This is a genomic window from Paradesulfitobacterium ferrireducens (assembly GCF_017310645.1).
Lineage (GTDB): Bacteria > Bacillota > Desulfitobacteriia > Desulfitobacteriales > Desulfitobacteriaceae > Paradesulfitobacterium > Paradesulfitobacterium ferrireducens.
On record NZ_JAFLRH010000040.1, the window covers coordinates 57,672 to 173,014 of the forward strand.

The following is a 115,343-nucleotide window of genomic DNA, read 5'->3' on the forward strand; positions in this document are numbered from 1 at the left end:
TGTTGAACAGGGGTAATGCCAGATGGTACGGAAGTTAAGCGAAATCGTGCTGAAGCCGTGCGTGCTCAAACTGCAGCCGGAAATCCTGGAAACGGACATTCTCATCATCGGCGGGGGAACGGCCGGCTGCTTTAGCGCCCTTACCATTGCGGAAAATTCAAAGGCCAAGGTGCTGATTGCGGAAAAAGCCCATATCAAGCGGAGCGGGTGTTTGGCAGCGGGGGTCAATGCCTTAAATGCCTATATCAACCCAGGGGAAACTCCGGAAACTTATGTGGACTATGTCAAAAAAGAAGCTGCCGGGATTGTGCGGGAAGATTTGGTTTTGAGCCTGGCCCGGAAACTGAATCAAGTGACGCAAAAGCTGGAACAGATTGGACTCCCAATCCTCAAAGATGATCAAGGAAACTATGTTGCGCGCGGCAAACGAAGCATTAAAATCAACGGGGAAAGTATCAAGCCGCTGTTGGCGCAAGCGGTGCAAAACCAGAAGAGTGTTCAGGTTCTAAACCGGGTCAATATCATTGATTACATTGTCCGGGATCAGAAAGTTATCGGGGCTTACGGATTTTCCCTGGAAAAAAACATCTTCTATGTGATCTATGCCAAGGCCGTTATTTGTACCACCGGTGGGGCTGCCGGACTGTACAAGCCGAACAACCCCGGTTTTTCCAGGCATAAAATGTGGTACTCTCCCTTTAACACCGGAGCCGGTTATGCAATGGGCATCCGGGCCGGTGCTGAGATAACGAGTTTGGAAATGCGCTTTATCGCGCTCAGATGTAAAGATACAATTGCCCCCACCGGCACCATCGCCCAGGGGGTCAAAGCCCGGCAAATCAACAGCTACGGCCGGGAATATGTAGATGAGTATCAGGAATGTGACCAAGTGCAAGATAATATTGAAATTAGTACGGTATTACGACTGTATGCCACGGTGACTGAGAAGCGAGAGGGCAGGGGCCCGTGCTATCTGCGGACCCAGGGGATTACTGAAGATCAAGAACAGGAACTTTATAAAGCTTATTTGAACATGGCGCCGGCGCAAACTCTCAAATGGTTCGAACAGGGCCGCGGACCGCGAAGCCAAAACGTTGAAATTGAAGGAACAGAACCTTATATTGTAGGCGGCCATTCAGCCAGCGGCTATTGGGTTGACGGGCAGCGCATGACCACACTCCCGGGGCTGTTGGCGGCGGGTGATGTGGCAGGCGGATGTCCCAAGAAATATGTCACGGGCTGTTTGGCTGAAGGGGAAGTCGCCGCTCTGGCCGCCCTTCGATATATCGGGAGTGGGAGTACAAATAAAGATGTCAGGCTTGAACCCGGGGAAATCCAGGATAAATTGGATGCGGTCAATCAATTTTTCCGTAATGAACAGGGTCCATATGACCTTGACCAAGTTGAGGAAGCAATGCAAAAAGTCATGGATGAGTATGCGGGCGGGATATCCGCCGGTTATATAATGAATCGGACCAAACTGCAGCTTGCCGCTCAGTTGATTGAGGAACTCCTAAAGATAAGCCAAACTTTAAGCGCTGAAAATTTACACGAGCTTCTTAAGATTCATGAGATCATTGACCGGCTGTACGTGTGTAAAGTCCTGATTGCTCATTTAGAGGCCAGAAAGGAAACACGGTGGTTGTGCTATCAGCACGATGCGGACTTTCCTGCAAAGGATGACCTTCATTGGCGCAAGTATGTGAATTCCCGTTATGAAAACGGCGAAGTGAAGATTGTCCTGCGAGAACTTGTGAAGCGAGATGAAATCTATGAGCATTCGGATTGACCAAAAACTGTGCTTAAGCTGTGGCCGCTGCGCACTCGTGTGTCCCGGGGGCCTGATTGCTCAGGATGAGGAGAAGAAAGCTTTTGTCAAGTACCCTAAGGACTGCTGGGGCTGCGCCGCTTGTCTTAAAGAATGTCAAAGCGGAGCAATACGGTATTTTCTGGGAGCGGATCTTGGGGGCAAGGGTGCCTATATGTACACCAGGGATGAGCCGGATTTTCTGCACTGGTTTATCGTATGTAACGGCAAGAGCCATAAGCTAACCATAAATAAGCGGGAATCGAATAAATATTGACTCCTGAATTCTGAGTACTTTAAAAATTATCGGAGGAGAAAAGCATGGATCACTTAGACCGCTTGGAAGCCTACAGCATTTATATTCTGCGTGAAGCCTATAAAAAGCTCGGCAAGCTGGGGATGTTATGGTCGATTGGCAAAGATTCAACCGTCTTGTTGTGGTTGACCAAAAAGGCTTTTTTCGGGCATTGTCCATTCCCTTTAATCCATGTGGACACAACCTATAAAATTCCGGAAATGATCACTTACCGGGATGAGTTTGCCAGGAAATACGGTTTTGAGCTCATCGTGCATAAGAATGAGGAGGCGCTCCAGTCCGGAATGGGTCCTGAACACGGGCGTTTAGTGTGCTGTAAAGCTCTCAAAACCGAAGGCTTGAACCAGGTGGTGCGCAAACACGAGTTTGACGGCTTGATTCTGGGCATCCGCCGGGATGAAGAAGGTTCGCGCTCGAAAGAAAGGGTATTCAGCGAAAGAAATAAGGATTCAGCATGGGACTATGTCCACCAGCCCCCCGAACTTTGGGACCAGTTTAAGACGGATTTTGCCAAGGGCAACCATGTGCGCGTCCATCCCCTGCTCCACTGGAACGAAATTGACATCTGGACCTATATCGGGCGGGAAAACATCCCGATCATCGATTTGTATTTTGCCAAGGAGGGTAAAAGATACCGCAGCCTGGGCTGTGCACCCTGTACCGGGCAGATTAATTCCGAGGCAGCCACCGTTCAGGAAATCATTGCCGAACTGAAAGCCACGAACGTAAGCGAACGGGCGGGCAGAGCCCAGGATCAGGAAGATGCTTACGCCATGCAGAAACTGCGCAAGGAAGGATACATGTAATTCAACTCAGAAGACAGAAGTCAGAATGGTTTTTGGGGACATAGATCAAGGGCTTCATAACCCAAAGGGATGCATAGATTTCTACTGAATACTGACTTCTGAATTGTGGGCACCTGATTTTGAGTACCTGAATAATACTTTTGTTTTGGAGGAAAAAAGGATGGTCCAGGAACGGCAAATTTTAAGAATTGTGGTGGTGGGGCATGTCGATCATGGGAAATCGACCTTAATCGGCAGACTCTTATATGATACGAAATCCCTGCCGGAAGGGGCAATCGCGCGGGTTAAAAGGATTGCCAAGGAGAAGGGCAAGCTTTTCGAATATGCCTACCTTTTAGATGCATTGGAAGAAGAACAAAAACAAGGGATTACGATTGACACAACTCAGATTCAATTCTTCACCGCCAAAAGGGATTATATCATTATTGATGCCCCGGGGCATAAGGAGTTTCTCAAAAATATGATCTCCGGTGCCGCCAGTGCCGAGGCTGCTCTCTTAATTATTGATGCCAACGAAGGAATCCGGGAACAATCGAAGCGGCATGGCTATATCCTTTCCCTACTGGGTATTCAAAAGGTGTATGTGATTGTCAACAAAATGGACTTAATTCAATACTCGGAAACTGAGTTCAAAAAGATTCAAGCGGAGATGAATCAATTCTTAAGCAACCTGCATGTGTACCCCTTAAAATACATCCCGGTCTCGGCGTTTTACGGGGAAAATTTAACGCATCTTTCCGGGAAGATGCCCTGGTATCAAGGGGAAACGGTTCTGCAAGCGCTGGATCTCTTGGAGAAAGAGGAAGGTTTGGAGAATAAACCTTTAAGGTTCCCGATCCAAGATGTCTACAAATTCGATCAGAGAAGGATTATTGCCGGCAGGATTGAAACCGGAAGTTTGAAGGTGGGCGATGAAATCCATATTGCCCCTGGAAACAAAATCACCAAAGTCAAAAGCATCGAATCTTGGATGCCGGGTGATCGGAAAGAAGTTGTGACAGCAGGCATGTCCGTAGGGATAACGGTGGAGGATGAGTTTTTTAATAACAGGGGAGAGGTTATATCCCATGTCATTGCCCCCCCGGAAACCGGGGATTTACTTCAGGCCAACATTTTCTGGCTCGGGAAAGAGGCTCTCGAAACAAAGCGAACCTACAAATTGAAGCTTAACACGCAGGAAGTGGAATGCGAGATTCAGGAAATCCAGCGGGTAATTGACGCTTCAACCCTGGAGACCATTGAATATCCCCAAGAAGTAAAATTGAATGATGTGGCGGAAATTACAATTCATACTAAACGTTCTCTAACCTTTGACAGATTTAAAGATAATCAAAGTACCGGCAGATTTGTGCTCGTTGACGGTTTTGACGTCAGCGGGGGCGGGATCATCATAGATCTTGCAAGAAATATTGCGGCAGATAATACTCCGGCGGAAGATACTCCGGTGCCAGACTTCACAGTTGATAAAAAGTCAACTCGGACTACAGGGCTCGAAGCATCAGGAGTAACAGAAGCAAGCTTGGCAAAACTAGCATCCTTAAGAGAACAGCTTAAAGCCATGGGATCTGTGGTTGTAGCATATTCCGGGGGGGTTGACAGCGCCTTCTTGCTAAAGGCAGCAGCGGATGTTTTAGGTAATAATTGTATAGGAGTCACCGCTATGTCTGAAACTTATCCGGAGTCAGAGTTAAAAGCAGCCGTCGAAGTAGCTAAACAGATAGGAGCCAACCATTTGCTGATTCAAACTGCAGAATTAGCCAATGAGCAATTTGCCTGCAATCCGGTGGACCGTTGTTATTACTGCAAGTCTGAGCTGTTTGCGAAGCTGAACAGAATTGCTGAAGAAAAGGGTTTCAAATATGTTCTGGACGGTGCCAATGCGGACGATGTCCGGGATTACCGCCCTGGTATGCGGGCGGGTAAGGAAAAGGGTATACGTAGTCCCCTACAGGAGGTTGGCTTGCACAAGCAGGAAATCAGGGAGTTGTCCCGCTATCTTAATCTCAGCACTTGGGATAAGCCTTCTTGTGCGTGCCTCTCCTCTCGCTTCCCTTACGGTCATAGAATTACAGCCGCAAAGCTTAGCCAGATCGAGAAGGCGGAAAACTTTTTAAGGGAACTAGGGTTAAAAGATTTGAGAGTAAGGTATCATGACCAAATCGCCCGGATCGAAGTCCCAAGAACAGATTTCCCTTTAATTACCGGGCATATTTTAGACTTAATTGTTGAACGGTTAGAGGGATTAGGGTTCGTTTATGTAACACTCGATCTGAAGGGGCTTCGCAGCGGGAGTATGAATGAAGCGCTTAGCCAGTTGAACTAGATTTGAGTGAAGAAGGCCCAAGTTCTTCTTTGTCTTTGGCCTGTACAAGCTTTCTAAATTCATGTATTATTAAATCAATTAAATACTAGGGATGAGTGATTCTTTCCCGAGGGAAAAGAATTGAAAAGGGAAGTCAGTTAAAAGCTGATGCGGTGCCCGCCACTGTTAGAGGGAGTTAACTTACACTATGTCACTGGAATATTATCCGGGAAGACGTAAGTTAATAAGGATCTCAAGCCAGGAGACCTGCTCATACCGAACATGCGACGACCTACGGGAAGTTAGGGAGGTATGCCTGTGTCACTGCTCTTGATTGATACCGGTTAAGCTTTGAAAACCCTTCCGTTGGCGGAGGGTTTTTTATTTGAAGGGGTATTGTGTATGGTGTTAGAAACGGTAGATTTGTCATACGTACTTCTTAGTCATGGCAGTGTAAGGAGGAACAATTTTGAACGAAATACCCGGAAAAATAAGTAGCCGCCCTAAGTGGATTCGTTACGGAATAACAGTGGTAGGGATACACCTTTTAGGCATGATTTTGCTGTTTTTGAATGTCAAGCAATATCCTCCATTGTTGGGATTTGCTTTCTTAGCCTATACCTTAGGGTTACGCCATGCTTTTGATGCGGACCATATTGCTGCTATTGATAATACAGTGCGCAAGCTGATACAGCAAAAAGAGGATCCGACAGGAGTAGGATTTTTCTTTTCGCTTGGTCATTCTACGGTTGTCTGTATTATGGCAATCATTACGGCTTTTTCAATGCAATGGGCCCAACAGAACATCCCTCAATTAAAAGCTGTCGCAGGACTCATCGGTACTATGGTCGCCGGAAGTTTTCTTCTTCTCATCGGGCTTTTCAATCTTTACATTTGGTTCGATATTTACCGGTTCTTCGTAAAGATGCGTCAAGGGGAGTATGATGAGGAAAATCTTGATCAACAGCTTCTAAACCGTGGCTTTATATCACGTTTCTTCAAACCGGTGTATCGTTTTATTAACAAGAGTTGGCATGTATACCCGCTTGGCTTTTTGTTCGGGTTAAGTTTTGATACGGCATCTGAAGTTGCCCTGTTAGCTATTTCAGCGAATGTTGGGACTCAAGCGATGCCTTTTACCGTAGTACTGTCCCTTCCAATTATATTTGCTGCCGGTATGAGCTTGATGGACACTGCGGATGGAGTTTTTATGACAACTGCCTACCATTGGGCCTTTTCCACTCCGTTACGCAAGATTTATTATAATTTATCGGTTACCGGTCTTTCCGTAATCGCAGCACTGTTTATCGGTCTAATTGAATTGGCCCAGATCATTACCGCAAAGCTAGGACTACACAGTGGAATTTGGGGATGGATACAGCATCTGAACTTTGGGGGTATGGGCTATATATTAGTAGGACTTTTCATTGTGGCATGGGTCATTTCCTATTTGCTGTGGAAAATATTAAGGCTTGAAAATGCCTAATGGTTTTACGCCGGCAGGTAAAACGAAAAAGTTGTTCCCTTTCCTAGTGTGCTGTCGACCGTTATTGTTCCGCCGTGAGCTTCCACGAGGCGTTTGGCGATCGATAAGCCAAGACCTGTGCCGCAACGGGTGCGGTTACGAGACTTGTCCACCTTATGAAACCTGTCCCAGATCTTGGTCAATTCCTCTGCCGGAATACCGATGCCGGTATCAGCCACACTGACTTTAACTACATCTCCTTCTCTGGCGGTTGATAAACTCAGTTTACCACCCTCTGTGGAAAAGGCGATAGCATTGTCGAGCAAGTTGACAAGCACTTGTTGCATCCTGTCCCAGTCGGCATTGATGATCGGATCCGGAGAAGTGAGAGCTATTTGGACATCCAATTCTTTCCCGACAATTTGCGGTTCCATTTTCGCCACGACCCGGCGCACCAACTCATTAAGGTTCATCTCAGACAGATTAAGGCTGAAACTGGCGCTTTGCAGAGTAGCGCAGTCCAAGAGGTCATTTACCAATCTGGTTAAACGATTAGTTTCCTCAAAGGCGACATTCAGGTAATGTTCCCGGTTTGTTTTCGGGACAGCGTCATCCAGGACAGCCTGCAAAAATCCGCGAAGAGATGTAAGAGGGGAGCGCAATTCATGGGAGATGTTGGCGATAAATTCCTGGCGCGACTGTTCTACTTCCTGGAGATGATGCGCCATGTAATTAAAGGCTGCTCCAAGTTGACCCAGTTCGTCGTTGCTGAGAATAGCAACACGCCGGTCGAGGTTCCCCCCGGCGATTTCTAAGGCTGCTGAGTTTAACTGACGCAGGGGACGGGAGAGCTTCAAGGAGACCCAGTAAGTTAATCCTGTGGCCATGATCATGACAAGCAATGCTGTCAACCAGATAAGACGGTAGATCTGCGGCAAAGAATGCATCAGGTCATAGAGCGGGGCATGAATAGAGAGGACTCCTTCTAGGTTTCCGTTTACCGTCAGCGGCATGGCAACGGACATGACAGGATTGTGCACGTTGGCTCCAGTAATGGTTTTTGTCACGATCTCCCCGCGGTAGACGCGGGCCAGTTCGCTGGGTGTGAATTCGTTGCTGACCGGATGGCGAAACGGATCCAGCTTGTTTTGAGAAGAGTCGTCACCGTTAATAAAAATTTGGAGATTTTGCAGATGTTCCTTATCTTTAATGAGTTCCTGTAAAGTCGCTAAATCTGTTTGACCTGTGAGATAACTTACGAATTGCTTCGACGCTTGTTTCCCTTCATAGATAAGTGAAGCCTGTTTATCGTGCAAATAATACTGTCCTAACAGTTTAGTGAGAAGTAAGCTGGTTCCGACCAGGGCAATCAAAGTTATAATCAGACTTGACAAGAGGAGCTTCGTGGAAAGAGAAAACTGTTTCGAAGAGGCGGTGGTTAAGAATTGCGAAGAATTAGCACGAAATAATTTCGCAAAAAGCTTCATGGTCTACTTCACCTCGAATTTATAGCCCACACCCCAGATTGTTTTTAGTTCCCAGGCGTTGCTCTTATTTTGTAGTTTCTGTCTGAGCCTGTTAATGTGAACATCGACTGTCCGTGAATCCCCCAGAAACTCGTAACCCCATACCTGCTCAAGCAGCTGGTCGCGAGTAAACACTTTGTTCGCGTGAGAAACAAGAAAATACAATAATTCCATTTCTTTCGGTTTCAATTCTATTGACTGGTTTCTTACCACCACCTGGTGTTCGTTAAGATTGACATATAAGTCCGGGTAAGCTATCTGCCGAATGTTGGAGCTTTGTGGTTGAAAACGGCGCAAGACTGCTTTGACCCGGGCGATTAACTCTTTCGGATCAAAGGGCTTGACCATATAGTCGTCAGCGCCTAGCTCGAGGCCCAGTACTTTGTCAAAATTCTCCCCTTTAGCTGTTAACATAATGATGGGAATGTTGCTGATCTTGCGGATTTCGTGGCAAACCTGGTAACCGTCCTGATTCGGCAACATAATATCTAAAATGACTAAACTGGGAGGATTCTTCCTAAAGACTTCTAGAGCTTGGGCGCCATCATGGCAGATCCCTATCTCAAACATTTCTTTGCGTAAATAAAGTTCGATAAACTCGCAAATACGCTTGTCATCATCAATAACCAGGATGCGTGGGCAGTTTCTCATGCGGCCGACCCCCAATTGCAAGAATGTCTTGTCGAATATTATAACACCATCAAAACGGAAGGGAAATTTTGTGTTAATCTATCAGGGAATGAAAAAAATCCGGCGAAGAGGCCGGGTTTTTTAGGTTTGTTTCCATTAATAATTAGTCTATTCAAACAGAGACTTTGCAGCCTCCACAGCTTGTTGAAAAGCGTCGAGAAGAGCATCGGCCTTGGTCCAATCGGGCTTGTCATCTTTTAAAACGCCCTCAATGGCTTCCACGGATAAATCCTTCTTCAAGTCTCCGTTCTTGGCACTAATACTGGACTTGAGCGGGTCAATGGTTTTATCCAGGTCGCTAAGTTTGGCCTTAGCTGTAGTGAGATCCTTATTAGCCACGGCTACCTTAGTCTGCGTCAGCAAATCCGTGGCGGTGGCAAGCCCCTTGGCTACGGATTCTTTGCTTGTGAATATGACTTTAGCCTTGGCTAAAGCATCTTGCATTGCAGCAACCAGTGTGCCAGCCTTATCAAAGTTTGAATCTTGTACAGCGCCTTCAATTGCTTCCGCCGAAAGGCTGGGAATCAAACTAGCATCTTCGGCTTTTATAGCATCTTTGACTGGGTCGATTGCTTCGTCAAGCTCTTTCACTTGAGTGAGGGCGGTGTTAGCATCCTTCGTAGTTAGAGCATCTTTGAGTTGAGTGATGATGTTTAGTGCCTTGTCAATACCTTGCGGCACAGAACCGATAGATTGGGTGTCCGTTTTTTCCTGGGTGTCCATGTTTTTCTGGTTATCCATAGGTGTACTGTTATCAACAGGTGCGCTTTCGGCGGCTTCACCACTCATGCCGATGTGTTGTTCCGGCTTAGTCGCATAAGCGTTCACGGTAAGACCGGACAACACGAGAACAAGCGCAGCGGCGACGGCCGCTATGGACTTGCGTTCCCTTAAGAGGTTGGAGCGGGCCCGGTCAAGAAATGGCGCTAACAGCAGGAGGAGCATTACAAGCGCGGAGGAGTAGACAAGACCGGGGATGCCGGCCCAGTTCTCGATACTGAATATACCCATGAAGACCCAGGGTGGCCGGGCGGATTCGACGCCTGCGACCGGCAAGGGACCAAGGCTTGCAGGCAACAAGATTGCTAAGCCTATGAGTACGCCAAGCAGGATGAAGAAATAGCCGGTGAGTTTAACGAAATGCTGCGTAAAGGTATGCTTTCCGGCGGGGATTGTGCGGGGCTTCCAGGGCAGCGGCGAGATCTTAAGGACTTTGATCAGGAACAGGTGCAGGACGATCACCACCGCAAGCAAGAGGGGCAAAACACTGATGTGGAGGCTAAAGAACTTGGATAAGAGAGAAGCATCATTGGGGGCGAGATAAGCGGCAAAAGGCCCGCCAAACATTTTACCAATGGCAACAGTATGAGCAAGGGCTTCGTAACCTTCTTGGTCCCACTTAATGACCGTACCCGTAAAGAATAAACCGATCATCAGGGCAAAGAGCACAACGCCAAATATCCAATTCACTTCCCGGGGTTTCTTATAGGAGCCGTAAAATAAAACCCGGAGCAAGTGCAGAATCACCGAGACAACTGCAGTCTCAGCAGCCCAAACATGGATGCTGCGCATCAGGGAACCCAATTTAACATCTGTCATGATAATCCGGATGCTCTGATTGGCGGTTTCCGGGTTGGGAGTATAATACTGGGCAAGGATGATACCTGTAACCACGAGAATGACAACACTGAGTAAGGTAATGCCGCCAAGAGAAAAAAGAAAGGTATTGGCGTGGGCGGGAACCTCGTAAGCAAATGTTGCCAGTGGGAATCTTTCTTTGAACCAGGCTTTAAGGCCTCTGTTTTCAGACATTTTATCACCCTTTACTTAAATGTCTAAGCATCATGTTATGGACAAGTTAATGGCTCGCCTTAACTTTGCGTACCACAACCGCGCCCAGGATAACAAAAACTCCAGCTAAGCCCAAGAAAGCAGTATTGGCTGACGAAGCGCGATAATCAGGCCGCAAACTCAGTTCAGGAGCGTTTTTAGGATCCTTGTCCAGGGCTTGGACTAATAATACTTTAGTTTGTTCAATGTCCGGTTTTTGTAGAGCTGTCAAGGCTTGATTCAGCTTGCTTTGATCAAGAACATCGCTGCCTTCGGCTTTCATGGCCTTTTGAATGTCCATAGCGGCTGTATCTATGTCTTGAATGCCCTCGAGAAAAACGATCGCTTGCTTAATATAACCTGCTGCATCTACTGTACCCCCCTCCTCACCGCCGTGGGCTAAAACCGGTGCTGCGGAAGACAGGGAGAGCATCGCTATTAAGAATAATACGAGAACTCTGCGCATCGGTATCCACCTCCTCATTCACAAATATTCACCAGTCTTTTCTCAAACAGAAATACAAAAATGACATCGACTTCGACTAACAAAAAGTCTATAAGAAATTTGTGAACAAATTGTTTCCGAATTGTAAATAAATCTGCAATCGAACATTCATGAAATATTCACAAAAAGATCACGAAAGATTCATAACTCGATTGATTTAGGCCTTGACTAAAATAGGGTAGGGGACTATCCTAAATATAAAAATCTGGAGAGAGCCAAAATGGATGCAAAATGGATGATGATCTGAATGGTGGCATGGCATTCAGGGTTTGATGGTCGGAGCTTCTCTAGTTGGTCTCATTTATGCGAGGATACCGTCTTAATTTTTCGCGCATGGCAGACCTGTGAAATTGATTTTCGGGGGAGGGAATTAGGATGTGGGAGTTTATCAGTCAAAACTGGTGGATCCTTCTATTCATCGGGATGATGTTCTTTATGCACAGGCCGGGCGGGGCGGGTTGTTGTGGCGGAGGACATCAGCATGGACAGCGGCGAAACAGTCATGATCATGTTTATGATCTCGAGGGTGAAAATAACAAAGCCCGTTTACAAGACTAAATGGTGTTTTGATAGCAAATTTGGTTCTCGTCCGGAGCTTCCTTATTGGAGGAATTCCGGACGTTTAATTACCTGGGAAAAAATGCTAACTCGAAATGTTAAATTGACATAAAAGTAGGTGAGCATGTGCAATACGGATTCTGGTCAATTGTCCTAGTGAACTCATTAATCTTTATTATTTTTGCATTTAGTTTTATTAAGCCGAAAAATCCAATTGACTGGCGTGTTTTTGGTACTTTTTCGGCTTTTATTGTGGCACTTTTTACAGAAATGTATGGTTTTCCTTTAACTCTATATTTGCTCTCCGGTTGGTTAGGCCGCAAGTTCCCCCGCTTTGCCATGTTGACACATGATTCGGGGCATCTCTGGTTCAGTCTGTTAGGGCTTAAAGGGGATCCTCATCAATACCCCATCCATATAATCAGTGATTGGTTAATCACAGGGGGACTTGTGTTCCTTGCCGTTACCTGGGGTTTTTTATACCGGGCCCAACGTAAAAACAAGGTTGCCGCAACTGGACCGTATTATTTCATGCGTCATCCCCAATACGCAGCATTCATCACGATTATGTTTGGATTTCTCCTGCAGTGGCCAACGGTTTTAACCTTAATCATGTTTCCGGTCTTGGTAGTCATGTATGTTAAGTTGGCAAAACGGGAGGAGGTAGACTCTATCGAGAGATTCGGGGAGGCATACTTGCTATACGCCAAGAAAACAGGCAGGTTTTTCCCGAAGCTGAATAGATCAGCAACTGTTTTTCCGGACAATATCCTAAGTCAGGAAAATGACTCGCAAAACGTGTAGAAGCGATGTAAACAAAGATAAGACAGAGTATTGGGCTGGGTATTAGGTGCTCAACGGGGCTCGGGGGCACTCCTTTTGGCCCGTAACGCTGCGGAAATCAACCAGTGTGGACGAGTTTAACTGGTTGAAGTGGTAAGATAGTCTAATGGAGAAGGTAGGTGTTCAAGGAAATGCATGATCTCTTTCAATGGGCATGGTTAATGAATATTTTTGGATTGGTGAATTCCGGTATCACATCCTCGGGCCTGGCTAAGGTTCTTGAGACGATGGGACAGGCGAAGATTGGAGGGTTGTTCTAATGCAAAGTTTTGATTTTGTAGCTCTTACCCCCGAGATTGCGACAGCTGCATTGACCCTCATTCTTCTGGCCATAGGGATGCTCATTCCGGCAGGGGCGCGCCGAGGGATGCAGCCTTTGACTGTGTTTGGTTTGCTGGGAATCCTCGGCTACATTCTTTACGATTTGTTTTATGCCAAAATGGGACCAGCCTTCCAAGGCATGTATTTCCATGATCAGTTTGCGGATTTCTTCAAGATTTTGTTTTTGGCGGCGGCTCTGCTGGTCGTGCTTTTTTCCGGGGCTTACATCCAGAAGCTTCCGGCTTACCGGGGGGAATTTTACGCTTTGCTGGTGGCTGCCACTTTAGGCATGATGATTCTCGCCGGGGCCGGCGATCTGTTGACCTTGTATGTTGGTCTGGAGCTTATGACAATTTCCTTCTGTATTTTAGTATGTTATCTGCCCAACAACGGGGGTTCTTGCGAAGCAGGTCTCAAGTACCTGGTCTTGGGTGCGGCAGCGTCAGCAATTTTGCTCTATGGTATCAGCTTAATTTATGGCCTTACCGGATCAACCCAGCTAGCTCAGATTGCGTCAAGGCTGGGTGACAACCTGAGCCCTTCTCTGATCTTGGCTACGGTCTTCTTGCTGGCCGGGTTCGGGTTCAAAATCTCACTCGTACCGTTCCACATGTGGGCACCGGATATTTACGAAGGGGCACCCACACCGGTAACAGCCTATCTGGCGATGGCTTCCAAGGCAGCCGCTTTTGCGGCGTTAATCCGTGTCTACCTGGTAACGTTGGAGAGCCAGTCGTTTGCCCAGGCCGGTGTTGCCCTGCTGCTCATTCTTGCGGCACTGACCATGATTGTTGGTAATTTGATGGCTATTCCCCAGACCAACATTAAACGCATGATGGCTTTTTCCAGCGTGGCTCAGGCCGGTTATCTGCTCGTTGGGGTGATTGCCGAGTCGAATGCCGGCGTCAAAGGTGTTTTATTTTACGCTATGATTTACGTCTTCGCCAATGCCGGGGTCTTCGCCGTGATCGCTCACGTGGAACCAGCTCAAGATAGTGATGAGATAAAAGATTATGCCGGTTTGGCCCGGCGTTCTCCCTTGGCTGCGGCCGTGCTGACGGTCTCAGTGCTCTCAATGGCAGGTATTCCGCCCCTGGCCGGGTTTGTCGGTAAGTTCTATCTGTTCTCCGCTGTTATGTCCACCGGCTATTCGTGGATTGCTTTTGTCGGCTTTGTCATGAGCATGGTGTCGGTTTATTATTACCTGTCAATTGTGAGGGTTATGTATCTAGGAGAAGGAGAAGGACTGCCGGAAATTCCGGTTTACGGGGCGGCGAAGTTTACCATGCTTTTTGCCATGCTAATCACTGTATTTTTAGGAATTTATCCAACGCCTCTTGCTCAAATGGCTCTTACGGCTGCCAAAAGCCTGGTGCGATAATTCTTTTTGTTTAAGCAATAGAAAGGAGCTGGCAGAGATGCTCTTCAATCTTGGTTTAAGCCTGGGGCTATCAGCAATTACGATATTATCTTTTGCCTTCATCGGCTTTAAAGGGATCGAGCCTTCGAAAAAGCAGGGTTAATTAAGTTTGCCACAGAACTGAAGTTCGATGACAGGTCAATAAGATATTTAATATTGGATAGAATAAAAATAGGACAAATGAAAGGGGGTGAAATAACATGGATGCTCCAAGGATGCAAGTAAAATGCGGCGTTGAAAACTGTCATTACAACAAAAGCTATATGTGCCATGCAGATGCTTTAGAAGTAAATGCAATGGGTGACGGAAAGGCCGAAACAAGCGACGGAACGTGCTGCACCACATTTAAAAACAGTCGGTAGATAAATTTATCAGCTTTTACGGAGGTGAAAAAGAGATGTCTGGTTGCTGTGGAGATTCTGCTCATGAACACCAAAGCCATGGCGGCGCTCATCCGGGTGGAGGAATAGTGTTACAAATTGAAGGGATGACTTGCAGCCATTGCCAAATGCGCGTGGAAAAAGCCTTAAAAAGCGTGCCCGGTGTGGAAAGCGCCCATGTGGATCTGGCGAAAAAACAGGCTGTTGTAACCGGAATTGCTGACAGGAGTGCACTCGTCACGGCTGTTGAAGAGGCCGGATACTCGGTTGCCGCTTAGGTTAAAGCCTTTTAGTAAGAACTGTGCCGAACGAATAACAGACCCAGCTTGGGGCAGGGTCTGTTATTCGTTCGATTTAGGCTGCAGCAAAAGCCCGGCACTCTCTGGCACAATTCAAACAGATATAGCCGCAATTTTGCGATTCAGGATCGGGAAATTTCAAGCATTCATTGGCGCAAACTTCACAAACACTGGCACATAAATTGGCCGTTGCTTTGTCTTACCCTTAAATGCACATCCTGGCCTCTGCTAAGCATACTAGTCATGTGTTCACAGGTTACGTGACAATGGTGTAGAGTTTTTAATATTGGCATCATTTTAGGGTAAGATGAATGCTCTCTCAAATTCATTAGTAATTCATAACATTTTCATGAGTTAAGCGCATAGCAATGTTAAACTTTTTTGAGAGTGTGTCGTCAATTCGTTTGGTTACATCTTCCGGTCAATCTTTGGGAAAATAGTTTGGTAGATTGGTAGAAATGAAGAGAGGTGTTAAGTATGAACCGGGAAACAGAATTAACAAGGAAGCGTTACAACCGGACGTCATTATTCTATGACTGGATGGACCGCATGATAAAACCGGAGCTTAGAGCCAAAGCCTTAAGCCGGGCTTACGGACGGGTTTTAGAAGTCGGAGTTGGAACCGGCAAAAATTTGGCTTTTTACCACCTGGGTTGTACGGAATTTATCGGCATTGATTTAAGCCCGGGAATGTTGGCCAAGGCGAAAGAGCGCATTCCTGAAGCGAAAGTGTCGGTTAAGCTTTTGGAAATGGATGCTCAGAAGCTGGAATTTCCCGATGCTAGTTTTGATACGGTGGTAGCTACCTGTGTATTTTGTTCAGTGCCTGATCCGATCAAAGGACTTAAAGAGATCAAGCGGGTTTGCAAGCCCGAAGGCCGGATTATTCTTTTGGAACACGTCCGCAGTGACAGCCCGTTGCTGGGAAAGATTATGGATATTTTGGATCCGCTGACCGTAAGGCTGATTGGGCCGCATATAAACAGGAGGACTGTCGAAAACGTCAAGAACGCCGGCCTCAAGATTACTAGTGTCGAAAATCAGCATCTTAAGATTTTTAAACTCATAATGGCCGAACCTTAGTCTTCCTGGTGCCTAACTGCTTGGAATCAAGCCAATATGGTCTCCAGTGCCGGAACTGTGTCAAAACCTGCCCTGAAGAACGGAGCGGAATGCGCATCGGTCTGCGTATTCCGGGAGCGGAGCTCTTCAAACCTTACGCTCCGGAATTAGGCGAGGCGGTGTATATTTCCGCTTTGCTTCGTGCTCCGGACAAACGGCGGGAAGTGCTTGGCCTTCTGCCGGTAATATGTGCCCTGTTTCTCTTGCTTCTTTTCTGGTCCGTTCGCTTCTTATCAGGCCAGGTTATAGATATTGTCCTAAATATAAAAGGTATAGCCGGATCCAATATTAAAGAAGTATTTAGACCAGGCGAAGAAATCTTAGGAAAGGATTTTTCTGAAGATGGCTCGTAAAATCTACTCCCCCATATCTTTACACTATGCCTGGATTATTTTAGTGCTTGTTTATCTGGCAATTCTGATGGGTTCTGCAACCCGCTCTGCTGCTTCGCTCTTAATCACCCCACTCGAAAATGATTTTGGCTGGACTCGGGCGGCTATTTCGTCTGTTGTAAGTGTCAACCTGCTTTTATATGGTTTAGGCGCCCCGGTAGTGGGCCGCTTGATTGACAAGTTCGGCCCGCGTCTTGTCACCATATGGAGCCTTGTTATTTTGGCTGCCGGTGTGGCAGGGACACTCTATATGAATTCTTTTTGGCAACTGTTTATTCTTTGGGGCATTGTGATAAGTCTGGGTAGTGCCGGATTGGCTTCGGTGCTTCCGGGACCGGTCGTTAACCATTGGTTTAAGGCGCGTCAAGGCTTATTTTTGGGGATTCTGAACAGTGCTTCATCTACAGGCCAGGTAATTCTTCAACCGCTCTTGCTTTTATTGATTACCGGTTTTGGCTGGCGCCAAGGGTTGACTGTGTTGATTCCTGTTACTTTGATTTCATTAATCCTCTCTGTGTTCTGGCTGCGCAACAACCCCGAGGAGGTGGGGTTGAAACCCTATGGCGAAAAGGCGGAAGCTGGAAGCCTCGCGCTGGGTCCGACCGCTACGGAACAAAATCCTGCTCAAGTGAAAATCGCCGAAGTGTTGCATCACCGGACTTTTTGGCTTCTTGTTGCTGTTTACGCCCTTTGCGGGGGCACTGCGCTTGGATTAGTCGGGACCCACTTGATACCTTATTCTCAAGACCACAAAATTTCTGATGCTATGATTGCAATTATCGTCGGGGTAATGGGGGCAATGAATTTTCTGGGAACGATTATTTCCGGCTGGTTAAGCGACAAGATATCTCCCAGGAGAATCTTGCTCTATGTGTTTGCGTTTCGAGGGCTTGCTCTTGTTGGGCTTCCATTTGTTCTTCATTCATCGGCCGGGTTGTTCGCCTTTGCTGTGATTTACGGTTTGGATTGGGCAGCCACTGTAGCTCCGGTGGTAACTATTACGGGTGCCACTTTTGGCAAACAAGCGCTTGGAACTGTATATGGCCTCATTTTTATGGCCCATCAAATTGGTGCATCTTTGATGGCGGCAGCCGGCGGTCTGCTGCGGGTTTGGCTTGGAGACTATTGGTTGATATTTATTTTGTCCGGAGTTGCCGCTGCAGTTGCGTCCGCATTAGCGTGGGGATTACCGATAGAAGGAAAAAGGAGTCTTATGTCGAATATAAAGTAATAACTAAACAGAAACGTAGTAAGAAAACATGACCATGGAGGTCATAACCGATTTAGGGTTACCTCCATGGCTTTTTGTTTTTAACGAAAGAGGATGGTGGAATACATGAACCAAATATCCAGGCAAGATGTTACAACGCGATCGGAATGGCTTCGTTATGGTCTGTTAGTAAGCGGGATACATCTGTTGGGACTGATTTTGTTACTTCCCGGTGTATGGGAATATCCGCAATTGCTGGGATTTAGTTTTCTGGCTTATACACTGGGCTTACGCCACGCTTTTGATGCGGACCACATTGCAGCTATTGACAACACAGTGCGTAAACTGGTTCAGCAGAAAAGCGACCCGACAGGGATAGGATTTTTCTTCTCTTTAGGACATTCTTCAGTGGTTATTATCATGGCCATCATTACAGCCATTTCCATGCATTGGGCGGAGCAGAATATCCCCCAAATCCAAACGATTGGCAGCATGATTGGTATTGCCGTTTCAGGAAGTTTCCTGCTTCTTATAGGACTATTTAATCTTTATATTTGGTTCGATATTTACCGGTTCTTCTGCAAGCTGCGTCAAGGGGAATACGATGAGGAAAGCGTTGAGCAAGTCTTGTTAAACCGCGGCATCATCTCCCGTTTCTTCCGGCCGCTTTATCGGTTTATTAACAAGAGTTGGCATGTATACCCGCTTGGCTTTCTCTTTGGTTTAGGTTTTGATACCGCCTCTGAGGTAGCCTTATTGGCAATTTCCGCGAATGCGGCCACACAGTCACTTCCAGTCAACTCAATCATGGCGCTGCCGGTTCTTTTTGCGGCCGGGATGAGCTTAATGGACACCGCGGATGGGGTTTTTATGACGACTGCCTATCACTGGGCTTTTTCCACTCCCTTACGCAAGATCTATTATAACTTGTCGGTTACCGGCCTTTCAGTTATTGCAGCGCTGTTTATCGGCTTAATCGAACTGGCGCAAGTAATTAGCCCAAAGCTTGGATTAAACAGCGGTATTTGGGGATGGATACAAAACCTGAGCTTTGGAGGAATTGGATATTTGCTGGTGGGTCTTTTTGTCTTAACGTGGCTTATATCTTATTTGCTTTGGAAGGTTTTGCATCTCGAAAAAGCCTAATGGCAAGTTCACGAACATTCATTGTTTCTTTACCGGAAAATATTTGGGTTAACTCTCAAACCATTGTTCAACGATATTTTGCTTCGGGAATCGTATGTTTCTAAACTCATTCGAGCTTGGATCGTAAACATAATCATCCTGCCAGGTTGAAATATTCTTAATAGCCTCCCTGACCGCATCGACGATATAATGCACCTCTTCATCCGTCATCATAGGATGTATGGATAATCTAACCCAGCCGGGTTTCTTTGATAAGTCTCCTAGGTTGATTAAGTCCGTTAGCTTTCGGGATGTTATTTGGTCAATATTTAGCAGGTAATGACCATAAGTTCCGGCACAGGAACACCCTCCCCTTGACTGGATGCCATAGCGGTCGTTGAGTATTTTTACCAAAAGATTATAATGAATCTTCTGTACATAGAAAGACAAAATACCCAGACGATTCATCACATTAGCTGCCAGGATGTCCAGCCCGTCTATTCCGCCAAGTCCGTTGAAAAGTATCTTCATTAATTCTTTTTCCCTCTGCAGCATCTTCTCTACGCTCATCTTATCTTTAAGCTGGAGACAAAGGGCGGTTTTAATGGCTTGTAGAAATCCGGGAGTTCCCCCATCTTCCCGAGTTTCGAGGTCAGTAACATACTTGCGTCCACTCCAAGGATTTGTCCAATCTACGGTACCGCCGCCCGGGTGATCAGGCACATTATTTGAATATATCCTGGAGTCAAATACCAATACTCCTGATGTTCCGGGGCCACCTAGAAACTTATGCGGCGAGAAAAATACAGCATCTAATTTTTCCTCAGGGTCGGCGGGATGCATATTGATGTGGGTATAGGGGGCGGACGCAGCAAAATCCACCAAACAGATACCCCCGTTCTGGTGCATAAGCTTGGCCATTTTATGGTAGGGTGTCCGGATTCCCGTTACATTGGAGCAAGCCGTAAAAGAGCCTATTTTAATTTTACGGGCATTATACTCTCTTAATAATTTTTCCAGATGATTGAGATCGCTTAACCCGTTACTATCCGGTTCTATGATCTTAACATCTGCAATCGTTTCCAGCCAAGAGATCTGATTGGAGTGGTGTTCCATATGTGTAATAAAAACTACGGGTTTTAACTCTTCGGGGATTTTGACATAGGGGCGCAGTTTTTCATTTAGTCTCAGCCCCAGGATGCGCTGCAGTTTATTGACCACACCGGTTACTCCGGAACCCGCGGTAATGATGACATCATTTTTATCCGCATGAACATGATCCTTGATTATCTTCCGGGCATAATCGTAAGCCTGTGTCATTAATTGTCCTGTCTCACTTGACCCGGAATGGGTATTGCCAACAAAAGGGCCGAAATCTTTAATAATTTTAGTCTCAATCGGCCCATATAAGCGGCCGCTCGCAGTCCAATCAGCATACACCATCCGGACCTTGCCGTAAGCCGTTTTGTAGACTTGATTGTAACCGATTGTATTCTTCCGAAAATATTCGAAATAATCTTGAAGTTGCATTTATGGCCCACCTTATTTCTCTGCTTTCATAACAAAGCTTTATTGCAACAACCATGCCAATACAATAATAATACTTCTCATTGATTTGCACCATACCATAGCCTTTTCTTAGCTCCAAAACGTACTGAGATTACGCAATTTAAGAATCAAACACAAGTCGATATTGCATCCAAGCAATGCAATATCGACTTAAGCTTAAGCGCGGATTCGAGGTATTTTCTGGGATAAAGATAAACACTGCTGCAATATTGCAGCAGTGTTTATCTTAGACTAATTAGATGTGTTAAAATACCCGCTTAGCCCCGAGGTAAACTGATTTCCAGTAGGGACCTAACGTGTAAACGGTAACCCCCTTGGAACTGGAAGAGTTTATAAACTGGCCATTTCCTATATAGATGCCGTCATGATCAACAACCCCGTTTTTGGCAATGGAAAAGAAGACTAAGTCTCCCGGTTGGAGGTTATTGAAGTCCACAGGAGTTCCAACGGTGTACTGATCACGTGAAACTCGGGGAAGTGTTGTGCCGTTTTGGGCAAAAACATACTGCACAAAACCGGAACAGTCAAAGCCCGTGTTAGGTGATGTTCCGCCCCATAAATAGCGAACACCGATATACTTCTTGGCGGTTGCGATAATTGCATCAGCCTTCTCTTGACGGGTGATTATTAATGAAGAAGTTGTGAATTTTTTATGAAGCACGGAATTCATAAGATCTTCATAACTTTTTCATAAACAAAACTTAAGTCTATCTTAAAATAACATTATACATATCTTGGACCGGCTTCTTTTGGCATTAGTTATTACAGACGTTTTAACAGTTATCAAAGTAACAATATTCACGAGGAGGAATATATGAAAAAGAAGTTCGTCGCTGCTGTTATCCTTAGCTTTATTCTTTTGTCAAGTTCTGCCCTTCCCTCACGGGCTACGGAGTTTGAGGATGCACTGGCCCAGCAAAAAGATATTCAAGCTCAGAAAAACCAGGTTCAAAGCAAACTGAACCAACTAACCTTTACAGCCGACAAAATCAAAGCCCAAATGGTTGAACTGGATGCGCAGACACTCCTGGCTCAAAAAGACTTAAAAGAAAAACAAGAGGCCACCAAGAAGATCCAGGCGCAATTGCTGACTGCGCAAAAAGAACTCGCGGCCAAGCAAAAGGAAGCGGATGAGCGGCGGCAGGTATTGGCAGCGAGAATGCGTGCGATTTATGAAGCGGCTCCCGTCAGTTACTTGGAGATTCTATTTGAGGCGACTGATCTTGGTGACTTAATTACACGTTTTGAATACTTGTCAAGGCTGGTCGAAAACGATCAGACTTTGCTGGAGAAAACGCGTGCAGCCGTCCAGGAAGTGAACGAACGAACCAAAAAGTTGCAAGAAACTCAGGACCAGGCCCTTCAGTTAGAAGCCCAGGCACAAGCTGCCAAGACCACGCTTGACAATAAGCTCCAGCAACAAAAGACCTTACTGGCTCAGGTTAAGAAGGAACAAGAGGCAGAGTGGGAAGAGGTTGAAAAGCTTGCTGCCCAGGAAGAGGCGTGGCAAGCCAAAATCCGTCAGCTCCAGGCCGGGAGCAAATCAGGAGGGAAAAGCAGTACGATTACGACCTGGCCCTTGCCTGGCTACTATGAAATCAGCAGCCCGTTTGGTTGGCGGATAAATCCTGTAACCAAGAAGCGGGGACAGCATTTGGGCATAGACATACCGGCTCCTAGCGGGACGAAGATTTTGGCCGCAGCTTCCGGAGAAGTGATATTTGCCGGCTGGGATAATGTTTACGGTTATTTTACGATCATAGATATTGGGGGCGGAGTTACCAATACTTACGGGCACCAATCGAAACTGGGAGTGAGTGTGGGCCAGCGCGTTGAGGCTGGAGAGGTTGCGGGCTATGTCGGCAATACGGGCTGGAGCACCGGACCTCATCTTGATTTCGGGGTGAGGATTAACGGCAAGGCGGTCGACCCGCTCCGTTATTTCCGTTAATGCTGATGAACCGACATAGAATTATGGTCAAAGAAGTCAGGTCCAGTGGCTAAGAAATAGACCGCGGCGGCGACTAAGAAAAGGCCCACAGCCGGACGCAGATAACGGGTGAAACGATTGGGCCTGAACAACTTACGCACCCAAGGCGAGAAAGCGAATGCCAACGGCAGACTGTGACCCAGGCCAAAAAAACCTAAAGCCAAAGCCCCGAACAGCGGGTGCCCGCCGGCCATGACAAAAGCGCTTACGGCTAAGATTACCGGCATGGTACAAGGGGAGGGAGCCAGCCCAAAAAGCGCTCCCATTGCCCCGGGGTTCAGTCCTTCGCGGTTGATGATAAACCGGAACAACGAAGGCCGCTGGTGTTTGAAAACCTGAAAACCGAAGATTGTAATGGGAAGTCTAACCCTTAACAGGATGAGCCCGGCGATGAGATATAAGATCCCAAGAAATGAGGTCCAAAACCATCCTGGCAGTGTTAGCACTTGACCAAGGGTGGCAGCTGCCAAACCTAAGAGCATTAAGGTGACGGTAAACCCGCCCATGAACAGAATAGACCGTCCCAACCCGCCTTGCTTGTTTCCCCCCAGGACTAATGGCACCATAGCTCCCATACACGGATTCAGGGAAAGGGCAAGCCCTGCGCCAAACATAATCATTAAAGAAAGCAAGGAACCTTGAGCCAAGCTCATATTCAGATACTGGATGATTTCTTCCATCGTAAAATCCTCCCTGTGTCCATCGTTTGCAAAATACTATGACAAACCTTGGCTGCTTAGACTCTAGAATTAGAACTTGTTCACTTTACCCGAGCAAATTCATGAGAAATTCACTAGAAATTCATTAGATATTCACAACTAACGGCAATTGGGACTTGCGAAATGTAGTATAGGGGTGTACCCTATATTTGCAGGCAATAAATTTCAGGTGCCTGGTTAAAACGGTTTTGACGAAATTATTTGTTAGGGAGGAACAAGAAATGTTTGGATTTGGACGCAAAGCACGGAGTGAGCATGCAGGACACGGCGGGATGGAACATGGTCAACACGCCCAGGTTAATATGGGGGCTCAAGGAGAGAGTCATTCCGGAAATATAACAGTGCTGAAGGTGGAAGGAATGACCTGCATGCACTGTAAAATGTCTGTGGAAAGAGCCCTAAACAGTGTAGAGGGCGTGGAAAGCGCCAACGTGGATTTAATGCGGAAAGAGGCGGTCGTAATCGGTTCGGCAGCAAAGGATGTCCTCGCCCAAGCCGTGGAAGAAGCCGGATATTCCGTAGTTAACTGAAAAAGGATGCAACTCTTTCAGCTCATGACCATGTCAAATTTTTTTGCCCAGAAATATAGGGTGGGGTCCTATCCTACATTCAGGGAACGGCGGTGAGACAAAATGAATGAATCAGCTCTAAATGTCCCGCTTCTCTCATGTGATTGCCCAGATAACGAAGAAAATAGTGGGCGCAAGAGTCACCATGAAGAAAAGACGATTCGGGAACTCGTCGTCCGTATGAACCGGATCGAGGGCCAGGTCCGGGGAATCAGGGGCATGATCGAGCGTCAGGTATATTGTGATGATATCCTAAATCAGATTTCTTCAGCCCGGTCTGCCCTTGATGGAGTATCCAAGCTGCTTTTGGAAAAACACATGAAATCATGCGTAAAAGAGCGGTTGGAAAATGGGGACACCCAAGTGGTGGATGAAGTTTTGAATACCGTGGCTTCCGACGGCCATGGATGGCCTAGTGTCGCTGTAGCCATGGACGGCGAGAAGCGACCGCATGCGCCCTGAGGGTTAGCGCAAGCCAAGTTTTCTTTATGGAGGTGAATGTTGTGAGTGAAATGACAGGAAACGAGAAGTTAGCGCATGTTAGTTTACCGGTAGAGGGGATGACCTGTGCCGCTTGTGTGGCTAAGGTGGAAAAAGTCCTCAAGAACTTAAGCGGTGTGCAGGAGGTGCAGGTCAACTTGTTATCCGGCAAGGCGTCTGTGGCTTATGCGAGCGATCAGGCGGCTGTTCCGCAAATGGTCAAAGCCATCCAAGAGATTGGGTATGAGGTGCCGGAAGAGGAGATCTTGCTCACCGTGCGCGGCATGACTTGCGCGGCCTGTGTCGCTAAGGTTGAGAAGGCCGTCAAGGGGCTGCCGGGAGTAACTTCCGTTGTCGTCAATTTGCCGGCTGAGTCGGCTAAAGTGAGGTTTTACCCTGGGGCTGCGGATAAAACCAAGATTAAAAAAGAGATCAATGCCTTGGGTTATGAAGCTTCGGAAAAGCTGAGCGGCCAGGAAGCCCTGGATAAGGAGAAAGAGGCCCGGCACAGGGAGCTTAAGTACCAGGCCCGCAATATGTGGATCGCCTGGCCTCTGGCTCTCTTGGTTATGGCCGGGATGTTCCGCGATATGTGGATCTTACCCTATTTTGTGCCCAAGTTTTTAGGCAATGTGTATGTTCTGTGGGCCTTAACCACGCCTATTGCCTTTATCCCCGGCTGGCAGTTTTTCAAACACAGTTGGAACGGGCTCAAACGCGGGGCTACCGATATGAATCTCCTCTACGCAACAGGGATTGGTGCTGCCTACATCATCGCCACCATCAATACTTTTTGGCCTAACGCTGGGTTCGGTGGGCGGGGCGCTACCTTTTTCGAGTCAGCGGCCTTGCTCACGGCTTTCATCGTCCTGGGGCGCTATCTGGAAGCGCTTACCCGGGGCCGGACTTCGGAGGCCATCCGCAAATTGATGAGCTTGCAGGCGAAAACGGCTCGGGTCATCCGCAACGGGGAAGAAGTGGAGATTGCCGCCGATGAAGTCGAGATCGGGGATATTGTGGTTGTGCGGCCCGGAGAAAGCATTCCGGTGGACGGTGAAGTGACCGAAGGGTATTCCGCAGTCGATGAAGCCATGATCACCGGGGAAAGCATGCCGGTGGAAAAACGTCCCGGTTCCCAGGTCACCGGTGCCACCATCAACAAGACGGGTTCGTTTAAGTTTAAGGCCACTCGGGTCGGCAGTGAAACTGCGCTTGCCCAAATTATTAAAATGGTGGAAGACGCCCAGGCTTCCAAGGCACCGATCCAAAAACTGGCTGATTTTGTAGCCGGCCATTTCATCGCCGGAGTTCACGTGCTCGCTTTAATCGTCTTCTTCTTCTGGTTCTTTATCGGTTACGCTTCCTTCTTTTCCCCGACAAGCCAGTTTATTCTCTCTCCCTACAGTTTGGCCCAAGTTGGGGTGTTCGGGTTCGCTTTGCTCCTCTCGGTGACGACCTTGATTATTTCCTGCCCGTGCGCTCTCGGCTTGGCTACTCCCAGCGCCATTATGGCCGGGACTGGCAAGGGAGCGGAGAACGGCATTCTCTTCAAAGGAGCCGATGCCGTGGAAGCCAGCAGCAAGCTGAACGCAGTTGTTTTCGATAAGACGGGCACCCTCACCAAAGGGGAACCTTCTGTGACTGACGTGTATGTGACTTCCGGTTTCACCCGCAATAATGTGCTCAGGTTGGCGGCCATGGCTGAAAAGCGGTCGGAGCATCCCTTGGGGGAAGCGATCGTACGGGGGGCCAAGGAGGAAAGCCTCGAACTTGAGGATACGACAGAATTTGAGGCTATACCCGGACACGGAATCCAGGCAGCTTACCAAAACCAGATAATTCTCCTGGGCAATCGCCGCCTGATGCAGCAGCAAAACATCGATATCGGGGACTTGAGTGCCAAGATGGAGCAACTTGAGAATGAGGGCAAGACTGCCATGCTGATGGCGGTTGACGGTAAGGCTGCTGGGATTATCGCCGTGGCCGATACCCTCAAGGAAAATGCTAAGGTTGCAGTCGAGCGCTTGCAGAAGATGGGGGTACAGGTAGCCATGATTACCGGGGACAACCGGCGCACAGCTGAAGCCATCGCTAAGCAAGTCGGGATCAAGACGGTCATGGCGGAAGTGCTGCCCCAGGATAAAGCGGCCGAGGTGAAAAAGCTGCAAGAGAAGGGTCTTAAGGTGGCGATGGTAGGGGACGGAATTAACGATGCCCCGGCCTTAGCCCAAGCCGAAGTAGGGATTGCGATCGGTTCCGGTACGGACGTGGCTAAAGAAACAGGGGATATTATCCTGATCAAGGATGATATCCGCGATGTGGTCGGAGCGCTGGAAATCGGACGGGCCACCATGCGCAAGATCAAGCAGAATCTGATATGGGCCTTCGTTTACAATGTCACCGGGATTCCCTTGGCTGCCGGTATCCTCTATCCGATCACCGGTCTTTTGGTAAGCCCGGAACTGGCTTCCTTCTTCATGGCCTTGAGCTCGGTATCCGTAACCATGAACACCTTGCTCTTGAAACGCTTTCGACCGTATTTCCGGAAAGAACAGGAGCAATCAGGCGTGCGTCCGCTGCACCGGCCGCAGCCTGCACGCTAAAGGGAGGAGGTCTTCTGATGAACGAGCTGGAAGCAAAAGCTGCCAGGCAGGCAGCGCTCATTTACACCGCACTCTCGCTGGCTCTGGCCCTTCTGTTCCTGGTGCTTACCTTGGTCAATGGAAACACCTACACTCCTGTGGCTAGGATCGGCGGGGTAATCTGGGTTTTCATTCTGGCGATGATTGTCACCATGCCGATTATCATTCCAATAGTGAAGAAAAAGGTCATGGGTTAAAAGGGGAACGCGCAATTGTTTGGAGCTGATTTTCTACCGGCTCAGGACGGTAGATTTTAGATAAGCTAGAAGAGAGGAGGGTTCATGATGCTTAGGAGACAATGGATGCTGAGGGAAGTCGCCCACTGCAGCGGCGGGCATTAGCGAACTGGGACCAAACTCATCTGCATTTGAACAATTTAATCTCCAATACCTGACGGCGATACGGTCCATTGGACCGTATCGCTTTTTAGGTGCAAGGTATCTTGCGGACTTTTTTCAGAGTAGGTAAAAGTACCGTAAATGTTGCATGAACTTCAGCTAATGTTGATAAACTAAGCAAAAACAAAGGAGGAATCGCCATGAATTATTGGGGAAATATGATGAACGGCTGGGGTTATAGCCCGGGAGCCGGTTATTACGGCGGATATTGGTGGATGGGGTTGTTAGGGATGCTTATGCAGCTTATTTTCTGGGTCGTAATCATTGGAGCAGGGGTTTATCTTTACCGGCGTTATGCCCACCGTATACCTACCGGAGGCTTCGAGCGCCGGGATGCCCTGGATGTTCTGCGCGAACGCTATGCCCGCGGTGAAATCGATGCGGAAGAATACCAAAGGCGCAAGCAGGATCTGGAGCAAGGGGGGACGGAAAAAAGATAAACCGGCAGTAGGGTTACTTCTTGATTCTTTGGCTCAATCGTCCAGCGTTGGACCCCGTTATTGACTGAGAGTGAGCCGTCCGGAAATACGTTTCCTGAGTGATATCTTCTGCCTCTTCCCGGTTTTGGAGCTGGGCGTAAATAAAACGGTACAGTTTGGAAAATGTCTGTTGGTACAGCCGAATAAGATGTCACGGGTTGATGTAAAGATTGCAGCGTATTAAAGAATAGTGATTCGAATCACATACACTATCGCCTAAGATGAGTATAATCGATTTGTAAGAATAAAGACTGTTGTCAGGGGGTAATCAAAATGGTCGGCATCATGAAAAATATTGAATTCTCTCAGGCGCTCAATCTTAAAGAGCTCATTGCCTACCAGCAGGGGCAGGTAGTAAGCATGACGGTGGCTCAGATTCCGGCAGTAAGCATCACGCTCTTTTCACTTGATGCGGGGGAAGGGATTAGTACGCATACGACTGCTGGGGACGCGATGGTGCAGATTCTCGACGGGGAAGCGGAAATCACGATCGGAGACAAAACGCTCACTGTTAAAGAGGGCGAAACGGTGATTATGCCGTCAGATATTCCGCATAGCCTTGAAGCGCGCAAACAGTTTAAAATGCTGCTCACTGTGATAAAAAAGCAAAAGGCGGAATAAGCTGCAAAAATAATTCCCCTACACTTGGTTTAATAGTTTTGATGTAGTTTAGGTGACATAGCAGCACGTTAAGTGTTGGATATTTCGATAGAAAGAGTTGCACCGTTAGTTTTAAGTAGCTACGGAACAACTCTTTTAATTTACAAATATGTATACATTGCGTTGACAAATAAGTATATATATCATATCTTTAAGACAGAAATTAAAGAAGGGAGGTGCTTTGGTGGAATTACTTGAATCACTTAAAGATAAATGCCAAGTCGAGGTAAAGAAAAAATTTCACGAATTGTCTCTACGTACTCAAACAGTAAAATGGAGCAATCACTCGTTGGCAGAGTTAGATGCAGATGGCCTGTCAACGGAGGACATCAAAAATTCGATTGATTCACTTGAATTGATAGAGATGTTTTGGACATATGGATTTAAGTCTCCAAAATTCGTTTTTCACCTTAATGTTCCAGGCAAGCCACATACCCATATAGTAGTTCTGTACAATGACGAATATGTTCTTGTAAAGACGGCATATTTAGCTACTGACTCCGAGAAGTTTGAAGCTGACGGAAAGACAAGAGTTCGTAACTTTGACAATTAAGGCGGGGGCTTTGCCCTTAAGAACCTATAAAATAGATATGAATAGCTAATTAGAGACACAATAAAAGGATAGTTTTTAAGCCAATGCGAAGTTGATTGGCGTGGGTAGAAACCACGTAGGTTTTTTAGGCAGTCGAGGTTTGGAAAAAGCTTGAGGGAGGAATTGCAATGAAATGCGTTTTTTGTGGTAGGGATTTGGTGAAGAGTTACGAAACAATTGAACGCAGGGTCAAAGGCAAACTCTATTACGTTAAAAATGTTCCTGCTGATGCTTGTAAGTTATGTGGTGAAGTTTACATTGATGATGAAATCGTATCAAAAGTCGGCAAAATGTTAGAGGGGTTAAAACAAAATCAATCAACTGGTTCTGAGGTAGTAGACTTCAAGGACTTAAATAATGATTTAGGAACATCAGTTTCTAATTTCGCTGTGATCTAAGATGCAAGAAAGAAAACTAAGGAATAATTTGAAAGAAGTAAGGAATCAATTAGGCATTACACAAAATGAAGTTGCACTCAAGATTGGGGTGCAAAAGGCATATTATAGCCGTCTTGAACGGGGTGAGTTTGTTCCTAATATAAAAACATGTTTGCTAATCAAACTGGCCTTAGTGGAGATATATCAAGAACGCACCGGTAAATATCTTGAAAAATTAACACTAGAGCGTTTGTTTTATTTGGATGAGTGGCTGGGGGTATGAATTTTACGAACTTGGTTTTACCCCCAATTATTTCTGTCCAGAATGCTAAAAGTTTGGAAATTGACAGTGGAGCGGCTAATGTCCAAATGGTACTAATGTCCAAATGGTACTTGACCAACGTGACTAAGTTAGTTAAAATCTAATTTAGCAATATAATATTTCAAATGTTACAGGTGCCCGCATGGGAGAATAGGGAACCGGGTGAAAATTCCCGGACGGACCCGCCACTGTAAAGGTAAGCTGTCGCCATAACCACTCCACTAGGGGGAAGGGGCGATCAAGCGATGAGCCTGAGTCAGGAGACCTGCCTGTAATGATCTATACCGCCTCGAAGGTAAGGCCGGTTAGGTGAGGATGAAGGTAAAATCCACGCCCTTGTTTTGGCGTGGATTTTTTATTTTACAACAAGAAGGAGGAGATTGTTATGACTCAATTAAGCAGTGCCTTAAATGGTTTGATTACTCCTGAAATGGAACAGGTAGCTGCCAGCGAAGGGGTTGCTCCTGAAATTGTGAGACAAGGAGTAGCTGAAGGTACCATCGTCATACCCCGGAACAATAAGCGCCAAAACATGATCCCAACCGGTATTGGGAAAGGGCTTAGAACCAAAGTCAGCGCCAGTATTGGTTTGTACGGCGGCAATGGAAGTATGGATAGTGAACTTGCCAAGATTAAAGCGGCTGTAGGAGCCGGAACGGATGCCATCATGGATTTGAGCGTAAGCGGAGATATTGATGCTATGCGCAAGGAAAGTTTGGCCGCTGCAAGTACGCCGGTGGGAACACTGCCTTATTACCAAGCGGTGGCTGAAGCTGCCCAAAAGTATGGTACATCCGTAAAAATGGAAGTTGAAGAATTATTCGAGGTTATTGAACGGCAGGCCGCCGACGGTGTGGACTTTCTGGCCATGCACTGTGGCACTACCATGAGTATTGTAGAACGGGCCAAACAGGAAAAGAGGCTTGATCCTCTGGTAAGTTACGGAGGCTCCCATTTGATCGGCTGGATGTTACATAACCGGCAGGAAAACCCACTGTATGAATACTACGACAGAGTTCTGGAAATTGCCCGCAAGTATGACGTAACAGTCAGCATTGCAGACGGGATGCGGCCGGGCTGTCTGGCTGATTCGCTGGACGGCGCTCAAGTTCAGGAGTTGGTGGTTATTGGTGAACTGGTAAGACGGGCCAGGGAAGCGGGTGTTCAAGTCATGGTCAAAGGACCGGGTCACGTTCCTTTGAATCAGTTAAAAGCGACTGTGACCCTGCAAAAGAGCCTGTGCAAAGGGGCTCCCTACTTTGTGTTCGGACCGGTAGTAACGGATATTGCTGCAGGTTACGACCACATTAGTGCAGCCATAGGGGGCGCAATCAGCGCCTGGGCCGGAGCTGAGTTCTTATGCTATGTGACGCCTGCCGAACATATCGGTCTTCCTGATGTCAATCAAGTTCACGAAGGCGTGGTAGCTGCCCGGATCGCCGCCCATGCCGCCGATTTGGCTAAGGGTTTACCCGGGGCGGCAGAGTGGGATCTGGAGCTTTCCCGGGCAAGGAAGGCTTTGGATTGGAAAAAACAGATTGACTTGGCCATAGACCCGGGGCGCGCCGGGTATATGAGAAAAACCAGGAGTGATGATACCGTGGCCGGCTGCGCCATGTGCGGGAAGTACTGCGCCATGGACATCGTGTCACAATATTTAGGGACATCCAAAGTAACTTGTTAACACCCCCCATAGCTCTAGCGTGGCACTTACAGAGGTTAAACTATCCCCAAAGACCATCGTCACCGGGGACTATCGTTTCGAACATCAATTATAGGAAAGGGTGATATTAATGACGCAGGTATTAGCAGCCCGGGCGGGTAAAATTACGCCGGAAATGGAAGCAGTCGCAGAACGGGAGTGTATGGATGTCAATGTTATCCGGGAAGGAGTAGCTTCCGGCAGGATCGTTATTCCCCGAAATGTTAACCGGAGAGAATTTAATTACTGTGGCATCGGACAAGGTCTGCGCATCAAAGTCAATGCGTTGATTGGGACCTCTAGCAACCGTGAGGACCTGTCCATGGAAGAGAGGAAACTGGCTTTTGTGGAAGAGGCAGGATGTGATGCTCTCATGGATTTAAGCACCGGAGGGAATATTGACGGCATGAGGCGTCTAAGTCTGGAAAAAGCCAACATTGCTGTTGGCAGTGTCCCTATTTACCAGGCTGCCATTGAAGCCATTGAGCAACGGGGCAGCATTGTTGCCATGACGGCAGAGGATATGTTTGAGACGATCGAAAAACAAGCTGCGGACGGCGTTGACTTCATGGCTATTCATAGTGCCTATAATTTTGATGTTCTTAAACGGCTGCAGGGAAGCGGACGTGTCACTGATGTGGTCAGCCGCGGCGGTTCATTTCTTACCGCCTGGATGCTGCATAACAACAAAGAAAACCCCCTTTACGAACAGTTTGATCGCTTACTGGAGATCCTAAAAAAATACGATGTCACCTTAAGCCTGGGAGATGCCATTCGTCCCGGTTCTACCGCTGACTCGCTGGATGCGGCTCAAGTTCAGGGACTTATCGTTGCCGGGGAATTAGTTGCCAGAACCCAGGCAGCCGGTGTTCAGATCATGGTGGAAGGACCGGGACACGTGCCCATGCACCATGTAGAGGCAACCATTCAACTACAGAAACGTTTATGCAATGGTGCGCCTTACTTTATTTTAGGCACACTGTCTACGGATGTGGCACCGGGATATGACCATATTACATCCGCAATTGGCGGGGCTATCGCCGGTGCAGCCGGTGCCGACTTCCTGTGCTATGTGACTCCAGCCGAGCATCTGGGATTGCCTACGGAAGAGGATGTCAAAGAGGGTGTTATCGCCGCCCGGATTGCGGCCCATGCCGCAGATCTCGCCCGGGGAAACAAACACGCCTGGGAGCAAGATATGCAAATGGCGCGGGCCCGGGTAGCCCTTGATATTGATGGCCAAATCGTTGCTTCTGTCGATCCGGAAAAAACGAAATCCGCTCTGGCGACCGGGGATGACCACCAGTGTGCTGTATGCGGACCGGATTGCGCCGCCCAGGTGGCAGCGAAATATTACGGGATTGCATAACTCTTTTCCTGAATCACTATGGATGGGGACAGATCCCCATCCAGCATGGTACAAATACTTAAGTTCCAGGGAGGGTAGATGTACATGGGCTTAACACTTAGAGAAGCTATCCAAGGAATTGAACCTTTAAGCGATGAATGGCGGTTGAAGGCCAGAGACTACCTGAACAATTTGGCCATTCCCCAGGGAAGCTTGGGGGAACTCTTAAACCTGGCGGAACAACTGGCCGCCATCAAACAGAGTCTTAAACCCTCTGTACGTCAAAAAACAGTAGTGACGATGGCCGGAGACCACGGAGTTGTGGCCGAAGGGGTAAGTGCTTTTCCTCAGGAAGTCACTCCGCAGATGGTGAGTAATTTTGTGGCCGGGGGAGCAGCTATCAACGTTCTCGCCGGGGTGGCAGGGGCCAGGGTGCTGGTGGTTGATATGGGAGTAGCCGCCGACTTAAGTGAATTGGTCCGGGAAGGGAAAATCATCTCCCGCAAAATAGCGGATGGGACCCGCAATATGACCCAGGGGCCGGCCATGACCCGTGCCCAGGCCGAGCAAGCCTTAGAGAGCGGCATCAACCTGGTTGGCGACCTGGTGGGGGAGGGGGTTGAACTCCTGGCCACCGGTGATATGGGTATCGGCAATACGACCCCCAGCAGTGCCATTCTTGCTGTCTTTTCGGGACTTCCGGTTCATGAGGTTACCGGCAGGGGAACAGGAATCGCTGATGCAGCCCTGGAGAACAAGGTCAGAGTGATTGAAAAGGCTTTGGCCGTTAATAAACCTGATGCCGGCGATCCGGTGGATGTGCTGGCTAAAGTAGGCGGCTTGGAAATCGGCGGGATTGCCGGGATTATTCTGGGAGCTGCCTATTATAAAGTACCGGTGGTCGTAGACGGTTTTATCTCTTCGGCCGGAGCCCTAGTGGCTAAAAAGTTAGCCCCTCATTCCCTGGACTATATGATTGCTGCCCACCAATCCATGGAGTCAGGGCACCGGTCCATGCTTCAGGAACTGGGTCTCAGGCCTCTCTTAAACCTGAACCTGCGGCTGGGTGAAGGTACCGGTGCCGCTCTGGCCATGAACCTGGTGGAAGCCTCCGCCCAAGTGATCGGGAGGATGCTTACTTTTGAGGATGCCGGAGTTTCCCGTGATACGGCCGGGGTGAAAGAATAATGAAGGGCCTGCCCTATTTTAAGCATAATCCTCAAGAGGCCGGGCCCCAGTACCTGGAAGACCTGGCGGCAGGGTATTGGTTTTCCGAGGCTCTGTTTACGGCGGTTGAACTTGAGGTCTTCACTATTCTCGATACTGGCGGAAAATCAGTTCCGGAACTGGCAGAAGCGCTTAAGCTTCACCCCCGGGGGCTGGAGCGCTTTCTCCATGCCCTCTGCGCTCTGGGGTTGCTGACCGCTGACGGTACATATTATTTTAATACCAAACTATCCAGTGAGTATCTTGTTAAAGATAAGAGCAATTACCAGGGAGATTCGATCCTGTGGCGCCGGCAGCTCTTTTCCGGCTGGCAGGATTTATCGAAGTGTCTGGAAGCCGGTGAAAGGATTAATTACGCTTCTTCTGAGGAAGAACCTGAACAGTTAGCCCGGCGCAGCCGGAAGTATATCAGCGCGATGGACAACGTAGCCCGGACTAAAGTCCAAGAGATTGTTCCATTTTTCGAGGGGTTACCCCTTGCTGGGAAGCTTCTTGATGTCGGGGCGGGTTCAGGAGCAATGGCCGCCGGTTTTCTGGAGCGTTTTCCTGCTCTGACGGCCACAGTTCTTGACCTGTCTCACGTTTTGGATTTTACCCGGGAATTGATGGACAAGAGAGGATTTGGGGAGCGCATAATTTATTGTCCCGCTAACATTTTGGAACCTTGGCCCGTTCAACACCAGGGGTTTGACCTGGTCATCCTCTCCAATATCATTCACGCTTATTCAGAGGGAGAGATTCCCGCAGTCCTGGAGCGGGCTGCCAATTGTCTCAAAACGGAAGGACTGCTGCTCATCCACGATTTTTTCCCGGAACATTACCCTGAAAAGGCCGCTCTGTTTGATCTGAATATGTTCATCAATACCTATAATGGCAAAATCTTTTCCCAAACCTGGGTCCGGCAAGAACTGGCCGGGGTAAAACTTTTCACGACCGAGCTAATTCCACTGGCAACTGATACGGCTGTGATCTTTGCTGCCAAAAAGGCCGAGAACTTCGGAACTCTCCGTCTCGATGCCAAGTCCCGCTTGCAAGCGAGGATTAAGGATCTGGGATTCAGGGAAGTTGCTCTTATTTCTACAGAAAACATTCATATCCCTGATTGGGCAGAGCTTAAGTGCCGGTTTGGCTGTGAGCGGTACGGAAAACCTCACTGCCCGCCCAATAGCCCTTCCCCGGGGAAAACAAGAGAAGTTCTGCAAGACTTTACCCAGGCACTGCTCTTGGAAGGGGAGCCTCCGGCCAGAACCTTCCAGCGCCAGGTATTGCAGGCTGAAAAAGCAGCCTTTGCCGCAGGTTTTCACAAAGCTTTTGCTTATTGGGCCGGACCGTGTGCCATCTGTGAGACTTGCACGACTGACGGGACATGCCGCAATCCACGGGATGCCCGGCCCTCGATGGAGGGAGCGGGTATCGACGTCTATGAGACAGTGCGGCGAGCGGGGCTCAGCCTCAGAACTTTACCTCAGCAAGGTGATTACGTTAAATATTTTGCACTCGTGCTATTGGAGTGAATGAGCGTGCGTGTTTTAATGATCCAAACTCCTTCAGTGGAAGGAATTTCTCAGGAAAAAGTCTATCCCATCGGGATTGTGTCCCTGGCTGGCCGCCTGCAGAGCTATGGGCATGAGGTAGGAATTCTCGATATGAATTTGGCTACCGATCCGTTCGGAGCCCTAAAGGAGAAGCTTTTAGCCTTCGAACCGGAAGTCGTAGGGTTATCGCTGCGCAATATCGATCCTTTGGCCAACAAAACCAGTTCACTAATCCCACCGTTTATGGTCACGGTTCGCCTGATTTCAGCTGTCTGGCCCCAGGCCTGGCTGATTGCCGGCGGTACCGGATTTTCTCTTTTTCCGGAACGCCTGATGCAGGAGTTGCCGGAAATAGACTACGGTATTGTTGGAGAAGCGGAAACATCCTTTCCGGCTCTTCTCTCTTCCATAGACAGTCCATCCCCGCTGCCGGGGCTCTGCCTGCGGGACGGTTCCGGCATAAGAGTGATACCGCCTGCCAAAGACTTTGACATGGCGGGCTATGTCCCTCCGGACCGGAGGCTGCTCGATCCTTCGCTCTATTTGGGGATTAACAACTATGTTCCTACCATCGGTATAGAGACCAAACGGGGATGCCCGATCAACTGTGCCTATTGTGTCTATCCGAAACTCCAGGGCAAGAAATTGCGCTGCCGCCCGCCGGCGGCAGTGGTGGATGAAATGGAACTCTTGCACAAGGAATATGGCATTGAGAGTTTTCATTTTACCGATCCTGTCCTGAATATTCCCCATGGCCACCTGGAAGAAATTTGCCGGGAGATCTTGCGCCGTAAACTTAAAGTCCGCTGGGACGGTTTTATGCGGGAAGATCAATTGAATGAGAAAAATGTAGCCCTGTTTGAACAGGCCGGGTGTGAATGTTTTTCCTTCTCCCCTGATGGCCTGTGCCAGGAATCATTGGATATCCTGGGCAAACACCTCCGTGAAGCGGACATTTTAAAAGCGGCCGCTCTTACCGCCCGCACTGACGTGCTCAGTGTTTTTCATTTTATGGTGAATGTACCCGGTGAAACAGAAAAAACAATTGAAAAGGGAATCCGTCTCCTGGACAGGCTCTATGAAGTGTACAGCGCGAAAAAAAACCTGGGCACAATTATTTTGAACAATATCCGCATTTTACCTGGGACCCCGATTGAGGCCATAGCCAAGGCGCAGGGAGTTATAGATGAGGAAACCGATTTGCTTTATCCGGTTTATTACAACCCCAAACCTTTTGACACCCTAAGATACCGGTTGGAAACACTCCATCTATGCCAAAATGTGTTCATGTGGCAGGAAGTGAGGCAGGATTATGAAGGATAGTACCTTGAAGATACTATTAGTGGAGCACCCCCGGACCGTGAGTGCAGAACGGTGCAACGATATCGCCAATACACCTCTTTCTTCCTGCCTGCATTCCGGTTATGTTGCCGGTATGCTACAGAGCAAAGGACACGAGGTCGAGATTGTCGAGGGATTCCTGGACCGGCTGTCCTACCGGGAGCTTGACAACAGGATCAGCGCTTTCAAACCGGATCTTCTGGGAGTGCATATGGTCTATCACTGGCAGAACGATTCGGCTCTCTTTGCTTTCCTGGAGCAGGTCAAAGCAAAGAAGTGTGCTTCATATATTACGGTTTACGGGTTTTATCCCACGATGGCGGCCGAAGATATTTTGGGGAAATGTCAGGCGGTTGATTCCGTCATCCTGGGTGAACCGGAATTTACGTTTGCTGAACTTGCCGCAGCAGTTTCCGGCGGGGTTAATCAGGCAGAAAAATCTTCAGATGCTCTGATTAATCCTGAACGCATTCCTGGCCTGGCCCTGCGGGATGAATCCGGCAAAATTGTTTCCCGGAGGCGTGAACTGGCAGAAAACCTGGATGAATTTCCTTTTCCCGTCCGCACGGAAGCCATGCTCCGGATGGCTGAAGTCAATCTGCTGGGAAGCAGGGGATGTTACGGCGGGTGCACTTTTTGCTACATTAACCCGTTCTATGGGCAGGGCTCGCGCTGGCGGGCCCGCAGTCCGGAGAATATTGTGGCGGAAATCGACAGTATTATTGCTGCAACGGGGAAAAGAGATTTCTATTTTACCGATCCCAACTTTTTCGGTCCCGGGCCCAGAGGCCAGGAGAGAGCGTTGCGTTTGGCTTCCCTTCTGAAATCCAGAAATATTCGATTTGGCATCGAAGCCCGGGTCAATGACATCCATGAGGAGACGGTCGCGGCGCTGGTTGAAGCGGGCCTCCGGGATATCCTGATCGGTCTGGAAAGCGGCAGGGATGAATCTCTCCAACGCTTGAACAAAATGACCACTGTAGCCCAAAATGAGAGGGCCATCCAGATTCTTCGCCGGCACGGAATTGAACCCAATGTCGGGTTTATCATGTTTGAGCCTGATTCATCGCTGGATGATGTACGCACCAATTATGAATTTCTGAAGCGCAATGAGCTGCTCAAAAATCTTACGATCACGGCTAACGTGCTTTACCACGATCAGATTCTTTTAAAAGGAACTCCGGCTTATCAAAAACTCAAGGAGGAAGGCCGCCTGCAAACCGACCCCTCTTTGAGTTATGAAGGCACGACCTCGATTGCCGACCCCAAGGTGGCAGCTTTAGCTAAAATGATGAGAGAAATTACGAATTTCATTTTTGAGTATATGGACGGAATCTGGAGCGGAAAACTGCTTGAACCCATAGGTGCCAGGGAAAAATACGAGGAAGCTAACAGCTTTTTGGTAGAAACTTTTGAGAGCAGCTTAAAGACGCTGGAAGCAGGCGACCTCTTGACGGATCAGCAAATCGATTTATTGGTAAAAGAAGCTATCACAAAAATAAGAGAAATGTTGCCGGGATCTTTAGAAATTCATAAGAAATTCACAATTTATTCATCTCATAGTCGCATGAGGCTGTTAAACTAGGAAAAGCCGCAAGGCTAATTTGATCCAAACAAAATCGAGCTGAATCTAAGGCAATCCTTAGAACGGGGGAATTTTAATCCGATGGCCAACTGCCTTTTTAGGGGTGAATCACGTCTAACGTGTAGGGCTTACACCTTCCTGCCCGAATCCGTCAACTAACCTCGTAAGCTAAGAAAGGTGGAGGAATTTTGTTTTCAAACAAGCAAAAGTGGGTGGGCGCAACGGCGTTTGCCGCCGTGCTGATTTCGAGCAGCCTCACAAGTCTGTCGCCTTCCCAAGCCGCGGTACCGTCAGCAGTTTCAGGCATTCAAGCCGCGAACATCATTAGAACCAATACCCATAGTAAGGACAGTTCGCAAACACAAACGTTTCCAGGGATGCTATCTCCACAGGAAAGCTTAACAACCGCACCGCTTAATGTCGCAGCAAACCCTGCACAGGGCAGGGGTCTAGCCGTAACCACTCTTGCACTAAAAAGCGCCATCCCGGTAGAGCTGGAAACCAAACCTACCTCGGCTTCTAAAACAGTTTCAACTTCTCAAACACCTGCATCTGTACAAGCTTCGGTTAGCGAGCCAAAGCAACAAGCAAAACCAGCCTCTTCCGGGAGCACGAAGAAAAGTTCTGCGCCCGCCAAGCCGGTGCAAACGGCCAAAGCTTCAAATCCGGCGCAACTGTCCCGTGGAGGTTCACCACAAGTCAGCAGTATCATCGAACGGGCTCTCAGCCTGCGCGGCGTACCCTATCTCTGGGGCGGGACCACTCCTAAAGGGTTTGATTGCTCCGGATTTGTGCAATATGTCTTTGCCGCTTCAGGCATCAAATTGCCCCGGACCTCTTTCGAACAATATAAGGTAGGAACCCCGGTTGCCCGTGACCAGCTGCAAGTCGGGGATGTGGTGTTCTTCTCTACTTATGCCCGCGGGGCTTCAGATGTCAGGATCTATATCGGGGGAGGCCGCACTATAGGGGCTTCGAGTGACGGTGTGGCAATTCACAGCCTTTCTGAAAGTTACTGGTCTAAACACTATTTAGGCGCCAGAAGAGTCCTGTAGCAAAAGAAAAACTACTGATTTGTTTGATAACTTAAGTTTCCGCAACCTGGACCGGAAACTGAGTTCATTATTTACCTGAAGGAGGTAGTGCAAACATGGCTCCGATTCTCTTTACCGTCGGCGGCTTTTCCCTGCGTTCTTACGGAGTTATTGTTGCCTTGGCGATTGTGTTGGGACTGGGTGTAGCCTATTTCCTGGCGTCTAAAGAAAAAGAATACCGGATGCACCTGGTGGATTTGGTGCTTTATGCCTTAATCGGGGCGATTCTGGGGGCACGGCTGTGGCAGGTTCTGTTTTACGACTGGGCTTATTACAGGGAGAATTTACAGGAAATTGTGATGCTCTGGCATGGCGGTTTAGCCATTCAAGGGGCTCTGACAGGAGCTTTCCTTACGGGGTGGATTTATACCCGCATGCGTAAGCTGGATTTTTGGCGTTTGGCTGACGTGGCTGCGCCTGGCCTGATTTTTGGCCAGGCTGTGGGGCGGATCGCCTGCTTCTTAAACGGGGACGCTTTCGGGTCGCCCACCGGCTCGGCTTTCGGCCTGGTCTATCCACCTGGGACACCGGCCTATGCCGCCTACGGCAGCCAACCGCTGTGGCCGGCTGAGATCTGGGAAGGACAGTGGAACATGGTCGTGTTTGCCCTGATTCTGATGATGTCACGCTGGCGTCCATGGCCGCGCGGAGTTGTATTCCTCACGTATATCGTGCTCTATTCGAGCGGTAGGTTTGCGCTGGAGTTCCTCCGAGGGGACGGACCGCGCTATTTGTTCCAGTGGACTGCTGCTCAGTGGAGCAGTGTTGGAATGATCGCTTTTGCGCTTATCGCCTACATTGTGCTAAAGATGCGACTTCCGAAGGAGAAGGCGCTTGCATGTTGACAGCTTTCCCTTCCTTTGATATTATGAAAAATACATGATAGTGGGGAAGCTGAATGACCTATGAACCCTTGGGATAAGGCTGTGCATCATCTCTTTCCAGGGAGGGCCGACTGACTGGGACCGGCCTGAGAGACGCAGAGCGTGACAGCCTAAGGAGGGTTATTTGGTACGGGTGGTTTCGTTAACAACCAAAGAGTGGGCGGAGTGATTCCGTCAATGAGGGTGGCACCACGGGAAGTTCTCGTCCCTTGCATTTCAGCAAGGGAGAGAACTTTTTGTATTAGTATCCAGGAGTCAGCATTCAGAATTCAGAATGTCCGAGAATAGGTTTTAGGATTTACGAAGTTATTTTTGATTATTTCTATCGCTAAAACGGTTTCTCATTCTGAGTACTGACTCCTGATTCCTGAATTCTGGACTATTTAATGTAACAGGAGGATAAGCACATGTCGATTCAGCGTCCTAAAGGGACTCAGGACATCCTGCCGGGCACTGTGGAGAAGTGGCAATACCTTGAGGACACCATTCGCACAGTTTGCCGCGAATACGGTTATGAAGAAATCCGCACTCCTATGTTCGAAGCGACTGAACTTTTTCAGCGTGGAGTAGGGGAAACGACTGACATTGTAAACAAAGAGATGTACACTTTCTTGGACAAAGGGGAGCGCTCCATTACCTTGCGTCCGGAGCTGACGGCTGCCGTTTGCCGTGCATATGCGGAAAATAAGCTTTACGCTTGGCCTCAGCCGGTAAAGCTTTACTACATCGGACCGATGTTTCGTTACGAAAGGCCGCAGGCCGGGCGCTTCCGCCAGTTCCACCAGTTCGGGATTGAGGTTTTAGGGGCGGACAAGCCTGTCGTTGATGCGGAGGTTATTAGTCTGGTGTGGACTCTGTATCAGCGCTTAGGGCTTACGGGCTTGGAAGTGCACATTAATTCTGTCGGCTGTCCGACGTGCCGGGCTGAGCATAAAGACAAACTGTTAGAGTTTCTGAAGCCGCACAGCCATGAACTCTGCCGCGACTGCCAGGACCGGCTGGAACGCAATCCTATGCGGATCTTGGATTGCAAAAACCCATCCTGCCAGGCGTTTACTGCTGGGGCTCCGACCACCTTGGACATGCTTTGCCCCGAGTGCAAGAGCCACTTCGAAGAACTCCAGGAACTACTGAAGGCAGCCGGAGTTGTATATAAGGTAGACCCCCGCCTGGTGCGCGGCCTTGATTATTACCGCAAGACCGCTTTTGAAGTGTTGGTGGAGGAAATTGGGGCCCAAAGCGCCATTTGCGGTGGCGGCCGCTATGATGGGCTGGTGGCAGAGATCGGCGGGCCGCCCACCCCGGGCATCGGTTTTGCCATGGGCATGGAGCGGGCCTTAGCTGCCATCGAAGTACAAAACAAGATGCCGGAATTCGAAAAAGCCGGATATGCCATGATTGTTGCACTCGGACAGCAAGCCCAGAGACACGGGTTCGCCTGGGTAAGCGCACTAAGGAAAGCCGGGATTCCTGCGAGCATTGACCTGTTAGGTCGCAGCCTTAAGGCCCAGCTCAAAGCGGCTGACCGTGAAGGTGTTAAGTATGCCTTGATTTTAGGGGAAGAAGAACTGAACAAAGGTATGGCGATCCTGAGGGATTTAAGGGTCGGGGAACAGGAAGAAGTCGCCCTAAATCAAGTTGTATCCGTGCTTAAAGATAAATTCGGAGAGGGTGTAAACGCATGACATTGCTGCAGGAAAGAGCAGAGGGTGGATCTTTAAGAAGGGAGCATGTGGGACAAAAAGTGCGTCTCATGGGCTGGGTTCAGCGGCGGCGCGACCACGGCGGCCTTATCTTTGTGGATTTAAGAGATCGTTCAGGCTTGGTTCAGGTGGTGTTTGACCCGGATATCGGAGCGGATTTTGCCAAGGCTGAGGGTTTGCGCAACGAATATGTGGTATCCATTGACGGCAGGGTCAGTGCCCGTCCGGAAGGGACAGAGAACTCCAGCCTGCCCACCGGGGAAATCGAAGTCTATGCCGAGTCCCTCCAGGTTTTGAATTCCTCCAAGACCCCGCCTTTCTACATCCAGGATGATGTCGAGGTGGATGAGATGCTGCGCCTTAAACACCGCTACCTGGATTTGCGCCGGCCGGAGATGCAGGAAGTATTCAAAACCCGGCATCAAGTAACGCAAATTATGCGCAATTTCTTAGATAGGCAGGGATTCTGGGAGATCGAGACTCCCATGCTTACGAAATCCACTCCCGAAGGAGCGAGGGATTACCTGGTTCCGAGCCGGGTGCATCCCGGGGAGTTCTATGCTTTGCCCCAGTCGCCCCAGCTTTTTAAGCAGCTCTTGATGGTTTCCGGGATTGAGAAGTATTTCCAAATCGCCCGCTGCTTCCGGGACGAGGATTTAAGGGCGGATCGGCAGCCGGAGTTTACTCAGCTCGATCTGGAAATGTCTTTTGTTGAGGTTGAGGACATCCTCCCATTGATGGAGGAGCTGATTCAAGAGATCTTTGCCGGAGCGGCGGGCATCAAGGTTCAGACCCCGTTTCCCCGCTTAACCTACCGGGAGGCAATGGAGCGGTTCGGCTCGGATAAGCCGGATACCCGTTTCGGCATGGAATTAATCGATGTCGCGGAAGTAGTCAAAGACTGCAATTTCAAGGTTTTTGCCGACGTCATCGCCAAGGGAGGCAGGGTAAAAGGGATTTGCGCCAAAGGCTGTGCCGACATGCCGCGCCGGGAATTAGACGGCTTGGTGAAGTTTGTCAACCAGTATGGAGCCAAGGGCTTAGCCTATATTGTCCTAGCCGAGGAAGGACTTAAGTCGCCTATAACCAAATTTTTCACGGATGAGGAAATGCAGAGGCTGATCAAACATATGCGGGGAGAAACCGGGGATATCTTGTTTTTCGTCGCGGACAAGGATTCAGTCGTAGCCGATGCGTTGGGCCATTTGCGCCTTGAACTCGGAAAACGCTTGAACTTGATTCCGCAAGGAGTGCGCAAATTCCTGTGGGTAACGGAATTTCCCTTGCTTGAATATGATGAGGCGGAAAAACGCTATGTAGCCATCCATCACCCCTTCACTTCGCCGATGGATGAAGATTTGCCGCTCCTTGATACCGAACCGCTGAAATCGAGGGCCAAGGCTTATGACCTTATCTTAAACGGCGTTGAACTTGGCGGCGGCAGCATCAGGATTCACCGCCGGGAAGTTCAGGAGAAAATGTTCAATCTGCTCGGGATGTCAGAAGAAGAGGCTAACTCGAAATTCGGGTTCTTGCTGGAAGCTTTTGAATACGGGACACCTCCCCACGGCGGGATTGCTTTCGGCCTAGACCGGCTGGTCATGCTGCTTGCTGAGAGAGAAAGTATCCGGGATGTCATCGCGTTTCCTAAAACTCAGAGCGCGACCGACTTACTCACTCAGGCACCCTCAACTGTGGCTCCCAAACAGTTGAAAGAATTGCATATAAAGACGGAAATCATAACGGTTGGCATAAAATAAGAATCCAAAGAACTGTTTGACAGCAGCAAACTTTACCAGTATAATTATTAAGGAGTTACCCCCTAAGGGTATCGGAGGGATATTTATGGATACTTCACCCTATACAGATTCGAAAGATGATCTTATCCGGCGTCTGAAAAAAATTGAGGGCCAGGTTAAAGGGCTGCAGCGCATGGTGGAAAGCGATAAGAACTGTGTGGATATCCTTGTTCAAGTTGCTGCGGTAAGAGCAGCTGTTCACAAAGTGGGCACGATTGTGTTTGAGAACCACTCGCGTCAGTGTTTAACAAACGCTGTGGATGTTCAGAATAAGGAAAACGCGATCGAAGAACTGATTGGGGTACTGAGCAAGTTTGTCAAGTAATAATTATCAATATGCTTTCATAGAAAAGTTTAGTATAACTTAAGGAGGAATTTGCATGGCAGGAGCAAACATTAAAACTTTTACCACAGCAAATTGGAACCAAGACGTTCTCAATTCTGATAAACCGGTGTTGGTTGATTTTTGGGCTGAATGGTGCAGCCCCTGCCGCATGGTAGCTCCGATCGTGGCGGAATTGGCGGACGAATATGTGGGTAAAATTGTTGTTGGCAAGCTCAATGTGGATGAACATGGCCCGGTAGCCAGCCAGTACGGAATCATGAGCATTCCTACTCTCGGCCTTTTCAAAGGCGGCAAGATGGTAGACAAGATCATCGGTTTCCGTCCGAAGGCTGAATTGGCTAAAATGCTTAATGCCCACGCTTAACACATTTGATAAGGGACGTTATGCTAAATACGTAAGATAATGGCGTAATTAATTAGGCTGTGCCGCTTCTGGCATGGCCTTAATCATTTAAGCGCAGGTTTCAGTCTTTCCAAAATATTGCTTGGGGTTACGTGTGAAATAGTAGTACAATTAAAAATGTGATCCCGGAGTGAATTCCGACAATCAAGACCACAAATTGGTACCGCTACGATACGCACGACTTAATGAACATTGATCGTGGGCAACAGAAGAACAAGGGAAAGGGGAAACACGAGATGGAGCAACCTTGGATCAATTTTCGCAGTGACACGGTGACGCTGCCGACTGCTGAAATGCGGGAAGCGATGGCGCAAGCGGAAGTAGGGGATGATGTTTACGGCGAGGACCCGAGCGTCAACCGCCTGGAAGAGTTAGCAGCGGCAAAAGTAGGAAAAGAAGCGGCTCTGTTTGTGACCAGCGGTACCCAGGGCAATTTGGTATCGGTGTTGGCCCATACGCACAAAGGGGACGAAGTGCTGCTCGAAAAAGAGTCTCATATCTACTATTACGAAGTTGGGGGCATGTCCGCTTTGGGCGGGTTAATTCCCAGGCTCTTAGACAGTGAAGGGGGAATTTTCAGCGCCGAAGCAGTGCGCAAGGCCCTGCGCGGGGATAACATTCATTTTCCGAGGACGTCTCTCCTTTGCTTGGAAAATACGCATAACCGGGCCGGCGGAACCTATTGGACACCCGCACAAGTGGCTGAGGTTGCCGCTGCTGCCAAAGAAGCCGGGCTCAGGGTCCATGTGGACGGTGCCCGCATCTTTAACGCTGCAGTCGCCCAAGGGGTAGACGTAATAGAATTGACAGCTCCGGTTGATTCGGTGCAGTTTTGCTTGTCCAAAGGGTTAGGGGCTCCGGTCGGATCGATGGTGGCCGGGAGCAAGGAATTTATTGCCCGGGCGCGCAAATGGCGCAAAATGCTGGGCGGCGGCATGCGCCAGGCGGGGGTTCTGGCAGCCGCAGGGATCATAGCCCTGGAAAAGATGGTGGACCGCTTGGCTGAGGATCACGCTCTGGCCCGCAAGATTGGACAGGAACTCGTTAACATCCCTTTTCTTGGAGTAGACTTAGAGCGCCTGCAAACTAATATCTTGGTCGTTTCCGTTGATCCGGCCTGGGGTACCGCCCAAGAACTCCTAGGTAAACTGCGTGAGCGGGGAATCTTGGCGACTGATTTCGGACCGCAAAAAGTGCGGTTTGTGACGCATGAGGATGTGGGGGAAAAGGACGCCGCCAAACTGATTAAAGCTTTGAAAGAAATCATGTCTTAGGAGAAACTGTCTTTGCAAAACAATATGACTGACCTAGTGAGTATACATAATAAAGAAATCCTCCCACCATCTTGGCAGAGGATTTTCTTACTTTTACCGTACGAGTTGCTCTAAAGCAAAGTTTAGGTTGAGTGGTAATTATTACTCTTAGGTCTTGGCTAAGTAACCTTAATCTTTCGACTTTCTCCGACGGTTCTCGAATTGATCCTTGCCCATCCCGGAAGGGGTGAAAAACACCTGGTCTTTGACAATGGAAGGGAGGTAATCCTGTTCGACCCAATGCCCCGGGTAGGGGTGGGGATAGAGATACCCCTTGCCGTGTCCGAGTGTTTTTGCCCCCGGGTAATGGGAGTCGCGCAGATGGAGGGGGACTTCTCCGTTCGGATGGAGGCGGACATATTCGAGGGCGCTGTCAATCCCTGCAATGACACTGTTGCTTTTAGGTGCGGTTGCAATCGCCAGGACGGCTTGAGCCATGGGGATGCGGGCTTCGGGCAGGCCGAGCCACTCCAGAGCGTTGGCGGCCGCCTGAGCCTGCAGCATTGCCAAGGGGTCGGCCAAGCCGACATCTTCGGAAGCATGGACCAGAATCCGGCGCATGATAAAGCGGGGATCTTCCCCGGACTCCAGAAGGACTGCAAGCCAGTAAAGAGCGGCATCAGGGTCCGAGCCGCGCATGCTTTTAATGAAGGCGGAGATGATGTCATAGTGATAATCCCCGCTCTTGTCATAGCGCAAAGCCCGCTGCTGAATCGACTCCTCGGCGGTCTTGAGATCAATGCGGCGGACGCCTTCCACCGGCGCGGTGGTAAGTACCGCCAGTTCCAGGGCATTGAGGGCGCGGCGCAGATCCCCGTTGGCGTAATTGATCCAGTGCTCCCAGGCTGCGGGCTCGATTTCAACCTTATAATTCCCAAGGCCTCTTTCCCGGTCGTGGAGAGCCAGTTCGAGCCCGCGCCGGATTTCCTCCGCTGACAGCGTTTCTAATCTAAAAAGTGTTGAGCGGCTGAGAAGCGCGGAATTGAGTTCGAAAAACGGGTTTTCCGTAGTCGCGCCGATAAAGGTGATGGTCCCGTTTTCCACCGCAGGGAGCAAGGCGTCTTGCTGCCCTTTGTTAAAGCGGTGAACCTCGTCACAGAAAACCAGGGTGCGTTTGCCATAAAGGTGAAGCTGGTCGGTGGCATCCTGGATGATTTCACGGAGTTCCTTTACTCCCGCGGCTACAGCGTTGATCTTGACAAAACGGGATGATGTCTGTTGGGAAATGACATAGGCCAAGGATGTCTTTCCTGTCCCGGGCGGGCCGTAGAGAATAAGGGAGGTTACGCGGTCCGCTTCCACAGCTCTCCTTAGTAATTTGCCCGGGCCCAGAATATGGCTTTGCCCGATATACTCGTCCAGAGTGCGCGGGCGCATGCGCTCCGCCAGCGGAGCCACCTGGTTTTGGTCAAAACTAGCTGAGAATAGGTCCATGGCAGTAACATCCTTTCAGTAATATTTGGAGTATGCTTATTAGAAGTATTCAGGAGTCAGACTCCCATGCCGCTATGCGGCACCACTGATGAATGAAAATAGCCAAGGTGCATTACCCGCTCACCACGCGCCGGAGCTGTTCGCTTGTTGATTCAGCTACAGCGCCAAACCTTAGGGTAATACCTGAAGTGAACCGTGACGCTGCTTAACGCTGAATCAACTGCGCTCTCGACGCTCCTCTGCTCTACGGTTCGCTAAGTAATTGCCCCTCGTCTATTTTCAGGGCAGGAGTCAGTAGTTAGAATTTGAAAACGATAAGTATTCTCATGAGTTTCACCTTCAGCGCTGTTATTCTCGGGCAGTCATCTTCATCGGAAGTGTCTTTATCGGATGCCCCCGTCACTGAAAACTACCGAGGAAGGATGCATTTCCTCTCCTGAATTCTGACTCCTGAATTCTGACTTCTTACATAAAAAACATTCCTCAGAACATATTATACTATATTGCTAAGAATTGCCTTGACAAATCCCGACTACTTTAATAAGATATAAACAAAAAAGAAATAGTCCTTTTATAAAAAGAAAAAATATAAACGAAAAGGGGTGAGGGTGTGAAGCTCTCGACCAAAGGACGTTACGGTCTGAAAGCTATGTTTGACCTGGCCCAGCATTTTGGGGAAGGGCCTATCTCCCTTAAAAGCATTGCTGAGCGTCAGGATATTTCCGAACACTACTTGGAACAACTGATTTCCGGGTTGCGCAAAGCGGGTTTGGTTAAGAGTGTGCGCGGTGCCCAAGGAGGGTATGTATTGGGCAGGGAACCCGGTAAGATGACCATTGGGGATGTGATTCGCGTCTTGGAAGGGCCGATTGCGCCGGTGGACTGTGTGGCGGAGGAAGATCCGGAATGTTGCTCCAAGGCGGATTACTGTGTCACCAGAACCGTATGGGAGAAAGTCCGGGATTCCATTGCCGAAGTGCTTGATTCCATAACTTTGGAAGATATGGTCAAGGACTCGAAACAAAAAGAAGCAGACCGCAGGCTCTATATGTACTATATCTAATCATTGAGCCTGAGGCAATGAGGGGTATTACAACCTACATTATACAATCAATCACTATTCTATTAAAACTTTAGAACCTAGGAGGGGTGAAGATGCGGCGAGTCTATCTTGACCATAGCGCGACCACGCCGGTTGACCCGGAAGTGGCATCTTTGATGATGACTTATTATACCGAGAAATACGGTAATCCTTCCAGTATCCATAGTTTTGGACAAGAGGTCCGGAATGCGGTAGAGCAAGCCCGGCACCAGGTGGCGGCGCTCATCGGAGCGAAGCCTGACGAGATTACCTTTACCAGCGGCGGCACCGAGGCGGACAATATGGCGATTTTGGGAGTTGCAGACGCTTACCGCAAGAAAGGCAGGCACATCATTACCAGTGCAGTGGAGCATCATGCCGTACTCGATACATGTGAATACCTGGCTAAGAACGGCTTTGAGCTGACCATTCTGCCGGTAAATGAGGAAGGTATTGTCTCGGTTGAGGATCTGGCCCAAGCGATCCGCCCGGATACCATTCTTATCAGCATCATGCACGCCAATAATGAAGTGGGTGCCATCCAGCCAATTGCGGATATCGGGAAACTGGCGCAGGAGCACAAGGTGCTATTCCACGTCGATGCGGTTCAGTCCTTAGGGAAGATTCCGGTTAATGTCAAGGAAATGAATGTTGATTTAATGACGGTCTCCAGCCACAAGATTTACGGACCGAAGGGTGTCGGCGCCCTCTATATCCGCAAGGGGATACGGCTTGTTCCCCTCTTTCATGGAGGGGGGCAGGAGAAAAAGCGCCGTTCCGGAACGGAAAATGCACCCGGAATCATCGGTTTCGGCAAGGCTTGTGAATTAGCCGGCCGGCGGATGGCGGCCGAGGCCGCGGAGCTAAAAATTCTGCGAGATAAGCTGTTGCAGGGAATTCTGGATAAGATTGACTATGTGAAGGTAAACGGGCCCTTGGGGGATTCCCGCCTGCCCAATAATGTCAATGTCAGTATTCGATTCGTAGAAGGGGAATCTTTGCTTCTAAGTCTGGACATGCTTGGGATTGCCGCTTCCAGCGGTTCAGCCTGTACTTCCGGCTCCCTTGATCCCTCCCATGTGCTGCTGGCGATGAGGATGCCGCATGAAATTGCCCATGGTTCCCTGCGTTTCTCTTTAGGGCGTCAGAATACCGAGGAAGATATAGACTATGTCTTGGAACAGCTCCCGAAAATTGTGGAGCGCCTGCGCATGATGTCTCCGCTGTATGACCAGATGAAACAAGCACAATAGAGGGGTGAACAGAGATGTACTCTGCCAAAGTAATGGATCACTTCATGAATCCGCGCAATGTGGGAGAGATTCCGGATGCGGACGGTATCGGGGAAGTAGGCAACGCCAAATGCGGCGATATCATGCGTATTTACTTGGATATCGAGGGCAACACTATTAAGGATGTTAAATTTAAGACCTTTGGCTGCGGGGCCGCGGTCGCGACCAGCAGCATGGTTACGGAAATGGTGAAAGGAAAAACGATCGATGAAGCCTTGACCATTACCAATGCCGCAGTGGCTGAAGCCTTGGACGGCCTTCCGGCCAATAAGATGCACTGCTCCAATTTAGCAGCAGATGCCCTCCATGAAGCCATCAAGAATTATAAGGAAAAAGAAAAAGCAAAGGGATAGATTTGTATGACCCTGTCGGACAAACCTAAAGTAGTGGTAGGAATGAGCGGCGGTGTGGACAGTTCCATGGCCGCCGCTTTGCTTCAAGAAGAAGGCTATGATGTGATCGGGGTGACGATGCAGATATGGAAAGCGGCCGGACCCGAAGTTGAGGGCGGCTGCTGTTCCATCTCGGCGATTGATGACGCCCGGCGAGTCGCCTTTCAGCTCGGCATCCCTCATTACGTCTTAAACTTTCGCTCCTATTTTGAAGAAACTGTGGTCAATTATTTCACGGAATCTTACTTAATGGGATACACCCCAAATCCCTGCCTGGCCTGCAACCGTTATGTCAAGTTTGGGGAACTCTTGCGCAAGGCGCGGGGGCTGGGAGCGGAGTACATAGCCACCGGGCATTATGCTCAGGTCTTGCGTGATCCGGATTCCGGCCGTTTTCTTTTAAGCAAGGGCGCGGATGAGGCTAAAGACCAGACCTATGCGCTCTATATGCTGACTCAGGAACAATTAGCCCACACCCTCTTTCCGCTGGGAGAGTACACCAAAGATCATATACGTCAAATGGCCAGGGAACGGGGGCTTGTTGGTGTGGCGGACAAGCCGGACAGCCAGGAGATTTGCTTTGTTCCGGATAATGATTATGCGTCCTTTGTCCAGGAACGGGTGGGCCAAAAGACAATCCCCGGAAATTTTGTGGACCAAGAGGGGAAAGTCTTAGGACAGCACCGCGGGCTGATACACTATACGATTGGGCAGCGCAAAGGGCTGGGAGTGACTTTTGGCAAGCCTATGTTTGTAATCGGCCTTAATCCGGAACGCAATGAAGTGGTGTTGGGGGAAGACTTGGAAGTGTATACCAAGACGCTCTGGGTGACGGATTTGAATTGGATTTCGATTCCCGAACTGACTGAACCGCTTCAAGTCGAAGGAAAAATCCGCTATAAAGCGCAGCCGGCACCGGCGGTAGTCTATCCTCCGGAGGAAGACAGCCTGGTAAAAGTGGTATTTGACTCACCCCAGCGCGCAGTCACCCCCGGACAGGCCATCGTCTTTTACCAAGGGGATAAAGTGGTAGGCGGTGGAAAAATAGTCTCTGATCCCCGGGGAGTCTTAAAGAAGTAGAAAAAAGGCAAGGTGCATTACCCGCATCCTTCGCCGCGAAGAGATTCTCTGGTGTTGTGCGGCTTCGGCGATTATCTCCACCGGAGATAATCGTACCACGCGCCGAGCTGTTCGCTTGTTGATTCAGCTACAGCGCCAAACCTTTGGGTAATACCTGATGTGCGCCGCTCTTGTGCCGTCCTGGCACCCGCGGCATCAGTCCATCCGTGGACTAGTTCCGTGGCGCTGCTTAACGCTGAATCAACTGCGCTCTCGACGCTCTTCTGCTCGGACGGTTCGCTAAGTAATTGCCCCTTGCCTTTTTTCATTCATAAGCGGTGCCGCATAGCGGTATGGGAGTCTGAATTCTGCTAAAAAGCCCGGCTTTTTTCCATATATATGCATGAATATTTCTAAGTTTGGGCATGATTTAAGTTAAGAAAGAATGAATACAAGGAGGAAAGCATGCGGCGTACGCGGGATATCGTGGGGCTTCCGGTGCTTGACCTAAAGACCGGAGACCAGATTGGATGGGTGCAGGATCTGACCTTCAATGAGGAAACAGATGAAGTGACAGGTTTTCTGCTGGAAGGTGCGCACTTTTTCCAGAATAATAAGGGAATACCACGCTCAGCCGTTGCAGCCGTAGGCAAAGACGCTCTTACCGTGAGTGATAACACGGTCGGTGAACTCAGCGGGACGAAGTGGTCTGAGAAGGTAGGCAACCAGGTTTACACCCAAGGCGGGGACTCAAGGGGAACGATTGAGGATGTTTTCCTCGATGATTCAGCACAACATATTGTAGGCTTTGAAGTCTCGGATGGGCTCTTTGCAGATCTCATCCATGGCCGGGGAGCTATACTGCAGCAACAGGTTATGGTGGACGGGAAAGATATCTTAATCGTTGATGACCAGGTAGCCCCCTGGGAACAAGAAAACAAAGGGGGTTCGCTGTCATGAACTGTCCAGTATGCGGAGGCCGTGCCATTGGCAAGGTCGGTGTGGAACAGTATTATTGCTGGGATTGTTATGTGGAATTCACGACCCAGGAAGACCGGGTTGTTATTTACGACCTGGCGGAAGACGGTTCTCTGGTTGCATGGGATGAACCGCTGATGGATCAGGGGATACCCCAGACAGCGGTAGAATGAGGAAATGCTTTTAGACATTCTTGGAGAGTACGAAATGCGAGGTTAAATGAGCGCGCTTGGCGCGCTTTTTTCTTCGAAATGGAGTGGATGCAGTGAGGAAAGAAAGCTGGCGCTGGGTTTTCGTGATTACCCTGCTTGTGCTCGGAGCCCTGCTCTTTTTCAGAGTGCATGAAATCCTGGGCCCATTCATCGCCGCCTTTGTCTTGGCCTATCTTTTATCCCCATTGGTTAATTGGCTGGAACGGCATCATTTGAGCAGGCGCCTGGCCATTGCAGTAGTGTTTGTGGGGATTCTCGCGGTCTTAGCTCTCGTTATTTTCTTGCTTCTTCCTCTCCTATATAATGAGTTGGCAAAACTGTCCGTAGTGCTCCCCCAGTTTATGCAATCCGTGGACAAACAGTTTCAGGAAATGCGCAGCGCGTTTCGCAGCACCGGCTTGCCCAACCGTGTGGTTGCGGTTTTTGACCAGCATCTGGGGCAAGGGGAAGACTACCTGGTCCAGAAGCTGCAATATGTATTAAGCCATTTGCCTGAGCTGCTGGCATCTCTTAGTTTGTTTATCCTGTCCCCGGTCTTGGCCATCTACTTCCTGGCGGATTGGCACCGGCTGGAATCCAGCTTTGCCCGGATGGCAGATCAGCGCTGGCGCCTGGAATGGCAGCGGGTGTGGCGTGACATCAGCCATGTGATCAGGCGATTTGTGCGCGGTAATTTGGTGGTGGCGCTGATCGTCGGAATTTTGACCGGGATTGGAGTTAAGCTCCTGGGGATGGAATATGCGCTCCTCATCGGGGTAATTTGCGGGGTGTCTGATCTTATTCCGTACTTCGGGCCGATTATCGGCGCTGTGCCGGCCGTGGCTTTGGGCTTAATTAAATCCCCGTGGATGGCCTTAAAGGTCTTGCTGGTTATATTAATCGTTCAGCAGTTGGAGTCGAATGTGATTTCCCCCAAAATCATGGGGGACAGTGTTGGGCTTCATCCCTTGTGGATTGTGTTTGCCCTGCTCGCTGGCGGAGAAATGGCTGGGGTTTTGGGAATGCTGATTGCCGTGCCCGTTGCCGCCGTGCTCAGGGTGGTTATCCGGCATTTTTACCTGCGCCTGGTGGCGCCGGAGATATGAACCTAACCTCAAACGATATTTGTGGCTGCATACAAAAAAACAGCCCGTTTTTTGTAGAAATGTACAAAAAACGGGCTGCTGTCTTTGAACTAAAGCTTGACGCGCCGCGGCGGGAGGAAATATACCGAGGGACGGGTCAGGCGCAAGCTTGGCAGCGGCGCGGTCAGGCGCGTCAGGTTATCTAAGGCCAAAGTGTGAATTTCCCGGAGCTGGAGAGCCCCTGTCAAGCAAGCCGTAAGGCAGTACGGGGTGCTGCCCTGTTCAATTCTGTCGTAACAAAGCTGGCACTTACAGGCTTTTCCGGTTGTGGGATGGATTTTGGGTGCCCCAAAAGGGCAGGAGACCACACATGATTTACATCCCGTGCATTTCTCCGGCGAGTGGGTGACAATCCCGTTTCGGCGCTTGGAATACGCCCCTCGGGGGCAGACACGCAGACATTCAGGGTTGGCACAATGGTTGCAAGCGGTGGAAAGGTAAAAGCGCCGGATACCTTCCGGGGTAACATCCTCGACCTTACGGATTGTCCGCCAAACCAGGGAAGGGGGCAGGTGATGATTAAGCTCACAGGCTTTGGCACAGGCACCACAACCCAAGCAGCGGTTGGCATCAAGCACAAAACCAAGTTGTTTCAACATGTTAGCGCCCCCTTCGCGGCAGGGTCATGGATGGCCTGCGGGCCGGTCGCATGGCGGTTCAAGGGTTCGGGGACAACCGCTGAACCGATCCGGTCAGACGTCTGAGACAGACAAAAGTCTCGTTAAGGGCCAGCCCGGGTGCCCCAGTGGCAATCGTTCCCATATCCGTGGTGTGTGAGCGGAGCAAAACATTGAGGCAGGAGTCTTTTAATTCGGCGGGGTGTTGGTAAACGATGACGACATCTCGTGGAATACTCAGATCAAAGGCCAATCTCACCCGCACTGCTCCCAGGTCGTTTGCGATCTCGGCTGGCGCTCCTTCGTTGAGCCCATAGCTTTCAGCCAGCTCCGGGTTGACATACAGGGTATAGCCGTTGGGGATAGTATCCGGTGGATAGGACTGGGAGTTGAGCGCAGATGAATGATGGGGTGTGAGCAGGCGCAAAGGAGCCTCGGGGGGAGGGGAAAGAGGGGGAGAATAAGAAGGCAGAGCAGGGAACCCCGCCTGGACAGCCTTCTCCGAGCGGAATTCGAAACGACCGGACGGCGTCGCAAACTGTCTCTGGGCCCAGGACGCCGGGGGTAAATTGGCTTTGAGCGGTTGAAGCAAAATTTCTTTTGGACTTTGCAGTCTCAGCAACCGGAGCAGCTCCGGGCTCAGTTCACGTAAAAGAGTTTCCTTTTCGGAACCCGAGGTGGGAAAAGTGCAACTGCCTGGTTCCAATTCGTTTAACTTTGCTGATACGCGCCAAGCGATTTCCAGGTCGGATTTGCTTTCCCCGACCGGTGCGATCGCCGGCTCATTGACACCCACCCAATAGTGCCAGTAACTGGCGTGCAGATCCCAGTGTTCATAATGCGTTGTCACGGGCAAGAAAATGTCGGCGGCTGCGGCGGACCGGGTCAGGAACAGGTCACTCACAACGATGAATTCAAGTTGGTTCATCAGTTTTTGCCACAAGTGAAGATCGGCATCCTGGGACAGCGGGTTTCTCCCCGCCAGCCACAGCATTCGGACCGGCGGTTCGGTGCAGGCAAGGGCAGCGGCAGCGAATTTGTTGATATTGAGCGCCCGGTCGCTTGGATTTTTACCCACGACTGGGTTAGCTTTAGCCTGGGATGGCTCGGTATGCCCCAAACCGGAGAACTTCCACGTTTCGAAATGCCCGTATTGCACACCGCCGCCTTTTTCCCCAATGTGACCGGCCAAGGCTCCCAGGGCATCGATGGCCCGCAGGGTTTGCCCGCCGTTCGTATAACGTTGCAGACCAAAACCGGCCCAGATACAGGCAGGATGAGTTTGCCCGTATTCCCTGGCCAGGTCACGGATGGTATCAGCTTCCACTCCGGTAATCGTTGCCGCGCGCTCGACACGGATCTCGGAATCAAGATAGGCCAGGAAATCGTGATACCCTAAAGTATAATTTGGCAAATCCGGATCAAGCAGGTTTTCCTCGGCCAGCACTTTGCCCATGGCTAGGGCCAGGAGTCCGTCCGTGCCGGGGCGGACTTGGATAAACCGGTGGGAACGGGCAGCGGTCGCGCTGAGGTGGGTATCAAAACATACCACGGTGGTGCCGCGTTCCATGGCATCGAAGATGATCGGCATCTGATGAATGGCAGTCCAAGCCGGGTTAACTCCCCAAAGCCAGATGAGTTTGGCATGGGCCATATCGAGCGGACTGGAGCAGCGGAAACGGCCAAAATCTATGGTCTGGGCGTCTACACCCGCAGACCAGCAGGGAGAGCCGATCGCTCTGGTCGTGGGGCCGATTCCGCTAAACAGCGCCTCCATGGCGTTATGCAAAGCGCCAAAATTACCGGAGTATTTATTGAGGGCAAGCGGCAGCGTGCTGCCGTGCGTACGTTTAAGACGGAGAATTGTGCGCGCAATCTGCTCCAAAGCTTCGTCCCAGGAGATCCGCTCCCAGTCCCCGCTGAAACGGTGCCGTTGGCGCATGGGATAGCGTATACGGGAGGGACTGTAGACTTTCTGAATGTCGCTCATGGCTTTGGGGCATAGTTTTCCTTTGGTATAGTCATGCGCAGGATTCCCTTCGACGGAGAGAAGGACGCCGTTATAGGTGGTACTAATCAGGCTGCAGGTGTCATAACAGTTGCGCGGACAGATGTGCTGATGTTTTGCCAACACCTGGATTCACCCTTTTCCTGGCGCAATCACGCGAAGTCTCAAGCCTTAAGTGTTAAAAAACTACGCAGCAATCAGGCTAATGTGATCTATTTAACTATTCGGCACCCATTGAAAAATCCCTTTTGTTTTCCGCTTTCCCCAAGAAACGGATTACTTCAAAGCCGAAATATGAATGCCAACAGCACTGAGATAGAACAGAGCCCGGCCCAGGAATTCCCCGATGCCGCTGACAACAAGCAAAGTCAGGAGCAGGTTGGGATTGAAAGAACGTTTGCGCTTGAATAACGGGAGGAGGAGAATCAGGGGCGCTCCCCAGTTCGTGATCACGCGCAGCCAAAACAATGGGCTCGTGGTGAGGATTTGGGCGGTGGCCAGGCCTTCCGGGCTCATGCCCGTGAGCTGCGAAAAGTAGAGGATATAGGAAAACAGGCTGGACAGAACGCAGCCGAGGCTCCAGTACATGAGACCGGCCATTTGAGCAGGGGAGAGGGATTTCCAGCCAAGGAACAGCAGGCTTAACGCTCCCAGCAATCCCGTGGTCAACAAGAAGAACAGAGGGGTCTGGGCGCTGTTCCAGGCCGGAACCCGGGGTAACACATAGATCATCGCGCTGCTGACAATTCCGAACAGACCGAGCAGGCCGGCAATCCCTGCGGCCACACGGCGCTGTCCATTGGGCCGGCTGATTTGAAGGAAGAGGTAGACCCAGGCCAGGGCGGCCAAGACAAAGAATAGGATTTCCCGGCTGAGCCACGAAGAACCGAGATGCGTTAAAGCGCGGTAGGCGGCTTCCGGATGACCGAGGTGAAATAATGAGGCGACCAGAGCCAAACCAAGCAGGGCACCGGAAGTAAGTGTGGCTTTGCGATAAAGACCCGCATCGAGAGGTGTACGGTCAAGCCACCACAAGGCCAGGAGAATCCCGATTGATGTTTCCCCCAGGACAGTGAACAATACCAAAGGCCATTCCACAGTTCCCATGCTAATCCCTCCTAATTTGTTTGCCTTGTTTGGGCCCGATGAACCGGATTGACGGGTTGGTAAGCGCGGGAGTGGGCAGCCCGGGCAAGGTCTTTAATACGCCCAGTTTTTGATCAAGCTCGGCCGTGATCTCCACCAGTTCTAATGCTCCCGGAATGCAGGCCGCCACACAGGCCGGTTTTTCCCCTTGGTCCAGGCGTTGATAGCACAAATTGCATTTTTCCACTTTACCTTTGGCGTGATTGAACTGGGGCCGGTCATAAGGACAGGCCATCGTGCACAGACGGCAGCCGATACACCGGTCACGGTTGTGGACAACGATGCCGTCATCTCTTTTGGTGTAAGCTCCGACAGGGCAGACCTTGAGACACTGCGGATTGGCACAGTGGTTGCAGGCTATGGAAAAAAACATCCGGGTTGGCAGGGAGTACCTCTCTTCGTGGAGTTGAAAGACCTGGCGCCAACGCGGAGCGGCATCGGTCTGGTATTCATTTTTGCAGGCCATCTCACACCCCCGGCAACCGACGCATTTTTCCGAACTGTGCAGAAAGCCAAGTTGTTTACTCATGTTTGCTCCCTCCTTACGCTTTTTGAATGGCTACGAAGTTGTCGTGGAAAGCAAGTCCGTTGTTGCCGGTGGCCTGTTTGCCCATGTCGCTGGGCGTGGCTTTGAGCGTGTAGTTGACATTGTAATTGGAATCTTTGTACCAGGCTTCGTAGGCCACAATGACATCGGGTGAGGTGGCGCGGGTCAAATGGGCTTTGAGGGTGAGCGAGCCGAGGTCATTGAAGATTTTGACCATGTCCCCTTCAGCGATGCCGTATTTTGCCGCCAGGTTCGGATGGATTTCAACTTGGGGTTCCGGGTTGGCGGCCATCATCCAATCCAGATTTTGGAATTGCGAGTGCAAGCCATGTTGGGGGTGTGGTGTCATAAAGCGAATGGTGTATTGCTCCGGGGCTTTCATTTCCTCTACCCAAACCGGCAAGGCGGGAAGCCCGTTTTTCTGGGCCAGTTCACTGTGGATTTCCGCTTTATGGGACGGGGTGCGGAACTTGCCGTCCGCCCAGGAGGCGGCCGGCAGCTTGGCCTTACGCGGCCCGTCAAGCAGTTCGCGCCAGTCCGATATTCCTAACAGCTTATAAATCCCCGGATTAAACTCTTTAGCCACCCATTCTTCAGGAGTGCCGCTTGTGGGGAAGGTACATGAGCCTGGCTCCAGGGCGTTCATTTTTTTAGAGAGCAGCATCGCGATTTCGACATCACTCTTGCTTTCGTACAGGGGTTGAATTGCCCTTTGATTGATCCCAACCCAGTAGTGCCAATAGCTGGCCATGACATCCCAGTCCTCGAAATGGGTGGTAGCGGGTAGGACGATATCCGACATCTGTACGGTCTTATTAAAGAAAGAATCCACCGTGACCACCAATTCCATGGCGGCGAACATCTTTTCGATCGCAGACGTATCGGGATCCTGGGAACCCGGATTCCGGCAGGCCAGCCACAGCATTTTGACCGGAGGATCCTGCTGAGCCATGACATCGTGGGCGAAGTTATTGATATTAATATAGCGGTCCCCTTCTTTACCGTCCGGCCCGATGAAGCCTTTGGAATCTTTGGGAGCCGGATTGGTCATGGCATTATAATTGAAACCCCATGTTTCCAGGTGTCCGTAATTGACTCCACCCCCGGATTTGCCGACGTTGCCGGTCATGACCCCCAGCGCATCGATGATCCGGACGTTCTGGCCCCCGTTCATGTGCCGCTGCATGCCATATCCGACCCACATGGCGGCCGGTTTGGCGGTCGCGTATTCCCGGGCAATTTCCATGATGATGTCTTTGGGCACACCGGTTTTGTCAGCCGCCCAGTCCAGCGTAATGTTTTGCTTCAGGTAATCGATCCATTCATCAAACCCGACGCTGTTGGCACGGGCATAATCCCAGTCAACCCAGTTGTTGTCCACGATATGGCGCGCCATGCCCAAGGCCAGGGCACCGTCTGTGCTCGGTTTGATCTGGATGTAGAGATCCGCCTTGGAGGCCGTGGAGGTCAGGATGGGGTCGATAACCACGAGCTTGGCACCGCGTTCCCGGGCCTTATTAAGAAAAGGCATAGTGTGAATAGCCGTCCAGGCGGCGTTTTGCCCCCAGAGTATGAGATAGTTGGCGTTAACCATATCCTCAGGGTCGTTGCTGTATAGTGTGCCGAAATCGTAGGTCTGGGCATCGATACCGGCCGGCCAGCACGGGGTTCCCAAGGCCCGGGTCGTGTAGCCGATGCTGGACATGGTGCCGTCGGCCCCATAGTGGACAATGCCGAAGTTGCCGGAATACTTGTTAAAACAGATTGGCAGGGTTGAACCATAACGTTTTTTTAGTTCAAGGATCTTCGCAGCGATCGTATCCATGGCTTCGTCCCAGCTAATACGGGTCCAATTACCCGAGCCGCGAGGGGTTTGTTTCATCGGGTATTTAATCCGGTCGGGACTGTATACGCGCCGCGTGTAGGTATACCCTTTGACACACAGCTTGCCGTTGGTGTAGCCATGTTTGGGATCTCCTTCCACTTTTTTCAGGATGCCATCCTGAACATAGGAAATTTGACCACACGTGTCGTAACAGTTGCGCGGACAGACATTGCGAAACAGCTTGAAGTCCGGGGTGGCACCTGCCGCTGCTGGGTTGGACTTCATCAGCATTTCAAAACTGAAAAGGCCGGCACCGGCGGCTGCGGCGGCAGCGGAACCGATAAACTGGCGGCGGGATAGTTGCATAATGGCCCTCCTTTATTAGATAATGTCAATGGTTAAAGGTGTTTTAATTGCTGTGAGCAATACCTGCATCACCGCAGGAAAAACTGGATGCCGGGCGTTCTGATTGACGGCGGCCGCAAATGGTTCAACCCAACATCCGGGGTGTTCTGTGAGGAAAGTAGCGCAGAAATCCACGTAGTGGAGGCTGTTTCCTTCGTTTCCTGCTGAATTTTCCTCAAGCGCCCGGGAGAGAAGATAGGCGGCAAACTCAAGTTCCGTGGCAATGAAATCATCAGGGACCGCTCCCTGTGAGGTTGCCTGCAGATCGGCAGCTTGATAACAGCGGCGGACTGCTACGGTTTGCTCCTGCATAACCAAACGCTGCGCTGAGAGATGGACGGATTCGTACGGAGGGGCTATAGGCGGAGCCGGTCCCACAAATAAGCGGTTAAATTCAAACCCCATTTGTTTTTGTTCTGTCTCAGCGGCCCCGGCATAAGCGCTTAGTGTGGCAGCAAGCGCCGGCCAGGCGGTATCGGCGGCGGCAAATTCTTCACAGGCTTGTGCCAGGAGCGGCAGAGTCCGGGCTATCTGTTCTCCGCCTGCGGCAAAGAAGCGGCTAAGCGCCATAAAGATATTGGACATACCCTTGAACAGGCTTTTGGGATTAGGCTGATATACCCATGCAGTACTCATATGATATCCCCCCTTTCAAATGAATGTGCTCATATTCACATATCAAATATTTCGGCGGGTCGGTATTTCTTCCTTTGGCCACTAAAATGAAAAAAACCCGGCGTTTTTGTGGTACAAAACAAAACCCTCTGTCACAAACAGAGGGAGCGGATGGGTGAGCTTTCAGTCCGTCCACAAGGCTTTGAGACGGCCGATTTTCAGGGCAACGTACAGGTTGAGCTGGTTTTCCAGGCGGTATAGGTCCAGGTTCAGAACTTCGGCGGCTTTTTTGAGGCGATAGCGTAACGTATTGGGGTGCAGAAAGAGTGTTTGGGCAGCTTTGTTTAGATCCCCACTGCAGGCAAAGTAGGTGAGCAGGGTCTTCTCCAGTTCGAGGTTGCTCTCACGGTCGAAATTCAGCAATTGATTCAGGGTTTCGGTGCGGAAATCTTCCAGCTCCTGGTGATCCAGCTTGTGCAGGAGGCGCATCATACCCAATTCCCCGAAGGAAGTCAATGCTTGGTCCGGGTTTAGGAGGGGTCCAAGTTCCAGAGCCGACTTGGCCTCTTGAAAGCTGCGGTGAATTTCCCGGGGGGATGGATAGAGATTTCCCAAGCCGAAAAAGAGCCTGCGCTTCTCCAAAACAGGCTGGGCCTGATCCCAAACGGGCTTGAGCAATTGCTCGGCCACAGGAACCCATTGGGATTGTGGCAGCATTTCCTTGAGCGGGAAAAGTAACACGATTTGATTATTGCGTTCCAGACAAATCGAACCGGGGTAAAGACTGTTCAGGGTGCGCGTGATGCTTGTAACCAAATCGTCGAGCCACCGGCGTTCAGAAGGGAGCAGGTTAAAATCCTGAATTTCCCCAACCAGCACCAGGTGAGGTTTGGTAAAGTCCCAGCCCCAGAGCTTGCCGCGGGAGCAGATCACTTCCTGGGAGTCGAAATTGTTGTAAAGCAGGTCAAATAAAAAGTCGCGATGGTGCAGGCGTTCATTTTCCAGAATGCATTGGTTCCTCAGCAATTCCAGGAATAAGAGGGTCGCGGCTTTACCCAGAAAGAAACGCTCAACACCGCCGATCGCCCCTGGCGCAGCCGCCAAGCCGAGATAGCCCAGGATGCCCTGTTGACCTGCAAGGGAACACCAGGTCAAAGGGATACTGGCATAGGCCGCATCCACCCAGGAACCGGCAAATAAGCTGATTGTTGTGGCCGATGATACGGCAGGAGGCGGGGACAACGGTTTCGGGGGGGCGAAAGCAACGGGGTCCGGGGGCAGGTATTTCCCGCCTGCCCAAGACAGGATAGCGTATTGCTTGTCCACAATCAAAACATCATAGCCGAGAATCGCTTGCAGCTCGTGGATGGCGGCAAAAGCGCTCCGGTCCGTCAGGCGCTCAGTGAGTCTGCGGGAACATTCTTCACAGGCAGCTAAAATGCGGCCTTGCTCCCGTTCCAACCAGTTTGTCAGCTCGGCACACAAGGTTGGCCAAGCGGTCGGCGGAGCGGTTATCAGGAGCTGTAGCTCCTGATTTGAAACATCAATTTGCAGCAGCAGGTTGTTGCCCTTGGGCTTTAGTGTCACCGTGCAGCCCGGAAAAAGTAAAACGAGCTCCGGACACTCGGCTAGATGCACCCTTTGGATATCCAGGGCACCGATGGTCTCTCTAAAGTTGGCGGGCGGATCCAGGACTTGCAACTCGAAAGCCGCCAGCATCCGGGTGATGGTGATTCCTTGGGGCAGGTGAATCGCGTTCATGCTGTTTTGTCCTCCATGTTCATCGAACGGTGTTGAGCAACGTGGCTTCACTCATATCTGCCGATTTGTACAGTACTATTATAATATCTGCGATGTTGACAACAAGATCGGATTTCATATATACTTGAGAAAAATTGTTAAAACCGATGAGGAAAAGAGTAGTATTCAGGCGTTGTCTCAGAGAGGCTCCGGCGGGTGTGAGGAGCTCAACCCTAAATATGAAAGCTAAGTTCCGAGGGCAAGCAAAACTTGCCGTGGCACGCGTTAAGTGCAGCGACTGGCCCTGTGGGTTCTGTCGGCTGAGTTGACCTGACTAAGACAGAGATAACATGCTGTCGCTGGAAGGTAACCAGGGTGGTATCGCGGTTAATCCCGTCCCTGTCTTTAGACAGGGATTTTCTTATTTACTCTTAAAAATTTTACAAGGACGGGCTGAAGACATAGCGAACCGTTTTGACAGAGGAGCGTAAACGAGTGCGTTGGCGAGCGTTAAAACGCACCGACGGTTAACTTGCAGTAAGACAAAGGGGTTTCGGATGCGTTAGCGGAGCCGACTAACGAGTAGCTCCGGCGTCATGGTGAGCGGGTCTGCAGCCCGTCCTAACACGGCTTAGGAGGAAAAATAATGTACACCGGCAATGAACTGCGCTCCATGTTTCTCAAATTCTTCGAAAGCAAAGGGCATAAGATGCTGCCCAGCGCTTCCCTGATTCCGAAAGATGACCCGACCTTGCTCCTGACGGTGGCGGGGATGGTTCCGTTTAAACCGTATTTCCAAAGACGGGTGGAGCCACCCTTTCCGCGCGCCACGACTGCGCAAAAATGTGTGAGAACGCCTGATTTGGAGGTTGTGGGCAAGACGGCCCGCCACCATACTTTCTTTGAAATGCTGGGAAATTTTTCGTTTGGAGATTATTTCAAAGAAGGGGCCATTACCTGGGCCTGGGAATATGTGACCCAGGTGCTTAAGCTTCCGGCAGAGAAACTGTGGGTGTCCGTCTACCCGGAAGATGATGAGGCCAGAACGCTTTGGACTGAAAAAGCGGGTGTCAACCCGGAGCGGATCGTCAACGATGAAACGAATTTCTGGGCAGCCGGCCCGACCGGACCGTGCGGACCTTGCTCGGAAATCTATGTGGATTTAGGGGAAAGCCGCGGCTGCGGCAGCCCGGACTGCGGTGTGGGCTGTGACTGCGACCGCTTCCTGGAGATCTGGAACCTGGTATTCATGCAGTACAACCGGGACGAGGAAGGAAACCTGACCCCCCTGCCGAAACAGAATATTGATACCGGGATGGGGCTGGAACGCATCGCTTCAGTCATACAAGGGGTGGAATCCAACTTCGATACCGACCTCTTTCGCCCGCTGATTGATAAAGTGGCGGAAATCGCCGGGGTTTCTTATAAAGAGACTCCCAAAAACGACCTGGCCTTGAAAGTGATTGCCGACCATGCCCGGGCAGTCTCGTTCATGCTGGGTGACGGAATCAGGCCGGATAACGAAGGACGGGGCTATGTCCTGCGCCGGATTCTGCGCCGGGCCGTACGCTACGCCCGTCTCTTGGGCATTGAGAAGCCGTTCTTAGAGACGGTGTTCAAGGTCATTCAGGCCAATTATGCTCACCATTACCCGGAACTGAAAGAGAATGAGAACTTTATTGTCAACCACCTGCGCCTGGAAGAGAAGAACTTCCAAGCCACTCTGGAACAGGGGACGCAGATGCTTCAGGAAAAAGTGCGTGGCCTGGTAGAAAAGGGAGAGAAGGTTTTATCCGGAGCAGATGCCTTTTACCTTTATGAAACCTATGGATTTCCGGTGGAGCTGACGGAAGAGATCCTGGCCGAACAAGGATTAAAGGTTGACATGCCTTCCTTTGAAGAAGCGGCGGCTGAACACCGGCGGCAGGCCAAAGAAAAATCCCAGCAGATGCGGGCCGTGAATGAAAGCCCGGCCCTGACGGAAAAGGCAAAAACTCTGGGCGCCACTCCCTTCATTGGCTATGGGGAACTTAAGGCGGAGGCCAGAATTGAAGGACTCTTTGCCGGGGGAGAAGAAGTGAAAGACGCCGGGGAAGGAGAGGAAGTGCTCTGCTTCTTGTCCCAGACTCCCTTCTATGCAGAAAGCGGCGGCCAGGTTTCCGATTCCGGAGTGATCAAAAGTGCGCGGGCGGAAGGAAAGGTGATAGAAGTTAAGAAAGGGGTAACCGGCACGGTCTATCACCGCATCCTGGTGACCCAAGGGGTGCTGCACTCCGGGGAAGCGGTGGAGGCGATCGTGGATACGACCGACCGCCAGGCGACAGCACGGCATCATAGTGCGACTCACTTGCTCCAGTCCGCGCTGCGCTCAGTCTTGGGAGCTCACGTGCAGCAAGCCGGCTCACTTGTAACCCCGGAGCGCCTGCGCTTTGACTTTACGCATTTTTCTCCCTTGACTGCGGAAGAATTAGAGAATGTTGAAAAGGAAATAAACCAAGCCGTTTTGGCCAATTACTGTGTGGATATCAAGGAGATGAGCCTGGAGGAAGCGAAAGCGGACGGGGCGACCGCCTTGTTCGGAGAAAAATACGGGGACGTGGTGCGAGTTGTCCGCATGGAGGATTACAGCAAGGAACTGTGCGGCGGGACGCATGTGCGGGCCACCGGGGAGATCGGCCTGGTGAAGATTCTGAGCGAAGGCGGGATTGGAGCGGGGCTGCGCCGGATTGAGGCTGTCGCAGGCCTCGAATCTCTAAACTGGATGCGGGCCCTTGACGATCAGCTTGAGACCACGGCCGGCCTCTTAAAAGCTCATCCTCAGGATGTGCCCAAACGGGTGATTGGGCTGTTGGCGCAAATGAAAGACTTGGAGCGGGAAGTCCAGCAGCTCCAGGCCAGGCTGGCCAAATCCGAAGTGGACAGCCTCCTCAGCAAAGTGACGGAGGTTGGGGGGGTTCAACTTTTGGCAGCTCAGGTTCACGCTCCGGACATGGAAGGGCTGCGTCAGATGGCTGATCTGGTGCGCGATCGCCTCAAGCAAGGAGTCTTGGTCTTGGGTGCTGTGGCCGAGGGCAAAGTGAATTGGGTCAGTGCCGTTACTCCCTCAGGTTTAAGCGGGCTTCATGCCGGGCAGATTATTAAGGAAGTAGCTAAAATTACCGGAGGGGGCGGCGGCGGCCGTCCTGATATGGCCCAGGCCGGTGGCAAAGACCCGGCCAAGCTCGGAGAGGCCTTGGATCAGGTTCCGGCGATCGTGCGCAAGTTTATCCGTTCGTAAGCCGGAATTAAGTTAGTATTAAGACAATGGATTTTGACCGGAAGCAGCAGGAGAACGCGTTTGCTCTGAAGAATACTCAGGAAATAAGCGGAAAAGTTTTGGCGGGCAGTATTTGTTAGAGCTGGGAATGGAATATAATTCTAGTGACGTTGGGATTCGAAAGGGGAGTGGCTGAATGGACAGCTTGGATCATACCATGATGTTTAGAACCCAGGGCGAGGATGTACCCGCCCGGGAGATATTGCAACAAGTGTATGCTGCGTTGCAGGAGAAAGGTTATGACCCAATCAATCAGTTGGTAGGCTATCTCATGTCCGGTGATCCCGTGTATATCACCAGCCATAAGCAAGCCCGCGCTTTAATCCGCAAGCTTGAACGCTATGAGCTTTTGGAAGAGCTTGTTCGTTCTTATCTAAGCTAACCAAATTAAATTAGGACTTGCCAAAGAGCCCTTTCTCAAGTTCTGAGGAAGGGCTCGGTTATACAGTTTGCCCGCTGAAAACCAGAATCTAAGTCACAGTTGCCAAGAGATAAAAGCCGAATAAATTCACATTTGGAAAAACAACCAGAGGAAAAACAATGCGTGAAGTAAAGTTAGGATTCAGCGGCCCGATGGTATCAGAAGTGTGCTTTGGCAGTCTGGCGATTTCCCCCCTTCAGGGGCGGGTTACAGCCGCCGAAGGGACGGAAATTCTGCGCTATGCCTTGGAGCAAGGGATCAGCTGGATTGATACGGCGGAAATATACGATAACTATGATCAGATTGCCCGGGCGCTTGCCGGAAAGCCGGAAATCATGGTGGCCACCAAGTCTTATGCCGTGACCCGCTCCGAAATGCGCATCAGCCTGGAAAAGGCGCGAAAGGGATTAAACCGGGAGGTGCTGGATTTCTTCCTGCTCCATGAACAGGAAAGCGTTCTCACCCTGCACGGGCATCAGGAGGCCTGGGACGAGCTGTTGGAAGCCAAGGCCCGGGGCCTGGTGCGCTATGTGGGGATTTCGACCCATGCCGTAGCCGGCGTGCGGGCCGGGGCATTGCAGCCGGGGCTGGATGTGATCCACCCCATTCTCAATTACCAGGGCATCGGCATCATTGACGGTACGCTCGAGGATATGCTGGAGGCCATCTCCTTTGCCGCCGATCTGGGAATCGGGATTTATGCGATGAAGGTTCTGGGCGGCGGGCACCTGGCCCGTGATCCGGCGCGAGCCTTTACTTTTATCCGCCGGGTAAAAGGCGTTCAAGCCATGGCTCTGGGGATGTCGAGCAGGAACGAAGTCGACTATAACCTGCGCCTGCTGGCGGGCGAGGAGATTGCGCCGGCGCTGCAGGTAGCTGTACAGGCCAGAGAACGGAGGCTGTATATCGCGGACTGGTGCCAGGGGTGCGGACGCTGTGTGGAGGTCTGCCCGCAAGGAGCCTTGTATTTGGAGGAACAGGCCAAGGTCAAGGCTGAAGCCTGTGTGCTGTGCGGATACTGCGGCCGGGTGTGCCCGCATTTTTGCTTAAAAATTGTTTAGGACTTTTGGCTGAAACTTAAGGTTAAAGCATTAAGCAGTAGATGGAGGAATCAGCTTGCGCATTATGGGTCTGGATTACGGGGAGCGCACCATCGGAGTGGCGGTGAGCGATGCTTTGCGCTTAACGGCTCAAGGAATAACGACAATCCGGCGTTCCCGCACTGAGCTGGAAGAGCTTGAGGATATCATTGCATCTTATGAGGTCAGTGAAGTGGTGCTGGGCTACCCTAAAAACATGAACGGCACCGTTGGGCCGCGGGCCCAACTGACTGAAGCATTTGCCCAGGTGCTGCGTGAACGCTTTGGACTGCCGGTCGAATTCTGGGATGAACGGCTGAGCACGGTCGCCGCCCAGCGTTCGCTCCTGGAAGCGGATGTATCCCGGGCCAAACGCAAAAAAGTGATTGACAAGATGGCCGCGGTTGTCATTCTCCAGGGTTATCTCGACCGCCTTCAGGCTCTTAAAAGGAAAATGACCGAGTAGCCTGCGGGATTTGACAAACATTACCTGTGGGTATAAAATGACAGTATCTTTGATAAGAGGTGAAACGAATGACTGAGCATAATCACGATCACGACCATGAGCATGCCCATGAAACAGAAGAATTTGATACAATCATCCTGACGGACGATGAGGGAAAAGATCACGAGTTTCTTCACCTTGACACTTTGGAAGTTGACGGTTCCACCTACTTCGTCTTAATGCCTATTAATGAAGAAGAGGATGAAGAAGCCGATGAAGCCATCATCTTGAAGCTTGGGCATGACGAAAAAGGAAACGAGATGCTGCTTGATATCGAAGATGATGAGGAATGGGAAAAAGTAGCAGATGCCTGGGAGAACCTGGAGGAAGAAGAGGAGTAGGCTTGTACCCCGTACATAGGCTCAAGAAGGTTCAAAAGAAACCAAACCCGCCTAAATAAAATAGGCGGGTTTTTCATTTTGGCGTGCAAAAAATCGAACGCTTACGGCAACACTAGAAATGGGGGTGAAGCTGTGCGTTTGAACAAAAAGTCTGTATTTGCTCTAGCTATAATGCTCATTCTAATAGCTTTGTCAGGATATCTTGCCGGCTGTGCGGGCTCTTCTGCTCTCAATGAGGATACTCCCTTAGCAACAGGAACCAAGGTGGATGAGCTTGACTTAAGCAATATTTCTTTAAAAGATGCGCGCCCGAAACTGGCGCAATATGCAGAGGACAAGCTGGAACAAAACCTGTTCCTGGTGTACAATGATAAGCGAGTAAGCGTAACTTGGAAGCAGATCGGATTGGGCCTGAATCTAGAACAGACCTTGAATGCAATGATTAATCATCCGGGACAGGTGAGCGCGTCTGTGTTAAAGGTAGATGCGTTAAAAGCAAGCACTACGCTGGATAAGAAGCTGGCTTTCCTTAAACGCCCGGCTCAGGATGCAAGTTATACCATTAAGGATGACAAATTTGTCATTAAGCCCGAAGTAACCGGACTTACGGTAAATGTTGATCAGATTATAAACACAGTCGAAGGGCTATCTTTAACTTCTTTGCCCTCGGAAATTGCAGTATCCTTAGTGGAAGTTCCGGCAACGGTTACCACCCAAGCCATGAAGGAACTAGGTTTCGACTCGGTGATCGGGGAATTCAGCACGAAGTTTTCCGTCCAAGAGGAAAACCGGACAGCCAACTTAACGGCAGCGGCTAAAGCCCTGGATAAGAAAATCATAAAACCGGGTGAAACCTTTTCCTTTAATGAGACGGTGGGCCCCCGAACTCCCGAAACCGGATATAAAGATGCTTATATCATTATCAATAATGAATACGTCCAGGGAACCGGGGGAGGAGTTTGCCAGGTTTCCTCCACTTTATATAATACAGTGCTCCTGGCGGACCAAACGGTTGTGGAAAGAAAACCCCACGCGGTCGCTGTAACTTATGTTCATCCTGGATTAGACGCTACGGTTAATTACCCGAATATCGACTTTAAGTTTAAAAATGATACCAAAGGAATTCTCTACCTGCGCACAGAGGTAAAACCGGGAATACTCACGATCCGCCTGTGGGGCAAAAAAAGCGGGAAGAGCATCACTTTTGAGCATGAAATAGAAAAGGAAACGGATTTTCAGACGGAGCAGAGACCTGACCCCCGCCTGCCTGCGGGCAAGGTGGTTCAGGAGCAGTCAGGAAGCAAGGGGTATATTGTAAAGACCTGGCGCATTGTCAAAGACAGCCAAGGAAATGAAACCCGCCAGCTTCTAAGCCGGGATGAATACAAGCCTGCCAACCGGATTCTGCGGGTTGGGGTGGATTAGGAGAAAGAGAGAACATGGGTGTGGGTAAAAAAATTCTTATCTTAATGCTGGCTGTCCTGGTTTTGCTGGGGGGGATGGGTGCCTGGTGGAATACGGCCAGCAAAGCCTATGCACAGTCGGATAAAAAGGAATTATTCGTGCTCACTCCGGGAATGAACGCCAGTAAAGTGGCGGCGGAGTTGGAACGACGGCATCTGATTCGCAGCGCCCTGGTCTTCCGGGTATTAGTTCGCAGCCGCCAGGCCGATGCTAAGCTTTTTGCCGGGGAATATTTCCTGTCGCAAGGGATGAGCCCGGCTGAAATCATTGACCGCCTGCTTAAAGGTCCTGAAGTGGATGCGGTCAGGGTGACTATACCCGAAGGGTATACCACGGCTCAGACGATTGAGGTGCTGGTGGAAAAGGGTTTAGGAAAAAAAGAGGATTTTATGAAGGCCGTCGCAGGGTATGACTTTCCGTTCAGCTTTGTGCAAGGTGCACCCAAAGGAGAACACCGCCTGGATGGATTTTTATTTCCAGACACCTATTTTATCGAAAAAAAAAGCAGCCCCCCGGAAATTCTGGCGATTTTCCTCAAACGCTTTGAGCAGGAGCTGACACCTCAGGTGACGGCGAGGTTAACAGAAATGGGTATGTCGGTGCACGACTGGGTAACCTTAAGCTCTTTGGTGGAAAAAGAGGCCGTGCATGAGTCGGATCGTCCGCTTATTGCCTCGGTCTTCCTTAACCGCCTGCGCATCAATATGCCGTTGCAGTCGTGTGCCACCATCCAATATCTCTTAGGGACACCTAAGCCCAAGTTGTACGAAAAAGATTTGCAGATTCCGTCTCCCTATAATACCTATCTGAATCCCGGTCTTCCGCCCGGCCCGATCGCCAACCCCGGGCACGCTTCTTTAGCTGCTGTTTTAAACCCGGGGCAGACGGATTACTTCTATTTTGTGGCCAAGAGTGACGGCTACCATGTGTTTGCGAAAACGTTTGAGGAGCACCTGCAGAATCAGCAGAAGTATCAGCCGTGAGTACACTGTTTTACATAGGGGAGAAATGAGAATTGAGGGGCGTTGAAATGAAACCGGAATTGTTAGCGCCTGCGGGTGATTTGGAAAAACTGAAATATGCCTACGCTTACGGGGCGGATGCGGCTTATATCGGCGGCAGCGCCTTTGGCTTGAGAGCGTATGCCGGAAATTTCGATGACACAAAAATGGAACAAGCGGTAAAGCTGGCACATACCCAAGGCCGCAAACTTTATGTCGCGGTCAATATTTTTGCCCATGAACAGGACTTTGAGGAACTGCCGGCTTACTTGCAGCAGCTTGAGGGCTTAGGGGTGGATGCGGCCATTGTCTCCGATCCGGGGGTCTTGGCCTTAGCCCGTGAAGTAGCTCCTAAGCTTCCGCTGCACCTAAGCACTCAGGCCAATAACACCAACTCATACACCGTGCGCTTTTGGCAGAAGCATGGGGTGGAGCGCGTGGTCTTAGCGCGGGAACTTTCATTAAAAGAGCTAGGGTTAGTGCGGGCTAAGGTCAAAGGCGAACTTGAAATGTTCGTTCACGGTGCCATGTGCATGTCCTATTCCGGGCGCTGCCTTATCAGCAACTATCTCACCGGGCGGGATGCCAACCGGGGGGAGTGCACTCAGCCTTGCCGCTGGAATTACTCCATACAGGAAGAAAAGCGCCCCGGAGAGTATTTCCCGATTGAGGAAGATGAGCGTGGAACCTATATTTTTAACTCACATGATCTCTGCCTGCTGCCACATCTGCCGCTCTTAAAACCCTTGAATATTGAGAGCTGGAAGATTGAAGGCCGCATGAAGAGCGTGCACTACGTGGCCAGCACGGTGAAAGTATACCGTGAGGCGATCGACACCCTGTGGGAAGAAGGGGAGGAAGCTTTTCAAGCCCGTTTGCCCGGCTGGCTGGAGGAGATGGATAAAGTCAGCCACCGGGACTACTCCGCCGGGTTTTTGTTCGGCAAGCCCGGACCCAAAGCGCATAACCTTGAGACCTCCCACTATGTGCGGGAGTATGACTTTGTGGGAGTGGCGGCTGAGCCGGAGAAAGTATCGGAGTGGGTCGAGCAGCGCAATCATTTCCGGGCCGGGGAAGTGCTGGAAGTTCTTACTCCGCACGGGGAGCCTTGGAGCTTCCAAGTGCAAGGAATGTGGGATATAGAAGGCAATCCTGTCGAAGCCGCCCGCCATGCCCAGCAGCTTCTCAGGCTGGAACTGCCGAAGCCGCTTGAGCCGAACAGCATTTTGCGCAGGGCCAAGGGGGAGAGGAAATGAGCATGACTCAAAACGATACCTTAAGATTAAGGCAGGACTTGGGAAAATCAGTTGCTGGTTTTTATTTTGCTGAAGCTGATTTACTTGTTAAAGCCAAAGTCAGCCGTAAAGACATCCAGATGCTCGCTAAACTAGTCGAAGGCCTCGGGCATCTGGGTACGGTAACGACGACGAACAAAGCGGAAGGGGAAGTCTTGATTCAAACCACCAAGGACTGCTGGCCGGAACTGCGGCAAGCCATCTTGAGCATGCCTTTTGTGGTTGTGTTGATGGATTAAGATTAATGAAGTGAACTTCTTGTTGAGAGAGCGAATTTATTCGCAAAACGTCGATTGTTGAGCTAAAAACTGCATTGACGAGCTATCCCAAATCAATTACAATATGTGCAGATAGTCTCAAAGTCAATAGGACTATTGGGCAATGTTCGGAATGTTATAATATGGGCAGCAAAAATTATGCCTTTTGGCCCAGGGAGGGTCAGTCTCCGTACAGTAGGCTCGAGGCTCGGAAAAGTGAAGACTACATAATGAGTGGAGGAAAAAAGAATGATGAGACGGAAAAAAGAGAGCGGCTTTACCTTGATCGAGTTAATGATCGTCATTGCAGTGATTGGGATTTTGGCAGTGGTGTTAGTGCCGAAGATGGGCAATATAAAAACGTCAGCAAAATTGACAGGAGTTCAAACGAATTATCGTTCTGTTACAAATGCTGTACAAAGTCTAAATCTGCAATTATCCACACTTGATACTACTACAGAATTAAATAATAAATTAAGTGGCATCTTCTCAGGTGACAATGCACTTAATAATCCTCTCTCGACCACTGTGGCTGCACTTGCAGTATCAGCTACAGATCCTTCAACAGTAACTAAAACAAATTTAATAGGTCAGGTATACGTTTTCGATAATAGAAGTAATGCAACTCCGGTAGTTACAATAACTGCGTATGATCAAAACGGGGATCCAATAGATGGTTTAGAAATGGATATTTCTCCAAGTAATTAGGATTAACAGATAAGCATACTATAAGGGTGTCTCGTACGCCCTTTTTCTATCTCAAGGAGGCACCCCTATGGCCATACGCCAGGAACGGAAACGCCTCGGCGAAATTCTGATCGCCGGCGGAGCCATTACCCAAGCTCAACTGGAAGATGCTTTGAAAGCCCAGAAAACTCTTGGCCTGCGTCTGGGTGAGGTCTTAATTAAACAAGGCTTAGTTACGGAAGATGATATCCTGCGCACGATGCAAAGCCAGTTAGGACTGCCTTCCATTGACTTAAACCGCGTTGTAGTTTCGGAGCAAATCCTCAAGATGCTGCCCGAAACGGTGGTGCGCAAATATACGGTATTGCCGGTTGAACTGACCAATGGACAATTGATGGTTGCCACCAGCGATCCAACGGATTACTATGCGTTGGATGACATACGGCTGGCATCGAGCATGATGATCAAGCCGTGCCTGGCTAAGAAAGGGGATATTCTGCGGGCGATTGACCGTTTTTACGGGCGCAGTGAAGCGGTGAAAGCCGCCCGTGAGTATGCCAAGCAGTTAGGAGTGGTCCCGTCGGCCGCGGCTGCCCAGACGGCTGCGGTGCTTCCACAAGGAACCGGGTTGGTTGCGGGGGAGAATGAGGATGAAGCGACTCCTATTATTCGTTTCCTCAATACCATCATCGAGAACGCGGTTAACAATTTTGCCAGTGACATTCATATAGAACCGATTGAAGAAGAGTTAAGAGTAAGGTTTCGGATTGACGGAGTCTTACGCGAGATTATGCGCACCCATATCGGGATGGCAGGGCCGGTGGTTAGCCGGGTTAAGATTATGGCTGATCTGAATATCGCCGAACGGCGGCTGCCCCAGGACGGTCGGATTTCCTACCTGACAGCCGGTAAAAATATCGACTTGCGGGTTTCGACCACTCCGACAATGTATGGGGAAAAGGTTGTCTTGCGGATTTTGGATAAGGCCAGTGTTATCTTGGAGAAAAGTGCCCTGGGCTTGCAAGGCCGGGATCTGGAGCTCTTTGACGAATTGAGTACCAAGCCATATGGAATTGTCCTGGTCACCGGCCCTACCGGCAGCGGCAAAACGACCACCCTATATACCATGCTTAATCAGCTGAATACCCCTGAAAAGAATATCGTCACCTTGGAGGATCCGGTTGAATTTAATTTCAAAGGCGTGAACCAAATGCAGGTTAACCCCAAAGCAGGATTGACTTTTGCGGCCGGATTGCGTTCTATTTTGCGTCAAGACCCGGATATTATCATGGTGGGTGAGATGCGGGACAATGAGACCGCCGAGATTGCGGTGCGCTCGGCTTTGACCGGGCACTTGGTTCTGTCCACGATCCATACCAATGATGCGGCCAGTGCCATCACCCGTCTGGTTGATATGGGGATCGAGCCATTTTTGATTTCCGCATCCCTTCTCGGAATCATCTCCCAACGGCTGGTGCGGCGTATCTGTCCGCAATGTGCGGCTGAATATGAAGCAAGCCCCAAAGAGATGAGCTTGCTTGGGCTTGAAGAAGGAGAAAAGGTCAGGCTGAAGAAAGGCCGGGGCTGCGCCTATTGCCATAACAGCGGCTATAAAGGGCGGATTGCTATTTTTGAGATAATGCGTATTACAGCAGGGCATCGGAATCTAATCGATACCCGGGTGACGGCAGATGAGCTGAAAGGATACGCTATTAATGAAGGAATGGTTACCTTAAAAGAAGCTGCGGCTCGGCTTGTGCTCCAGGGAGTGACCACGGTCGATGAGCTGCTGCGAGTGACGTATGTGAATGATTAAGGCTTGGCCAGGAGTGAAAGGGCGATGGAGTTTCGCTATAAAGTGATCAATGAACAGATGCAGATTGCGACCGGTGTTTTGGATGCGGTGGACTCGGAGGCTGCCAAACGCATCCTGGCCGATAACCAATGGCAGATGATCGAGCTCTCCGAAGTCAAGGGTTGGGGCAATTGGCTCGGCAGAGAGTTCAAAGGCAAAGTGAAATATGAATCGGTCTCAGCTTTCTGCAGCCAAATGGCCATGATGATTCGCTCAGGCGCTAATTTGGTGCGCGGCTTAGAGATTTTAGCCGCGCAGTCTGAAGACAAACGTTTGAAAGAGGTCATTGAAACGGTCTTCCGCAGCGTCAGCCGGGGAAATTCTTTGTCCCAGGCGATGCGCGAGAGCCGGGGTGCTTTGCCTGAACTTCTGGTCAATCTGGTCGCGGTCGGAGAGCAAAGCGGTATGCTGGATTCGGTCCTAACCAGCATGGCCGAGTATTATGAACGCGAGAATTTTATCCATAAAAAAATAGCGAGTGCAGCTATTTATCCTGTGATTATGTTAGTCGTGCTGATCGGTTTAATCGGCTTTTTCCTAGGTTTTATCCTGCCTGAGATTATGGATCTCATGACCCAAAACGGTCAAAAGCTGCCGGCCATTACCCAGCTGATTGTGGACAGTTCTACTTTCTTACGGTCGTACGGCTTGGTGCTGGTGGCTGTCCTTGCAGGTTTGGCGGCAGTGCTCTACCGGCTTTTTAAAATACCCAAATACCGTTATTACTTGGATAGTTTCTTATTGCGAGTGCCGCTTCTGGGCAAGAACACCCGTGCAGTCGTGACCGCTCGCTTTTCGAGGACGCTCGCTCTTTTTCTGCACTCGTCCATTCCGATCGTTCCGATTCTGAACTCGATGGAAAATATTGTAGGCAATGAGGTTCCCCGCCTGGCAGTGGTGCGGGCGCGGGAGCGGGTGATCCGGGGGGAGACTTTGGCCGCGGCTTTTGGCCAGGAAAAGTTCTTTGATCCGCTGGTCATTCAAATGATGTCGATCGGAGAAGAGACGGGGCGCTTGGAGGAATTGATGGAAGAAGTGGCGAATAACTATGATAAGCGGGTGGAAATCGGGATTGCTCGCATGGTAGCCTTGGTGGAGCCGATGTTTACGGTGCTCATTGGAATTTTTGCCGGAGGCATGATTATCTCGATCGCCTTGCCGATTTTCAATATGGCCAATGTTGTTAAGTAAGCATATTTTCTAAGCAGATAGGAAGTTTGCCATGATTTTTACTGGCAAAGTAAAAGGTACAAGGCTTAACCTGCAGACAGGGTTTACTTTGATCGAAGTGATGCTGGTAATTGCCGTAATCAGTATCCTTGCTGTAGTGGCTGTACCCAAATATCAAGTGCTTAGTGACCGGTATCACTTGGAATCCTCGGCCCAGATCGTGGCAGGGCGCTTGCGCTATGCAAAACAGGCTGCCATGGATTGGCGCAAGCCGGTATATGTCGGTTTGTTAAATAACGGGGTGCAGCTTTTTGATGATAGCGGTAACCCTATCGGTGATTTTCAAACCTTTGATTCCGGAATTACTTTTGCGGCTCAGCCGGGCTCCGGTCTGATCACAGTTCCGGGTACCTCCAATGTGGGAGTTGCTTTTGATTTCAGGGGATTTGTCCAGGCCAGCGGGTGCAGTTCCAATCCGGATTTCGCAGCGTGTATCCCTTTAACAAGTTCCCGCAGCAGCCAGAGTATTCTCGTCAATATCGGGACGGGCACAGGATATGTCACGGTGGGTGCTCCTTAAGCGGAAAGAAGGGTCAGGATGAGAGCGAGGAAATCTCAGCGGGGTATGACGATTCTTGAAGTGGTTTTTGCGCTAACGATATTAATGATTGGCATCGGATTTTTGGTTCAGAGCGACGCAGTATCCTACCGCTACCGGGCTCAAAGGGAGATCAGGCAGCAGATGCTTTTTTATGCAGCCGGACAAATCGAAGCCTTGGTGGAAAAGCAGAATGTTGCGGATTCAAGCCCTCCTTTCAGTAATTTTAACGTCCAGACCGATATGACAGCTGTAAATTCTCAACCTTCGGATAAAGTAACTCTCCAGCAAGTGCGCCTGACGGTGACAAGCAGCGGGACGGGCAATCCGGCACCGGTAAGTATTTATACATACAGGATCGTTGAGCCATGAGAAAGCGTAGACAAAGCGGTTTTACCCTCTTAGAAGTGATGATTGCAATCGCTATCTTTGGCTTTCTGATGCTTTATACCTCACAGCTTATGAGTCATGAAATTCACCTGTTTAATTCCGCCTTGAAAGAAAACGAACTGCAGCAGAAAGCCCGAACGGCGCTTATGCATACACTGGATGAAATCCGGCTCCATGCCTTTACCTTTTATTCCGATAGCGGTCAGGGAACAGACACCGGGGTGTATTACAGCGATACGGGTCAAAACGGCAGCATCAGAGCCCTGGTGATACAAAACCCTCACGACCCGGAGAGTTTGCCTGCGGGGACGGTTTATTGGGAAGCCGGCAGCCAGAGGCTTTGGTTTAAACGGGATGACACGGAGAAGTATTTAATCGCTGATCAGATTTCCGTTTTTAGTATTACCGAAGCGAGCTCTTCTGGCACGCGGCACTTAATTAAAATTGAAGTCACTGCGGGTGATGCGGGGACAGCGGAGTCTTACCGGCTCGTTACCTGGGCCCGTTTGTACTAGGATTATAGAAGTTTAAATGGGTGGTGTCACATGCGCCAAAGGGGTTCAGCCCTGCTAACATCTGTCGTCGTCATCATGGTCTTATTCCTCATTTCCGGAATATTTTTTTCTATAATAATGTATCAAACCCGGCTTGAAACATCGGAGGAAAAAGCGCTCAAAGCATATTATCTAGCAGAAGCAGGAATCAACTACGAAATAGCACAAGTCTTAAATCAGCCAACTCCACCGCCCCAAAACGATTCAGTGACAGTAAGTTCACCCTTTGGCTCCGATTACGGGGGGGAATTTACAGTGCAATGGGTTGACGACGGCAACGGCCATACATTTACCGTTACTAGTTCCGGCAGTTATCAGGGAACGAAGAGGACACTCAAAGAACAGTATAAGTACCCGCCGAAAGAGAGCCCGTGAGCGATAAAACGGAGGTGGAAAAAGTGAAAAGAGTGGGGCAAGGCATATGGCTTTCAATCGTCGTTCTTGTCATCTTGAGTTTATATCTCTCCGGTTGTTCAAACGGCTCCGGTAATAATTCCAAACCTTCTTCAGATTGTGACAAAAATAACGGGCGTACATTTGCCGTATCGGATATAAAGCCGGATGACGTAGGAAATGGCGATGGGAAAGGGAATCAAGGGGAATCCGGCCCAAAACCGGAGATATTCATCGCCGGCAAATATGTAAATCAAGCGTTTTCAGTCTATGTGTATGTGAGCAATAATGGTGAAAGAGCTAAGGATAACGCTGCCCGAAATGTCAGGGTCTTTCTGAGAAATGCTGAAACAGATGAAAACCTGAAAGAGTTTGGACCGTTTAATATTGATGAGGGTCAGTATTACCAATTACCAAATGTTACTTATGATAAACCGGCTCGTGTTTACTTTTATGTGCAGGGGGAAATTCATATTGGTAATAGTAATACGGATGAGAATCTCCTTTCTGAGCCAAACGATAAAAAAAATCTAGACGAAAAGGATGAAGACGAAGAAACAAAACATTGGCGTACAACCTGCGGTAAAAGCAATGAGTTTGATATTCTCTCTATATCCAGAACGCTTAAAATCGAGGGCTATAAAGACGCTGATTTGAAAGAACCCCTTAATGCCTCAAACCCTGATACCCAAGCTCCTACATTAAAAGCAGGGAATAAATTTTACCTTAAGCTCATTGCTCTGAAAGCAGATGGTGGAATTGACACCAACTTCTCATTTTCTAACCTGTCGTCCGGCTGGAAGCTTGTTGCAGAAAATGCTTCTACCGGAACGGTTGATCCGAATGACTTTAAGCTGATGCAAGATCTGCCGGAATCAGTTGGGCCCGGCATTGGTCGCATTCAAGCACAATTCGATGACGTGGGGATTATCAAGCTGAGAATGAAAGGAATTGAAGGAGTCGTTACTGAGTCAGCCCCAATAGGGCGGTTTATTCCTGATCATTTTGTGTTTAATCCGGAGGCGTCGAGTCCCATTTTCAAAGTCAGAGGAGATATTGGGGCAGCCTATGATTCCTTGCCTGATGAGGAACGCCTATGGGGATATATTGGAGAACCAATGGAACTTAAGGTATCCTTGAGGGCCGTATCGGCCGATGGACGTACGACTGAAAATTATGCCGGGGATTTTGATGAGTTTCAGAGCGTGCTTGGAAGTGTATCCAATCCAGGCTGGGGATTAAAGCTTAGCTCAGATACCGGAGATATCTCAGGACGTCTGAATTTGTCACCGCTTGGGGGATTTAGCGAAGGAGAAGCTTTCTTAAGCGCTAGTATCAAAGTAAGTAAAGGTTCGAGCAGCGAGGAAACCCTGAGAGGATTAAGCTTAAGTGTCCAGCCTTCGGATTTAGATGGGGTAGCCTTGGATACTGCGGTACAGGCAATGATTCAGGGAAAGTCCGGTTTACTTCCCGGGCCATTTAGCCTGTATGGAGGACGAATTCATGTGATCGGGGGCTATTATACTCAGCAGAATGTAACCGTACCTGTGGTCTTAGAGCGTTGGGATAATGGACAATTTATCAAAAATGATTGGGATTCTGAAAGTTCGATTGCCCAAGGTGGATTAAGCGGACAACCCGATGTTTTATCTATTTCTAATGAACAGATTCAATTTCACGATGGGACAAAGAACATCGCGGTTACCAATAACGGTGGCAGCAACATTACGTGTACTTTGGTTCCGGCTTTCTCAGGATCGGTTCCGTCTTATTTTGACTTCTACTCGGAAAACTTAGTCTGGGGACAAATCCTGAAGCCAGAAGCTCCGACAGGCGGAAGCATTATTTGGGAAAAAGAAGAACCATAACAATTTAGGCAAGAGGAGTAAAAGCACGTGTTCAAACGTCGGAAATGGGTTGCAGTCGTGCGTGACGATTCTTGGGTTATTGCTAAAATTGCACGAAGTAAGAATGAGATAAAGCTATTAAAGCTCAAGACCTGTGAAATTAAACAGACCAATTTTGACATCGGGCAAATCGAGCAAGGCACTCAATCCCCCATAAATTCCGATGCGGACAATATCCTTAAGTCTTGGCTGCGTCAGGAAAAAATTCCTCTGACCAAACTAGTAATAGCGCTTTCATGCCCTGGAGTCATTACCCGCATGATTACGATTCCTGTGCTCAAACCGAAAGAGCTCGATAAACTAATGACAGAACAGGTGGATCAGTATTTCACTTTAAATATTGAAGACTACATCGTGGACTATCGGATTTTGGAGAAAGTTGAAGAAGACGGACAGGAACGCCAGCGTATTCTGCTGGCAGCCCTGCCTAAATTCCAGTGGGGGAAATATTGGTTACAATGGGAGAAGATTGGACTTAAGCCCAGGGCTGTGGATTTAGTCGCAGACAGTCTGGCCCGGCTTTACGGAAGGCTAGGTTCGCCTACTGCAATTCGCGGAAAGAAAGCAGAAAAGCCGGCAATAGTAACCGATACAAGCAAGGTCAAAGTTGAAATAGGTGCTGCTGCATCCGAAAACGCGATGGAAGAGAGAGAAACCGGCGATCATATAAGCGAAGACGTGGCAATTATAGATCTAAACAGTGGAAGAGCAGAATTTATGTTATTGGAGCATGGAGTTCTTTTCTTGTACTCAGATCTGGAACTTCATTTGGAAGAATTTGCGGACTCTGTTCTTTCCGCGGACCACGCTTCCGAACCGGGAATTGTTACTCGGGAATGGGTGCGCTCCGAGATTGAGTTAACCTTAATGCCAGCCTTGCGTACAATCACAGATTTCTTAAATTTTTTTGCTGCCCGTCATTTTGGTAAACCCATTGACCGCGTCTATTTAACGGGAGAATATGCCAACTGGGGTTTCTTACCCGAGCTATTCGAAAGCAACTTGGAAGTACCTGTACAGGCGGGGTTTCCTCATGGCTGGAGGCCTAAGTTTAGCCGCAAATTGCGAGGAATCCAAAAAGATTGGATGAGGTATGGGAGCCTGTATGGGTTGGCTCTGCGGGAGGACTAGATGCAGCAAAAGACAGAATTCAATTTTTTATTAGCTTGGCAAAAACAGCAAGCCTTGGCTTCAGGGAAACGGATTTCCCAAACTTCAACCCTCATGATGGTGGCCCTGGTAACAGGTTTCTTGTTCATTTTGGGCGGAGCGAGCGCACCTTGGCTCTGGGAATATCATTTAACCCGGCAGCTAAACGCGCTCAATGCGCAAATAGCGGGAATGGCCAACGTTGAAACTAAAGTACAGCAGCTTACGTCACTTCAAACCCAGAAAAAGAAAGAAGAACAGCTTGAGGCTGACATAAAGAAAAATACCCAAGATCCCGGGCCGGTTCTGGATAAGCTGAGTAAGCTTTTACCCACGGGGACCAAGGTCAATGCTTTTTCTATGCCAGGGGATAACACGTTCAATGTAAATGTAACTGTTCTAACCCCAGTAGATGTAGCCAGATTATGGAGCAGTGTACGCGACTCAGGTCTGTTCGAGAATGTGGACATTAAAACGGTGTCTCTGGAAGACAAGGAACAGCAGTTAGCTTTAACTCTAAAGCTGAAACCTGGTAAGGAGTCGATAAATGGTACGAAGTAAAGTTCTTGGAGAGGTAAAGGTATGAAAAAGGAAAAAGTACAGATCATTGCCCTTGCCGTCCTCATCGGGTTCGGACTGATTTATGCTTACTATACTTACCTCCTGAGTCCGGAAATCAGAGTAATTAAGCAGAAGACAGGGCAGCTTGCTCAGCGTCAGGAGTATTATCTTCGCTTACAAAACTATGCCAAGAATGAAACGGGTCTGGATCAAGAAATTAAGACCCTTGAGCAAGAAATAAAAGGATTAAAAACTAAGCCAACAGGGCATTTAGACAAGCCCCAGATAATGGTTGATCTTTACGCCTTAGCGAAGGAGAAGGGGGTTTATCCCCAGACAGTGGCCTTTGCCGAGCCTCAGGTTAAGTCAGGACATATCGAATTACCCGTGACATTTACCTCACTTGGTCAGCCGGGTAATGTACTGGGTATGATTGCTACCTTAGTTGCTCAGAAAAATTCTAATTTAGCTGTGCAAGCGGTAAACCTTACCCAACAGCAAGGAGTATTGCGCGCGGAACTCAAACTAACGGGTTTTTATAGCGATGATATGCCACCCGCAGCAAAGCCTTCCTTCATGAACGCTTCCTTTGGTGTAGACAATCCGGCCCAGATGTTTCAGCCTTAATTATTAAAAGTCATTTACAGCCAACGATGCAGCCCAAAAATCTGACAAGAATTGTACTAGAGGAGTGGAACACATGGCAAATACTGAACCCTTTTTCCTAGAAAAGCAGTCAGATCACAGATTATCTGAACTCGAAATTGTACTTAAGGCTATCCTCGAAGGGGATTTTCGCCGCTAGACCATGTCAAGGCTACCGAATCTTCTTTTATGCCTTTAATTGATGCTTCGGAAAAACAGCAGACATATGTTCATGAAATAAGTAAAATGACTCAACTGATTCAGTCAGTGGCGACACAAAACTGATCTTTTGGCTCTGAATGCTGCCATTGAGGCCGCACGGGCGGGAGAACACGGCCGGGGCTTTGCCGTCGTTGCCACCGAAGTGCGCAAATTAGCTCATCAAACGAAACAGTCGGTAAAAGACATTACTGAAAAAATCAGAGCTCTTACGGAACAGACAGAGCACTGGCACTTGGTTCTGAATACAGTTGGAAAGGTTATTGGCTAAATTGTAATTATTTTTTTATTAGAAGCTTTAGGTTAAAAATATACCGGCGGCTGAATCGAAATATGGAAATGTTTACTGCAATGTAATTTAACAAAGAAAAAAGTGACTCTATAGCACTAAAGCCTAGCGGGGTCACTTTTTTATAACATCAATAGATTTTTAGCATAAGATCCCAAAAAAGGTTTTTTGGTAGATGCTGTATTTTTAGGCTAAATATCCTAGACTTTTCTATTATTTTGTTCTAAAATGAATAAAACAACCCGCGAAGCAATAAAATAGCTCTCGGAAAATTATCCGAGAGCGTACGATCTACGGGGGGAGTATAGATGAAGAAAAAGACTGGTTTTTTGAAAAGGGATAAAGTTAATAGCTTACAGTTAGATTTCCGAAATAGTTTGCGAGTATCTAAACTAAATGAATCCTTAGAGAGCAAGCTTTCAGAAAACTTTAAGATGCGGCCGGTTTTAGAATCCTTAAAAAAGCTTCTTTCTTTAGATTTTGCCGGAGTATGGTTGCTTTCATCGAGGGAGACAATAAAACTTCTGGATTATGTAGGTTTTCCGAACCTTAATCCGGAAATCCAAGAGTTTAATAGTAGTGGAGAGAAATCAGGCATAATCAACATACTATCCTATTTGGATTCTGTAGGTTTAAAGAAAACTATGATTTATCCGTTAATTGGCACTGATAAAGTAATCGATGGCTGGTTAATTTTGGGAGGGAATTTAACTAACGATTCCTATAACCGGGATATTCAGAATCTTGCAAATATTATTTCGACTATGATTCATAATAAGCAAAAGGCTATAGTCAGGGAACAAATTCATAGCATCGTAAAAAAACTTAGATTATTCTTTTGCATTGATATACTAAAGTTTACAAATGAGGAGTTAATGAGGGAATGCCTAGCAAGTATATTTTCTTCTGGTCTATTTGAAAATACTGAAATTCTTTTGAAACAGGATGGGGGTTATACATATGTAACTTTAACCGAAATCTGTTCATACCAAAGTAGTAATAGTATCCCTAAACGACTAAATGAACTAATTCGAAACGCTGAGGAAAAAGGCAGTGTTAATTTTATAGAACAAAGTTCCACTAATCACAAAGGGATTCAGGTTTGTTCAATCCCTATCTACGGATTAAAGAATGAATTTTTGGGGCTAGTGAATTTATACTGTAACAAAAAAATCGTTATGTTCAACCAAAGTCAAATTATTGATCTTGAAAGTATTGGATGGCTTTTTGGTCAACTTTTAGAATGGGCTAAAATTCATCGAAAAAAAGAAGATACAAGGAAAAAGTTAATGTCTCTTCAATTTGCTCTCCAGAAAGTTTCGGCAAATTTTGAGCTTTCAGAGGTTCTTAGCGAAATTGTTAAACTTGCTGCGCAAACACTTTCTGTGAACCTTTCCTGGATAAGCTTGGTCAAAAAAGAGACTACATTTTTGAGGCCAGACGCCTTCGTCGGTTTAGAAACTGAGTATATAAATAAAATTCAAGTAACAATAGACGATTCAGTTACGAGCAAAGGTCCATCCGGAAAAGCGATCAAAACAAAGGAACCTCAATTAGTGCGTGATACTCAGTTGGACCCCGATTTCGGTCCTTGGCGCGAGCAAACTGGGCAATACGGTTATCGTTCGATCCTAGCAGTACCTATCTTATTTGATAACAAGGCATTAGGGATGATTGCGGTTTATTCTTCTGAAGTTGATGCCTTTTCTGCAGAAGATATTGAAATTTTACAGGCATTTGCCGACTTTTCCGCGGTCGCTATTAACAATGCATGTTTAATCGATGAGCTTCAGCAAAGGTTAAAAAAGGAACAGGAAATGTGCCGAATTGCAGAAAACCATACCATTTTGTTAGAGGACTCTGTAAATGTCTTCCGGGAACTTTCGCGCTTATTATTAGAAGGGCAGACAATTGAGGCAATGATTATAACATTGGCTAGGCTGGTAGGTAATCCAGTCCGCGTAGAAGACCGGAGGAAGGTTGTATTCTGGGAAAGTGAGTTATCGGAAGATTTTCCGCCAATTGAACAAATATTAAAGCACCCAACTTTAGCACGCGAAAGATCTAGTCTTAGTAAAAGACTTGAACCGGTCTATCTGCAAGCAAATGCCAATCGGGGATATTCTCATGATATACTGGTAGCCCCGATTGTTCTTGGTCAAGAAGTTTGGGGTTACATCTCAATTTATTCATCAAATACTGTAATTAATAAATTTGGTTTTATGGTAATCGATAAAGCTGCAACGGTTTTAGGGATGGCCTTGCTCAAAGAAAAGATGGCATTGGAGATTAACGATCAGCTTGGACGGGGCTTTCTGCAAGATCTTGTTGAAGGTATAAAAAGTAAGGGCGAATTACTGCGTGAAGCTGGTTATTTTAATTATGACTTAACTAGTCCTAGTTATGGAATAGTTATTGATGTGGGGGTATTAATCAAGGGGGTGGCGTCAGCGCAGAGTTTGCTACGGCTAAAGACTCTTGAATCCCTTCGATCCTATCTGAAAAGTTATTTTGAATTTTCTTTAGTCGTGGCTAATGACCGTTTTGCTTTAATACTTATTGATAATTTAGGTACACAGGATAGACATTTGTCGGAAAAAGTTATTAAAGATATAAAGCAAGTGCTTATTAATTATGTACCTGACAATAACTCGGACTTTTTTACGATGATATTGGCAGGTCTAGTCACGGGAGTAAATGAAATAAGAACGGCTTTTATAGAAGCAACTCAACATATCGAAATTGCCAGGCTACTGAATAAACATGGACAAATTTTAACTCTCGAAGAATTGGGTATTTATGCCTTGATTTATAATACTTATCAAAAAGAGGGAATCGGCTGGTTAGAGCAATTCGTGTCAAAACATTTAGGTAAGCTTTTATTAAAAGATAGACATAAAGTAATGATTGAAACCTTACAGGAATTTGTAAACTTTGGAAAGCATGTCGACCAAATAGCGAGAAAACTATTTACTCACCCTAATACAATTAGTTATCGGATTAAAAAGATTGAAGAGTTACTCGAGGTCTCTTTTGACAATCAGGAACAAGTACATAAAATAATTTTGGCATTTAAAGGGTACGAATTACTACGGGGTTTAATGAATAGGAGTAATCCTCAAGGGAGTAATTTGTAATTATTTTATAAAAGGCTACGGCTTCAAAAGAATTGAAACGTGGCCTTTTGCGATTTGAAATTGGGCTTTGCCACAAATTTTGATGACTTTTGAAAAGCGAAAATTGGTTTTTGTCCTAAGGAATACATTAGAGGTTTTTGATATATTCAAAATAATTAATCAAATGATAAAAGGGGGTAAAACTTATGGCCCATGATCTAGTGGTTAAAAACGGAAAAATAGTTTATCCATGGGGAATTGTAGAAGGTGATATTGCTGTAAATGATGGGAGAATCTCTGTCATTTATGAAAAGGGCAGTACCTACGATGCGAAGGAAACAGTTGACGCTAGCGGGTTGCATGTACTTCCGGGGTTAATCGATACTCATGTGCATATCGGTTGGCCTGATTGGCCCTTCGAAGAAGATTTGGGACCGACTACTAAGGCCGCAGCAGCGGGTGGAGTGACTACGGTACTGAACTATGTGATGGCCCCTGAAAGTTTAGTAAAAGGAATAGAAGAGCAGAAACACAAGTTTGAACGAGGTTCATATGTGGACGGTTGCTTCCACGGTATGATTTTTTCCGAAAAAAATATTGAAGAAATTCCCGAAGCAGCACAAATGGGGGTTCGCTCATTTAAATTCTTTTTACCTTACCGCGGTTCCGAGGCAGTACCGCCGGCCGTTGGAATCGATGATGGAATTCTTTACACCGGATTTAAGAAGATTGCGGAGTTGAATCCGAAAGGTCGCGCTCTGTGCCACTGTGAAAATATTGAAGTCTTTTTCAAACTTAAAGATGAGTTTCTAAAACAACACAGGGAAGATATTGACTGGCATGATACCCGGCCAAACTTCTCAGAGGTGGAATCAATCCGGCGCGTTGCGTTTTTTGCCAAAGAAACCGGTTGTCCGGTATATATTGTCCATATGAGTGTTAAGGAAGGACCAGAAGAAATAAGACGCGCCCGGGCTGAGGGAGTTGATATTACAGGTGAAACATGTCCTCAATATTTAACTCTTACTAAACGGGCCGATCGGATACTTAGTAAAGTAAATCCGCCTTTAAGAGATACTGAAGACAATGAATCGCTGTGGCAGGGACTAAACGACGGTACTCTTAGCTGCTTAGGTTCGGATCATGCTCCATGTGCTAAAAAACATAAAACGGAATTCTGGTCTGCGGTGGTAGGCTTTGCCGGGGTTCAAACCATGTTGCCGGCTGTGCTTTCCGAAGGAGTTAACAAAGGCAGACTGACACTAGAAAAATTGGCCGAAATTACTCTGAACAATGCGCGGACTTTTGGTCTTCACCCTCGTAAAGGGGTATTATCCGTAGGTGCCGATGCTGACTTGACAATTGTTGATCTCAACAAAACGGTTCAAATTAAAGCGCAAAATCTATATCACATCTCAGATTTCACTCCGTTCGAAGACATGTCTCTCAAAGGGAACGCGGTCCTGACAATGGTTCGTGGTCAGGTGGTTGCTAAAGAAGGCAAGATTGTTGGTAGACCTACCGGAAAATTTATACCGGCTTACCAACAGGAACTCGGCTTATAAGGGGCGATTAGTGTGTTGGTAGCAGTTGCTCAAATCGATATTGCCTTTAAAGAGAAACAGTTAAATTTAGATAAGTGTATAGGCTATCTGCGACTAGCAGCTCGCCAGGGAGCGAAAATCGTTGTCTTTCCTGAATGTACTTTAACAGGTTACAATTTTTCGAGTTTTGAAGAAGCCTTATCCGTAGCTGAAGAAGTGCCCGGTGAGAGCACTCAGCGTCTAATTGAAGCATGTCGCGACCACGGAATTTCAGCTGTAATAGGATTGCTAGAACGGAGCAAAGACAAAGTCTATAATACTACTCTGCTAATAACATCTGAAGGATTGTTGGGTAAATATCGAAAAACTCATCTCCTTTGCTTAGGCGTAGACAGATTTACCTCCCAAGGAAACGAACTACCGGTTTTTGAAACAAAATTAGGGAAAATAGGGATGTTAATTTGCTATGACCAACGTTTTCCGGAACCTGCTCGAGCCTTGGCGTTACAAGGCGCCCAGGTTATTTTGAATCCGATGAATTTGCCGACAGGTGCAGAAGCATATCCAAACCACCTGTTTCAATCGCGGGCTTGTGAAAACAGGGTTTTCATTGTAGCAGCCAATAGGGTTGGAGTTGAAAACGGAGTGCGATTCATAGGACGCAGTCAAATCATAAATATTTTTGGCCAGGTTTTAGCAGAAGGAGATAATGTCGCAGAAAGTTTAATCACGGCTGAAATTATACCTTCACAAGCAGACCAAAAACATGTAATAAATCGGCCAGGAGAATATGAGTTTGATATTGTTGCCGATCGGCGACCTGAACTGTACAAAGTAATCACAAAGAAGTAATCATTTCAAGGGGGTTTAAAATAAGATGAACATGTTTTATTACGAGCCAAAAACTTTTCAAGAGGCTTGCGACCTTCTCAACAAATATCAAGATGACGCAAAACTAATAGCCGGCGGTCAGAGCTTGATGATTCTGCTTCGCCAGAAGGTAGTAGTTCCTGAACATTTGATTAATTTAAAAAACATTAAGGAAGGAGCTTATATTAAAGAGGAAGGGGGAGAGTTGAAAATTGGGGCTCTAACCACTCACCGTCAAATAGAAAAATCACCTTTAGTCCGTGAAAAGTTACCCGCATTTGCTGAAGTGTTTAGCGGAATTGGTTCGGTACAAGTGCGAAATTGGGGCACTATCGGCGGTAATCTTGCCCACTCTGATCCGGCCGGAGATTTAGCTCCAATATTAATGGTACTTGGTGCAAGAGTTAGGGTGATCAGCAAGAGCAACTCAAATGAAATGCCTTTAGAAAGTTTTATTACGGGTTATTTAGAGACAAAATTAAGAGCCAGCGAAATGCTACAAGAAATTATAATTCCTTTGTCTAAGGCAAAGAGCGGAATGGCTTATGAAAAGGAGTCTGTAAGAGCAGGCGATATGGCCATGGCTTCAGCGGCAGCCTTTATTGAAATTGGTTCAAAAGGTATTACTAGGGCTAAGGTTGTTGTCGGTGCTGTGGGCGAAATGCCAATTCGTCTTGAAAACCTCGAAAAAGAATTACAAGGACAAGGAAGCAAGGGAGAATTACACATCGATCCTAAATTTGATCAATCAATCATCCGAATGGATCCATATGTATCTAAAGAGTACAAATATGAAATTTCAAAGGTAAAATTGCGCAATGTTATTCAAACGGCTTTTGAACGTGCCAAGCAGGCCTGATAAAGGAGGAAAAGCTAAATGAAATACCCTTTAAAGCTTCACGTTAATCAAAGAACCTACAATCTGGAGGTCTATCCTTCGCAAAACCTTAGAGATGTACTTAGAGAAGAATTAGGGCTGACTGGAACCAAAGAGGGATGCTCTACCGGAAACTGCGGTGCCTGTACTGTCATAATGAATGGGATGTCTGTCAAATCATGTCTCATTCTTGCTCTTCAGGCGGATGGGAAAGAGATATTAACAGTTGAAGGTCTGAGTACAAACGGGCAATTGCATCCCTTACAAGAATCCTTTATTGATAAACAAGCTGTTCAATGTGGATATTGTACTCCCGGCATGTTAATGTCTGCCAAGGCTCTTCTAGATCAAAACCCAAATCCTACAGAAGAAGAAGTGCGCGATGGCCTCCATGGCAATATCTGCCGTTGTACGGGCTATGTCAAAATCGTAGAAGCTGTCTTAGATGCTGCAGAAAAGATCGGACAGTAAGTCGTTCGAAAGGGGGAAATATAAATGAGTGAATTAAATGTTGTTGGCAAAAGCGTTAAAAGGTATGATGCTTTGGAAAAGGTTACCGGAAAAGCGCCATTTGTTTATGACATGTTTTTACCTGACATGCTTTGGGCGAAAGTCCTAAGAAGCCCTTATCCGCATGCTAAAATTATTAAAATTGATACAACCGAAGCGGAAAAATTACCGGGTGTGGTTGGAATCCTGACTGCAGCTGACCTGCCTAAAACAAATCATGGAGCAGGCCTGATTGATGAACCGACTATGGCGATTGATAGGGTTCGTTTTGTGGGAGAACCCGTTGTGGCGGTTGCTGCGGAATCTGAGGACATTGCTCAGGAGGCCTTGACATTAATAGATGTCGAGTATGAAGAATTACCTGGCGTCTTTGATCCCGAGATTGCAATGCAAACCAATCCACCAAGTATTATTCATCCTGATTTGCGCAGTTATAGCTTTTCTCCCGTTGTCCCTCCTGCTTTTGATGATGACAAACCTAATGTATACAACCATTACAAAATACGTCATGGGAACCTTGAAGCCGGTTTTCAGCAAGCTGATGTCGTTATTGAAAATCGCTTTACGACAGCCATGATGCAACACTGCCAAATGGAACCGCATGTGGCAGTGGCCAGAGCCGAAGTAAATGGAGACATTACGGTATGGACTTCCGCCCAAACCATCTACGGAATCAAACAAATGCTTTGTGATGCGCTGCAAATGAGTTCTTCCAAGGTTCGAGTTATCGTTCCTTATGTCGGTGGAGGATATGGCGGAAAAGTGGAGATTAAGACTGAAGCTATTGCCGTCGGTCTGGCCATGAAAACCCGCAGGCCGGTGCGGTTTGCCTTTACTCGTGAGGAAGTGTTTACTTCTGCCTCGGTTCGCCATCCGTCGGTTATTTATGTTAAGGACGGAGTGAAAAAAGACGGAACCTTAGTTGCCCGAGAAGTTAAAGTCATACTTAATGGAGGTGCGTATTCGGCATACGGGTACCTGACCGTCCGCAATGCATCTTTCGGGGCGGTAGGAACCTATAAGGTTCCAAATTTCAAACTGGATTCTTATGGTGTTTATACTAATCTTCCAATTGGAGGCGCCTTCAGAGGTTTTGGCTCCAACCAAGTTTGCTGGGCGATTGAATGCCAGATGGATCGTATAGCCGATCATCTCAACATTGATCCTGTCGAACTTAGACGGAAAAACCTTCTTTCCGAAGGAGAAATTAATGTCAGCGGGGAAACCACTCACAGCTATGGCACCAAAGAATGTTTAGAGAAGGTAGTCGAAGAGATTGGTTACAATCAGCCAAAAGGAGAAAGTAAAGGACCATGGAAACGTGGGCGTGGGATTGGGCTTGCCAATAAATACAGTATTGCACCAACTTCATCTTGTGCAATTATTAAATTACATGATGATGGTTATGTCGAACTTCGAACCAGCGCTGATGAAATGGGACAAGGTTCACGAACAGTTTTGGCACAGATTGCAGCTGAGGAGTTTAACGTAGAGTTTGATAAGGTTAAGGTCGTAGCTGGGGATACCTTAATTACACCCTATGATCAAGGCTCAATATCCAGTCGTACCACGTATAATACCGGTAATGCAGTCCGGCTGGCATGTGAAGATGCGAAGAGACAACTGTTTAAACAGGCTGCTAAAAAGCTCGAGGCTCCACCTGAAAAACTTGAAACTGCTAACGGAAGGGTTTTCGTTAAAGGATCACCCGACCGGTCAATAGCTTTCGGCGACCTTTTCATTCCAACAATGTTTGCTTCGGGTAAGGTTCTAAAACAAGGCGCTGAGCTCCTAGGCAAAGCGACCTGGTATCAATTTGCCTCGGCCGAGGATAAAGAAACCGGCCAAGGAACAAGAGTTGTAGCCTTTTATATTCACGGGGCAACAGGTGCGGAGGTAGAGGTTAATGAAGAAACAGGAGAGGTTAGAGTAATTAAAGCTGTCAGTGCATTTGATATGGGTAAAGCTATAAATCCGGAATTGTGTGAGCAGCAAATTGAAGGTGGAATTGGCATGGGTATTGGCGCTGCCCTTTACGAAGAGATGGCATTCGACAATGGGGCGGTCTTAAACCCGAACTTTATGGACTACAAAATTCCGACTTCGAGGGAAATACCAGGGCCATCTAACGTTAAAAGCTTCATTGTAGAAGCAAATCATCCCGATGGACCTTTTGGAGCAAAAGGAATCGGTGAAGGGGTTACGATTTCAGTTGGACCTGCGATTCAGGCAGCAATTAATGATGCTGTAGGAATCCGCTTAGGCGATATGCCAATGACTAGAGAACGTGTCTTTCAAGCTTTATCAAGAAAAAAAGCTTGATAATCAAAGGGTTATAAGGAGGGAGACTTAATCCCTCCTTGGCCCAAAATAGGAGGTATCATTATGAACATTTCGACCAGTTTTCAAACACCAGTGCCGATTCAGGGAGTTTGGGAAGTGATTTTTGATCCATATAACATTGGTAAGACAATTCCAGGCTGTGAAGAAGTAGAAGTCAGAGAGGACAACACTTATTTAAGTAAGGTAACCGTGAAGGTGGCATATATTAAGGCCAAATTTAAATTACTAAGCAAAATTGTTGAAGAGGAAGCCCCTACTCGCATAGTAACTTATACAATTGGCGAGGGAATTGGTCTTTTAAGCAATGTCAGTATGACTACTACTCTCGAACTTAACTCATTGAGTGAGGACTCAACGGAAGTAGTTATCAATGCAGAGTTAAATGTAACCGGAACGCTGGCTAATCTGGGTGCACGGATTATGCGGGCCAAAGTAGAAGGCATGGTTGACGATTGGCGACTAAGTATGAAACAGCTTATTGAAGACATTAATAACCCGTTAAAAAAAGTTAGCGGCCAAGAAACAATTCATTTTTAGAGAAAGATGGGTTAGGCGTTGGTAAAAGAACACACAATTTTAGGAATTGCCAACGCCTTTTTCAAAATTGATGTTCGTGGGGAATACCAAGCCCTTCAGTATCCGGGAACTTTTCGGAAGATTCAATAAATTAGTGGGGGAGAGCTAATTGTCCCGTTTTAAGTATCGAACTTACACAAAAACTTGTCTTGAGGAGGAGTTTGAATGAGTGAGAATGCAGGGACGGTAGTTTTTCAAATGATTTTTGCCATTGTTTTATTCATTGTACTAACTATAGTGATTAATGCAGTGGTTTCTAGAATGAAAGTTGTTAAGGATATCGAAAGTTATTTAGTATCTGGGCGCATGTTACCATGGCCTTTGACCACGGCAATTTTAGTGTCAGCCTGGATATTCACTTCCTCTACCATGGGTGCGGCTGAATCTAGTCTTAGTTTTGGTGCGAGTGGTTTATGGATGTATTCGATGTACGGTTTATCCTTGTTGGCTGTCGGCCTAATTATTCCCCGTTTTAAGAAGATCAGTGACAGATTGAATATTGACAGCCTTACGGATTTTATAAAAAATCGCTACAATGACAAAAATTATTGGCTTTTTCTACTAATTATTTGGATAGGGTCATATCTTACACTTTTATTTAATGTTAGTGGGGCTGGATTTGTGATCAGTGGTCTTAGCGGTGGAGTTGTTCCATATTGGGTAGGCCCTGCTGCCTTAGGGATAATTACGATGATTTATCTCGTAAGGGGTGGACTATGGAGTACGGCTTTGGCTTCCTGGATATTCGCGCTTATTGCCAGTATAGGTGTCGTAGCAAATATCCCGTTTATTGTCGACGGTGCCGGAGGAACTTCAGCAATTCTTCAATATGCAAGCGCGTCTGCACAGAAGTTAGCAAAGCCTGAAGTATTAAGTCTATGGAACCCTGAAGGAGCAAAAGTATTTCTCTTAGCAACAATACTCTATGGTTTTTCCGGTTGGGCTGTACAAGAATGGTACCAACCAGGGATTGCCAGCCAACCGAAAAAAATAAGAAGAGCTTACATGTTTGCGTTTTTTTGGGTAATTTTAATTACTTCCTTGTCAGGAGCAATGGGCTTTATAGGTTTTGCCTTGGTTAATTCCGGACAAATTAGCGCACCGGCTACTAGCAGTGAGATATATCCTTATTTAACAGCACTATATTCCCCAAAAATAATTCAATTGTTAATGATGTTCATGGTTTTTGCGGCAGGCAGCGGAACAGTTGCAGTAACAGCATTGGCTCAATCGACAATGCTAAAAGGAGCCTACGATCTCTTACGCGAACGCAATCAAACGAAGGCAATTGATAACCAAATCGTATTATCAAGATTAAAGTATTACATCGTGGTTGCTATTCTAGTCGCCATTATTTTCAGTGCGGTCATTAAACCTTCAGTATTGTTTATGGTGCTTTTAGCTTGTGCAGTCTACGCACCGTTAGGGATACCTATGATGCTGACAATCTTTTGGAAAGGCGTTAACCGCCAAGGCTTATTCTGGGCCGTTTTAATTGGCGAAATTGTGACAATATATCTTTTCTTTGCTGAATCGCCGGGGATAGCCACTCTAGCAGGGACTATCATCGGTACGGTCATTACGGTTTTGTGGTCTGTAATAGCTCCCGCAAAATCCGAACAAACACAGATATTTCTAGATCAACAGATCCAAGGTTGACCTAACAATTAAAGAACGTCAATTATTGTGAAGGCATCGGGTTAAATAATTTTAATTAAGTGGGTTTTGAACCCAGGAGGAGGAGTTAGCATGTTAAGTGAAGGATTATTTAGTTTTTGGATTTGGGGGAGCTTTACTGGAGTAATTGTACTCCTCGTTTGGAGTTTAGTTCATGTCCCAGTTTCGTTAAAAAGAATGAAATAGGCAAATTAATTAGACTGGAACTTTCAAAAGGTAAATCTAAAAAAAAGTACTGTTTGCCAGGTTAATAATGCAAATAAAGTAAGGAGAGGTTAAAATGCACACAGCAAAGATATTCCAACCAATTCAGGTGGGGTCAATGACCGTGAGAAACAGGATAGTTATGCCTCCTATGAGTACTCGGTTATCCAATACCGATGGATCAGTTACGCCACGGTTACTAGACTACTACGAAACCAGAGCAAAAGGTGGAGTTGGGGCAATAATAGTAGAGTATAGCTATATAGACGAAGAAGCAAGTAAAGCAGCGGTTTGTCAGTTAGGTGTATATAGTGATAATTTGTTACCTGGTCTAAGTGAATTGGCTGAAGTCATAAAATTTCACGGTGCAAAAGCCTTAATGCAGTTATGTCATGGAGGTGGTCAATCTCCGAGCTATCTCATTAAACAATCTCCTTTGGCTCCCTCCGCGATTCCATCGAAATCCGGGGAATTTGCCAAGGAGTTGAACATTCAACAAATTAAAAAAATTGTTAACTCTTTTGGAGAAGCCGCCTTACGTGTCAAAAAGGCAGGTTTTGACGGAGTGGAAATCCATGGAGCCCATGGGTATTTGATTAACCAGTTTTTGTCTCCGCGGTTCAATAAAAGAACTGACGCCTATGGACCAAATTTTAATGCCAGGGTAAGATTTCCCCTGGAGATTGTCCACGAGATTAGGAAAAAGGTAGGCAAGAAATTTACGGTTGGGTTTCGGCTGAATGTTGATGACTACCTGGTTGATGGGATTACGCTGGAAGAAAGCAAACAATTCGTTAAAATGCTCGAAGAAGCAGGAATTGATTACATCCATGCTTCAGCGGGCACCTATGAATCCCACCAGTTCATGATTTCGCCTTCTTACCTAAAACGGGGCCATCTAGCCGATTTGGCCAGGGAAATGAAGCAAGTTGTCAGCATTCCGGTTATTTCAGTGGGGGGTATTAACCACGAAGTTGGGCCACAAATCATTGAGAACGGAGATGCAAACTTAGTAGCCATGGGAAGGGCCTTAGTGGCTGATCCGGATTTGCCCAATAAACTGAAAGACGGCCGACTGGAAGAAGTTCGTCCTTGCATTCGGTGTAACGACGGCTGCATTGGACGGTTCTTTCAGGGCAAGACCATGCGTTGCGCCACCAATCCGGCAACCGGCAGGGAAAGCAGTTTTTCAATGGATCCAGCTCGCGAAAGTAAAAAGATTGTTATTGTTGGCGCCGGTGTGGCAGGGATGGAATTTGCCAGAATCGCCAAGCAAAAGGGACATGAGGTCGCTATTTTTGAGAGGAACAGCAATGTAGGTGGAAATGCCGCCATTGCTGCCGTACCTAAGTTCAAGCAAGATGTGAAGAATTTGATTGCTTGGTACAAACACCAAATACAATCATTAAATATTGACCTTAGGCTCTCACAAGATGCCAGGCTGGGGGATATTCAGAGGTTGGAGCCGGATATTCTGGTTTTGGCCACTGGTTCGGAGCATTTTATTCCGAAGATTCAGAAGATAAATAGTCGAAAGGTTGTTACCGCCTCCGATGTCCTTACCGGCAAGGCGAAAGCCAAAGGAAAGGTGGCCATTATAGGCGGCGGTCTCGTTGGCGTTGAAACCGCACTGTACTTAGCTAAGGAAGAACCTGGCTCGATACAAGGGATAACAATTTTGGAGATGATGGAGGAAATAGCCTTCGATGTAGTCAGTGTTAACAAACTTGAAATAAAAAGGCAAATCAAAGAAGAAGATATCAAAATAATTACCTCTGCAAAAGTAACGAGCATTACCGAAAGTGGCTTGGAATACTCCGATGAAGATCAAAAGACCATTGCAGTTGATGCCGACGCAATCATTTTAGCAGTAGGGTTTGTGGCAAGGGAAGGCCTTGCTGCAGATTTTAGAGACGCTGCGCCTGCAGTATATGTTATTGGGGATAGCAAAAAACCTGGCAAAATAATTGACGCCATTAATGAGGCAGCAGAATTGGCAATCAATCTGTAGATGCGAGCAGAGTTTCGCGAGTAGGAGGTGAGAATGATCAGGTAAGTAAACATTAAAGTCTTGGGTCATCGGACTCGGCGAATGCTGAGAGCCTATCAGTAAATCTAAAGGAGGGTATATAAAAATATGGAGGCTGTATCAAGCAAAATTGTTAACATACTTGTTAATGGCAACAATTATGAGGTGACTGTTGCTTCTAATGACACACTATTAACTGTTTTAAGGGATAAACTTGGTCTTACTGGAACCAAGTTTGGATGCGGTAACGGAGAATGCGGGGCATGTACTGTGCTGATTGATGGGGAGGCTGTAAATTCCTGTTTAGTGCTGGCACTAAACTGTGAAGGTAAGGAAATTCAAACAATAGAGGGGTTAGCAAGTAGTAATGGTGATTTACACCCTATTCAACAAGCTTTTGTCGATAATTTTGCGATTCAGTGTGGATTTTGCACTCCTGGTATAATTATGTCTACTAAGTCTTTACTTGAAAAAAATCAAAATCCTACTGAATATGAAATAAGGGAAGCTGTCAATGGCAATATTTGCCGGTGTACTGGGTATGAAAACATTGTTAAAGCTGTCTCGGCTGCTGCAGAGACTTTAAGGGGGAAATAAGATGGCTGAAAAATTTAGCGTTATTGGAAAATCAATACCGGCTAAGGAGACAAAAATAAAAGCAACAGGCGAATGCAAATATGTAGATGACCTTCCTACTGATTTACATGTAAAGATTTTAAGAAGCCCCTACCCCCATGCCATGATAAAAAATATTGATGTAAGTGCAGCGGAAAAATTAGATGGAGTTGAGGCGGTAATAACCTACAAAGACGTGCCGAATAGGTTAATGCCAAGGGGCTGTGCCAGGGCATTATATATTCTCGATCCTCACCTCCGACATGTGGGAGATGAAGTAGCTGCCGTAGCGGCAATAAGTGAATCTATAGCTGAAGACGCCTTGACTTTAATTAAGGTCGATTATGAAGTCTTACCAGCTGTATTTGATCCAGAAGAAGCGGCTAAACCTGATGCGCCGAAAATTTACCCTGAAGGTAATGTTTACGGACCGCAATACGAGCCCCTGCATGAAAAGGGAATAAATGCACCTACTTTATTGGAATGGGGAGATATTAATAAGGGATTTAGTGAAGCTGATGTAATTGTGGAAGATACTTTCGAAGTTGGCCCTCAGATACACGCGGCTGTAGAGCCACACATATGTATAACAAGCTGGGTTGGGGATGAATTGACCGTTTGGACTGCAAATCAGGTTCCCTATGAGGTGCGTGAAGGGTTGGCTTATGTTTTTGAAATGCCTGAAAGCAAAGTAAGAGTTCTCTCACCATTCATAGGAGGGGGCTTCGGCGGTAAATATTTAAATAGATATCATGCAATTTGTGCTCTCTTATCGAAACAGTCCGGTGGGAAGAAAACAAAAATAAGATTTACCAGGGAAGAAGAGCAGACCAATAGTAAGCGCTTTCTCTCAAAACAGTACATTAAGATAGGCGCCAAGAAAGATGGAACACTTACAGCCATATATTTTAAAGGGTATGCGGATCTTGGAGGGTATGGAAACTTTTTTGGAAATTCCGGTTTTTGGGGGGAATATCCGGCAGCTGCCTATAAAGTAAATAACAGTAGATTCGAAGGATGGGATGTCCATACTAATCATTTTACTAGTCAGCCAATGCGTAGCGTTCAGGTGCCGGCAACAGTTTTTAGTGTGGAATCAGTCATAGATCAGGTTGCAAAAAAATTAAACATGGATCCTACAGAGTTTAGATTAATGAATATGCCACAAACTGGGGATGTCATGCCGCCACTACCATATACCGCTAATACGGTTGGGTATCCAAGGGCTGAGTTAGAGGGCTATCCTTCCAAAAAACTAATGAAGTTAGTTAAAGACGAATTAGGATGGGATAAAAAATGGAAAGGTTGGGGAAGACCGGTAGAAGAAAATGGGACCAAAAAAAGAGGCATAGGGATAGTATACTCTGGATATGAAGGTGGCTTTTGCCATGACGGCTTTATGAGCATGGCAGCATCTATGAATAAAGATGGGTCTATTAATATTATGGCGGGTACCCAGGATCTTGGGAATTCCAGCAATATGACGATGTGTCAATTAGCGGCTGAATTTATGGGGATCCCACTGGAAGATGTAAATATATTTACCGGGGATACAAGCATCGGCCAGTATGATTATTTTGGAGCCAGAGCAAGTAGAGAGTTAACGACTGGGGGGCATCTCCTTCTGAAGGCTCTCGAAGAGATAAAACAGAAAGTTCGTATAATTGCAGCCCCCAGGCTCGGGGTGAAGCCCGAAGAGGTTGAAATAAAAGGGAAAATGGCATATGTACGGACAAAAGCCGAGACGGATGCCTTAAAAGAGGCTATACCGTTTGCAGAACTTATTACTTCATCAATAACGGCTGGAGCTTCCGGAGAGCCGGGCAGTGTTTTCCCCGAGACAGCGCCAGGTAAAAAAGTAAGAAACTCTATGGTTGCCGGCATTGAAGTTGAAGTAGATACTGAAACAGGCGAAGTTAAACTGCTAAATATGGTAACGGCAAATTGCCCCGGCAAAGCAATTAATCCCGAGGTAGTAAAAGGGCAATATCAAGGAGCAACTATAATGTCTTTGGGTTATGCTTTGTGGGAGGACTTTGTTTATGATGAAAATAAGCGCGCCTACCTTACTGACAGTTTTACTGATTACAGAGTTCCTAGGGCGCAAGACGTACCTCCTTTAAAAACGATCGTTCTCGAAGAAACACCAGACCGTCCCCCTCATGAAGGTACGCCATACGGGGCGCAAGGAGTCGGCGAACTTGGTTGTTGGTCGGGGCCGGCAGTTGTTGCTAGTGCAATTTACAACGCTCTCGGTAAGAGAATGCAAAAATCTCCCATGACCGCAGAGAAAGTATTAGAACTAATTAAAGAGGGGGAAAACAAATGAGTTACCCGCATGTAATAACTAAAACCATTAAAGAATTTAAGCTGATATCTCCGACAACTATAGAGGAAGCACTTTATGCACTAAATGAATATAAAACCGACACCCGAATAATAGCGGGTGGCACTGATCTGGTTCCCCTAATGAAACATAGAGCAGTCACCCCTAAGTATGTAGTAAGTATTGAAAAATTAAAAGAACTTGATTACGTTAGGTTAGTAGGGGATCAGTTAAGAATTGGTGCGTTAACCAAGATAAATACAATAAAGAATTCAGATGTGATTATGAAGAACTGCTATTCTCTATATGAAGCATCCTTGGTATTCGCCACACCACAAATTAGAAACGTAGCAACTATTGGCGGTAACATTTGCAGGAGTTCTCCAAGCGCTGATACAGTTCCATCCTTGTTAGTATTTAATGCTCAAGTAAAACTGGTTAATCAAAAAGGAGAAAGAATAATTCCTCTGGAACAGTTTTTTACCGGCCCTGGATTAAATGTGGCTGATTCGGACCTGTTAACAGAAATAATTATTCCAATAGAAAAAGGGGAATATGGAACAGCGTTCCATAAAATAAGCAGAAATACTAGCGACTTAGCTAAAGTAAATTGTGCTGTAAAAGTGTCGATATCCCATGAGAAATTTTCTGATGTAAAAGTTGCGCTTGGCGCAGTGTCAGATAGACCAATAAGGGCAAAGAATGTCGAAAAATTACTGATAGATAAAAAAATTAATGCTGAAAATATCGAAAAGGCTTCGGAGATGGTTATTAATGACATTAATCCAATAACTGATGTGAGATCAACCGAAATTTACCGGAAAGAGATTAGCAAAGTTTTGGTTAAGAGGATGCTCAATTTGGCGGTGGAGAGGGCCCAAAAGTAATGCATTATTAAACCGTATGACTCAATTTGATTTATGCCTATCGAGTAGGTGTATGACGTGGGTCATACACCTACCTCGAAAGGGTTTCATTGGAGAGGTGCTAAATGCCAAGGGACGAACTTGTTATCGTTAGAGGCGCCGGCGAAATGGCTACGGGGGTGGCTCATAGACTTTTTCGCTGCGGATATTCCGTGATAATGACAGAACTAGCCACTCCTACAGTGATAAGACGCCAAGTCTCATTTGCGGAAGCAGTTTATGAAACCAAGCATAGCGTCGAGGGAGTAACAGCATGCCTTGCCCAGACTGCCCGCGATGCTGTAGCTGCAGCCAGGAGCGGATTAGTGGCTGTTGTTGTCGATCCTCAGGGGGCAATAGTAGATGAGCTCGCTTCTGTGGTCTTTATTGATGCCACTTTGGCCAAAAAGAATCTAGGAACTAAAATTGCAGATGCAGCCTTGGTCATTGGTTTAGGACCTGGCTTCACAGCCGGTGTAGATGTCCATGCTGTGGTGGAGACCCAACGTGGCCATTACCTTGGCAGGGTTATCACGCAGGGGCAAGCTGCACCCGATACGGGAATACCCGGTGACATCGGCGGATACAGAGAGGAACGGGTTCTGCGGGCGCCGGTGGGCGGGGTGTTTAAGACGCTCAAAGAAATTGGCTGCCAGGTTAACCCTGGTGAACCTATAGCAAAAGTTGGCTCAGATTTAATAAGGGCTGGAATAGGGGGAGTAATCCGTGGGTTATTACGAGGGGGACTGACGGTGTTCCCTGGGATGAAAGTCGGAGATATCGATCCACGTGGGGATAGGGAGTATTGTTTTACCATTTCGGACAAGGCCAGGGCTGTTGCTGGCGGTGTTCTTGAGGCAATTCTATTTTTACAGCGGGGTGGGAGACATGCTTGATCTATTTAAACATATGCTAAGTACATTTGATCGAGGAGAAACTCAAGCCCTGGTTACTACTATTAATGCAAGTCCAGGGTTTAAAGATATGATTGGGGAAAAATGGGTGATTAATACAAATGATGGATCAATAGAGGGTGGGGACTACGCTCGTTCCGTAGTATTAGAGGCAGCTTGGGAGAGCCTTGAAATAGGCGAACCCCAAACAATTATTAAAGATCTTGGAAATAATGAGTGGTTGGAACTTTTCATCGAGCCATTGTCCCCTCCCTCAGAACTTCTAATTCTTGGCGGTGGACACATTGCTAAGCCTCTGGTGGTGTTGGGGAAACTTGCTGGTTTTTTTGTAACTGTTGTTGATGATCGCCCTAGTTTTGCTAACTCAAATCGTTTTCCTGAGGCGGATGAAGTTATTTGTTTAGATTTTGAGTCTACCATAAATAGAAAAAAGATTGGACCTAATACATATGTTGTAATCGTTACCCGTGGACATCGATATGATAGCGAATGTCTTAAATTATGTGTTGGACGGCCCGCAGCCTATATTGGGATGATTGGAAGTAAAAGAAGAATAAAAATCGTGTTGGAAAGTTTGCAAGACGCTAATCCCGAAGAAAAATTACCGCGTATATATGCACCTATCGGGTTAGATATCGGGGCCCGTACACCGGAAGAGATTGCTATAAGTATCATGGCAGAGGTGATCATGGTTCGCCGGAGGGGGAACGGAACCTCGCTAAGTATACTAAGGGAAGGGTGATTAAACTTGGACATTCAGTTGATACGGGAATTAGTTAACCAGCTTTCTTCGGGGGAGAAGGTAGTGTTGGCAACAATTTGCCGGACTAAAGGCTCCACACCGCAAAAGTCAGGTGCAGCTATGGTTATCAGGCAGGATGGAAATATCGTAGGAACCATTGGTGGTGGCTGCGCGGAAGCCGAAGTTCGTCGCGAAGCTCTATCCCTTATGGTAGAAGGCCAGTCACGAATCTATAAACTGGATCTGACTAACGAAGCCGCAGCAGAGGAAGGAATGGTTTGCGGGGGAGTAATGGACGTTTTTTTGGAACTGATTACAATGAAATCCGCTGAGAATCCAGCCTATAGTACATTGTAGAGCATTTGAACGACAACATCTTGTTAGTGCATCTTGCTTCCTTACTTTGCTTGTATCCCATAGAACTTTGTTTAAGTGCTTTCGCATCTCGCAAAGGCGGTATCACATAATAGATGATTTCCCGAAAAAATTCGGTGAGTAGAAGTTGTAAGGCCCGGAAAATATAACGAGTACCTCTTGCGAAAATAATAGTGGAAAAGCAGAATTCCCCCTTTAAGCGCATAAATATTAAGACAACGCGCGAAAGGGGTGGAGAAATGCTAAGCGAAATACTTCTGATCGGGCTGGCCCTATCTGTTCTTAAAGGAATCACGCTGCTCGTTTCCTATATTAATAATAACGCCTTTCCTCAACCGCTCAGCGAAGTGGAAGAAGCGCGTTACCTTAATATTCTTAAGAAGAGCAAGCTAAAGAAAACTCTTACGGTTAAAGAGAAAACGGAGGTTGACCACGCGCGTAATAAGCTGGTAGAACATAATCTGCGCTTAGTGGCCCACCTCGTGAAGAAATTTGACGGCACCGGGGAGGACAGCGATGACCTGATCTCGATCGGGACCATTGGCTTAATTAAGGGGATTAACACCTTTAATGCGGATAAAGGCACCAAGCTGGCCACTTATGCCGCCCGCTGTATTGAAAATGAAATTCTCATGCACCTGCGCTCCTTAAAGAAATCGCGCGGGGAAGTTTCAATCTATGATCCCATCGGGGTGGACAAAGAAGGCAACGAAATTTCGTTGATCGACGTGCTCAGTTCCAATGCCGAAGCGATTTCCGATCAGGTAGAAAATGAATTCGAGCAAAAAGCCCTGCTGGAAAAAGTGAAGAAGCTTACGAAAAGGGAACGCCTGGTTTTGGAGCTGCGCTACGGCCTAATGAACAGCCCCCGGCGGACCCAGCGCGAGATTGCGAAAGCGCTTGGGATTTCCCGTTCCTATGTCTCGCGCATTGAAAAAAGGGCCATTCAGAAGTTAATGGAAGAGATGAGCGAAAGCAGGTAAGACAAAAGGGGCTCCGCAGGTTATAGACTAGCGGAGTCCCTTTATCAATGCCTTATATCTTGACCTTTAGTAAACATTTTTTGCGCATCCAGCGTTGAAAGGAATCGATGCTCCAATAGTGCAAGGCCTGGTCGTTGTACATCGGGCATATTTTGGCATGTCCTTGATATGGACAGCTATTGTGGCAGAAATCCTGGTCAAGCTGGGCTTTCACTTGGGCTAGTCTGTCACCGGTTTTATCCTCTAAGGACAGGGGATTATCTTGAACTAAGAATTCATTATCAGACTCCGTGCGCAGCCTGTAAGATAATTCATCGACTTCAATCACATCATTGATCACATGTTCAAGCGGTTTTAGCCGCAGTTGTTCCCGCCGCCGGGCCGTAGCCTCCCAGTCTATCTCCAATTTAACGTGGTTAGATCCGTTTATATTCATTTCGTTCTTGATGCGAAGGACAACCCCGTACTCCTCTGCCGCCCGTTCCATGGAAATCACTTCTTCCTCCACATCGGCCAGGACCAAGAGCGGGTCCCGGTCCAGAGGGCTGCCATATCCTCCGCCCCCTGCCATGATGATGGAAAATTCGTCACCCGTACCTAAAAGCACGTTGGAGAATTTTGAGGGGGAGGCGGCTCCCATAATTTCCGCAAAGGTTCCTGTAATCCGGGCTTTGGTGACCAGAAAGGCGTTAGTTTCTGCAGGTTTGCCTTTGAAGAGGCCGTATGGTTTGAGTTTATGGCGTTCCCCCACAGCGTTGACTTCGATCTGGTCCGTCAATACTTGCAACGTGCGAATCGTGCCGAATCCCCCTCGGTACTTGCCCGCCCCGGCAGAATCAGGATGGAGTTCGGCCTGCTTGTACAAGAAAGGATAATTGCTCTCGACCACTTCGACCGGTACATCTTTGCAATTTCCGATCGGATTGAAGGTCGAGGTTAAGCCGTCCCGGTCGGAGCGCGCTCCCCAACCTCCCTCGTTAAAGAAGTAGAAGACAAAAGGACTCTCTCTTACCGGGTCATAGCCGCCGCCGGTGAAGTTATTGCAGGTGCCGTAGGTTGCGGCCGTGACTTTATCGGGCAAGACTTTGGCCAGGGCGCCGATGACCACTTCGACGATCCGGAGATTGGTATCGGTATTGGCACCGAAGGTAGCCGCCGGGTAGTTGGGGTTAACCAGAGTGCCGCGGGGGGCGATGATCTTGACCGGGCGGAAGAGGCCGCAGTTGATAGGAATACTGGGGTCGGTCATTTGGAGCAGGGCATTAAATACGGAAGAGGCGGTAACCCCGTAAACCGCATTCAAAGGACCTCGGGCCTGGGAAGCGGTCCCGGTGAAGTCGACAGTCATACGGTCTTGTTCAACCGTGATCTTGACCTGGATTTTACGCGCCAGAGTTGTGACCCCGTCATCTTCGATAAAGTCGGAGAAGGAGTACGTTCCATCCGGTATCGCTTCAATTTCCCGGCGCATCCAGGCTTCAGAGTGCTCTTTTAAGCGTTTGAGGCGGTGCTTAAAGGTCGGGATTCCGTAGTTGCGGCACAGCTGCAAAATGCGTTGTTCCGCCGTGAGCACGGAGGCCAGCTGGGCGCGAAAATCCCCGATTTGGACCCAGGGCAGGCGGACATTGGACAAGAGCGTGTCAAAGATATCCGTATTCTCTACACCGCCGCGGAACCATTTCACCGGAGGAATGCGGATGCCTTCCTGGAAGATTTCGGTGGCGTCCCCGGGGAAACCTCCGGCCGCTTTGCCCCCGACATCCAGGTGATGGGCCCGGTTGGAAGCCATGGCGATAAGCTTGCCTTCATAGAAAATAGGTTTGATAATGGTAAAGTCCGTAATGTGAGTGCCTCCGCAATAAGGATCATTGGTCAGGATGACATCTCCGGGGGCCAGGTCGCTGAATCCGATCTCCATTAAGGCCCATTCCGGAGCCAAAGCCATGGCTGCCAGGTGCACGGGGCAGTAATTGACGGCGGCGGCCAATTCCCCCTGGTCATCCAGGATGCCGCAGGCAAAATCCATGCCGTCGGCAAAGATAGGGGAGTAAGCGGTGCGGAGCATGGTGTTCCCCATTTCCCGGCAGATGGATTCAAGGGAGCTGAGAAAGACTTCATTGCCTACGGGTTCGATGTAGGCGGATTTTTCCATCTGGTACAGGCGGGTGGTAATGGCATCTTCCGTACTCTCCGTTTCATCCGTATCTAACATTAAGCGCTGATTAATAATGATTCGGATGTTGCCGAAATCATCCAGGGTGCACTTGTGCTGGGGCGGGATGATCACGGTCGTTTCCCCGTCTTCGATGACGGCAGGGCCTTCAAGCACCATGCCGTCAGCCAGCAGGTTCCATGCATAGACGGGCGTAGAAACATATTCAAACATACTGCGGAAATATACCGGGCGTTGTCCTATTAAGGCGGCGTCCGCTTTTCCTGTCTGAGCACGGGCGGTAAAGCTGGGCTTGGGCTGGGGCACTAAGACTTTAACCCGTAAATTGACCAACTCCAGCGGTTCGTCCGGCCGGTTGAATCCGTATAAACGCTTATGCTCGGCGTGAAAAAGATTGACAGCTTCTTCAAGTGCGAGTGCCGTCAGGTGTTTGTGAAAAGTTATAGGTACGGTGATTTCAAAGGCCTCGCCCATATATCTGAGATCAAAGAGATAGGTGAAACGTGAGGTTGCTTCCCCGTAATCATTTTCGATCTGGGCAATTCCTTGTTCGTAGAGCTGGGTGAAGATGCGGTCAACCCGCTTGAAATCGAGTTTGGCTAAGGGGACGTAATAGGTTTGAAGATAATCCAAAATGACATCGGCGCATAAACTGCCGAAGGCCGAGAACACCCCGGCATTGGCCGGGATATACACTTCCGGGATGCCTAGTTCTTCCGCGAGGTCGGCGGCATACATCGCTCCGGCTCCCCCGAAAGAAACGAGTTTAAAATCGCGCGGCTCCTGGCCACGGTTTGTGGTCATCTCCCGGATTAATTGCGCCATTTCACTCATGGAAAGTTGATAAATCTGGTAGGCGGTATCTTCTTCGCTTTGCCCGTTAATGCTTAATTTGTCCAAGGCCGAAGCTGCCGCTTCTTGATCCAGGAACATACTTCCGCTTAAGAAATTAGCCGGGTTAATTCTCCCTAGGGTAAGCTGGGCATCGGTAATGGTTGGTTCTTGTCCTCCAAGGCGGTAGCAGGCAGGGCCCGGTTGGGCTCCCGCACTTTGCGGGCCTACTCTCAGTCTTTTTCCCCGGTCATGCCAGGCGATGGATCCTCCTCCTGCTCCGATGGACTTGACATCCAGCATAGAGCCGCGTACGGGAATGTTCCAGGCGATGTCTTTTTCCATGGTAAAGAGCGGCTGGTAATTCTGAATTACCCCGACATCCGTGGTGGTGCCGCCCATGTCTAAGGTGATGAGATTAGGCAGCTGCATATTCAGGCCGAAATAGGCAGCCCCCATGACCCCTCCGGCTGGCCCGGATGCAAAGGCCTCAACCGGTTTGTCCAAGGTGGATTCTGCGTTGACGACCCCGCCGTTCACTTTAAGGATGCGCAGGGGAGCGGAAATTCCCATTTCCAGCAAGCATTCGCGCAGCGTCCGGATATAGCTGCGCATAATGGGTTTAAGCATCGCGTTCAGGACGGTGGTGCTGGTTCGCTCGTATTCCCGGATTTCAGGCAATACTTCGCAGGAGAGAGAAACGAAGGCCCCAGGGTGCTCTTTCAGGATGAGTTCCCTTACGCGCCGTTCATGGGCGGGATTAAGAAAGGAAAAAAGAAAGCTCACAGCATAAGAATGCACGCCTTGGGCACGGAGAAAGCGAACCGCTTCCATGACTTCATCTTCCTGGAGGGGGGTAAGGATATTGCCTTGCCAGTCAATCCGTTCACTGACTCCCCGGCGCAGTTTGCGCGGGATTAAGGTTTCCGGTCTATCCCAAGACGGGTCAAAAAGCTTTTCCCGCCAAACTCTCCGAATTTCCAAGGTATCGCGAAACCCCTTGGTGCAGATTAAACCCACGTGCTGCTCTTTGTGCTCAACCAAGCTATTAAGTCCTAAGGTACTGCCATGAACGAGGTATGAGATGTCCTCTGGCTTAATCCCTGATTGCCGGATCGCATCCATAACTCCTAAGGCGGGATTGCCGGGGGTAGAGGGTGTTTTCACAGATAAGACTTCCCCGGTGTCCTCGTTGATTGCAACTAAATCTGTAAATGTTCCGCCTATGTCAATTCCTATTCGAAATCCCACGTCATTCACCCCGTCTTAATCCTCTTTACAAAACACAGTTATATTTGAAATGCTACTGCCTTGAAAAACAGGCAAGGGGCATTACTTAGCGAACCGTCCGAGCAGAAGAGCGTCGAGAGCGCAGTTGATTCTGCGTTAAGCAGTGCCACGGTTCACTCCAGGTATTACCCTGAGGTTTGGCGCTGTACTGAATCAACAAGCGAACACCTCTGGCGCGTGGTACGTTAGTCTGCAGTGCAGACTAACGCCGTAGCCGCAAACCACAGAGTAATGCTTTCGCGGCGAAGGATGCGGGTAATGCACCTTGCCGATCGGAAGCGAAGTTATTCCTCGTGCCAAACACGCTCGGTTTTCTGATGATACTTTTTGGCTTTTCTGACCATGGTTGACTGGCTGATCCCGAGTACCTTGGCTGCGCGGTAAGTACTTCCGTAAATACTCAGTGCTTTCACAATCATTCCCTTTTCCACCTGATCCATCACTTCTTGCAAGGGTCTTAGCTCTCCTTCGGGCTCATACCCAAGCCGGCGGTCTGCAAGACCATGCGGGTTTATTGCTGCCTGGTGGGCCGGAGCTGCCTGACGATTTGGAACTGTTGGCCGCTCCCCTTTGAATACCTGCAGGGGCAGGTGCTGGGGCAGGATCACATGATCATCGGCCGTGATGACCAGGCGTTCGACGACATTTTCAAGTTCCCGGACATTTCCGGGCCAGCGATAGCGGGAAAGAATGGCTAAGCTGTCTCCGGCGAACATTTTTAGGCAGCTGTATTTGCGCCCGTATTTTTCCAGGAAGGCCGTAAGCAGGGCGGGAATATCTTCAGGCCGGGAGCGCAAAGGCGGGATGTTAATCGGCAGTACATTCAGACGGTAATATAAATCTTCGCGAAAAGTGCCTTGGCTCACCATCTGTTCTAATTCCCGGTTGGTGGCGGCAATGATGCGGACATCGACTTTTTTGGGTCGTGTATCCCCTAGCCTTGTAAATTCACGTTCCTGAATCACCCGCAGCAACTTAACCTGCAAGTCAAGCGGCAATTCCCCGATTTCATCCAAGAAAAGGGTTCCTTGATGGGCTAATTCGAAATAACCGGGTTTCCCATCTTTTTTGGCCCCGGTAAAGGCTCCGGCTTCATACCCGAAAAATTCCGATTCCAGCAATTCGCGGGGAATGGCGCCGCAGTTGACTTTAATAAACTGACCATTCTGCTTGCGCTGGCTGGTATTGTGAATGAGTTTGGCGATCAGCTCTTTCCCGACCCCGGATTCTCCCAAGATCAAGACCGTGGCGTCAAATTGGGCTGTTTTCAAAGCCAAGTCAATAACCTCAAGCATCTGCGGGGATTTGCTCACAATCCCGTGGGCCAGCATGTGGCGGGAACGCATATGGGCTCGATTTGTGGATAATTCCGAAGCCTGTGTTTTCGTATCTTCCAGCGCTACTTTGAGTTCCACCAGTTCGGTGATATCCCGGATATTGGTCACCACGCGCTCGATGGAGCCGTCCGGGTTAAAGACAGGGATTGCGGTTGCCACATATTCCTTGCCGGTGGATGTTGTCTTCTTCAAAGAGGTTGGTTGATGCGTCGATAGTGTCGCTTGGGTGGCGGATTGATCGATGAGTCCCCACTCTATCAGTTCGCGGACATTTTTCCCTATCAATTCTTGAGCTGGACGGCCGAGAATATCTTCAGTGGCCCGGTTGACCCTAAGGATTTGGCCCAAGCCATCGGTGGTTACGATTCCGTCGTGCGTGCTCTGCATGATGATATTTAACTCATCGCTGTTGGGGGAGTTAGCGGATGTTAGCGCTGGGGCTTGCTGCAGCAAGGCGAAGGCGAGTTTATGGAGCCAAAGAACGCCCACGAGGTGTTCCTTGTCATTAACTACCGGTATCACCGGAGCGGTGGAGGGAGGGATGCTTGCGATTACTTGATCTTCCCTTGCAACCGGGATACCAAGATTCATAAATTCGTTTACAAAAAGGTGAGGATTTGCTGCCGGACGTTCGCTTAGCAGATATTGCAGCACTTGTCCGGTTAGCTCAAAAACCCCGATTGTACCCATGCGGTCTAAAACCGGCGCCGCTGTTACTCCCCATTCCGCCAATTGGGTGAGAGCTGAGAGGACGGTTTGCTTAGGGATTAAAAGAGGGAACTCCATATCCATTAAGTCCTTGGCTAACAAATTTGTGTTCCCTCCTTTCGTCTTAGGTGCGATAGTCTCCGGGGGAGACAAAGTTTCCTTTATCCCCTACGAGGATAAGTCAACTAAAACTTTGGATGATTTGGCAATCATCCAAAGTAAGTTTCCTATATATTTCGGCAAGTCAGGCAATTAATCCTTTAACTGAATGAAACTGAATACATGAATTTATCCTAAGTCAATGGTGAATCAGTCGGAAATAATTTACCGAGTCAATAATGACTTAATCGGATTCAGTACCGGCGTTAAAAATAGCATACATTTCAGATTTTTCCGTACGCAGTGTATTGGTATGAGATTTGCTATAAATAACCGGTGAGCTCATATCAGAAAATTTAGAATAGACCAAGGGTTTTTCTTTTATGACCGGCGCAAAATTAACGGAAATTTAGTGAGGAGGGATTTTTCAGTGGCTAAGTACAGAGTCGCAGTCGATGTCGGAGGAACGAACACAGACGTCTTCATCTTTGAAGAGCAGACAGGGGACATTCAGGTGACCAAGGTGCCTTCCATTCCGTCCAATCCGGCCCAGGCTATTGTGAACGGGGTGGAGAAAGCCGGGGTGCCGTTGTCTGAAGTGACCTTATTTTCCCATGGGACGACCGTGGGCACGAATGCTTTGATTACCCGCAATCTTCCCCTGACGGGCATGGTCAATACCAAAGGATTTCGCGATGTGATCGAAATCCGGCGCTCGACCAAAGAGGATTTGTGGGATGCTTATAAGGATGTGGCGCCCCCACATGTGCGCCGCCGCGACCGTTTGGAAGTGGAAGAGAGAATTGATGCGACGGGTCAGATTGTGCAGCCGCTCAATGAGGAGGATGCCCGCCGGGTTGCCCGCCTGTTGCGCAAGAAAGATGTCAAAGCGGTGGCAGTCTGTTTTATTAATTCTTATATCAACGGCATCCATGAGCAGCGTATGAAGGAGATTCTGGAAGAAGAACTGCCGGGGGTATTTATCTGTGCCTCCAGCGAGATTCTGCCGGAGATCTTTGAGCACGAGCGCTTCAGCACAACTGTGGCCAATGCCGTCCTGGGCCCTGTGGTCGGGCAGTATCTCAGAGAACTGACCACCCGCCTGTCTGATATGGGGTATGATGGGGAAGTTTTGGTCCTGCACTCCGGCGGCGGGGTTATGACGGCAGAAACCGTGGTGAATTACGCAGCCCGGATTGCCAGCTCGGGCATTGCCGCCGGGGCTATTGCCAGCGCCCATATTGCCAAGCTGTGCGGGTATGACAATGCCATCGGCCTGGATATGGGTGGGACCAGTACGGATATTTCCCTCATGTACAACGGACAGGTGCGGGTGACCAAGGAATGGGATATTGAATACGGGTACCCGATCATGTTTCCCAGCATCGAAGTCCTGACCATCGGAGCCGGAGGCGGCAGCATCGCTTGGGTTGATGAAGGAGGCTCGCTGCGCAACGGTCCGCAGAGCGCGGGTGCCGATCCGGGGCCGGCCTGCTACTTAAAAGGGGGTCAAGAACCTACCAACACGGACGCTAATCTGGTACTGGGACGCTTGGATACCAAGCTTCTGGCCGGAGATATGACCATTGATAAGGAAGCGGCGGAAAAGGCCATTAAAGAGAAGATTGCCGATCCTTTTAATTACAGTGTGGTAGAGGCTGCGGATGCGATTGTCAAAGTGGCGAACGCCAATATGTGCGACGCGATTAAACTCATATCCATCCGCCGTGGGTATGATCCGCGTGAATTTGCCCTGGTGGCCTTCGGCGGCGGCGGCTCGCTGCATGCAGCCTACCTGGCCCGGGAGATGGAGATTCCCACAGTGATCGTACCGCGCTATCCCGGAATCACGTCTGCCATGGGATGTCTTTTGGTGGATGTGCGTCATGACCTCTCGAAGACTTATCTGGTCGATGCCAAAACCGTGAGCATTGAGGATTTGGAGAAGGTATATGCGGAGTTGGAGCGGGAAGGGAAAGAGCTGCTTGAGGCCGAGGGCACCCCTCCGGAAAATATGCAGTTTCTCCGCTTTGCCGACATGCGTTATGCCGGGCAGTGGCGTTCCCTGACAGTGCCGGTGGCGCGGCCGATCTCTTCCTTGGAAGAAACGCTGGCAACGTTCCATAGCGAGCACCAGCGAGAATACGCCTGGTCCAGCCAAGAACAGGATGTACAGATGTATGTGCTGCGGGTGACTGCCGTCGGTCTGGTGCCCAAGCCGAATCTGCCCCAATATCCTAAAGGCGGGGATGCGGAAGATGCTTTGACCGGTACCCGAGCCGTTTACTTCGAGGAAGCGGGCGGATTTGTCGAGACCAAGATTTATGAGCGCGAGAAGCTGCCTGCGGGCGCGGCTTTGAACGGCCCGGCTATTGTGGAGCAGCTGGATTCCACCGTGGTCGTTCCTCCGGGTGTAAAGGCTGAAGTGGATGAGTATCTGAACATTATAATGCAGATCGGAGAGGGGAGGAGATAAGCATGAGCGAGATAAACCGCGTAGATTCCGCAAACGAATTGGATCAGAAAAATCGCATTGACCAAGTAAACCACCTAGACCCGGTAACCTTTGAAGTGTTAAAGAATGCCTTTATTAACCTGGTTGACCAGATGTCCGAACAGATCCTGAGAACCTGCTATTCCTTCGTGATTTATGCCCGTGATTTTAGCTCCGGGATGTGTGATGTCAACGGGGATACGGTGATGCAGGGCAGCCAGGATGTGGCCGTGCACGTGGGCACGCTGCACCTGACGGCCAAAGCCGTGATCGAATCCTTTAAAGGGGATATTCATCCCGGGGATGTCTTTATTATGAATGATCCCTATGTGGGGGGGACCCACTTTAATGACACCCGCATCATCCGGCCCGTGTTTTACCAAGGCGAACTGGTTTCCTTTATGCTGTCCAACGGCCACTGGGCGGATGTGGGCGGTTCGGTGCCGGGCTCCTTTGACATCACAGCCACAGAACATTATGGGGAAGGAATGCGCATCCCGCCGACCCGGGTCTGGTCTCAGGGCCGTTATTTGGGCGATGTGGCCAATCTCTTGGTGGCTAATATGCGGGTCGCGGAAGACCGGTTGGGGGACCTGCGGGCCCAGGCGGAAGCGACCAAGGTCGGGGAGCAAATTTTAATTAACTTAATGGATAAATACGGGAAAGAGACGGTGCTGCTGGCTTTTCAAGAATGCCAGGATTACGTAGAGAGAGTTGCCCGGGCTAAGATCAGCGCTCTGCCGGACGGCACCTGGGAAACGGTGGACTATATCGACATGGACCCGGAGCAGGAAGAAGGCTTGGTACCGATCCGGGTCAAGATGACGATCAAAGGGGATACCGTAGACTATGATTTTTCCGGGAGCAATCCGGTAATCGGCTGCTTCCTGAACTCCGCTTACAGCGCTTCTTTTTCCGCGGTGATTTCCGGGACAAAGACCTTTTTCCCGGAAATCCCGTTAAACTCCGGTTTTTACCGGGCGGTGACAGCCTATCTTCCGGAGGGAACCGTCGTCAATGCCCCCTGGCCGACGGCGGTTACCGGGTACTGTTCCGGGAGTTATGAGAAAATCATGAATGCGATTTTCAGTCTCTGGTCTCAGATTATGCCGGAGCGGGCCATCGCTTGTTCTTTCAACCTGGAGTATTTGCTGATCGGTGGTTGGGATCTCAGATCCCAGCAAAGAAGCTATTTCATGTGGTATGACTGGATGGCGGGCGGCCACGGGGGCAGAAGCTTTAAAGACGGCTCCAATGCGACTGCGCCCCTTTTTGGGCTGGGCTTGAGTGTGCAGCCGTGCGAAGGACAGGAGCGCCTGTCTCCGGTCTTAACGGATGTGCACGCCATTGTGCGGGATTCGGGCGGCCCGGGCAAGTACCGCGGGGGCTGCGGAGTGGAAAAGGGCGGCACTCTCTTAAGCCTTGAGCGGGCCGTGATGTCCTACTGCTGTGACCGCGCCCGCTCCATTACCTGGGGGATCAACGGCGGGCTGCCGTCCAATCCGCATGGGGTACGGCTCAATCCCAACAAGGAGAATGAACGCTTCTTGGGCACCATCTTCTCTAATGTACCGGTGAAACAAGGGTTTTCCTTTACCCGGCCGTCTGCCGGCGGGGGTGGACTGGGAGATCCGCTGGAGCGTGATCCCGAGCTCGTGCTGGAAGATGTGATTGATGATTACGTGTCTGTAGCCAGAGCGGCTAAGGATTACGGAGTGGTAATCAAGACCATCGACGAGGAACTGAGCGAATATGAGATCGACTGGGAAGGGACGGCAAAGGAACGGGCCTATATCCGGCAAAACCGCAAGGCTTGGATTGAGGAAGACCCGTACGCGGTGAGAGAAAGGTTTGTCAAGGGAGAAATCGAACTCCTGGATGTGATTCGCAAGTACGGGGTGATTCTTGACTGGCAGACGTACGAAGTCCTGCCGGAAACAACGAAGGAGTACCGGAAAATGCTCCAGACCCGCACCGTAACTCACTGGAAAGATTAAAGCAGTATCCGGTCATTTGATCCCGACCCTGGGAGTAGAGGAACTCCCAGGGTCAGGCCAGCCCATGAATTCAGAAATTTTGAAATATTAAGTGGAGTTCAAATGTTATCATTGATCGCTTGAAAGGGGCTGCTGAGAGGAGGTGAGTGCTAAAGTCTAAGGAGATTTTGCACGACGACCGTTTTCAAAAAGGAAAGATAAGGGTAGATAAAGAGTAGGGGTAGAGTTAAAACGAATGCGTCCAAATCAAGAGTGGGGAGGTAATGAATATGGCGGGAGGAAAAGTTCAGGCAGACTCCAAGCAAGAAATGAAAGAGGATTATGCCCTGCGCAAGGTGCCCCAGCATTGGCGCTGGCCCTGGTATTCGATCATGAATGTAGCTTTGGGTGTAGCGACAGCCATGGTTTTCATGCAGATGGGGAGCCTGATGGCGATTTCATACGGCAGTGTCAATGCGATGCTGGCGGAGATTTACGCCACCGTTGTCGGGGGGATTTTGGGCATGGCCATTGCTTATTCCGCAGCCAAGCACGGTTTGAATGTTAATCTGATGGCGCGCGGGGCCGGCCTTGGTTTTACCGGTTCATCCATCACTTCATTTATTTATGCGATTAACTTTATTATGTATGCTGCGATTGAGGGCAGTATTATGGCTTATGCCATCAATGCCTATATTCCGGCGATTCCAGTATGGTTGTTAATGATAGTGGTCGGTCTAGCAATTATTCCTCTTAACTGGTATGGGGTGGCCCAGCTCGATAAGTTCCAAAAGTTTTCCGTACCTATTTATGTAATTCTTCTGGTTGCCGGGATCATCGCGGCGGCGCGCATGAACCTGCCGCACTCTTCAGATTGGCTCACTTTCCTGCCGCCTGGGGGTTCGGTCGGCGGTGTCGGCTTATTGACATCCATCGGGGTCATGAATGGTTTAGTCGGAATTATGGCCCTATTGGTTTCGGACTATGCCCGGTTTATTAAACCGAACGAACGCAAAATCGGAGTGATTGCGGTCGGGTTTGTGCCCCAGTTCGTGGCCTTCTTCTTAAGCGGTTTAATCGGAGTCTGGTTCGGCGTCCGATTTGGGGAAGCTAATCCTGGGAAATATTTCGTGACGGCTATGGGCGTATGGGGTGCAATCTATACCATTTTAACCCAGTTGAGAATTAACGTGACCAATCTCTACAGCGGCTCGCTCTCCCTTGCCAACTTCTTTGCCCGGGTGCTCCACTTCGCACCGGGCCG

At 48.6% G+C, this 115,343-nt stretch carries 102 protein-coding genes, 2 pseudogenes and 3 riboswitches (2 of these 107 cut by a window edge); of the genes and pseudogenes, 87 read left to right on the forward strand and 17 right to left on the reverse strand.

What is annotated here, in order from left to right:
• The 7 genes and pseudogenes from cysC to J0X21_RS13025 form a co-directional block, all read left to right on the forward strand.
• Positions 1–16: the 3' portion of an adenylyl-sulfate kinase gene (gene cysC / locus J0X21_RS12995; RefSeq protein ID WP_206812631.1), read on the forward strand. Its footprint begins 593 nt before the window's first position; the window shows 16 of its 609 coding nt (coding positions 594–609); its start codon lies off the left edge, out of view; the stop codon is at positions 14–16.
• 6 nt (positions 17–22) lie between these two features.
• Positions 23–1,789 (forward strand): adenylyl-sulfate reductase subunit alpha, encoded by a 1,767-nt coding sequence (locus J0X21_RS13000; protein ID WP_206812632.1) that lies wholly within the window; start codon positions 23–25, stop codon positions 1,787–1,789.
• A complete protein-coding gene (locus J0X21_RS13005; protein WP_206812633.1) occupies positions 1,773–2,084 on the forward strand; it encodes a 4Fe-4S dicluster domain-containing protein in 312 nt (103 codons plus the stop codon). The genes J0X21_RS13000 and J0X21_RS13005 overlap by 17 nt, the downstream gene beginning before the upstream one ends.
• 44 nt (positions 2,085–2,128) lie before the next feature.
• Complete coding sequence (gene cysD / locus J0X21_RS13010) at positions 2,129–2,929, forward strand: sulfate adenylyltransferase subunit CysD (protein ID WP_206812634.1); 801 nt, start codon at positions 2,129–2,131, stop codon at positions 2,927–2,929.
• A 160-nt stretch (positions 2,930–3,089) separates the two neighbouring features.
• Positions 3,090–4,307: pseudogene (locus J0X21_RS13015) on the forward strand (sulfate adenylyltransferase subunit 1); the annotation flags it as partial.
• A 141-nt stretch (positions 4,308–4,448) separates the two neighbouring features.
• Complete coding sequence (gene larE / locus J0X21_RS13020; RefSeq protein ID WP_268939409.1) at positions 4,449–5,252, forward strand: ATP-dependent sacrificial sulfur transferase LarE; 804 nt, start codon at positions 4,449–4,451, stop codon at positions 5,250–5,252.
• Between the two features lie 76 nt (positions 5,253–5,328).
• A riboswitch (cobalamin riboswitch) is annotated at positions 5,329–5,520 on the forward strand.
• 189 nt (positions 5,521–5,709) lie between these two features.
• Positions 5,710–6,717 carry a HoxN/HupN/NixA family nickel/cobalt transporter gene (locus tag J0X21_RS13025; RefSeq protein WP_328812992.1) on the forward strand — a complete coding sequence of 336 codons (1,008 nt, stop codon included), beginning with the start codon at positions 5,710–5,712 and terminating at the stop codon, positions 6,715–6,717.
• 5 nt (positions 6,718–6,722) lie between these two features.
• On the opposite strand, the gene J0X21_RS13030 is transcribed toward J0X21_RS13025, so the two are convergent.
• From J0X21_RS13030 to J0X21_RS13045, 4 genes are all read right to left on the reverse strand, one after another.
• Entirely contained in the window at positions 6,723–8,183 is a 1,461-nt protein-coding gene (locus tag J0X21_RS13030; protein WP_206812635.1) for a sensor histidine kinase, read from the reverse strand.
• Positions 8,184–8,186: 3 nt separating this feature from the next.
• A complete protein-coding gene (locus J0X21_RS13035; protein WP_206812636.1) occupies positions 8,187–8,873 on the reverse strand; it encodes a response regulator transcription factor in 687 nt (228 codons plus the stop codon).
• A 147-nt stretch (positions 8,874–9,020) separates the two neighbouring features.
• Positions 9,021–10,724, reverse strand: a complete 1,704-nt coding sequence (locus J0X21_RS13040) for a cytochrome b N-terminal domain-containing protein (protein WP_206812637.1) — start codon at positions 10,722–10,724, stop codon at positions 9,021–9,023.
• Positions 10,725–10,770: 46 nt separating this feature from the next.
• Positions 10,771–11,208: a hypothetical protein gene (locus tag J0X21_RS13045; protein ID WP_206812638.1), complete on the reverse strand. Its 438-nt coding sequence runs from the start codon at positions 11,206–11,208 to the stop codon at positions 10,771–10,773.
• A gap of 414 nt (positions 11,209–11,622) precedes the next feature.
• On the opposite strand from J0X21_RS13045, the gene J0X21_RS13050 reads away from it, so the two are divergent.
• The 10 genes from J0X21_RS13050 to J0X21_RS13095 all read left to right on the forward strand — a co-directional run bounded on the left by J0X21_RS13050 (position 11,623) and on the right by J0X21_RS13095 (position 18,938).
• A complete protein-coding gene (locus J0X21_RS13050; RefSeq protein ID WP_206812639.1) occupies positions 11,623–11,805 on the forward strand; it encodes a hypothetical protein in 183 nt (60 codons plus the stop codon).
• 126 nt (positions 11,806–11,931) lie between these two features.
• On the forward strand, positions 11,932–12,609 hold the full coding sequence (locus tag J0X21_RS15970) for a methyltransferase family protein (protein ID WP_206812640.1): 678 nt from the start codon (positions 11,932–11,934) through the stop codon (positions 12,607–12,609).
• A 158-nt stretch (positions 12,610–12,767) separates the two neighbouring features.
• Positions 12,768–12,908 carry a hypothetical protein gene (locus J0X21_RS13060; protein ID WP_206812889.1) on the forward strand — a complete coding sequence of 47 codons (141 nt, stop codon included), beginning with the start codon at positions 12,768–12,770 and terminating at the stop codon, positions 12,906–12,908.
• Positions 12,908–14,350: an NADH-quinone oxidoreductase subunit N gene (locus J0X21_RS13065; RefSeq protein ID WP_206812641.1), complete on the forward strand. Its 1,443-nt coding sequence runs from the start codon at positions 12,908–12,910 to the stop codon at positions 14,348–14,350. The genes J0X21_RS13060 and J0X21_RS13065 overlap by 1 nt, the downstream gene beginning before the upstream one ends.
• Before the next feature lie 254 nt (positions 14,351–14,604).
• Complete coding sequence (locus J0X21_RS13070; protein ID WP_407947653.1) at positions 14,605–14,751, forward strand: DUF1540 domain-containing protein; 147 nt, start codon at positions 14,605–14,607, stop codon at positions 14,749–14,751.
• A 107-nt stretch (positions 14,752–14,858) separates the two neighbouring features.
• Positions 14,859–15,047 carry a CopZ family metallochaperone gene (locus J0X21_RS13075; RefSeq protein WP_407947652.1) on the forward strand — a complete coding sequence of 63 codons (189 nt, stop codon included), beginning with the start codon at positions 14,859–14,861 and terminating at the stop codon, positions 15,045–15,047.
• Positions 15,048–15,545: 498 nt separating this feature from the next.
• Positions 15,546–16,151, forward strand: a complete 606-nt coding sequence (locus J0X21_RS13080; protein ID WP_206812644.1) for a class I SAM-dependent methyltransferase — start codon at positions 15,546–15,548, stop codon at positions 16,149–16,151.
• 20 nt (positions 16,152–16,171) lie between these two features.
• On the forward strand, positions 16,172–16,543 hold the full coding sequence (locus J0X21_RS13085) for a hypothetical protein (protein ID WP_206812645.1): 372 nt from the start codon (positions 16,172–16,174) through the stop codon (positions 16,541–16,543).
• Complete coding sequence (locus J0X21_RS13090; RefSeq protein ID WP_206812646.1) at positions 16,533–17,813, forward strand: MFS transporter; 1,281 nt, start codon at positions 16,533–16,535, stop codon at positions 17,811–17,813. Before J0X21_RS13085 ends, J0X21_RS13090 begins: the two co-directional genes overlap by 11 nt.
• 105 nt (positions 17,814–17,918) lie before the next feature.
• Positions 17,919–18,938 carry a HoxN/HupN/NixA family nickel/cobalt transporter gene (locus J0X21_RS13095; RefSeq protein WP_206812647.1) on the forward strand — a complete coding sequence of 340 codons (1,020 nt, stop codon included), beginning with the start codon at positions 17,919–17,921 and terminating at the stop codon, positions 18,936–18,938.
• A gap of 48 nt (positions 18,939–18,986) precedes the next feature.
• Here J0X21_RS13095 and J0X21_RS13100 read toward each other — a convergent pair whose 3' ends face one another.
• Positions 18,987–20,447 (reverse strand): aminotransferase class V-fold PLP-dependent enzyme, encoded by a 1,461-nt coding sequence (locus J0X21_RS13100; RefSeq protein ID WP_206812648.1) that lies wholly within the window; start codon positions 20,445–20,447, stop codon positions 18,987–18,989.
• Positions 20,448–20,730: 283 nt separating this feature from the next.
• Positions 20,731–21,096: pseudogene (locus J0X21_RS13105) on the reverse strand (C40 family peptidase); the annotation flags it as partial.
• 204 nt (positions 21,097–21,300) lie between these two features.
• On the opposite strand from J0X21_RS13105, the gene J0X21_RS13110 reads away from it, so the two are divergent.
• Positions 21,301–22,437, forward strand: coding sequence for a murein hydrolase activator EnvC family protein (locus tag J0X21_RS13110; RefSeq protein WP_206812649.1), 1,137 nt, complete (start codon positions 21,301–21,303; stop codon positions 22,435–22,437).
• Here the strand turns inward: J0X21_RS13110 and J0X21_RS13115 are convergent.
• The gene (locus tag J0X21_RS13115; RefSeq protein ID WP_206812650.1) at positions 22,434–23,156 is read right to left on the reverse strand and encodes a cytochrome c biogenesis CcdA family protein; all 723 of its coding nucleotides are present in this window, start codon (positions 23,154–23,156) and stop codon (positions 22,434–22,436) included. The two genes, J0X21_RS13110 and J0X21_RS13115, sit on opposite strands and share 4 nt — an antisense overlap.
• Before the next feature lie 260 nt (positions 23,157–23,416).
• Here J0X21_RS13115 and J0X21_RS13120 point away from each other — a divergent pair, with 260 nt between their 5' ends.
• The 22 genes from J0X21_RS13120 to ltaE all read left to right on the forward strand — a co-directional run bounded on the left by J0X21_RS13120 (position 23,417) and on the right by ltaE (position 45,955).
• Positions 23,417–23,725, forward strand: coding sequence for a CopZ family metallochaperone (locus J0X21_RS13120; RefSeq protein ID WP_328812915.1), 309 nt, complete (start codon positions 23,417–23,419; stop codon positions 23,723–23,725).
• A gap of 102 nt (positions 23,726–23,827) precedes the next feature.
• Positions 23,828–24,226, forward strand: a complete 399-nt coding sequence (locus tag J0X21_RS13125; protein ID WP_206812651.1) for a metal-sensitive transcriptional regulator — start codon at positions 23,828–23,830, stop codon at positions 24,224–24,226.
• 50 nt (positions 24,227–24,276) lie between these two features.
• Complete coding sequence (locus J0X21_RS13130) at positions 24,277–26,847, forward strand: heavy metal translocating P-type ATPase (protein ID WP_206812875.1); 2,571 nt, start codon at positions 24,277–24,279, stop codon at positions 26,845–26,847.
• 17 nt (positions 26,848–26,864) lie between these two features.
• The gene (locus J0X21_RS13135; protein WP_206812652.1) at positions 26,865–27,083 is read left to right on the forward strand and encodes a hypothetical protein; all 219 of its coding nucleotides are present in this window, start codon (positions 26,865–26,867) and stop codon (positions 27,081–27,083) included.
• Between the two features lie 341 nt (positions 27,084–27,424).
• Complete coding sequence (locus tag J0X21_RS13140; RefSeq protein ID WP_206812653.1) at positions 27,425–27,724, forward strand: SHOCT domain-containing protein; 300 nt, start codon at positions 27,425–27,427, stop codon at positions 27,722–27,724.
• 312 nt (positions 27,725–28,036) lie between these two features.
• Entirely contained in the window at positions 28,037–28,384 is a 348-nt protein-coding gene (locus tag J0X21_RS13150; protein ID WP_206812654.1) for a cupin domain-containing protein, read from the forward strand.
• Between the two features lie 223 nt (positions 28,385–28,607).
• Positions 28,608–28,976, forward strand: a complete 369-nt coding sequence (locus tag J0X21_RS13155) for a DUF4258 domain-containing protein (protein ID WP_206812655.1) — start codon at positions 28,608–28,610, stop codon at positions 28,974–28,976.
• Between the two features lie 167 nt (positions 28,977–29,143).
• Complete coding sequence (locus J0X21_RS13160; protein WP_206812656.1) at positions 29,144–29,413, forward strand: type II toxin-antitoxin system MqsA family antitoxin; 270 nt, start codon at positions 29,144–29,146, stop codon at positions 29,411–29,413.
• 1 nt (position 29,414) lies between these two features.
• Positions 29,415–29,675: a helix-turn-helix transcriptional regulator gene (locus J0X21_RS13165; RefSeq protein WP_206812657.1), complete on the forward strand. Its 261-nt coding sequence runs from the start codon at positions 29,415–29,417 to the stop codon at positions 29,673–29,675.
• A gap of 154 nt (positions 29,676–29,829) precedes the next feature.
• A riboswitch (cobalamin riboswitch) is annotated at positions 29,830–30,001 on the forward strand.
• Between the two features lie 98 nt (positions 30,002–30,099).
• Positions 30,100–31,398 carry a phosphomethylpyrimidine synthase ThiC gene (thiC, locus tag J0X21_RS13170; RefSeq protein ID WP_206812658.1) on the forward strand — a complete coding sequence of 433 codons (1,299 nt, stop codon included), beginning with the start codon at positions 30,100–30,102 and terminating at the stop codon, positions 31,396–31,398.
• Positions 31,399–31,507: 109 nt separating this feature from the next.
• Positions 31,508–32,785, forward strand: a complete 1,278-nt coding sequence (gene bzaB, locus J0X21_RS13175; RefSeq protein WP_206812659.1) for a B12 lower ligand biosynthesis ThiC-like protein BzaB — start codon at positions 31,508–31,510, stop codon at positions 32,783–32,785.
• Between the two features lie 84 nt (positions 32,786–32,869).
• Entirely contained in the window at positions 32,870–33,952 is a 1,083-nt protein-coding gene (gene cobT, locus J0X21_RS13180) for a nicotinate-nucleotide--dimethylbenzimidazole phosphoribosyltransferase (protein WP_206812660.1), read from the forward strand.
• Positions 33,952–35,505, forward strand: a complete 1,554-nt coding sequence (locus J0X21_RS13185) for a DUF2284 domain-containing protein (RefSeq protein ID WP_206812661.1) — start codon at positions 33,952–33,954, stop codon at positions 35,503–35,505. Before cobT ends, J0X21_RS13185 begins: the two co-directional genes overlap by 1 nt.
• 6 nt (positions 35,506–35,511) lie before the next feature.
• Positions 35,512–36,849: a B12 lower ligand biosynthesis radical SAM protein BzaD gene (bzaD, locus tag J0X21_RS13190; protein ID WP_206812662.1), complete on the forward strand. Its 1,338-nt coding sequence runs from the start codon at positions 35,512–35,514 to the stop codon at positions 36,847–36,849.
• The gene (locus tag J0X21_RS13195; RefSeq protein WP_236006253.1) at positions 36,839–38,452 is read left to right on the forward strand and encodes a B12-binding domain-containing radical SAM protein; all 1,614 of its coding nucleotides are present in this window, start codon (positions 36,839–36,841) and stop codon (positions 38,450–38,452) included. Before bzaD ends, J0X21_RS13195 begins: the two co-directional genes overlap by 11 nt.
• Before the next feature lie 27 nt (positions 38,453–38,479).
• Positions 38,480–38,637: riboswitch (cyclic di-AMP (ydaO/yuaA leader) on the forward strand.
• Between the two features lie 3 nt (positions 38,638–38,640).
• Positions 38,641–39,507 carry a C40 family peptidase gene (locus J0X21_RS13200; protein WP_236006254.1) on the forward strand — a complete coding sequence of 289 codons (867 nt, stop codon included), beginning with the start codon at positions 38,641–38,643 and terminating at the stop codon, positions 39,505–39,507.
• A gap of 95 nt (positions 39,508–39,602) precedes the next feature.
• On the forward strand, positions 39,603–40,391 hold the full coding sequence (gene lgt / locus J0X21_RS13205) for a prolipoprotein diacylglyceryl transferase (RefSeq protein ID WP_206812663.1): 789 nt from the start codon (positions 39,603–39,605) through the stop codon (positions 40,389–40,391).
• A gap of 446 nt (positions 40,392–40,837) precedes the next feature.
• Entirely contained in the window at positions 40,838–42,115 is a 1,278-nt protein-coding gene (hisS, locus tag J0X21_RS13210; RefSeq protein ID WP_206812664.1) for a histidine--tRNA ligase, read from the forward strand.
• On the forward strand, positions 42,112–43,893 hold the full coding sequence (gene aspS, locus J0X21_RS13215; protein ID WP_206812665.1) for an aspartate--tRNA ligase: 1,782 nt from the start codon (positions 42,112–42,114) through the stop codon (positions 43,891–43,893). The genes hisS and aspS overlap by 4 nt, the downstream gene beginning before the upstream one ends.
• Before the next feature lie 85 nt (positions 43,894–43,978).
• Positions 43,979–44,257 carry a metal-sensitive transcriptional regulator gene (locus J0X21_RS13220; RefSeq protein ID WP_206812666.1) on the forward strand — a complete coding sequence of 93 codons (279 nt, stop codon included), beginning with the start codon at positions 43,979–43,981 and terminating at the stop codon, positions 44,255–44,257.
• A 55-nt stretch (positions 44,258–44,312) separates the two neighbouring features.
• Positions 44,313–44,642: a thioredoxin gene (gene trxA, locus J0X21_RS13225; protein ID WP_206812667.1), complete on the forward strand. Its 330-nt coding sequence runs from the start codon at positions 44,313–44,315 to the stop codon at positions 44,640–44,642.
• 275 nt (positions 44,643–44,917) lie between these two features.
• Positions 44,918–45,955 (forward strand): low-specificity L-threonine aldolase, encoded by a 1,038-nt coding sequence (gene ltaE / locus J0X21_RS13230; RefSeq protein ID WP_206812668.1) that lies wholly within the window; start codon positions 44,918–44,920, stop codon positions 45,953–45,955.
• 168 nt (positions 45,956–46,123) lie between these two features.
• Here the strand turns inward: ltaE and J0X21_RS13235 are convergent, their stop codons facing one another.
• Positions 46,124–47,428 carry a replication-associated recombination protein A gene (locus J0X21_RS13235; RefSeq protein ID WP_206812669.1) on the reverse strand — a complete coding sequence of 435 codons (1,305 nt, stop codon included), beginning with the start codon at positions 47,426–47,428 and terminating at the stop codon, positions 46,124–46,126.
• Positions 47,429–48,038: 610 nt separating this feature from the next.
• On the opposite strand from J0X21_RS13235, the gene J0X21_RS13240 reads away from it, so the two are divergent.
• The 7 genes from J0X21_RS13240 (at position 48,039) to J0X21_RS13270 (ending at position 53,527) form a co-directional block, all read left to right on the forward strand.
• Positions 48,039–48,491, forward strand: a complete 453-nt coding sequence (locus tag J0X21_RS13240) for an RrF2 family transcriptional regulator (protein WP_206812670.1) — start codon at positions 48,039–48,041, stop codon at positions 48,489–48,491.
• Positions 48,492–48,583: 92 nt separating this feature from the next.
• The gene (gene nifS, locus J0X21_RS13245; protein ID WP_206812671.1) at positions 48,584–49,762 is read left to right on the forward strand and encodes a cysteine desulfurase NifS; all 1,179 of its coding nucleotides are present in this window, start codon (positions 48,584–48,586) and stop codon (positions 49,760–49,762) included.
• Between the two features lie 14 nt (positions 49,763–49,776).
• Positions 49,777–50,154 carry a Fe-S cluster assembly scaffold protein NifU gene (gene nifU / locus J0X21_RS13250; RefSeq protein ID WP_206812672.1) on the forward strand — a complete coding sequence of 126 codons (378 nt, stop codon included), beginning with the start codon at positions 49,777–49,779 and terminating at the stop codon, positions 50,152–50,154.
• A 6-nt stretch (positions 50,155–50,160) separates the two neighbouring features.
• Positions 50,161–51,273, forward strand: a complete 1,113-nt coding sequence (mnmA, locus tag J0X21_RS13255) for a tRNA 2-thiouridine(34) synthase MnmA (RefSeq protein WP_206812673.1) — start codon at positions 50,161–50,163, stop codon at positions 51,271–51,273.
• A 444-nt stretch (positions 51,274–51,717) separates the two neighbouring features.
• Entirely contained in the window at positions 51,718–52,212 is a 495-nt protein-coding gene (locus tag J0X21_RS13260) for a PRC-barrel domain-containing protein (RefSeq protein ID WP_206812674.1), read from the forward strand.
• Positions 52,209–52,403: a hypothetical protein gene (locus J0X21_RS13265; protein ID WP_206812675.1), complete on the forward strand. Its 195-nt coding sequence runs from the start codon at positions 52,209–52,211 to the stop codon at positions 52,401–52,403. The genes J0X21_RS13260 and J0X21_RS13265 overlap by 4 nt, the downstream gene beginning before the upstream one ends.
• Before the next feature lie 92 nt (positions 52,404–52,495).
• Entirely contained in the window at positions 52,496–53,527 is a 1,032-nt protein-coding gene (locus J0X21_RS13270) for an AI-2E family transporter (protein ID WP_206812676.1), read from the forward strand.
• An 89-nt stretch (positions 53,528–53,616) separates the two neighbouring features.
• Here J0X21_RS13270 and J0X21_RS13275 read toward each other — a convergent pair whose 3' ends face one another.
• The 7 genes from J0X21_RS13275 to J0X21_RS13305 all read right to left on the reverse strand — a co-directional run bounded on the left by J0X21_RS13275 (position 53,617) and on the right by J0X21_RS13305 (position 62,490).
• Entirely contained in the window at positions 53,617–54,165 is a 549-nt protein-coding gene (locus J0X21_RS13275) for a 4Fe-4S dicluster domain-containing protein (RefSeq protein ID WP_206812677.1), read from the reverse strand.
• 58 nt (positions 54,166–54,223) lie between these two features.
• Complete coding sequence (locus J0X21_RS13280) at positions 54,224–56,317, reverse strand: molybdopterin-dependent oxidoreductase (protein ID WP_206812678.1); 2,094 nt, start codon at positions 56,315–56,317, stop codon at positions 54,224–54,226.
• A 150-nt stretch (positions 56,318–56,467) separates the two neighbouring features.
• Positions 56,468–57,298, reverse strand: a complete 831-nt coding sequence (locus tag J0X21_RS13285; RefSeq protein WP_206812679.1) for a dimethyl sulfoxide reductase anchor subunit family protein — start codon at positions 57,296–57,298, stop codon at positions 56,468–56,470.
• A gap of 1 nt (position 57,299) precedes the next feature.
• On the reverse strand, positions 57,300–57,866 hold the full coding sequence (locus tag J0X21_RS13290) for a 4Fe-4S dicluster domain-containing protein (RefSeq protein WP_206812680.1): 567 nt from the start codon (positions 57,864–57,866) through the stop codon (positions 57,300–57,302).
• Positions 57,867–57,879: 13 nt separating this feature from the next.
• Positions 57,880–60,075, reverse strand: a complete 2,196-nt coding sequence (locus J0X21_RS13295; RefSeq protein ID WP_206812681.1) for a molybdopterin-dependent oxidoreductase — start codon at positions 60,073–60,075, stop codon at positions 57,880–57,882.
• 15 nt (positions 60,076–60,090) lie between these two features.
• The gene (locus J0X21_RS13300) at positions 60,091–60,750 is read right to left on the reverse strand and encodes a TorD/DmsD family molecular chaperone (RefSeq protein WP_206812682.1); all 660 of its coding nucleotides are present in this window, start codon (positions 60,748–60,750) and stop codon (positions 60,091–60,093) included.
• Positions 60,751–60,912: 162 nt separating this feature from the next.
• Positions 60,913–62,490, reverse strand: coding sequence for a PucR family transcriptional regulator (locus tag J0X21_RS13305; RefSeq protein WP_206812683.1), 1,578 nt, complete (start codon positions 62,488–62,490; stop codon positions 60,913–60,915).
• 625 nt (positions 62,491–63,115) lie between these two features.
• On the opposite strand from J0X21_RS13305, the gene alaS reads away from it, so the two are divergent.
• The 37 genes from alaS (at position 63,116) to sigK (ending at position 103,171) form a co-directional block, all read left to right on the forward strand.
• Positions 63,116–65,746 (forward strand): alanine--tRNA ligase, encoded by a 2,631-nt coding sequence (gene alaS / locus J0X21_RS13310; protein WP_206812684.1) that lies wholly within the window; start codon positions 63,116–63,118, stop codon positions 65,744–65,746.
• Positions 65,747–65,921: 175 nt separating this feature from the next.
• Positions 65,922–66,167 carry an IreB family regulatory phosphoprotein gene (locus tag J0X21_RS13315; protein ID WP_206812685.1) on the forward strand — a complete coding sequence of 82 codons (246 nt, stop codon included), beginning with the start codon at positions 65,922–65,924 and terminating at the stop codon, positions 66,165–66,167.
• A gap of 158 nt (positions 66,168–66,325) precedes the next feature.
• Positions 66,326–67,267, forward strand: coding sequence for an aldo/keto reductase (locus J0X21_RS13320; RefSeq protein WP_206812686.1), 942 nt, complete (start codon positions 66,326–66,328; stop codon positions 67,265–67,267).
• Positions 67,268–67,322: 55 nt separating this feature from the next.
• On the forward strand, positions 67,323–67,751 hold the full coding sequence (gene ruvX, locus J0X21_RS13325; protein WP_206812687.1) for a Holliday junction resolvase RuvX: 429 nt from the start codon (positions 67,323–67,325) through the stop codon (positions 67,749–67,751).
• A 68-nt stretch (positions 67,752–67,819) separates the two neighbouring features.
• Complete coding sequence (locus tag J0X21_RS13330; RefSeq protein ID WP_206812688.1) at positions 67,820–68,131, forward strand: DUF1292 domain-containing protein; 312 nt, start codon at positions 67,820–67,822, stop codon at positions 68,129–68,131.
• Positions 68,132–68,263: 132 nt separating this feature from the next.
• Complete coding sequence (locus J0X21_RS13335; RefSeq protein WP_328812927.1) at positions 68,264–69,556, forward strand: VanW family protein; 1,293 nt, start codon at positions 68,264–68,266, stop codon at positions 69,554–69,556.
• A 14-nt stretch (positions 69,557–69,570) separates the two neighbouring features.
• A complete protein-coding gene (gene mltG, locus J0X21_RS13340) occupies positions 69,571–70,578 on the forward strand; it encodes an endolytic transglycosylase MltG (protein WP_206812689.1) in 1,008 nt (335 codons plus the stop codon).
• 47 nt (positions 70,579–70,625) lie between these two features.
• A complete protein-coding gene (locus J0X21_RS13345; RefSeq protein WP_206812690.1) occupies positions 70,626–71,852 on the forward strand; it encodes a peptidase U32 family protein in 1,227 nt (408 codons plus the stop codon).
• Entirely contained in the window at positions 71,849–72,130 is a 282-nt protein-coding gene (locus J0X21_RS13350; RefSeq protein WP_236006255.1) for a DUF4911 domain-containing protein, read from the forward strand. Before J0X21_RS13345 ends, J0X21_RS13350 begins: the two co-directional genes overlap by 4 nt.
• Positions 72,131–72,397: 267 nt before the next feature.
• Complete coding sequence (locus J0X21_RS13355; protein ID WP_206812691.1) at positions 72,398–72,856, forward strand: type II secretion system protein; 459 nt, start codon at positions 72,398–72,400, stop codon at positions 72,854–72,856.
• Between the two features lie 67 nt (positions 72,857–72,923).
• On the forward strand, positions 72,924–74,651 hold the full coding sequence (locus J0X21_RS13360) for a GspE/PulE family protein (RefSeq protein WP_206812692.1): 1,728 nt from the start codon (positions 72,924–72,926) through the stop codon (positions 74,649–74,651).
• A 24-nt stretch (positions 74,652–74,675) separates the two neighbouring features.
• On the forward strand, positions 74,676–75,881 hold the full coding sequence (locus tag J0X21_RS13365; protein ID WP_206812693.1) for a type II secretion system F family protein: 1,206 nt from the start codon (positions 74,676–74,678) through the stop codon (positions 75,879–75,881).
• A 31-nt stretch (positions 75,882–75,912) separates the two neighbouring features.
• Entirely contained in the window at positions 75,913–76,440 is a 528-nt protein-coding gene (locus J0X21_RS16105; protein WP_328812932.1) for a pilus assembly FimT family protein, read from the forward strand.
• Between the two features lie 18 nt (positions 76,441–76,458).
• A complete protein-coding gene (locus J0X21_RS13375; protein WP_206812694.1) occupies positions 76,459–76,830 on the forward strand; it encodes a type IV pilus modification PilV family protein in 372 nt (123 codons plus the stop codon).
• Entirely contained in the window at positions 76,827–77,363 is a 537-nt protein-coding gene (locus J0X21_RS13380; RefSeq protein ID WP_206812695.1) for a PilW family protein, read from the forward strand. The genes J0X21_RS13375 and J0X21_RS13380 overlap by 4 nt, the downstream gene beginning before the upstream one ends.
• A gap of 30 nt (positions 77,364–77,393) precedes the next feature.
• Entirely contained in the window at positions 77,394–77,777 is a 384-nt protein-coding gene (locus tag J0X21_RS13385; protein ID WP_206812696.1) for a hypothetical protein, read from the forward strand.
• Between the two features lie 23 nt (positions 77,778–77,800).
• Complete coding sequence (locus J0X21_RS13390; protein WP_206812697.1) at positions 77,801–79,663, forward strand: DUF6701 domain-containing protein; 1,863 nt, start codon at positions 77,801–77,803, stop codon at positions 79,661–79,663.
• A 27-nt stretch (positions 79,664–79,690) separates the two neighbouring features.
• Positions 79,691–80,833, forward strand: coding sequence for a type IV pilus biogenesis protein PilM (pilM, locus tag J0X21_RS13395; protein WP_206812698.1), 1,143 nt, complete (start codon positions 79,691–79,693; stop codon positions 80,831–80,833).
• Positions 80,834–81,412, forward strand: a complete 579-nt coding sequence (locus J0X21_RS13400; protein ID WP_206812699.1) for a PilN domain-containing protein — start codon at positions 80,834–80,836, stop codon at positions 81,410–81,412.
• A 21-nt stretch (positions 81,413–81,433) separates the two neighbouring features.
• The gene (locus J0X21_RS13405) at positions 81,434–82,039 is read left to right on the forward strand and encodes a hypothetical protein (RefSeq protein WP_206812700.1); all 606 of its coding nucleotides are present in this window, start codon (positions 81,434–81,436) and stop codon (positions 82,037–82,039) included.
• Between the two features lie 307 nt (positions 82,040–82,346).
• Positions 82,347–82,547 carry a methyl-accepting chemotaxis protein gene (locus J0X21_RS16110; protein WP_328812936.1) on the forward strand — a complete coding sequence of 67 codons (201 nt, stop codon included), beginning with the start codon at positions 82,347–82,349 and terminating at the stop codon, positions 82,545–82,547.
• 326 nt (positions 82,548–82,873) lie between these two features.
• A complete protein-coding gene (locus J0X21_RS13415; RefSeq protein WP_206812701.1) occupies positions 82,874–85,702 on the forward strand; it encodes a GAF domain-containing protein in 2,829 nt (942 codons plus the stop codon).
• 185 nt (positions 85,703–85,887) lie between these two features.
• Positions 85,888–87,246: a dihydroorotase gene (locus J0X21_RS13420; RefSeq protein ID WP_206812702.1), complete on the forward strand. Its 1,359-nt coding sequence runs from the start codon at positions 85,888–85,890 to the stop codon at positions 87,244–87,246.
• A 12-nt stretch (positions 87,247–87,258) separates the two neighbouring features.
• The gene (locus J0X21_RS13425) at positions 87,259–88,077 is read left to right on the forward strand and encodes a carbon-nitrogen hydrolase family protein (protein WP_206812703.1); all 819 of its coding nucleotides are present in this window, start codon (positions 87,259–87,261) and stop codon (positions 88,075–88,077) included.
• Positions 88,078–88,102: 25 nt separating this feature from the next.
• Complete coding sequence (locus tag J0X21_RS13430) at positions 88,103–88,954, forward strand: FAD binding domain-containing protein (RefSeq protein ID WP_206812704.1); 852 nt, start codon at positions 88,103–88,105, stop codon at positions 88,952–88,954.
• An 18-nt stretch (positions 88,955–88,972) separates the two neighbouring features.
• A complete protein-coding gene (locus J0X21_RS13435) occupies positions 88,973–89,443 on the forward strand; it encodes a (2Fe-2S)-binding protein (RefSeq protein WP_206812705.1) in 471 nt (156 codons plus the stop codon).
• Between the two features lie 24 nt (positions 89,444–89,467).
• A complete protein-coding gene (locus tag J0X21_RS13440; RefSeq protein ID WP_206812706.1) occupies positions 89,468–91,804 on the forward strand; it encodes a xanthine dehydrogenase family protein molybdopterin-binding subunit in 2,337 nt (778 codons plus the stop codon).
• Positions 91,805–91,867: 63 nt separating this feature from the next.
• Entirely contained in the window at positions 91,868–92,362 is a 495-nt protein-coding gene (locus J0X21_RS13445) for a CoxG family protein (RefSeq protein ID WP_206812707.1), read from the forward strand.
• Positions 92,363–92,566: 204 nt separating this feature from the next.
• Complete coding sequence (locus tag J0X21_RS13450; RefSeq protein WP_206812708.1) at positions 92,567–94,060, forward strand: sodium:solute symporter family protein; 1,494 nt, start codon at positions 92,567–92,569, stop codon at positions 94,058–94,060.
• Positions 94,061–94,358: 298 nt separating this feature from the next.
• On the forward strand, positions 94,359–96,293 hold the full coding sequence (locus tag J0X21_RS13455; protein WP_206812709.1) for an NAD(P)/FAD-dependent oxidoreductase: 1,935 nt from the start codon (positions 94,359–94,361) through the stop codon (positions 96,291–96,293).
• A 126-nt stretch (positions 96,294–96,419) separates the two neighbouring features.
• Positions 96,420–96,908, forward strand: coding sequence for a (2Fe-2S)-binding protein (locus J0X21_RS13460; RefSeq protein WP_206812710.1), 489 nt, complete (start codon positions 96,420–96,422; stop codon positions 96,906–96,908).
• Position 96,909: 1 nt separating this feature from the next.
• On the forward strand, positions 96,910–99,255 hold the full coding sequence (locus J0X21_RS13465; protein ID WP_206812711.1) for a xanthine dehydrogenase family protein molybdopterin-binding subunit: 2,346 nt from the start codon (positions 96,910–96,912) through the stop codon (positions 99,253–99,255).
• Positions 99,252–100,139: an FAD binding domain-containing protein gene (locus J0X21_RS13470; protein WP_206812712.1), complete on the forward strand. Its 888-nt coding sequence runs from the start codon at positions 99,252–99,254 to the stop codon at positions 100,137–100,139. Before J0X21_RS13465 ends, J0X21_RS13470 begins: the two co-directional genes overlap by 4 nt.
• A gap of 104 nt (positions 100,140–100,243) precedes the next feature.
• Positions 100,244–101,053 (forward strand): selenium-dependent molybdenum cofactor biosynthesis protein YqeB, encoded by an 810-nt coding sequence (yqeB, locus tag J0X21_RS13475; protein WP_206812713.1) that lies wholly within the window; start codon positions 100,244–100,246, stop codon positions 101,051–101,053.
• Positions 101,046–101,813, forward strand: a complete 768-nt coding sequence (locus J0X21_RS13480) for an XdhC family protein (RefSeq protein ID WP_206812714.1) — start codon at positions 101,046–101,048, stop codon at positions 101,811–101,813. The genes yqeB and J0X21_RS13480 overlap by 8 nt, the downstream gene beginning before the upstream one ends.
• Positions 101,814–101,819: 6 nt before the next feature.
• Positions 101,820–102,170, forward strand: a complete 351-nt coding sequence (locus J0X21_RS13485; protein WP_206812715.1) for an XdhC family protein — start codon at positions 101,820–101,822, stop codon at positions 102,168–102,170.
• Positions 102,171–102,427: 257 nt separating this feature from the next.
• Positions 102,428–103,171, forward strand: coding sequence for an RNA polymerase sporulation sigma factor SigK (sigK, locus tag J0X21_RS13490; RefSeq protein WP_206812716.1), 744 nt, complete (start codon positions 102,428–102,430; stop codon positions 103,169–103,171).
• Between the two features lie 52 nt (positions 103,172–103,223).
• Here the strand turns inward: sigK and J0X21_RS16115 are convergent, their stop codons facing one another.
• Complete coding sequence (locus tag J0X21_RS16115) at positions 103,224–107,426, reverse strand: hydantoinase B/oxoprolinase family protein (RefSeq protein WP_206812717.1); 4,203 nt, start codon at positions 107,424–107,426, stop codon at positions 103,224–103,226.
• A 323-nt stretch (positions 107,427–107,749) separates the two neighbouring features.
• A complete protein-coding gene (locus tag J0X21_RS13500) occupies positions 107,750–109,612 on the reverse strand; it encodes a sigma 54-interacting transcriptional regulator (protein ID WP_206812718.1) in 1,863 nt (620 codons plus the stop codon).
• Positions 109,613–110,039: 427 nt separating this feature from the next.
• Here J0X21_RS13500 and J0X21_RS15800 point away from each other — a divergent pair, with 427 nt between their 5' ends.
• From J0X21_RS15800 to J0X21_RS13515, 3 genes are all read left to right on the forward strand, one after another.
• The gene (locus tag J0X21_RS15800; RefSeq protein WP_206812719.1) at positions 110,040–112,085 is read left to right on the forward strand and encodes a hydantoinase/oxoprolinase family protein; all 2,046 of its coding nucleotides are present in this window, start codon (positions 110,040–110,042) and stop codon (positions 112,083–112,085) included.
• A 2-nt stretch (positions 112,086–112,087) separates the two neighbouring features.
• Positions 112,088–114,100 carry a hydantoinase B/oxoprolinase family protein gene (locus J0X21_RS13510; protein ID WP_206812720.1) on the forward strand — a complete coding sequence of 671 codons (2,013 nt, stop codon included), beginning with the start codon at positions 112,088–112,090 and terminating at the stop codon, positions 114,098–114,100.
• 269 nt (positions 114,101–114,369) lie between these two features.
• Positions 114,370–115,343 carry the 5' portion of a purine-cytosine permease family protein gene (locus J0X21_RS13515; RefSeq protein WP_206812721.1) on the forward strand. Its footprint extends 568 nt past the window's final position, so only the first 974 of its 1,542 coding nucleotides appear in the window; its start codon is at positions 114,370–114,372; its stop codon lies off the right edge, out of view.

Excerpts from the sequence above, each read along its gene's own strand:
- mltG (WP_206812689.1), top strand. The coding sequence starts at position 69,571 with ATGGGTGTGGGTAAAAAAATTCTTATCTTAATGCTGGCTGTCCTGGTT.
- J0X21_RS13315 (WP_206812685.1), top strand. The coding sequence starts at position 65,922 with ATGGACAGCTTGGATCATACCATGATGTTTAGAACCCAGGGCGAGGAT.
- J0X21_RS13195 (WP_236006253.1), top strand. The coding sequence starts at position 36,839 with ATGAAGGATAGTACCTTGAAGATACTATTAGTGGAGCACCCCCGGACC.
- J0X21_RS13005 (WP_206812633.1), top strand. The coding sequence starts at position 1,773 with ATGAGCATTCGGATTGACCAAAAACTGTGCTTAAGCTGTGGCCGCTGC.
- aspS (WP_206812665.1), top strand. The coding sequence starts at position 42,112 with ATGACATTGCTGCAGGAAAGAGCAGAGGGTGGATCTTTAAGAAGGGAG.
- J0X21_RS13115 (WP_206812650.1), bottom strand. The coding sequence starts at position 23,156 with ATGGAAGAAATCATCCAGTATCTGAATATGAGCTTGGCTCAAGGTTCC.
- J0X21_RS13040 (WP_206812637.1), bottom strand. The coding sequence starts at position 10,724 with ATGTCTGAAAACAGAGGCCTTAAAGCCTGGTTCAAAGAAAGATTCCCA.
- J0X21_RS13290 (WP_206812680.1), bottom strand. The coding sequence starts at position 57,866 with ATGAGTAAACAACTTGGCTTTCTGCACAGTTCGGAAAAATGCGTCGGT.
- J0X21_RS13400 (WP_206812699.1), top strand. The coding sequence starts at position 80,834 with ATGCAGCAAAAGACAGAATTCAATTTTTTATTAGCTTGGCAAAAACAG.
- J0X21_RS13365 (WP_206812693.1), top strand. The coding sequence starts at position 74,676 with ATGGAGTTTCGCTATAAAGTGATCAATGAACAGATGCAGATTGCGACC.
- J0X21_RS13080 (WP_206812644.1), top strand. The coding sequence starts at position 15,546 with ATGAACCGGGAAACAGAATTAACAAGGAAGCGTTACAACCGGACGTCA.
- J0X21_RS13360 (WP_206812692.1), top strand. The coding sequence starts at position 72,924 with ATGGCCATACGCCAGGAACGGAAACGCCTCGGCGAAATTCTGATCGCC.
- J0X21_RS13150 (WP_206812654.1), top strand. The coding sequence starts at position 28,037 with ATGGTCGGCATCATGAAAAATATTGAATTCTCTCAGGCGCTCAATCTT.
- J0X21_RS13220 (WP_206812666.1), top strand. The coding sequence starts at position 43,979 with ATGGATACTTCACCCTATACAGATTCGAAAGATGATCTTATCCGGCGT.
- J0X21_RS13465 (WP_206812711.1), top strand. The coding sequence starts at position 96,910 with ATGGCTGAAAAATTTAGCGTTATTGGAAAATCAATACCGGCTAAGGAG.
- J0X21_RS13460 (WP_206812710.1), top strand. The coding sequence starts at position 96,420 with ATGGAGGCTGTATCAAGCAAAATTGTTAACATACTTGTTAATGGCAAC.
- thiC (WP_206812658.1), top strand. The coding sequence starts at position 30,100 with ATGACTCAATTAAGCAGTGCCTTAAATGGTTTGATTACTCCTGAAATG.
- J0X21_RS13090 (WP_206812646.1), top strand. The coding sequence starts at position 16,533 with ATGGCTCGTAAAATCTACTCCCCCATATCTTTACACTATGCCTGGATT.
- cobT (WP_206812660.1), top strand. The coding sequence starts at position 32,870 with ATGGGCTTAACACTTAGAGAAGCTATCCAAGGAATTGAACCTTTAAGC.
- J0X21_RS13265 (WP_206812675.1), top strand. The coding sequence starts at position 52,209 with ATGAACTGTCCAGTATGCGGAGGCCGTGCCATTGGCAAGGTCGGTGTG.
- J0X21_RS13445 (WP_206812707.1), top strand. The coding sequence starts at position 91,868 with ATGAACATTTCGACCAGTTTTCAAACACCAGTGCCGATTCAGGGAGTT.
- J0X21_RS13045 (WP_206812638.1), bottom strand. The coding sequence starts at position 11,208 with ATGCGCAGAGTTCTCGTATTATTCTTAATAGCGATGCTCTCCCTGTCT.
- hisS (WP_206812664.1), top strand. The coding sequence starts at position 40,838 with ATGTCGATTCAGCGTCCTAAAGGGACTCAGGACATCCTGCCGGGCACT.
- J0X21_RS13035 (WP_206812636.1), bottom strand. The coding sequence starts at position 8,873 with ATGAGAAACTGCCCACGCATCCTGGTTATTGATGATGACAAGCGTATT.
- J0X21_RS13480 (WP_206812714.1), top strand. The coding sequence starts at position 101,046 with ATGCTTGATCTATTTAAACATATGCTAAGTACATTTGATCGAGGAGAA.
- J0X21_RS16105 (WP_328812932.1), top strand. The coding sequence starts at position 75,913 with ATGATTTTTACTGGCAAAGTAAAAGGTACAAGGCTTAACCTGCAGACA.
- J0X21_RS13330 (WP_206812688.1), top strand. The coding sequence starts at position 67,820 with ATGACTGAGCATAATCACGATCACGACCATGAGCATGCCCATGAAACA.
- J0X21_RS13285 (WP_206812679.1), bottom strand. The coding sequence starts at position 57,298 with ATGGGAACTGTGGAATGGCCTTTGGTATTGTTCACTGTCCTGGGGGAA.
- J0X21_RS13385 (WP_206812696.1), top strand. The coding sequence starts at position 77,394 with ATGCGCCAAAGGGGTTCAGCCCTGCTAACATCTGTCGTCGTCATCATG.
- J0X21_RS13320 (WP_206812686.1), top strand. The coding sequence starts at position 66,326 with ATGCGTGAAGTAAAGTTAGGATTCAGCGGCCCGATGGTATCAGAAGTG.
- J0X21_RS13070 (WP_407947653.1), top strand. The coding sequence starts at position 14,605 with ATGCAAGTAAAATGCGGCGTTGAAAACTGTCATTACAACAAAAGCTAT.
- J0X21_RS13450 (WP_206812708.1), top strand. The coding sequence starts at position 92,567 with ATGAGTGAGAATGCAGGGACGGTAGTTTTTCAAATGATTTTTGCCATT.
- J0X21_RS13065 (WP_206812641.1), top strand. The coding sequence starts at position 12,908 with ATGCAAAGTTTTGATTTTGTAGCTCTTACCCCCGAGATTGCGACAGCT.
- nifS (WP_206812671.1), top strand. The coding sequence starts at position 48,584 with ATGCGGCGAGTCTATCTTGACCATAGCGCGACCACGCCGGTTGACCCG.
- alaS (WP_206812684.1), top strand. The coding sequence starts at position 63,116 with ATGTACACCGGCAATGAACTGCGCTCCATGTTTCTCAAATTCTTCGAA.
- J0X21_RS13120 (WP_328812915.1), top strand. The coding sequence starts at position 23,417 with ATGTTTGGATTTGGACGCAAAGCACGGAGTGAGCATGCAGGACACGGC.
- J0X21_RS13375 (WP_206812694.1), top strand. The coding sequence starts at position 76,459 with ATGAGAGCGAGGAAATCTCAGCGGGGTATGACGATTCTTGAAGTGGTT.
- J0X21_RS13000 (WP_206812632.1), top strand. The coding sequence starts at position 23 with ATGGTACGGAAGTTAAGCGAAATCGTGCTGAAGCCGTGCGTGCTCAAA.
- J0X21_RS13470 (WP_206812712.1), top strand. The coding sequence starts at position 99,252 with ATGAGTTACCCGCATGTAATAACTAAAACCATTAAAGAATTTAAGCTG.
- J0X21_RS13160 (WP_206812656.1), top strand. The coding sequence starts at position 29,144 with ATGAAATGCGTTTTTTGTGGTAGGGATTTGGTGAAGAGTTACGAAACA.
- J0X21_RS13030 (WP_206812635.1), bottom strand. The coding sequence starts at position 8,183 with ATGAAGCTTTTTGCGAAATTATTTCGTGCTAATTCTTCGCAATTCTTA.
- trxA (WP_206812667.1), top strand. The coding sequence starts at position 44,313 with ATGGCAGGAGCAAACATTAAAACTTTTACCACAGCAAATTGGAACCAA.
- J0X21_RS13350 (WP_236006255.1), top strand. The coding sequence starts at position 71,849 with ATGAGCATGACTCAAAACGATACCTTAAGATTAAGGCAGGACTTGGGA.
- J0X21_RS13510 (WP_206812720.1), top strand. The coding sequence starts at position 112,088 with ATGAGCGAGATAAACCGCGTAGATTCCGCAAACGAATTGGATCAGAAA.
- J0X21_RS13135 (WP_206812652.1), top strand. The coding sequence starts at position 26,865 with ATGAACGAGCTGGAAGCAAAAGCTGCCAGGCAGGCAGCGCTCATTTAC.
- cysD (WP_206812634.1), top strand. The coding sequence starts at position 2,129 with ATGGATCACTTAGACCGCTTGGAAGCCTACAGCATTTATATTCTGCGT.
- J0X21_RS13095 (WP_206812647.1), top strand. The coding sequence starts at position 17,919 with ATGAACCAAATATCCAGGCAAGATGTTACAACGCGATCGGAATGGCTT.
- J0X21_RS13110 (WP_206812649.1), top strand. The coding sequence starts at position 21,301 with ATGAAAAAGAAGTTCGTCGCTGCTGTTATCCTTAGCTTTATTCTTTTG.
- J0X21_RS13260 (WP_206812674.1), top strand. The coding sequence starts at position 51,718 with ATGCGGCGTACGCGGGATATCGTGGGGCTTCCGGTGCTTGACCTAAAG.
- sigK (WP_206812716.1), top strand. The coding sequence starts at position 102,428 with ATGCTAAGCGAAATACTTCTGATCGGGCTGGCCCTATCTGTTCTTAAA.
- yqeB (WP_206812713.1), top strand. The coding sequence starts at position 100,244 with ATGCCAAGGGACGAACTTGTTATCGTTAGAGGCGCCGGCGAAATGGCT.
- J0X21_RS13300 (WP_206812682.1), bottom strand. The coding sequence starts at position 60,750 with ATGAGTACTGCATGGGTATATCAGCCTAATCCCAAAAGCCTGTTCAAG.
- J0X21_RS13355 (WP_206812691.1), top strand. The coding sequence starts at position 72,398 with ATGATGAGACGGAAAAAAGAGAGCGGCTTTACCTTGATCGAGTTAATG.
- J0X21_RS13125 (WP_206812651.1), top strand. The coding sequence starts at position 23,828 with ATGAATGAATCAGCTCTAAATGTCCCGCTTCTCTCATGTGATTGCCCA.
- J0X21_RS13185 (WP_206812661.1), top strand. The coding sequence starts at position 33,952 with ATGAAGGGCCTGCCCTATTTTAAGCATAATCCTCAAGAGGCCGGGCCC.
- J0X21_RS13165 (WP_206812657.1), top strand. The coding sequence starts at position 29,415 with ATGCAAGAAAGAAAACTAAGGAATAATTTGAAAGAAGTAAGGAATCAA.
- J0X21_RS13440 (WP_206812706.1), top strand. The coding sequence starts at position 89,468 with ATGAGTGAATTAAATGTTGTTGGCAAAAGCGTTAAAAGGTATGATGCT.
- lgt (WP_206812663.1), top strand. The coding sequence starts at position 39,603 with ATGGCTCCGATTCTCTTTACCGTCGGCGGCTTTTCCCTGCGTTCTTAC.
- J0X21_RS13295 (WP_206812681.1), bottom strand. The coding sequence starts at position 60,075 with ATGCAACTATCCCGCCGCCAGTTTATCGGTTCCGCTGCCGCCGCAGCC.
- J0X21_RS13275 (WP_206812677.1), bottom strand. The coding sequence starts at position 54,165 with ATGTTGAAACAACTTGGTTTTGTGCTTGATGCCAACCGCTGCTTGGGT.
- J0X21_RS13415 (WP_206812701.1), top strand. The coding sequence starts at position 82,874 with ATGAAGAAAAAGACTGGTTTTTTGAAAAGGGATAAAGTTAATAGCTTA.
- J0X21_RS13435 (WP_206812705.1), top strand. The coding sequence starts at position 88,973 with ATGAAATACCCTTTAAAGCTTCACGTTAATCAAAGAACCTACAATCTG.
- J0X21_RS13455 (WP_206812709.1), top strand. The coding sequence starts at position 94,359 with ATGCACACAGCAAAGATATTCCAACCAATTCAGGTGGGGTCAATGACC.
- J0X21_RS13430 (WP_206812704.1), top strand. The coding sequence starts at position 88,103 with ATGAACATGTTTTATTACGAGCCAAAAACTTTTCAAGAGGCTTGCGAC.
- J0X21_RS13050 (WP_206812639.1), top strand. The coding sequence starts at position 11,623 with ATGTGGGAGTTTATCAGTCAAAACTGGTGGATCCTTCTATTCATCGGG.
- J0X21_RS13305 (WP_206812683.1), bottom strand. The coding sequence starts at position 62,490 with ATGAACGCGATTCACCTGCCCCAAGGAATCACCATCACCCGGATGCTG.
- J0X21_RS13405 (WP_206812700.1), top strand. The coding sequence starts at position 81,434 with ATGAAAAAGGAAAAAGTACAGATCATTGCCCTTGCCGTCCTCATCGGG.
- nifU (WP_206812672.1), top strand. The coding sequence starts at position 49,777 with ATGTACTCTGCCAAAGTAATGGATCACTTCATGAATCCGCGCAATGTG.
- J0X21_RS13235 (WP_206812669.1), bottom strand. The coding sequence starts at position 47,428 with ATGGACCTATTCTCAGCTAGTTTTGACCAAAACCAGGTGGCTCCGCTG.
- J0X21_RS13380 (WP_206812695.1), top strand. The coding sequence starts at position 76,827 with ATGAGAAAGCGTAGACAAAGCGGTTTTACCCTCTTAGAAGTGATGATT.
- J0X21_RS13345 (WP_206812690.1), top strand. The coding sequence starts at position 70,626 with ATGAAACCGGAATTGTTAGCGCCTGCGGGTGATTTGGAAAAACTGAAA.
- J0X21_RS13100 (WP_206812648.1), bottom strand. The coding sequence starts at position 20,447 with ATGCAACTTCAAGATTATTTCGAATATTTTCGGAAGAATACAATCGGT.
- mnmA (WP_206812673.1), top strand. The coding sequence starts at position 50,161 with ATGACCCTGTCGGACAAACCTAAAGTAGTGGTAGGAATGAGCGGCGGT.
- J0X21_RS13140 (WP_206812653.1), top strand. The coding sequence starts at position 27,425 with ATGAATTATTGGGGAAATATGATGAACGGCTGGGGTTATAGCCCGGGA.
- J0X21_RS13420 (WP_206812702.1), top strand. The coding sequence starts at position 85,888 with ATGGCCCATGATCTAGTGGTTAAAAACGGAAAAATAGTTTATCCATGG.
- J0X21_RS13130 (WP_206812875.1), top strand. The coding sequence starts at position 24,277 with ATGACAGGAAACGAGAAGTTAGCGCATGTTAGTTTACCGGTAGAGGGG.
- ltaE (WP_206812668.1), top strand. The coding sequence starts at position 44,918 with ATGGAGCAACCTTGGATCAATTTTCGCAGTGACACGGTGACGCTGCCG.
- bzaB (WP_206812659.1), top strand. The coding sequence starts at position 31,508 with ATGACGCAGGTATTAGCAGCCCGGGCGGGTAAAATTACGCCGGAAATG.